Raw genomic sequence first — 115,343 nt, 5'->3', positions numbered from 1 at the left:
TGTTTGGCGGTATTCCGGCTACGGGAGCCATTGCCCGCACCATGACGAATATCAATAACGGGGGACGGACACCGGTAGCGGGTATAATCCATGCCGTTGTCTTATTGCTTATTTTGCTTCTGTTAATGCCTTTGGCTCAATATATACCGATGGCCTGCCTTGCTGGAGTATTGGTTATTGTGTCATATAATATGAGCGAATGGCGTACATTCAAAGCTCTCCTGAAAAATCAGAAATCGGATGTTGCGGTATTGCTTATCACATTCTTCCTGACGGTAATATTCGACCTGACTATTGCTATCGAAGTAGGTTTATTACTGGCTGTGGTACTCTTTATGAGGCGGATCAACGAGGTAACTCATGTTTCTGTTATAAAGAACGAACTGGATTTAACCGATGAAAGCGAATTTACTCAGGATGAAGAGATACTCACTTTGCCCGACGGTGTAGAGGTCTATGAGATCGACGGTCCTTTCTTTTTCGGCATTGCCAACAAGTTTGAGGAAAGCATGCGTGTTATTGGAGATAAATCGAAGATACGCATTATACGGATGCGTAAAGTTCCGTTTATCGATTCCACAGGGTTGCATAATCTGGAAAGCCTCTGTCAGAAGTCAATGAAAGACGGCATACAGGTTATTTTGTCGGGTGTAAGGCCAAAAGTGCATGCCATGATAGAAACTTCAGGTATACCAGCTATGATAGGTGAGGTGAATATATGCGATAATATTAATATTGCAATAGCCCGGGCGAATGTGATTCTCAGTGAGACGGAGGAGTAGGGCTATTTATATCTCTCTTATCATTTCATACTGCATCCCCGTAATCTCTATATTCTTTGATTTCAGAAACGCTGTAATGGAACTACAGGAAATATCTGTGTTTATAATTTTTACAGCCTGATTCTTATTTAGTCCGGTCATTTCCCTAAGTAGCAACGAGGCTATTCCTTCCCGTCTGTATTGCTTATCAACCGCTATTTGGGTAATATCTCCCGAAACAGGTTCGAATACGCAATATCCTGCCAATTTATTTTCGATGAACGCACCCAGACTCACAAAATCGTTACTCGCTCTGTTGATGGATTCGAAGCTATTTTGCCATGATGGATAAAAATCCCAAAAATTCGGTAGGAAATCAAAATCCCGGATATTGATTTGTTTTATCGAACAGGGTATATCGGAAGTCTTTATATCATTCTTGATCTTTTTGGTTTCCTGTCTGAAATAATTAAACTCCCGGCTTACTTCAAACCCTATATTTTTATAAACAGATACAGCTTTTGTATTATGTTGTAACACTTCGAGTAAATATTGTTTGATATTCTGTTCTCTTAGGTAAGGAATCGAGTATTCAAAGATTTGTGTAGCCAAACCTTTTCCCCTGTATTCTTTCAATGTGCCTGTGCCTGTATCGTAGGCTGTTTCAATCCCGTTGAAATTTCCTGTTCCATTAAGCGTAAAAGCTACGATTTCATTTCCTTCAAATGCAGCAAAAGATAAACCGGGATTAAAACCCCGCCTTTTTACCATCGTCCGGAGTTGTTGCCTGTCCAGTTGAATTTCGTAATCGGCAAAAGCCTGATTAAAAGCATGGAATATGACACCGAAGTCAGTTTCACTAAGAGATTTTATTTCCATTCCTTTATTTCTTTATTATTTTCACTTCTAATGTAGCTATTTTTTTCAACTTAGCGGCAACTATTTATTTCTGTCATACTAACCGCATCAAATATTTCAGAGAATCTGAAACTTTACAAACTTGACACATTTTCCACTTTTTCTTGTCGTTTTTCCCATAGTCTTTTTTGATGCACAGAGTGTAGGTGGGAAAAAGGTAACAAAGGAAACACATTTTTAGCTATTAGCTGATAGCTTTTAGCCGATAGCTTATGTACAAAACCTGACAAACCTGACGACTTTTCACACAATTTTTATTGTCACTTTTTCTTCTAAAAACTCCGTGTTACTCCTTTTACTCCGTGTTTAAAAATAAAAAGTAACAAAGGTAACACAGAAAACAATTAATAATTAAGAATGAAAAATTAATAATTAGCTTGTCATACGGAGCAGAACAAAGCATCTCGTCAGTGAACAGTCATCAGTTAGCAACCTGTATCTTGTGTCTTGTCTACTCGTATCTCATATAACTTTAAACTTATAACTCATCACTCATTTATCCCAATACATCAAAGAGCTATCTGCTAATGCCTAAAGGTTATCAGCCATATACATAGATAAAGTATTCCATAAAAAATGAAATAAAAGAAAGAGGATACTTCCACAGGGAAGTATCCTCTTTCATAAATAGGAATGTTATCAGATTGTTATTACTCGATACCTCCTCCAAGTGCTCTGTAAAGATTTACAGATGCCTGTAGTTGCTCAAGTTTATCACTTACCTGTCCAAGTTGTGCTTGCAGTAAACTTTGTTCCGCCTGTAGCACTTCGGTATAATTAGCTTCACCGGCTTTCAGTAACTGTTGGGTATCACCCACAGCAAGGGAAAGGGCATCTACTTGTTTAGCACGGTCCTCATTCTTGCGGAGTGAAGTTTCGTATGTAAACATAATGTTCGAGACTTCCTGACTTGCGGTCAATACTGTTTGTTCGAAAGTAAGCAATGCTTCTTCCTGTTGCGCCTTTGCTATTTTATATTGTCCTCTCAGCTGATTACCCGCAAATATAGGCTGGGTAAGTCCACCTACGATATTAGCCAGAATATTTGTCGGTTTGAAGAACTGTGAAAGCGTATTGGATGCGAATCCTACCGAAGAAGAACTGCCTAGTGTCAAAGACGGATACAGAGAGCGTTGAGCTACATTTTTCATCTCGAATGCATATCTGAATCCCATCTCGGCTTGCAATACATCCGGGCGTTTTGCCAACATCTGTGCAGGGATACCTACTTGTAGTTCGGATGGAACTGACTGATTGTCAATAGCTGTCCTTGTGATAGGTCCCGGTTTGCGTCCTAATAACAGACTAAGGGAATTTTCCAGCTGATTGATTTGCATTTGCAGATCCGGTACACTAACCTGAGTACTGTAGAGCAAAGCCTCACTTTGCTTTACACCGGCACGATTGAGGAGTCCGGCCTGCATCATGGCCTGCATTGTTGCAGTACTTTCCTTTAGTAATTCAATCGTTTCCAATGTAATCTTCAACTGCTCGTCGAGTGCCAGCAGTGAGTAATAGGTGGTAGCTATATTGGCAACCAGGGATGTCTGAATTAGATTACGGTAAGCATGTGTGCTAACAAGGTTGGCATACTGGGCTTTTGTTTTGCTATTCAGTTTACCCCAGATGTCAGCTTCCCATTGTACTACAAAACCCAAAGCCCATTGGTCGCCGCCATTATATCCGAGTACCCTTTCTTTGCCATTGCTGATACTTTTTTGAGTATGTGTAACCTGAGCACCTAAAGCAACAGTAGGAAAATATGCCGATTTGGCAATATATAGTCCGGCTTCGGCCTGTTGGATACGGTTATATGCCAGACGCAGGTCATAGTTGTTGGTAAGACCTTCATCTATCAATGCCTGAAGAGCAGGGTCGCTGAAATATTCCCTCCATGGGATATTTGCTATAGTAGTAGTATCCGTTGGATTCTCTCCTCTGAACATGTCTGCTGAATCCACTTCGGGGGATTTGTATTTATTCTTGTTCAGAACTCCGCAGGATGTGAGTCCTATTGAGAGTATTACTCCCAACAGAACTACACCTTTTATATATTTTCTCATCATAATGTTATTGTCCTTGTTTGTTTATGAATTCGTCGTTCGAATTTATCATTCCCGATTTACTTACTTTATCCTGTAGAGACTGGAATATGATATACAGCGACGGTATAACCAATACCCCGATCATAGTACCGATAAACATACCTCCGATAGCACTGATACCGATAGAGCGGTTACCGATGGCACCTGCACCGGATGCAATAAACAGAGGGAATAATCCCGCTATGAATGCAAACGATGTCATCAGAATAGGACGAAGACGTGCGACAGCTCCGTTTACGGCTGCTTCTATAATACTCATACCCTGCTGACGGCGTTGCAATGCATATTCCACGATCAGAATGGCATTCTTCGCCAATAGCCCGATGAGCATGATCATCGATATCTGGACGTAAATGTTATTCACAATACCCTGCGACACACCGAATATCATCAGGAAGATAAATACTCCGGCCAATCCGACAGGAAGCGAGAATAATACCGCCAATGGTATGATATAACTTTCGTAAAGGGCACAAAGCAGCAAGTATACGAAAATGATACAGATACCGAATATGAGAACCGTCTGGCTGCCGGCATTGGCTTCTTCACGTGTCATACCACCAAATTCGTATGTATAGCCATCAGGGAAGATACTTTTATCCTGAGACATTTCTTCTATCAGGTTCAATACGTCCCCGGTACTTTTTCCATCGATCATATTCGGTATAATGGTCATGTCTATAGATGTATACATGTTGAAACGGCTCAATGTAGGAGGTGCATCGATATCTTCCACATGAATAAATTCCGTGATAGGGGCCATATCTCCGCTTCCGGTCTTAACGAATAAACCACTCAGGTCATCCAATTTTCTTCTGTACTCAGGAGAAGCCTGCAATACAACCCTAAATTGCTTACCATATAAGTTGAATGTTGAGATATACGAACTACCGATATAAGCCTGTAATGTTCCCATCACTTCGCTGAGACTTAATCCTGCTGCCTTAATCTTAGGTAAGTCAGCTGATATTTCTTTCTGCGGGAAGGCAGGGTTAAAGTTTGTCATAGCCATGAGTATGACATCGTTTCTGCTTTGTAGTTTATGGAGGAAGTTTTGAGCTATTTTATTAAATTCGTTAATATCTCCCCCTGTACGGTCTTGCAACTGCATATCAACCCCTGCACTCAATCCAAATCCCTGAAGGGTAGGAGTAGCCACGAAGAAGAATGTCGCATCCTTAATATGGCTTGTCTTTTCTTTCAGTATGGCAGATACTTCATTGGTCGATAGTTTACGATCATTCCATGACTCCATTTTTACAATCAAAGTACCATACGAACTGTTCATACCGGCAGTAAAGTTAACCCCTGAGATATTAGTCACACTCTTAACACCGTCAATCTCCTGTGCCATATGAACGACCTGATTTACAATAGAGTCTGTTCTCTCCAGGGATGAACCCGGAGGCAAAGTCACGAAACCGATAACACCTCCACTATCCTCATTCGGTACGAAACCGGTAGGCAACATATTCATCAGAAAGAATAGTATGGCTGAAGAAACGGCTATAATAGCTACCGTAATCCAGCGATGGCCTCTTCTTCCTAAGAACTGAAGGCTCTTTTTGTACTTCTGTGTTGCACTGTTGAACGTAATATTGAAATAATAATAGAACTTTTGCAAGAAACCTTTTTTCTGATGTTCTTCGTCGTGTGCTTTCAGGAACAAGGCACAAAGAGCCGGACTCAAAGTCAAGGCATTTACCGCCGAAATAAGGATTGCAATAGCCAGAGTCAGACCGAACTGCTTGAAGAATATACCGCTGGTACCGCCGATAAAGCTGACCGGAATAAATACGGCCGACATAACCAGCGTGATAGATACAATAGCCGGTGCTATTTCCTTCATCGCGGTCATAGTCGCTTTTTTAGGATCTTTCTCTCCTGCGTCGAGCTGTGCATGGACAGCCTCGACGACGACTATGGCATCGTCGACCACAATACCAATGGCAAGCACCAATGCAAACAGAGTCAGCAAGTTGATAGAGAAACCAAACACCTGCAAGAAGAAGAATGTACCTATAATCGCTACCGGTACTGCTACCGCAGGTATGATTGTAGACCTGAAGTCCTGTAAGAATACGAATACTACGATAAATACAAGAACAAAGGCTTCCAGCAATGTATGAATAACTTTCTCGATAGATGCATCAAGGAATTCACTGGAGTCCATCATATAATTAAACTTAACTCCTGATGGTAATAATTTTTCAGCATCATTCAGTACGGCTTTCACGTTATTAATAACCTCCTGGGCATTTGATCCGGCTGTCTGGTTGATCATGATAAATACAGACTCATTTCTGTCGGTCTGGGAAATAACGCTATAGTTCAAAGAACCTAATTTAATATCCGCGATGTCTTTCAATCTTAGAATATGTCCGTCCTGAGAACGCAGGATAATATTACCGAACTGATCTTCTGTCCGAAGTTTTCCGGTATATCTCATTGTATATTGGAAAGACTGGTCGCTATTTTGTCCCAGTTCACCGGGAGCGGCTTCTATATTCTGATCTGCTAATGCTGCACTTACCTCCTGTACGGAAATTTTGTAGGCAGCCATCACATCCGGTTTAAGCCATACACGCATAGCATAGTCCCTGGCTCCAAAAACGCTGGCGTTACCAACACCATATACACGTTTTATCTGCGGGAGAATATTGATATTTGCATAGTTCTGAAGAAATTCCCCGTCATAGTCAGGGTTACTTGTACTGATTGTAAGCCCCAGTAATGTACTGTTCTGTTGTTTTGCAACAGTTACCCCCAATTGAGTTACCTCTTCCGGAAGCAATGGATTTGCGCGTGCCGCGAGATTTTGCACGTTTACAGCAGCAATATCGGGATTAACCCCTTGCTTGAAATAAACTCTGATCGTAGCAGATCCACTTGTCGCAGACGATGTCATATAAGTCATCCCTTCTACACCATTGATTTGTTCTTCGAGTGGAACAACCACACTATTCATTACCACATCCGCGTTTGCACCGGGATAGGTAGCTGATACCTGCACTGTCGGAGGAGCGATATCGGGATATTGTTCTACAGGCAAGGTTGCCAGACCAATAATCCCCAGTACCACAATAATGACAGAAATGACTGTAGAGAGTACAGGTCTTTCTATAAATGTTTTTAACATTACTTCTTTATTTTATTTATTAAATAAATTGTCTTATTTTTTCACGATGATTGTTGTACTATCAGACAGAGTGGCAACTCCACCTGTTACAATACGCTCACCAGATGAAAGGCCGTTTGTTACAACATAGCTTTTCCCGTCAGGTGTAGCAGTAACATCAATTAGTGTTTGTACAGCAATAGAATCACTCACTACTTTATAAACCAGACGTTTATTTTGTTTTGTAAATGTGGCTGCCTGAGGTATCACTATGGCCTCTTCTACGTGCTGAGGAATAGACAGGTTTCCGCTGAATCCGCTTCTCAACACTCCGTGAGGATTTGGAAACTCAGCCCTGAAGTTTGCAGATCCGGTTGATACACTTACCGATCCGGAAATTGTTTTTATCTTACCTTTCTCTTCATATACAGTGCCATCTGCCATTTTCAGGGTAACTGCAGGCAGGTTGTTTATTTTCTCAGCCTGAGTTTTACCCGGCAGGTCTGCCAATAAAGTAACGAGGTCTTTCTCATTCAATGAGAAATACGCAAATACATTTCCTGTGCTCGATACTGTAGTCAGAGTATTGCTATTATTAACCAAGCTACCCTGACGATAATTGATCGTACCTACAACACCATCTACCGGACTGGATACATTGGTCCAACTCATCTGTGCCTGCGCACTTGCTAGTTGAGCCTGAGTTTGAGCCAAAGTTGCTTTTGATGTAAGCAATGTGTTTTGGTAAGTATCGAGTTGCACCTGGCTTACAATACCTTGTTCGGCCAAAGGTTTGAATCTGTCAACATTCAACTGAGCTGTACTCACCTGTGCTTTCGAACTTTCAACTGCAGCCTGTGCTGTTCTCAAAGCTTGTTCGGCTGTAGGGGAATTGATTTTAAATAAGATCTGTCCCTTTTTCACTACTGCTCCTTCATCTACATAAACAGCATCTATAAAACCATCGATACGAGGTCTGATTTCAACATCTTCCTGTCCTTTTATAGTCACCGGATAAACGGTTTCCAATTCTGTGTCCTGTATACTTAATACCTGTGTCGGATATTCCTGAGGAGTTTTATCTCCACCTCCGAAAGGGTTGGAGTTCTTGTTCCCACAAGATACCATAACCAATAGAGCCATTGCTCCGATAACAATCTTTTTCACATTCATACCTATATTTATTTAGTTGTTTGATTTACTTAATCTGTCCATCTCCTGTAAAAGGATACTTAATTGTGTCTTTAATACTTCTACATCGATGTTTTTGAATAGAAGCTCTTGCCCGCTTTTTACTTTGGCAACTGCTTTTTCGAAAAGTTCCTTTCCTGCTTCTGTTAGTTCTACAATGCGGGCCCTTGTATCAGTTGCGCTTTCCCGTCTGCTTATTAATCCCTTTCTTTCAAGATTTCTTAATATTGTGGAAGTAGTCATAGGGTCTATTTCCGTTTCCTGCGATAAAACGATCTGTGTGGCCTCTTTTTGCTGCCTCGACATATGATATATAGCACCTAATAATTCCATTTGTGATGTTGTTAGTCCAAATTCATCTAATACCTTGTGTTTACCTCTTTGCCAGAATTTGGAAACACGCCATATTAGATATCCCACCTCCTCATTTGGATTCCCTAATTTGCAGTTTACTTCCATTTAATCTATTTTTTTTAAATTCGGCACAAATATAGTAAGTGTACTTATAATAAGTTTATAGGATAGTAAGTAAAAATTACTTTCTTAACATCTTTTATAAAAAAACCTGTTATAAAACATGTTTTACGGAAATAAACAGAAGAGGTTTTGTGAAGCAGAGAGGATATGAGTCTTTTTACAATCCTTTGCTAAAATATTCCAGTTTAATTGTTAATGTGTTATTAGTGTGAATCCTTTAGATATTTCATAACAATCTTGATTCAATAATTGTTGTTCACTGTGAGCATTTATTTAGGAATTCAGTTTTTGAAGGATAAAAATCAATTCAGTGACATTATTTTCGCAAATATATCAGGTAAAAGAGCCGGATTATTACCATCCGGCTCTGCTTAGTATTTTTTTAGATTCCCAAGTCTTTACAGACTTGTTCTATCTTCTTTTCTGTACTGGCATCTACGGCATTGTAGTCAGCTCTGGATTTCAATTTTGCTTTAACCTCTATATAGAACTTAATTTTCGGTTCTGTACCGGAAGGACGGATAGATATTTTAGTTCCGTCTTCAGTAAAGTATTGCAATACGTTTGATGTGGTAGGCATTTCCAATGTATATTCTTCATTGATAGCCAGATCCTGAGCCTTCAGTGTTACAAAGTCTTTGATGAGCGTCACCTTAGAGCCTGCAATCTGTTTGATTGGGTTTTCTCTGAAGTTTTTCATCATAGCTTCTATTTCCTCTGCACCACTGCGTCCTTCCTTAGTTACCGAAATACCCTTTTCCTTAGAGAATCCGTACTCTACATAGATGTCCTGAAGCATTTCGTACAACGTTTTTCCATTGTCTTTTGCCCATGCTGCGATTTCACCGAAGAGCATAGCTGCCGATACGGAATCCTTATCGCGAACAAAGTCTTCGGCAAGGAAACCATAGCTTTCTTCTCCTCCTCCTATATATTGACGCTTACCTTCAAGCTCGCGCATAATAGCAGCAATCCATTTGAATCCTGTATAGCACTCGAACATTTCTACACCGTTTTTCTCCGACACTACCTGGGTTAGGGCGCTGGTTACAATTGTACGCACAGTATATTCCTTTCCGGTAAGTTGTCCAAGTTCTCTTTTGCGGGTAATTATGTAATAGATAAGGATTAACATTGTCTGGTTTCCATTCAGTAGGATGAATTCCCCTTTATCGTTGCGGATACCAGCTCCGAAGCGGTCGGCATCGGGATCTGTGGCAAATACCAGTTCGGCATTTGTTTCCACTGCTTTTTTTACGGCAAGGGCCATCGCTGCCGGATCTTCAGGATTTGGGGATACAACAGTAGGGAAGTCACCACTCAGTACGTCCTGTTCCGGTACATTGATGATGTTTGTAAATCCGGATGCTTTCAGAGCCTGGGGGATTACAGTAAATCCTGTACCGTGTAACGGAGTGTATACAATACCGATTCCACTGTGACGTTTGATAGCATCAGGTGAAAGCAATATGGTTTTCAGCTCTTTTATATATGCTTCATCCATATCTTTACCTAATATTTCTATCAGGCTTTTGTTACCTTTAAACTTGATATTCTCAACGTTTACACGGTTTACTTCGGCAATAATGTTTTTATCATGTGGCGGTATAACCTGTGCACCGTCTTCCCAGTATGCTTTATATCCGTTATATGCTTTCGGGTTGTGGGATGCTGTGATCATAATACCACTTTGGCAGCCCAGTTTGCGGATCGCGTATGATACTTCCGGTGTAGGGCGCAGGTCTTCGAACAAATATGCCTTGATTCCGTTAGCCGATAGAATGTCAGCTGATATTTCTGCGTATTTCCGGCTGTTGTTGCGACAATCGTGTCCGATAACTACTTTTATCTGTTTTAGCGAAGAAAATTCTTTCAGCAGATAGTTGGTCAGGCCTTGTGTAGCTGCCCCTATAGTATATATATTAACTCTGTTGGTACCGACTCCCATAATACCACGAAGACCACCTGTTCCGAATTCAAGGTCTTTGTAGAAAGCCTCTATCAACTCTGTTTTATCCTCTTTGTCTAATAATGCTTGCACTTCTTTTCTTGTCTCTTCATCGTATTTGTCTGATAGCCATGTTTTGGCTTTGGCTGTCACTTGCATTAGCAAATCATTACTTTCCATGCGTGTTTGTTTTATTATTTATAGTTCTATGTAATATTAATACTACAAAAAGCAAAAGTAGCATTTTTTTGCTGTTCGGGAATAAGAAAAAGTAAGAAAATATAAGTAATTTTTTTATATAAAGTTATATCTGATGATTTCCAAAAGGTTAATTATTTTAGCCGATCGGAAGTAGAGATTGATGGTTTTGTTATTAGTTACGAATTACATGTAGACGAGATACAAGATACGGGTAAACACGTTATTCTTAATTCTTTATTTTTATTATCTTTGACACAAACTCAAATAGATATGCTGCTCAGGAGTTTACTTGTTTTCTATATCATCTTTTTTGTGCAATCCGGTATTGTACAGGCACAAACTCATACCTATAGTACTATTATTTCTGATGAGGAGATTTACGGCTTCCTGAACTGGATGACCAGTAATGATAAAAAATCTGAAATAAAGTTTCTTAGGAACAACAAAAAAGTATCTGTTAAAATACTACCGTGGGATACAACTAACTTTATCAGCAAATATATAGGAGAATACGATATCAGTCATCTGGAACCTGACAATAAATACCTGTTCAAAAAATCCTCCGGCCTGGATACGCTGTTTACGCAGGCTGATAAAGATTATTTTTATGAACAGTTTATATCCATCAAGGATTCAGTCTGGCATAAGGGTTTGTCCGGCAAAAAAATGCTACCGGCCAAGAAAAAAGATTATACGGATGTGAATTATTATTCCGTTCCTTTGTTCTCGCGTAATAAGGAATATGTTATTATTTACAAAGTTTATACCTGCGGGTACGAATGCGCATATGGAAAATATTACTTGTATAAGTATGATATGGACAAATGGAGATTTCTGATGTCAGTGAATCCGTGGACTAGCTAGTTTTAAAGTCATTTTCGTCCGAAATCGGCAGGGATTTCGCCCCATTCGTCCGTTTTCCACTTTATTATCTGAGTAGTGTACGTATTGTCCCGCAGCCATTTCTCGGCACGTTCTATCATGTAGAATAAAGATTCATTTTCGGGTAGTCTTTCCAATTTTGTTTTACACTTTTTCTCTTTCACCCATTTTATGGCATTGGCGCTATCCGAATAGATAGGGATTTTAAACTTCTTCTGTTTTAGCAAAGCCAGGCCATGTACCAGAGCCAGGAATTCACCTATATTATTTGTTCCTTTCTCAAACGGTCCCTGATGGAATACCTGTTCTCCGGTCTGCACGTACACACCTCTGTATTCCAATAGGCCTGGATTTCCGCTGCAAGCGGCATCCACAGACAAGCTGTTTTTTATGATTTCGGGTATATTATGAATGGAGACTTTCTTCTTTTCTGCTTTTTTTCCTATGTATAGCCATGGATTATCATTATACGCTTTTTCCGCTTCCTCTTTGGTGGGGAAAGATTTATAAATAGCTCCCTCATACCCTTCTATTTGTGCTTTCGCCTCATTCCATGACGAATACACCCCGGGAGTTACGCCATTCCACACTACATAAAAATTTTTCTTTGCCACTAATTTTGTTATTCTAGATAATCAGCTATTGGTTGTAAATGCAAATTAACGAAGAAAGCCGGAAAATACGAAATAATAGGATGTTTAAAGAGTATTACAATCAATTATTCTGGCTCGGTTCTAAACTTAATTTCTCATTGAAATGTTATTTTAATATAGAAAAAAGTAACACGGTTGAATATAGATACGTATACTATTATTAACAATCTAAATGAGATACTTATGGATACCGAAGAACTGTCGAAACGCTACATGGAAAAATATAACGAACTTGCAAAGAAATTTGAAGAGTTGGAAATAAGCAATCTTGTAGAGAAGTTGAATAATGCAATCTCTCGGTCGGATATGGCTAAAACAAACGAATTGTATGATAAAGTCCTGGAATGGAATGCCAAAGTAGAGAAACTGTCCGGTGCCAAAATAGCGTTGGATATACAATTTAGTTATCTGCGCTTGCCTTCGCCTGCTTTGTTTGGTGTTACATTCGATGGAGAAGAGAAAATCTGGAGGTTTAACACCTGATAATAAAAATAAATTATCTCTATCAATCAAATCTTTACCGGAAATATGTGTTTTTGATACTATTTAAAAATATTTTTTAACATTAAAAATAATGTGCAATCGAATTTTATGTCGCAATTTTGCATTGTGAACGATTGTTCACGTGTTTAAAATGATTAATTAATGAAGTATAGCAGAGAATACATATTAAGACGAGCTTTCGATGTTTTTATGAACAAAGGTTATGATAGTGCATCAATATCCGTTCTGCAAGAGGAATTGGGGATGTCTCGCGGAGCTATGTACCGGTATTTTAAAAATAAAGAAGAACTGTTCTTTGCTGTTATCGACGAGTATTTCTTCAAAATATTCGACAAAATGCTCAATGGCATTAAAGGAGATATTACATTACCCGAATTAATTGAAGCCATGCACAGGCGCCAGAAAACCGTAACAAATGCATTTATGAGAGCAGGCGTTACGCATACTGTTTTTCTGAATTACACGGCTTTAATAATACAAGCAGCGAAACATTATCCGGATTTTGTCAATCGCTTTAGGATTATCTATGGACGTTTGCTCGATCACTGGCGTAAAGCATTGCTTAAAAGTATAGAAATCAAGCAGGTCAGGGCTGATATTGATGTTGAGATAATGTGCATACTATTTAATAATACGGGGGTAAAAGAAACTTCGGACCAGACTTGTGACGAATCCCAATTTGTGACAAATGTGGTAAAGGATATGGAAAGAAGAAAAGAAGTGATGGATTATTTATATTGCTTGATCAAAGCTTAATTTTTTTTACAGGACCGTGAACTATCGTTCATTAATGCGATAAAATCGAGCATTTATTTTTTATAAACAAATGAACAACTGTTCATATATCAAATGACAACTTTTATGAAAAAAATAATAGCTATCCTCACTCAAAAAGGGGCACTCAGCAAAGGAGTTCAAGAAAATACAACTGTAAACCTATTTGAATTAGAAGATGAAAGCGTAAAAGGTGTTGAAAGCCTGAAACTGGAAAGTACCGAGAATAACTACTTTTCGTTACTGATGGCCATTAAAAAAGTCAGTCTGGTATATGCAGATACAATCAACTCCGACCTAAAAAATATCCTGAATAAAATAGGGATCAAAACAAAATGTAAAGAAGATATGCCAAGCGACAGATTCATTAATCAATTTATCTTCGACTAATAGGGGAATTATCTTCGATTAATAGTAACAAATATTCAGAAAACTAAAAGTGAGGGATCATTTAGCTGATTTTTTTAACTTATGCGGAAAATCTATTTATTTATTTTATTAGCAATAATATCAGTCTCTCTATCAGCTCAGGACGATTTGCTGTATGCTAATGACAGTATCAGGGAGCAATATACTGTAGCCATGCGGGATCCTAATATATTCAAACCCAGACATTTTGAAATATCGGAAAGTGAAGCCATAAAAATGGCCGACCGAATGCCTTCGTTTGCAGTATATAAAGATACATACTTTGTGACGGGAGTACCGTTGAATGAGGAAATTACGAACAGTTCGGCCGACGCCAGTTTTCAGATAAGTATAAGACAACGTCTGACAAAGAGTGTGCTTCCGTTCAAAACATTTGCTTATCTGACATATACCCAGAGATCGTTTTGGGATATATATGCTGAATCCAGTCCTTTCAGGGATACAAATTATAACCCGGGTTTGGGTTTGGGAAAATACATATTTCATGATAAAAAGCTGGTGGGAGCAATGTTTGCCCAACTGAAACATGAATCGAACGGACGCGACGGGGAAGATTCGCGTAGCTGGAATTATTTAAGCATATCCATGAAATATTATTTCAACGCACGCTTCAATTTATCCGGTGAATTTTGGATACCTTATGTGGACGGAGGCAATAATAAAGATCTGATCGACTATAGAGGATTAGGTTACCTGTCGATAAACTATATAAGCGATAAACACAAATGGTGGTTATCCGCAGATTTAAACCCCAAAAGAGGATTTGGCAATATCAATACAACACTCACGGCAAGTTTCAGGATATCGGAGAAAGCGAACCAGTATATTTTTGCCCGTTTCTTTCATGGATACGGTGAGAGCTTGCTGGATTATGATAAATATTCGATGAATATCCGGGTGGGAATATGTATTAAACCCGATTTTTATAGTCTCTTCTAGGTTTAGTACGATTGCATCTTTTGAAGCATAACTATGGCTGATAGCTCCTGTAGGGAAGCGCAGCATTAAATTTTTTTATTAAACTAAACAGTAATGAAAACTTTTAAACTTCAGGCATGGCATTTCGGGTTGATGCTTATAATATTAAGCATAGTTACAAATATTATGGGGACCTGGGCTGTAAACAGTATTCCGGGTAATGTTGAAGACAGCCGTTTTGTAGAACTGAACGATAAAACATTTGATGAAGCAATCCATACAGGTTCCGGATTTGTACTTTTTTATAAAGAAAATTCAGAATTGTGTGACAAAATGGAGTATAATCTCAACCGATTACCTGTAGACGATAGAGAAAAAATTAACTATTATAAAGTAAATATTGCTGAATTTGCCGCTCTGGAAGCAGAGTATCGTATATCAGGGGTTCCGAGTATACTGATATTCAAAGAAGGAAAAGAGAGAGAACGGATTTTGGGAGTTATTCCGGAGTCTAATTTAAAAATCATTTACAACAGAGTTACAAAATGAAACTATGTATCAATCCTAAATATAACGAACTTTCGGAATTTATACATTCGATCCCGGAGATTTTTTCTCAAGAAGGCGAACTGGTATATAATGCACGTAATACAATCAAGTTGTTCCGGATAAATGGTTTTATGGTAAATGTAAAATCTTTTAAAAGGCCTATACAGATCAATCGCTTTGTGTATAAATATATCAGAAAGTCTAAGGCTGAAAGATCTTTTAATAATGCACGGTATGTCCTGGATAAGGGAATAAATACACCCGAGCCCATCGCATATATAGATATATGCGAAAACAGATTATTGTCGGAGTCATACTATATTTCCATACATGAGGAGGTACAAGGCACGATGAAAGAAGTATATAGGCAAACAGAAGAAGAAAGTAAGGGATTGATACAGGCCTTTACAATGTTCACTGCCGAAATACATAAGAAAGGAATATTTCATAAAGATTATTCACCTGGAAATATCCTCTATAAAACAACCGAGGACGGCTATCAGTTTTATCTGGTAGACCTCAACCGGATGTCGTTCAAAAACATCAGTTTGCTGGATAGTTGCAGAAGCTTCAAACGTATCAAGGCCAATGATAATACACTGGATTATATTGGTGAAGAATATTCAAAAATCCGTAAATATGATGAAAAAATATGCCAGAAACTAATACATCTGTACAACAGGCGTTTTTGGAAAAAATATTTGCTGCGTCATCCCGAATGTGAAAACCAATATTGAGAATTTAAACATACAGAATATGTATATTAATGCAACAGGGTACTATATCCCACCCACAAGAGTTACTAATGACTATTTCAAAGAAGTGAACGGTCTTACCAGTGACTGGATTTTGCAAAGAACCGGTATACGCTCACGTTCCCGGGCAACCGAGAAAGAAACAATGAACTATATGTGCGCAGAAGCTGTAAATAATGCTTTGCCTAAACTGCCATACGATATCAATGAAGTGGATCTGATAGTATTTGCTTCGTACACACCGTCCGATACGATTGCTACTGCCGGACATTATATCCAACGGGAATATAATATATCCGATGCTAAAGTATTTTATGTATCATCCGCCTGTTCGTCTGCTATCAATGCGATGGAAATTATATACTCGTTTTTTTCGTCACAAATAGCTAGTAAGGCTTTGTTGATTTGTGCCGACCGGAATTCGACCTATTCGGATGACACCGATTGCATGTCGGGACATTTGTGGGGAGATGGTGCGGTTGCATATTTCTTCTCCGACACAGCACAAACCGAAAAGGACCCTCATATTATTGATATTACGACTCAGGGCCTGGGGCATGTAGGATTAGGCCCAGAAGGTGTTTTCCTTACTCCGGCTAATGGCGGGTTACAAATGCCGCATGGAAAAGATGTATTTATGTATGCTTGTAACTACATATCACAAAATACGAAAGAAATAGTGGAGAATAGCGGATACTCTCTCGACAGGTTAACTTATTTCATCGGCCATCAGGCTAATATGAGAATATTGAAAAATGTAACCAGACAGCTCGATCTGAGTGACGATGTAATATTATCCAATATAGAAGAATTGGGCAACACAGGCTCAGCCAGCGCTCTGTTGGTATATGCTCAGAATACAGATAAGTTCCGGTCGGGAGACCTGGTATGCATATCGGTGTTCGGTGGAGGATATTCTGCTGGTGCCTGCTTATTAACAATGCCTTAAGATACAAAAACAATAAAAAGATTTGTTATGGTTAATCAAAGAACTTTAAAGAATAGTTTTTCACTGAGTGGAAAAGGGTTGCATACCGGGTTAAGTATCAACATCACGTTCAATCCTGCACCTGAAAACCATGGTTACAAAATCAGACGTACCGATGTGTTGGGACAGCCTGTAATAGATGCCTTGGCCGAGAACGTATCGGCCACACAGCGAGGTACGGTATTGTCGGCCAACGGGGTGCAGGTAAGTACTGTAGAACATGCATTGGCAGCATTGTATGCATGTGAAATAGACAACTGCCTGATAGACGTGGATGCTCCGGAATTTCCCATTCTGGATGGAAGTTCCATAGCTTATGTAAGTAAAATAAAAGAAATAGGAATACAACAGCAGAATGCTGTAAGAAAGTATATAACATTCAAGCGGAAAAGAATCAAAGTGGTAGATAAAGCTACCGGGTCTTCGATGCTTTTATTGCCTGATGATTCATTCAGTATTCAATCGCATATCTCATTCAATTCAGCTTTATTAAGGCGGCAGGATGCAAGCCTCAACGATCTGTCGGAATTTACAAGAGACTTTGCTTCTGCCCGGACATTCGTTTTTGTCCGCGAAATAGAACCTTTGCTACAAAATAATCTGGTTAAAGGCGGAGATTTGGACAATGCTATCGTGATATACGACAAACCTATCGAACAAGATAATCTCGACCATCTTGCCGATGTAATGGGAGTGAAGAGAAAGGATGCCAATAAATTAGGATATATCATGAATAAGCCGTTACTTTATCCTAACGAGCCGGCCAGACATAAACTACTTGATATTATAGGTGATATATCATTGGTCGGTCATTTTATAAAAGGGAAAATTATCGCAAATTGCCCCGGACACAAAATCAATAATCTGTTTGCCAGAGCTATACGCGAAGCCATGAAAGAATCTAAGCCAACGAAAGTTGCTATGCTTGCAGAACCGGTACATACCGGACAATTTTATTGGAATCGTCCCTAAACAATTTTGATTATGAATAAGGTATTGGCTTTCATATCGAATAATAGTACCATATTGTTGGGCATATTAGCCGGAATAATTATAGGTTTTGTCTATTGGTTCTATTTTGCATGTTATTGGGGTACTTATCCATTATCGGCCGAATGTTGGGTTAATTGCAGCTATGGTGCATTGATAGGAGGATTTGTTTTAAGTCTGATCGATAATAAAGAAATATGACTCATTTTATAAATTAAAAACTAGTAAATTATGCTGAAAAATGACATTGGAATTAATGCAGGTATAATATGGAATTTACTGGCAGAAAAAGGTAAGTTAACCATAAGGGAAATTGGAGAGCTCTCTGATTTTAAGGATTCTCTTATAAATATGGCATTAGGCTGGTTATCAAGAGAAAATAAAATCCGTTTCTTTGACGAAAATGGTCATTTATATATAGAATTGAATCATTCAGTATCTGAAACTTATTATTGATTAAATTTATTCATTATAGAAAAAAGCGTTATTTAAATAAGTAACGCTTTTTTTTGCTTTTACAGTTGGTATACGGGAATGCTAAAAAAGTTCATTGGGATGAAATTCTTTGTATTTTAACTTAAATTCCAAAAACAAATAAATCGGTTAACATGTTTATCTTGGGAAGACAGACGGATATGTAAATTCTACCACATCTATGTACCATGTACCTTACCATTTTATTTTACAAGCTACGGTTTTATATAGAATAAAATAAAAAGGAAAGGAAAAAGGATAATGAAGAAGAATATTATAATTTACTTATTGTCATTTATCGGATTGTATGCCTGCACCGATAATAGCGATATAGAAATGGCCCACTTCACGATCTCGGCAAGAGATATTGTAACAAATGAATTTATTGGTGGAGGGACATATAAGGTACTCGATTACAACAATGAGGTTGTAGCCACATATACTCTCACAAATGGCAAAACTGAGGTTACAGACCTACCCGCAAGAAATTATACAGTAGTAGAAGTTACGCCTCCCAGCGGTTATGTAGGGAATGAAAAAGAAAAGAAGTATCTGTATTTCAATAAGAACTCAGAAGATTTCATCTTTCAGTATATAGACAAAAATACCAGAACTTTGCCTGAATCAATGAAGGTCAACTTTTACACCACTGAGGGTAATCAGCTTCTTGGCGAATATAACGCTGTACGTGTGGGAGAATATTATTGGGTAGATCAGAACTTCTACCATACGGTGAAGTGGGGCAATGATTTTGAAAATATCTATCCGATTACTCAGAATGTTCTGGATAAATATGTAGAACGTATCAGGATAGCGCCATCACAATTTCAATTACAAAATATCACTGATTTTGAAAAAAGCTATGGTAGATACTACAGTTATCCAAGCATATTATATATGAATAAATATGGTGTAATGCGAGATCAAAACAATCAAAATATCAAAGGGTGGAAGATTCCAGCACCGGAGGATTACAGGCAACTATTTGCTATGTGTCCGTTCAATACTACAAACGATGCTCCTCACACCCGGCTAAATGAACGGGATGTACGATTTGCGTTAGGAGCAAGACCGGGTGATAATCCTTTAGCCTACGATATTGCAAATCCCGGAGGAGGCCCTTATAAGACATACTGGTTTGACAAAAAGAATACGACTAACAAGTATAAATTCAATCTGATGCCGGGAGGGGCCAGATTGAACGGTGATGGTCCGTGGTGTAATGGTTTGGGACCTACGAACGGTTGCTATACAGATGGAAAGAAAGGGGACATTTACCACCTATTTTACTCTGCATACATGGCTGTGCAGCTTTGGAATGATGAATTATCGATGGGAGTGGTCATGTTGCATGACTATGTGGATACCAAGGATGTTCTAAGCTATCATATGATGAATGTACGCTGGTGCAGAAGGCTTAGCGATATTGAACTTGGCTACAAACTATATATAAACGCAAATCAGACAGATATAAAGAAACTGGATTTGGATACGCCTCCACCAAGTGGGTATAAGGAGTTGCCTCATGGATATGTACGGGGATTCTATGTGCAATATATACTGAATAATCCAAAGTCTACGGTAACAGTAAGTAAAATAGTGGATTATGCTAGGAATGTAGAGGATAATTATACATATGAAAACAGAGCGAATTTAAGCGTCATCTTGTAAATAGAATTAAACACAGTTCGGATGACAAAGGCGGGTGATTTATGATAAGTCACCCGCCTTTTTTACTGTCTCTACTGAACATAAATTATTGTGGTCGTGTTTAGTATATATGTTTAATTAAATCTACCATCAGTCATGAAAAAGAATGAAATAGTAAAGTCGCCACAGGATTTTGTAGCTTATGAGGAAGCCAGAAAGGATAAAAGCAATAGTTCCTATCCCGCTATCATTAGCGAAAAAGAAGTGAAAGCTGCTCTCAATAAGATAAATCCGGATGAGGACAGTATGAAAAGCAGAGGTTGATATTAAGATTGTATAATAAGGCTCCCTGTATAGAACAAATGCAGGGAGCTTATTTGTATATCTATTTATAGAGTATTTTTCAGATTTTATTATCTACTTATTATACGATTTATCAGTTAACTTATATATATTTGTTATATGCAAAAAGGCAAAAAACTACTATGAGCAAATATAACATCTTAATGTCATTGCTATGCATCACTATTTTATGTCATACAATAGATGCATCAGCCCAAAGAAGAACTACAAACAAAAAAGAACCTGTTATAGCCAAGGTTGATTCTACCGAGATTGTCTTAACTCAGACCAAGGGCGCACCGGTAGCACCTTTCATCGATACATTATTTCTGATACATGGTGGAGTCGGTTCATTTACAGTCGATCAAAGAGCATCAGCAATTGAAGATAAAATAAGATCGCTCGAAGAATACCCTCTTTTTAATCCGGATTCGCTAAAGCTAGTTGAGTTTAGCGACCAGATAAATATAGTATACGATGACCAGAAGTATCAGAATTCAAGAATTATAATCAGTATAGATACACTACAGGCCCAGATATATGGCAGGGCTAAGCTCGATCTGGCCGATTCGTATCGCAATATTATAATCAGCGCTATCGAAAAGCGGCACTACGAAACCGGCTGGAAACGAATAGGATTGCAAGCCTTATTTGTTATACTGATAATTGCCGGGGAATATTTCTTCCTGCGGGGATTCCGCTATGGCTACCGCAGATTGAAAATATTCGTACGCAAACAACGCCATAAGAAAGTCAAAGGCCTGTTTGGTATAATCGAGGCTGAGAAAGCAGAGCAAATCATATTTGCCTTGCTCAAGATTCTGCGCTTTGTCTTAATAGTAGCATCCTTATTTGTATGTACTCTATTGTTTTTCAAAATATTCCCGCATACAACAGGTATATCGGATCAACTTCTCAACTATGTTATATCTCCGGTAAAGAAAGTTGCTGTCAGTATCAAAAATTATCTGCCAAATCTGTTTACAATAATAGTCATAGCCTTTATATTCAGGTTTGTAAAGAAATTCCTACGTTCCATCACAGATAAAATATCAGATAATAAAATTACGTTCAAAGGTTTTTATCCCGATTGGGCGAAGCCTACATACAATATTGTGATAGCCATACTGATGGTGTTTACATTCATCATGATATTCCCTTATCTCCCAAACTCGGACTCACAGATATTTCAGGGCGTATCTGTATTCCTGGGGTTAATGATATCGCTGGGTTCCACATCCGTTATAGGGAATATCATAGCCGGGTTTGTAATCACATATATGAGGCCTTTTAAAATAGGAGACCGTGTGAAAATGGACGATACAGTGGGCAACGTAATAGAAAAAACGGCTTTGGTAACCCGTGTGAAAACAGCTAAGAATGAGGTGATCACTATTCCCAATTCCAGTGTAATGAGTACGAAAACAGTCAATTACTCTTTCTCAGCGAGCCAGTATGGTCTAATTCTCTATACAACGGTCACCATCGGATACGATGTACCATGGAGACTGATACATGAGTTATTGTTAAAGGTTGCATATAAAACCGAGAATCTGAACCGGAAGCAAAAGCCTTTCATTATGCAGACAGCTTTTGAGGACTTCTATGTGGAATATCAATTAAATGTATTCACCAAAGATGCCAATAAAATGAACGATATATATTCTGACCTCCGTAAAAATATACAGGATGTTTTCAAAGAAGCAGGTATAGAAATACTATCGCCTCATTATCGTGTCAACCGGGTTGTAAACATACATGAATTTAACGAAGACCCTCAAACCGAAGACGCTTCAGGAGAAGGTTGAGCTATTTAAAAGAAACAAACTTAAGACACACCGGCATATCCAGCTTTATATCTTTAAATGTATCTTCCAGTAGGCCGGTGTTTTCGTTTCTGAGGAATATCTGGATTATATCGCTGTCGCGGCTCGCCACAAGCAGATATTTACCATTCGGTGTAATTACAAAATTACGGGGATGTATTCCAGTTTCCTGATAGCCGGCCTTGGTCAGTTTCCCGTCAGCCTGATTGATTGAAAATATGGCCAGCCCGTCACCTTTCAGGCGATTGGATGCATACAGAAATTTGCCATCGGGAGATATGTGTATGTCTGCACTACCCTTAGCATCGAGTGTATCTGCCTGTATAGATTGTATCTGGGTAAGATCACCCTTTATCCCGTCATAATTAAAAGCGATTACTGCACCGGACAACTCATTTATGAGATAGGCATATTTACCATTCGGGTGAAATGCAAGATGGCGTGGACCTGATGCATCGGCAACCTTAAATGATGGAGGGGTTCCCTGTTTCAGATAGTCTCGTGTAGCATTTGGATTTACATCGAATTTATGTATCTTATCTGTACCCAAATCGTCGGCAAACAGATGTTTTCCATCGGGAGAAAACATTACACAGTGTATATGTGGCTTTGCCTGACGTTCCGGATCTGCACCTTTACCGCTAAAACTTATAACCTGGGATGCCGCATTAAGCGAGCCATCTTCTTTCACTCCAAACACGCTGAGGTTACCACCCGAATAGTTTGCCGTAACCACATGCCTACCCGTGGCATCCACCGAAATGTAGCAAGGGTCGGCTCCTTTAGTTGGTTCCGTATTCAGATGTTTCAATTCCCCTTTTGCCTTGTCGAAAGAATAAGCATTGGCGGCAGCAGTATTGTCTCCTGTTTCGGTCACGGCATAAACAAATTTCTCGTCCTTGCTAACAGTCAGGTAAGACGGGTTTGCAACTTTCACCATGCTTTTATATTGAGAATATCCCGATACCGTATCGAACTGATATACATATATCCCCTCACTTTCACCTGCCGTATAAGTGCCAACAAGAAGGTACATGCTGTTTTCGTCTGATATAGATTCCATATTGATAACGTCGGTTTGATTTTCTGTTGAATTATCTGAAGCACTTTTTTTATTATTACACGATAATAGAGAAAATGCAATAGCTGTTGATAATAAAATATATTTACGCATGATTTTCATATTTACTTATTCAAAAACCTTTTATAGAACAAAAGAAAGCAAAATTTATTACATTGGCACATATTTAGTAAATAAATTAAAGAGGTAACGGATTCCTTAAAACTTGACAAACTTGACACATTTTACATTTTTAGTAGACGGGTAAGCAAAATAATGATATATAAGTTTTTTTACTGGCTTATCCATATCTTGCATCTCATGGTTGTTACTATTTTTTTTATTTTATTTAACCATATTGTATTAAAATCTGACACATCTGACAGCTTTTTATTATTTTCATCTGGGGAATTTTATATTCATTAACTATATATAGTTAAAAGGTAACAAAGGTAACGCATATTTCAGCTTTTAGCTGATAGCTATTAGCCGTTAGCTTTGGCTATCGCATAAGTGACTTTACGGTAAACAGAAATATAGTTCTTTCATATTATTACTCATTACTTAAAACTTACTACTTGTCAAAAGGTAACAAAGGTAACAGTTTTTTAGCCTTTGTGCCCTTTGTGATTCCCTTCGTGTACTTAGTGGTTAAATCACTTTACCACAAGGGGGACAAAGAGTTACACAATGAACACTATTTATAGTAAACAGTTAGCAACAATTCGAATCTTGTTTACTCGTAACTTGTATATAAAAAAGTAACACATGTAATACTTATCACTCATTTGCTAATCTACTAATCTACAAATTTACTAATCAATACTTCAAAGAGCTAACAGCTATATACATAGATAAAAATCCAAAAGAAATATTCATATATTTATCCTAAATTTGAGGGAAATATTTTGTTTTAATAGGATAAAAGGCCTATCTTTGTCGGCTGAAAAAGAAGAAATAACTTAAACTACTATAAAATGAAGAAAGATATTCATCCAGAGAATTACCGTCCGGTAGCTTTCAAAGATATGTCAAATGATGAGGTATTTATCTCACGTTCAACTATCAATGCAAAGGAAACTATCGAGATAGATGGTGTTACTTATCCGCTGGTAAAGCTTGAAATTACCAGCTCGTCCCACCCATTCTACACAGGAAAACAAAAACTTGTGGATACTGCAGGACGTGTTGATAAGTTCATGAACCGTTACGCAAAACGTACTCAGCCTAAAAAATAAGAGTATAGCATCATCGGTCAAAAGAATTAAAAAAAGCTCTAAAGTTTTACTTTAGAGCTTTTTTATTTTTATCCTTAAGTCCAAGAGTTATGTCTTGTTTTTAATTAAGTGTAATATTACTTCACGCTCTTTTCCAGTCGGCTTATTATTTCATTACCCAGTTTTGTTTTCGTATCTATATGTGTCAATACAGCTTTTACAAAAGCGTTTTCTTCAAATACGCCACGTACTTGTTCAAAATCATCTTTCTGCTGGTTGCGGTCGCCATCAAGACCGAAGCCTGTACGTGAAGACAAAGAAAATTCCTTTTTGGCATCCTCGTATATCATCTTATCAAGGTTTACTACTACTGTTTTCCAACGCTCAACAATGTTTATGATATCCTGCGCCGTTATAGTTTCCAACGATAATCCGTAGTATTGCTGTATCTTATCCCATGCCCATGTCCATTCCAGTGAATAATAATCTTTGTGGAGTTGGGCAAAAGTGGCATTTATTTCCGAAACTTGCGTGATCTTCTCCGATTCTATATCTGCAATCAGTTTATCTATTTCGGAACGGGGGGCAAGCATACCGCCTATATCGCTCCATACACACAGGCCTACATTCGTATCGGGTTTCAAATAACTCCTAATCTCTTCGTTGCTTGTACATGGACAATTGCCCAGCCGGGATATTATAGAGTTGCCTAAGAACTTGTTTATAGCCATGTCATAAAGCTTTATGCCTTTATTCAGCGACGAGTTTTTAATGCGGCAACCTTTATATGAATAAAAATCGCTGGCTTCGCCGCATGTATCAAGCATCTCCCTTAATATAGATATTGCCTTGAACATTTTCTGTACAGTATACGGACTTAACAGGTTAAAGTTGATCTGATCCAGCACTTCAGGATCTTTCCGTTTATCACGTTTCGGAAATTTTTGTGCATCACGGATAGTACCTACACTGCGCAAATTTACACCCGGTACTAAAACTGTTTCATTCTTATCTTCTATCAGATAGGAAAACGGCATATTGGACGTGTCGGTATTGTGATAGTGGCGTCCCATTATCAGAGAAAACGCACCGATCCGGGATGGCCACAATATATACGAATCACTGGTTGTTTTGCCTCCACGTTCCACAATTCCCTGATGTATCGGTCCCAACTTATACATATGATTACTCTGATTGGAACCCGAACCGGCATTCATAAATGAAAACATTCCGGCAATCAGTAGCGTCGATTTATGATGTGTAACTGTATACGGCCCTGCAAATAAGGCGCAGGCTTCTCCGTTCTCACCCTGGCAATTACTGAAAAATAAAGAATCGCTGGCCGAATACGTATGGCCTAACTGACATGCCTGGCCGATAAAACAACGGGTGAGCATGGTTCCGTCTTCTACTCGCGAACCCGAACATATGATGAAATCGTTCGCCATTACGCTATATCCGATATGTACAGGGTCGTGCTTATTGCTGTTTATACTTCCATTTTCTAAATGGCGGGCACCTTCTATGACGGCATAGTCTCCTATACGGACATTTTTTATAGCACCGGCATTTACTATTGCTACATTATTTCCGATGGTACCTGTTGTTGAGGTATTTTCTCTGGCATATGCCATAACCATATCCTGTAACTTTTTGGTGAGTACCGGACGATGACGATAAAACGAAAGTATATATGCAAAATGCGCGCTTAGCTTATCATATATTAAAACTTCACGTCCTCCCGTCTCATTCAGTACACTTACTTCCACGCCATTGCCAAAGGACGTTTCTCCATCTACATACAAATGGTGTATGTTTTGGATGAGTACATTATTACCGATCCTATAATTTGCAATATAATTCTGAATATTTTCTATCAGTACATTGTTGCCCAGCTCACAATTGTGAAGACAGGCATGGTGGATACCTGAATGCTTTTTTAATCCACCCGGCAGAGAGAATTCTTCCTCGAAAACGCCCATTTTTATTTTACCCGAAAAATTTACATGCCTGATATAATCCGGTGTAAAATTATCCGCAACTTCTATATTATCCCAATTATCGGCAATACAGTATTGTGTCTTTAATGCATTTATTTCCTGAGGGGTAAGAGCTCTGTAGATCATATATTGATTATCAATTTTATTATTTATAAGTCATTCAGATAACTAATAAATTGTAAAAATAACAAGAAAGAAAGAGAATGTAAATATAAAATCCTAAAAAGTATCAGTCAGGTAATATAAAGTAGGGCAAACGCATCAAAATTCATAAAGCTGTTTTCAACCTCCTGTAGGGGCGTATTGCATACGCCCGCATAACAAAATATCACAACTGGGCGTATGCAATACGCCCCTACAGGCCTTCGATAGAAGTTGAATAATTTGATGCGTTTGCCCTAAATATAAAGTAGTTATAGATATATTCCGGTAGGTTGGGGGAGGGGTAGATTGGTATGGCTATTTGGGGAGGTATATACTTGCATATTAAAGCGTATTTCAATATTCAGCACAAAAAAGCCTCAGCTATCTATTTAGCTGAGGCTTTTTCAATTTTCTTTATCTCGATTACGTTATTCCTGATCGGGTAAACTTACAGGAGTATTGGCACTGCTGTTCAAGCGGTCTTGCAGATTATATTTGCGTACCAATCCTGCAATTTCCGGATCGAGTGGTGCACGATATGCTTTTGTAGGATCTAATTCGCAGGCCTTTATTAAATGTTCGATAGCTTCATTATCATTACCGGCACGGATAGAGAGTATTGCTCTCAGGTATTCCGTATTTCCTGTCTGCTTCAAATCATTTAATAAATCTAAAGCCTTCGCATTGTAGCCCATGCATACGAGGCATAGTGCTGTATTATAATCCGGATAAGCCTGTAATATATCCAATGCCTTCCAGTATTCCCTGTCTTGTAAGAAACGGAGTGCCTGTGCATAATCCAGGCGTACTTCGGTATTCACTGAAATTTCTTCTGCCATACCCGGACGAGTCATATTGAAGATAATGTCAGCTTTGTTTAACAATGGATATATTGAATCCTGAATAATTTTGAAATCAGCCGGATAGTTTTTCTTTATTTCCTGCTCACATTGATCAGGATTTACCGCTTGTGTCAACATATCCAATATTTCAGACTTGTTAGGCATGTCGGTTCTCTTGACAATCAAACGGGCCATTGTATTCCAGTCTTCTCCACTATAACGTGTTTTGAATATCATTGCCATATCGGCTTTATTACCTCCTAACGACTTGATAAAGTAATCCTTCAGTGCATTTGCACGCTTCATTGACAATTCGATATTATCATCATACGAACCATCCAGGGCTGTGGATACCCGTATGATCACACTGTCCATCAATAATTTGCCTTCTCCGCTAAATGTGCGGTAAGTGTTTAATACTTTATCAGCCTGTTCTTTGTTATCCCTGTAATTTATATTGAAGGTGGATTTACCTGTTGCAAATTTGGGATAAATAACCATTGTATTATATACATCCCTGTGAATTGTAGTAGTCTTGGATATGAGTGTAGAATCTACCAGCTGAGACAAGGATGAAATAAAATAAGACAAAGTGTCGGACAGAGGGGTAACAAAGCTACTGCGGTCTATCGCATCTATTTTAGTATTCATCGCCAAGCGAAGCCTTCTCATCCCCGGAGTTACCGGATAATCCTGTTTGTATACAAAAAAGAAATCACGGTCGGTCTGTATTACTGTATCTAGGCGGGTATTTTCTTCATAAGGAAAAATGATTAGTTCGCGTCTCTTTTCTTCTCGTCGTTCTTTCTTCATCTCGTTAAGCGCTATATCTTCAAACTTATAGCGGCTTTGAGCGATTTCTATAGAGTCCTGGTTGGTCAGATATTGGTTCTTGATCTGATTCATTGCCCGGCCCTCCCTGTATATATCACGGAACCTCTCAGGAATACGGGTAAGATCTTCTCCTTCCAGCATTAAAGTTTTCAGGTTCTTGTCGAAGTTTTTCATATAACGGGCGTAAGCTCCGATTGTATCCTTACCTGTTGCCCAATCGCGCAAAACCTGTTCTTTGGCACGATTCGAATATTCTTTATAAAAATCGAGACGATAATCATTTTTCTGCTCCACAACGGTTCTGCCCTTTTTCAGATCATCCGGCTTAGGAACATTTTTCATATATTTTGCGAAAAAGCCTGTGGTATCTTTACCTTTTGCTACCTCTTTCATTGCTTTCTCTCTTGCTTTACGCACATTCTCATAATAGAGCTTTTTGTCGAAGCCGGTCTGTTTAGCGGCCATTAACGCTTCAGCATCTTCCTTGCTGGTTTTCCATTCTTCGAAATCAGCCTGCCTGCTCCATTCTTTATGGTACTGGTTGTAATAGAAGTTTTGCTGGAAAGCGATATCTTCCTCTACTCCTTTATAGTCCACAAACACGCTGTCGTATTGCGACTCATCTACTATGGAATTTACATAATCCTCATAATCTTTATAGGATTGTTTCTGTTTGTTTGAAAACTCCTGTCCTTTTAGCACAATTGTTTTAAGAGGTACCACAGAGTCATTATGCAATAACTTAGGTGACATTGTTACCCGGAAGTTAGTAGAAAGTAGTTCTTTAGGCACTCTTACTACAAAGTCCACGTTTACCCGTCCGTTTTGCTCCGGTGTAAAACGGGATTTAGCTGTAACTACCACCTCGCTCAGATGCTGTACTTGGCTAAGATCGAGTACTTTATTTGCATCAGGCTTAGGTTCGTTTATTGCCTCTGCATTGGTATATGTGACCTGCTCGGCAACTACAACCTGTCCTTTATCCTGTCCTTCTATATAGGGTAACTCTATATTAGGTCGTTTAGATTGGGATTGCATAAATAAATCTTTTGTCAAAGCATCATCCTTTGTAACAGGGACTTTGACTTTTATAGGCGGTACGTAATTTGCGTATGGGTCGCGGGAAGCCCGTATCTCACGTACTGAATTGGATGTGGAACACGACAACATCAAAGTCAGTGTTACAATAGGGATGGACAACATACTAGTAAACGATAACCCGGATAATAGTTTGTAAGTTTTTTTCTCCATAAAGTTTATTTTTGGCTCGAAAAATCGAAATCGTAAAGTTTTGTAATATTTATAGTTATAGAAAAACGCTGCAAAGATAATTATATATAATAAATATCTGATAACTTCGGGTTTAAATTTTGGATTAATACATACTTTTAAAGCTATTTTTTAACAAATATGCAGCTATTTAACACTTTGTCAAGTGTTTTAAATACTAGGTAAAGTATCTCTTATATCACTTCTTAATTATCACTTGTTTAAGCCTCTACAGGTTGCTCAGTTAATCTTCTCTATTAACTGTTAAGCATATACACACATCTTCTATAGTATAGAAACGAAATAACCATACGAATTATGAATAGGCTATCAGATCACAAATTATTTATATAGAGATAAATATAGTGCAGAAACAATATTTGCCGATTTTTCGTTCCGGATTGAAATACCGGATTGTCATTTAAAAATTGTACCTTTGCATCTGAAAGAAAAAAGTAAGCTCATAAACAGCATATTAAGTTTATGAAAAAATATAGAAACCTTGTATTTTACACATCTATCATAGGCCTGTTTTCGGCACTGATATATTTTATCGTCAGAGTCGGAAGACATAATCTCGAAGCTAAACAAAATGTATACGGATTGGCATCAACCACCTCCGCATGGAACGATTTTATACATCATCTGACCGAGGATTTCGGCGCGCCTGTAGCTATATTATTATTACAAATAGTTGTTATTTTGCTGGCTGTAAGAATATTCGGGTGGATTTGCCAAAAGATAGGACAGCCTACCGTCGTGGGCGAGATTTTTGCAGGAGTAGTACTCGGTCCCTCCCTACTTGGACATTATTTCCCTCAGGTATCCGAATTCCTTTTTCCGGTATCCTCCTTGGAAAATATACGGTTTCTCAGTCAGATAGGTCTTATCCTGTTTATGTTTATCGTGGGTATGGAACTGAATTTGAAAACCCTGAAAAATAGGGCCAATAATGCTCTTATTATCAGCCATACCAGTATTGCGGTTTGCTTTACATTAGGTGTTCTTGTTGCCTATTATTTGTTTGGAAATTTTACACATCAAAGTACAATTTTTCTGCCGTTTGCTTTATTTATGGGAATTGCTATGAGCATTGCAGCATTTCCGGTCATGGCACGTATTATACACGAAAGAGGGATTAATAAAACTCCCTTGGGTGCTACCATAATTACATGTGCTGCAATAGACGATATTACTGCCTGGTGCTTATTGGCTACCGTTATTGCCGTTGTTAAGGCAGGCTCATTTGCCAGTTCATTATTTATCATCCTTTTGGCGCTACTGTACGTACTAGCCATGTTCAAGATTGTGCGTCCTTTTCTGAAACGGATAGCTGATTTGCAATCTTCTAATAGAACTATAAGCAAGTCGGTTATAGGAGTGTTTTTCTTGATATTGTTTCTCTCGGCTTACGCTACCGAAGTAATAGGAATACACGCGCTGTTCGGGGCATTTTTGGCGGGTGTGATTATGCCTCCCAATCTTAACTTCAGGAATCTGTTTACCGAAAAAATAGAAGACGTATCACTGGTACTATTACTGCCTTTATTCTTTGTCTTTACCGGTTTACGCACTGAAATAGGACTACTCAACGAACCCGGCTTATGGATGATCTGCGGAGGGATTGTTTTCCTTGCCATTTTTGGAAAGACAATGGGAAGCGCAATTGCCGCACGATTTGTCGGGAATAACTGGAAAGACAGCCTTACCATCGGCGCATTGATGAATACAAGGGGACTGATGGAATTGGTTGTGCTTAATATAGGGCTTGACCTTGGTATTCTTACGCCCGAAGTCTTTGCAATGATGGTTGTGATGGCACTTACCACTACTTTTATGACATCTCCTTTACTAAGTATTATAGATAAAGTATTCAAGAAAAAGCAAGCGGATACCGATCTCGTTCAGGAGGATAAATACAAAATATTAGTTTGGTTTCAGAGCCCTGAAATGGGGCGTAAACTGATGTTTGTCGCTAATAGTTTCATAAGGAAGAAACAGGCGGGTTCTGAACTGACAATGCTTCATCTTTCAGAAGGGAACCTACTGTATCAATACGGTATAGAGGAAGAAGAAGAGGAGATGTTCAAGCCGGTAGAAGAGGAAGCGCACAGTCTGCAACAAAGTTTCATTCCGGTATTCAAGGTGGTGGGTGATACCAATAATAGTGTTGCCAAGATAGCAAATAAAGGGGATTATGACTTCCTGCTGATAGGCTATCAGGGCTCTGTTTTATCAGATAATGTTCTGGGACGCTTCCTTGGCTTCTCTAACAGGATACTTCATTTACCTAATTATTTACTTACAAAATTAGGAAATCAGAAAAAATGGAGCCGCATGCTGCTGGCCCCCCTCGACGAAGGGCAACGTACCATTGTTTCCAAGAGCGATATGCCGGTTGGCATATTTGTTGATAGAGGTATAGATAAAGGACTGGTAAGTATGAGGAATATTTTTGTTCCTATACTGGACGAGGACGACATCTTTGTAGGAGATTTCATGGAACGACTGGCCGAAAATTCGTATGTGCGGATTACCCTTTGGGATGCTATCGGACTGATGGATACCTCGATGGATTTCATAAAATCCGTTCGCGCGATTAAGGCGATAAACCCTTATCTGTTCCAGCTTTGGAATAATAATATCCCTATCGATAGTGATATTCTGAAAAAGCAGGATTTGATAATGATAAGCCTCAATAGCTGGAAGGAACTGGATAGCAGAAATCCTAAACTGATGAAAGATGCACCCTCTACTTTAGTCCTTACTAATTAATTGCCGGGACTCTGGTAAATTTGTAACTTATAACTCGTAACTAAAGTATGAACAGCCGCGACATAATTTCATTAAAGAAAGATATTCTTCAAAACCTGTCAAAAAGACAGTTGAAAGATGCCTTTGAGTCATTAATGAAACTGACAATAAATACACAGGACTGGAAAATTTCTGAAACACTCAGCGAACTGGAAACAAATTATAAATTCATGCTCCATTATCTCTTCGAAGGGGTTGAAGACCCGGAGCGGGAGAGTGTGTACAATAATCTATTACGTTCATTATATGAATTGGCAGATGACTCGGCTGATGAGTTGCTAAGAATAGAGTCATCGAATGTCTTTTATGAAAAGTATCGTATTAATTCACTGAAAAACGGGGCAATATCCGGCTATGCTTCGCAACTAAAAGATGTGGCAGACTCTATTGCACTGATCGATTTACTCGAGGATGGCGAAGAAAAAACAAATAAGAAGCGGGAACTGGCAGTAAAACGTGAGCGTATAGCTTCCGATATCTTCAATATGGTATTTGTTTCACCACGTGCCGATGAGAATGATTTTAACGATTATATTTCGTTTGTTACCAATTTTAGTTTGCCTGTTCGCGAAAAAAGCCTGTTCTTGTCAGCTATCACTTTGAGCCTGTTTCATCGTTTCGATTTTCGAAAAATACAGGTGTTGATGCAGGCATCAGCCTTAGATAATATACAGCTGAGGGCTAGGGCAATTGTGGGATTGGTTGTCGTGATGCAAATGTATGACGTCCGTTGGGCATTATATCCTGAATTACAAAATCAACTGGATACACTTTCCGAAAAACCGGAGTTTCGCCAAGCTATATTAAGAACTATCATACAGCTTATTCGTTCCCGCGAAACGGAACAGATAACTAAAAAGATCAAGGAAGAGATACTGCCCGAGATGATGAAGTTCAATAATCTGGCAGGAAGAAAACTCAATATGGATGAACTAATGGGTGGTGATTCCGATTTTTCGGAGAAGAATCCTGAATGGCAAAAAGAACTGGAAGAATCCGGCCTGGGTAAGAAGTTACAGGAGTATTCCAATTTGCAAATGGAAGGAGCGGATGTATTCCATTCTACTTTCTCCGGATTAAAGAACTTTTCATTTTTCTCCGATATGGGTAACTGGTTCTTACCGTTCGATCCTTCATATTCCGAATTTTCGACTCTGTTCCCCGAAGAGAAGAAGAGTGCTTTGCTGCAGGCTGCAGTTGTAGATTCAGGACATATGTGTAACTCCGATAAATATTCATTCTGCCTGAGTCTTTTGCAGATCCCCGCTACCCAGCGCGAAATGATGCTCGGACGTATGGGCGCTGAATCGGAAGAGATTAAACAGCTGCAAAAGGAGGCTAAAGAAATGAATCCGGCTATAGATGAAGAGGTGGTGTCGAATCAGTATATTCAGGATTTGTACCGCTTCTTCAAACTGAATCCTTACCGAAACAGTTTCTATGATATATTCAGGCTAAGCCTCAATTTCTATGACAAGAAATCGATAGCTCCGCTTATCTCAAACATAGAAGATATGAAGAAAATAGCACTGTATTGTTTTGATAAAAATAATTTCGGTGAAGCCCTGAATATCTTCAACAGGCTTATAGCTATAGATGATCAAAGCGACGATATATGGCAGAAGGTTGGTTATTGCAGGCAGATGATTAATGATCTGGAGGGTGCTCTCAATGCCTATTTGCAAGCAGATTTACTGAAGCCTAACGACTCGTGGATAATTAAGCGTATCGCACAATTGTACCGTTCGCAGAAACAACCTGAATTATCTTTGGAATATTATAAGAAAGCAGCCAAACTGACTCCTGATAATATAAATATAGAATTGAATATAGGTCATTGCTATCTGGAACTGAATGATTATGAACAAGCATTGAACACTTATTTCAAAGTAGAATTGCTCGACAGCAAAGGGGCGAAGGCTCTGCGGCCGATTGCATGGACCGCTTTCTTACAAAAGAAATACGATCTTGCTCAAAAATATTACAGCCGGATACTGACGGGTAAGCCAACTGTGCATGATTATCTGAATGCCGGTCATGTGGAGCTATGTATGGGAAACAAAAAGGAAGCTGTCGAATATTATAAACAAGCATTGTATCAGGACAATGATTTTGAATTATTTCAAATGCTTTTCGATGCAGATAGAGTTACTCTCATTAACCATGGTGTAGATGAGAGGATATTTCCTTACTTATTCGATCAGATAAAATACAAAATGGGATAAGGCCGATATTGAATTGGTTAAGCGGTCTTTCAGCCGGTTACTTTTAATATTGAAAGAAAAGAAAAGCCCTTGAAGAAATATTTCTTCAAGGGCTTTCAAAAATCTAACCAAAAGCTTTTATTTAAAATAAGAAGCATCCATAAGAGTAAACTCCGCTTGATCGGCTTTGCGTACCGATAGCATTACCGGGTCCCATTGTGTAGGCCAGCCTCCGAATATAGCACCTAGCCTTACTATTTTAATAGCATGAGGGCCTTTTGCCAGAGCGATGGACTTGTCGCTGCGGGAGAATCGTCGGGCTGTGCCGCTATTATCTTTTTCATTAGAGATTAAGTATGTGCCGTCCAACCATAATTCACTATCCGTATTGAAATAATATATTCCATCTTCAGGAATATTTATATATCCCGTCAGAATATAAGAATAGAAATCGTCGACATATACTTCCATATAGTCTTTGACTCTGTATTTGGTGTCCTGAGGTGTTGCTACCTGTTCGGTTTCAGTTGGATTCTTACCATTCAGTTCGGCAACTGTTCTTACATAACCTTTGTAATACTCCGCTGTTAGTCCGGGTTTAGCATTTTTTTCTTTTTCTACAGCCGGCGCATATGTTTGTTTTTCTATTGTAATTGTGCGTACAGGACTCATTTTATCAGAAAGCAGTACCGAGCGTATTTTCAGTGTTGTGTTTTCTGTAAATGTCAATGGTTTTGTAAATACCTCCGATTTCAGAGTAGGTTCACTACCATCCGTTGTATAAACCATTCTGGCAGGTTCGGTTGTTTTGAAATCAAGTGTTGCCTGATCTGTAAACACTACAAAATTACAGGAGAATGGCGCGCTGACAGAATCACCCCAGTATTTTATCATATGAGGGCCTTTGTCTTCAGGCATAGGGATATAGTAATTGATACCGTGCATATCGAGACGTACACGTTGGTTATCGATACGTCGTTCGAAATCTTCATAACTCTTGTTTTCTTTTGCAGACCAGGTTAATTCAGATAAGGCTATTATGCGTGGATATATATCATACTCCATTTCTTCTCCTGTATAATTATATTCATTCCACATATTCGCCTGAGCTCCCAGTATGTGGTGCTTCTTATCGTCATCTATTAGTCCGGGAACAGGTTCGTAATTATAGACTTTGCTTAATGTCAAATATCCGCCTATGGTTACTGTCTGGAGATTGGGATCTCCTTGGTATTTGTCCACATACAGCCATGCTCCCGGGGTCATAATTACATCATGTCCCATATTTGCAGAGGCAATGCCGCCTTCTTCTCCCCGCCAACTCATAACGGTTGCAGATGGCGCTAGTCCACCTTCGAGTATTTCGTCCCAGCCGATCATTTTCTTGTTATGCTTCAGCAGTACTTTTTCTATCCGCTGAACGAAGTAACTTTGGAGCTTCTCCTCTGCGCTGTGCTCTTTATTGCCTTTCAGCCCCAGTTCTTTGATACGCGCCTGACATTTCGGGCATTTCTCCCAACGTAGTTTAGGACACTCGTCCCCGCCTATGTGAAAATATTCGCTCTCGAACAGAGGGACTACTTCAGCGATCACATCTTCAAGAAACAGAAATACTGAATCGTTCCCCGCACAGAAAACGTCGTTTGCAACGCCCCAGATATTGCGCACTTCGATTGGTTTTCCGGTGCATGATAATTCCGGATAGGCATGCAGTGCCGCCACAGCATGGCCCGGAAGTTCAATTTCGGGTATCACCTCTATGAATCGTTCTTTGGCATAGGCTACTACTTCTTTCACCTGTTCCTGTGTATAGAAGAACGGCCCGTAGGTGTTTCCTTCACCTTCGGTGCGTACAGCACCCATCTCTGTCAGTTTAGGGTATTTCTTTATCTCGATGCGCCAGGCCTGATCTTCTGTCAGATGCCAGTGGAACTTATTGATTTTGAACATGGCTAATACATCCAGTTGCTTCTTGATAAAGTCCACATCAACAAAATGGCGGCATACATCGAGATGCAATCCACGGTATTTGAAACGAGGTTCATCTTTGACTGTTACTGCCGGAATATTCCATGCTATATTTTTAATAAGGGTAGGACTTTCTATTTCGGCAGGCAGTAACTGCATAACTGTTTGCATGCCATAGAATAATCCTTGGGCCGTTTTCGCCTGTATATCTATACCTTGATGTGTTATGTCTAATGTATATCCTTCATCATTGAGAGTGAGGTCGGGTACAATATTCAGGCTTATGTAATCAGAAGCCGGTTTGTCTTTTACTGTTTTAAGGTCATATCCGGTTGAGGCCTTTATCTTTGCGGAAAAATAAGCAGCAACCTTTTCTATATCTGTATTGCCTGCGACGAAAACAATCCTCTTAGAAAGCTTGAAAGTGTCTTGCTTTTGTATCAGTTCGAGCGGGATAGGAGTAATGTTTATACTTTGGTTGTAAGGCTTCTCTACAGTTGGTTCCGGACCGTTGCACGACGTTATCAGTACCATAGCTGTCAGAGAAAACAAAGGAACTAGTTTTTTCATTAGCATAACGATTTAATTTTAATTAAGGGTTCTCTATAATATACAAATATAGGGATCGTTTAGCTTAGTTGTATTTTAAATCTGTTAATTAACATTTGGGTGATATGTGGATGTAAATGTTAAAAAGAGAGTGCCGTCTATAAAAGTTTCAGAAAAAGATACCAATTACCTCTTTGAAGAAGTAAAAAGCAAGAATGAAAGCTACAGCCAGTTTCATTACAGTTCCGGCCATAAATCCGATAAAAGCTCCAAACCCGGCCTTAAGAGCGGGCTTTGGTTCTTTGCCGTCTATCAGTTCACCAATAAAGGCTCCTAGAAACGGGAAAAGGATGATACCGAAGGGTTGAAGAAAGAACAGACCGAAGATAATCCCTACCGCGCTACCCCAAATACCCTTCTTCCCTCCGCCGAATTTTTGGGTACCCCATACCGGGATATAGAAGTCGAGTATTTGTACAATGATGACAACAATGGCCCATATGATTAAGAACTGAGTGGAAAATTCAACTTTCGACGTCAGATGTAAAAGAAAGATACCAGCATAGCTGAGAGGAATACCCGGTAGTACGGGTGCGATACAACCCACTATGCCCGTGATAATGAGAATTGCTCCTATTATAGTAAGAATGATATCGATAGCCATCTGTTATATATTTCTACAAATATAATAACTAAATAGATGCACAGGAGTCTCTTCTCTTAAAATAGATCCATCAGATTGTCCATATCTGCCCAGTACAGATGTGTATAGCCTGCAATGACATTCTTATAACGTAATAGTTTGGTATCTATGGCTTGCCCTTTGGCTGTGTATTGTTGCGCAACGCTTTGTAGTTCACTTTTTATGGAAGAATAGTGGAATTCGTGTCCTTTGAGTGACATACCATTATACTCGAGTTGCCTGTAGCCCAGTTTAAACCTCATATTCTCCATTGTGGCTTTTTGGTCGAAAATGTTTACCATCGGGTATTCAGTACCATTTTCATCGGAGATAGATGAAGACAGGTACATCATGCCTCCACATTCGGCGAGGACTTTCCCTCCCGTTTCAATATAATGGTGAATGCTGTCCAGCATTGTCCGGTTATTACTTAATTCGCTAAGATATAACTCGGGGTATCCTCCGGGCAGGTAAATAAAATCGGATTCAGGTAGCTGCTTGTCCGATAACGGGCTGAAATAAGACACTATACCTATCCTTTTCAGGTATTCGATATTTTCATGGTACATGAAATTGAATGCCGCATCTTTCGCAACACTGATTCTTAAACCCTGTGAGGATACGTGCTCTTCTTTTGCAGTCTCTATATCCGATTGATTTCTGCGAGTGGTGGACAAGAGCTTATCTATGTCTATATGCTTTTCTATCAGGTTAGCAGCCTTGTCCGCGAAATCATCGAAGCGGTACTGTTCGTCGATATTCAAACCCAGATGGCGGGATGGAATTTCTATATCCATATTCTTGGGCAGATAGCCCAATGGTTCAAGTCCGACATCGTGACAGGCATCTTTTAAGAAATTATAGTGGCTTTCGGAAGCTACAAAATTGAAAATGACACCTGCGATATTTACCCTATCAGAGAAATTTTTGAAACCATAAAGCAACGCCGCCGCCGAATAAGCCATCGATTTCGCATTCAGGACTAATATGACAGGAATATCCAGTTTCTCCGCTATTTGCGCACTGCTCCCATTCATGCGGTCGTATCCGTCGAATAGTCCCATGACACCTTCGGTAATGCAAACATCTTTACCCGATGAATATTTACGATACAAATACTTCATATGGCTTTCTGACGATAAGAACAGGTCGAGATTGACCGATTCGTTTCCTGCGGCCAACACATGATATTTCGTGTCTATATAGTCCGGTCCGCATTTAAACGGTTGTACACTCAGTCCTCTGTTTCGGAGTGCTCTCAACAAACCTAAAGTAACTGTAGTTTTACCGGAACCGGACGCTATTGCCGAGATAAGGAAATGGGATGTATATGCCATGATTCTTCTTTTTCTTCAGCAAAAGTATAAAATATGGGATATGAAACCCGTATCGGTGTATAGAAAATAATATACTTGCAAATTATTTCCTTAAATACTTTTTTCTGATATTTAAAAAAATTAACTTTGCCGCCGCTAAGGTGATGTAAACAGACATCCGTCTTTTTACATAAAAGGGAATCCGGTTAAAGTCCGGAACAGTGCCCGCTACTGTAAGCTCTATTCAGTTAACAGTTAACAGTCATCAGTTAACAATGTTTCTGAAAAAAGTCTTTGAACAAGACCAAATACCACTGATTGAAAGTTACCATGCATCAGTCAACTGTTATCAATTCTTTGTTAACTGTTAACTGCTCACTGTTAACTGAATGTCGGGAAGGCCGTTCAAAGATGGAGTAAGTCAGGAAACCTGCCTAGCATACAATAAATTAAATATTCTCGGGGCCAAGAATATAATTACTAACATTATACTTCGCATTTTAATGAGAAAAAAAGTATTGGTTACAGCCATCTTGTGCTGTATTGTAAACATGGCATTTGCTCAAATGACCTTAAAGGGAAAAGTCGTGGATGAAAATGAGAAACCTGTTGCGGGTGCCAGTGTATGGATCGAATATACCACACTGGGAACTTCGACGGACGAGAACGGAGAGTTTAGTTTGCAGAGATTACCCGACGGCAAACACACATTAAGAGCATCGACGCTCGACTACAATGGAGCTAAGATTGATATTGCATCTTCCCGCGAGGATATCTTATTTGTCTTAAAAAAATCCCCACTGAAACTTAATGAAGTAGTAGTTACAGGTACAGGTACGCACAACAGATTAAAGAATACCCCTGTAGCAATGGATATGATAACCAAAAAGGAACTGGAGAATATAAATGTCCCTACATTCGAAAATGCCATGATGTCCATCAGTCCATCCTTCTCTTTCATGACTAACGCTATGGGTTCGTATATGCAGATGAACGGATTAAGCAATCGTTACATCCTTGTATTGGTAGATGGAAAGAAACTGGCAGGAGATGTGTCGGGTAATACAGACCTGTCGCGGATAAATATGAAGAATGTAAAGCGTATAGAGGTGTTGAAAGGTGCTGCATCTGCATTATATGGATCCGAGGCAATGGGAGGGGTTATCAATATTATCACTGAGAATCCTAAAGAATCCATCTATATAACATCCGATACCCGCTATGCCGAATATGGCCAATTTTCGCAGGCTATAAACGCTGATGTGAATTACAAATGGCTGTCCTCATCAACTTCTTTTCAGCGCAACCAAAGCGATGGCTGGCAGTTGAACACACAGGAAACATCGGGAGATAAGTTGATAGATACTGATAAAATGGCTGTGAACACGAATTATTCTGATGTGGTGAGTCAGAAATTCACAGTAAAGCCGGCTAAATCTCTAAGCATATACGCAGAAGGAAGCCTCTATGACAAGAAGCTGAAAAGACCAGTATCGTCATATGCGTATAATATGAAATATGAAGATTACAATATAGGAGCGGGAGCAAGGTATATGCTTAAAGATCTGGCTGTAATTACATTGGACTTATATACTGACAATTTTGAATATTACCGTGAATACATCAAGGATGATGGTAATTATAAAAACGGAGAAGAATCGAAAGAAAGAAGACAGAAATACTATGATGCCAATCTGAAAGGCATATTCAATTTAGGAAAGTACAATCGTCTTTCGGTAGGAACGCAATACCAGTTGGACTATATCGAAAGCCAGTCGGATACAAAAGACGGGTCAAGAGATGTATATACATATTCGGTATATGCGCAGGATGAGATAAAGCTGCTGGATAGCAAACTGCAATTCGTACCCGGCTTCCGCTATGTTTATAATGAAGCATTTGGAAACAGGTTTACGCCGAAGTTGTCGGGAATGTATTCGCTCGATCATTTCAATTTCAGGGCGTCTTATTCGGCCGGATTCCGCGCTCCGGATATGAAAGAATTATATACAAGAACCATAACGCGTTCTACATTAAGTCTTGGCAATTCCGGTCTGAAGCCGGAATCATCCAACTATTACTCTTTGAATACCGAATATCACAACGATTTTCTGACAGTTTCGGTTACAGGGTATATCAACCGGATAAAGAATATTATCCAGACAAGGGATATTACCGAAACGATAACCGAAGACGAAAAGAATGAAGGGATAAAGAAAAAACAGGAATACACCAATTCATCCAGAGCTCGTGTAAACGGATTCGAAACCTCAGTGAATTCATATCTCGGAGCAGGACTGAGTGTAGGGTTGGGCTACAGTTATGTAAATTCCAAGGATTATGATACAGGTAAGCCGTTGGTACGTTCCAGCAAGCATATCGGTACAGGAAATGTAAACTGGAATAAAAAATGGTGGATTGTAGATTCGAACATAAACTTTAACGGACGGATACAGAGCAGCCGTTATATGGGAGATAAAGATCCTGCGCGCGCATATAATCAATGGAATCTGGCTACCCGCCATCGTTTGAAGAATTTCAACGGTTTTGTTGTAGAACCGGGCTTCGGTATCGAAAATATTTTTGATTTTGTGGACGACAAGCCTTTCGGCGCAAATTATGCTACACTGTCTCCCGGACGGGTTTTCTATGTGAGTTTGTCTTTAAAGTTTAGCAAATAATCAGGATATATGAAAAAGATTTTAGCAACTATATTACTATATATTACAGTCTTACCGTTTTTTGCTCATGGTGGTGGAAATTATGAGCATTCCGATTTCTTCAAAACGATGAAGCCGGGAGATAAGGCTGCTATTCTGATGGTGCATTTTGGAACTACACATGCCGATACCCGTGAGCTGACCATAGATGCACTGAATGATAAAGTGAGGAAAGAATTTCCTGAGGTGGAACTGTGTGAGGCATATACCTCGCGTATAATTATCAAACGCTTGGGCGAACGGGGGATAAATAAACAGAATCCGTTAGAGGCTTTGAAACAATTACATGCAGATGGATATACCCATGTTTTGATACAGGCATCTACGATTATCGACGGAGTGGAAATGGAATCACTGGAAAAGAATGTAGACGAAGTGGAGCCCTTGTTTAAAGATATACGCATCGGTAATCCCTTGCTTTACACTCCTGAAGATTATGAAAAGGTAACAGAAATACTGACAGACGATACTGACGGTAAGATAGCTTATGTCTGGGTAGGACACGGAACATACGATGCTACTACGGCTCAATATGCAATGCTCGATTACATGCTGAAAGCAAAGGGGCATAAAAATCATTTTGTGGGTACGATAGAAGGCTATCCCGCTTTTGAAGACATGCTGGCGCAGCTGAAAGCTTCGGGTCTGAAGAAAGTTGTGCTGACTCCTTTTATGTTTGTGGCTGGTGAACATGCAAAAAATGATATTGCCGAAGACTGGAAGAATGATTTGGAAGAAGAAGGATTCACAGTGGAACTTCAGTTGAAAGGCTTGGGGGAAAATCCAGCGATACAGGACTTGTATATTTCCCATCTCAAATTTAAAGCCGGACACCGTAAAATCGGGATAATGAAGAAAAAAGCCATCTATGAAGTTACGGGGGAAGTAATGCATTAATAAAAGACAAAAAACAAATGAAAAAATATCTATATATAATCATCGGTACCATGATGATAGGCAATGTATTTGCCCAAAATAAAAATATGACAGACACGATCTTCTCTATTCGGGAAGTAGAGGTTGTGGGTACTAATCTGAAAAAGAACGAAGTAGGCAAACTCAACGTGCCTCTCCAATATTTGCCGCTTTCTGTAACTACAGTATCGGCAAATACCCTGGATATGAGAGGTATTGTGAATATGCAGGATGCTGTAAAGTTCTTGCCTAACACCCGTATGCGTACTACCTATGGTGCATATCAGCAATTTGAAGTTCGGGGATTCGATTTTACACCGATAATGATAGATGGGGTGAGAGATGAACGTACTTCTATTACTAATTCTGCTCCTTTACCCGATTTGTCTTCGGTAGAGTCTATCGAATTGCTCAAAGGGCCGGCTTCTGTTCTGTACGGGCATTCTACAGTCGGTGGTGTTCTGAACGTGATTAGAAAAGCACCGACATCAAAGAACACATTAAATGCACTGATGAGCTACGGGTCATGGGATAATAAGAGGGCTATGATTGATTTCGGTGGAAAATTTTTCGGTCCGTTCAATTACAGAGCTGTCGTTAACTGGTCGGATAATGAAGGTTACAGATATACCAACGACAAACGCTTCTCCGGCTATTTCGCTTTGGGCGGACAATTGGATGCCAAGCAGGAACTGGATATACGCGCCGGCTTTAACCGTGACTGGTATGGCACGGAGATTGGCCTGCCCCAGCTTATGGCGAATGATGTTTATAATACGGATGGCAGTAAATATTTGTCGAAAGGGGATATGCTTCCCGGCCTGAACAGGAGGTGGCGGTACAACAATGAATCTGATTTTATGATAAATAACGGCTCGAATGTCTCTGTCCGCTATAGTAATAAGGTATCGGAATCGTTAAAGATTGAAAACAGATTGGCCTATAATTACGATAATATAGACTATTTCAGTACCGAAACATTGTCCTATATGGAAAGTGCCGATCCTATATACAGTCATTATTATATGAAGGTCGATGCCAAAACAAAGGAACAAACAAAGCAATATATTTCTTTGGATACTGTACAACTCACATATCCATTACGTTTTGCTTATACAGTGCATGTGATAAACGAACAGCTAGAAGCATCGGGGAAAATTGAGTTCGACAACGGTATGAAATATAATTATTTGGGAGGATACAATTTCGTTTGTTTTTATCGCAATACTTATCGTGGTTATGGAGGTACAAATCCTCAAACAAACAAAACTTATCAACTTTCTGATTTAATTGACGGACCTGGCTTGAACTCTAAAGTCCCTGTTTATAATCCTCACAGTATGGGATATATGGACCCTCATTTTAGCGCAGGAACCGCGACACGTAATATTACAAATGGTATTTATCTTCAGAACTTACTGGAACTCTCGAATCAGTTTAAAGTGATGGCTTCCGGCCGTTTCGATCATTTTTTGTTTAAAACAGCCACAGCCACAATAAATCCAATATCAAAAGAACGGAAATATTCAGATCAACCTGAATTCGACAAAACTACAACTTCCGCTTTTACATACAGGCTTGGCGTGGTTTATTTACCTGCTACAAATCTTTCTGTATATGGATCTTTTGCCAATTTCTTTATGCCGTACCGGGATATAGTAAGTTCTAACATTATCTATATCAATGCCGAAGGTAACAGGTTCGAACCCAAAGACGGAGATCAGGCATTCAAACCTCAGACGGGATATCAGGGGGAAATCGGTGTACGATATTCTCGCAATAACATCTTACAGGCGACAGCAAGCGCATTCTATATCCGTAAAAACAATGAAAAGAAAACGTTGAAGACAGGAGTGGTCGAAGACGGAGTAACAAAAAGCGTAGTAGGCGTTGTAGGATCATCGGAATCGAAAGGCTTTGAGTTGGAATTGACGCTTACCCCTGTAGATAATGCAGCCCTGTCTTTCGGTTATGGTTATACCGACGCTACTATCCGCGATATAAAGAAAAATGAATACTTGGAAGAAGAGGTGCAAAAAGGAATGCGTCTGGCAGGAATTCCCAAAAATACATTTTTTGCGGCGGGAAACTACCGGATATCTAAGGGGGTGTTCAGCAATCTGGGTTTCAATCTGACAGTTTCTTACACCGATAATGTATACAGAACAGTCGACAAAGGTGTCGTATATCCCGCATATTGGCTGACCGATCTGGGTATTTCATATAAGCTGAAAAATGGAATACAGCTAAGAGCGAATGTCAATAATGTATTTGATGAGAAATATTATAATCAGTCATTGGGTACTCAGATGGTGCCGAGTATGCCTCGCAACTACCTGTTTACGCTGGCATACAGCCTGTAGAATATGCTGAAAAATATACTATATTCTATTCACAGGATACTGGGGACAATCCTCAGTATCCTGTTCCTCGTTTGGTTCCTGTCCGGATTTGTAATGATATACCATACATTTCCAAAAGCGACCGAACGGGATAAAAACAAGCATATGGATACATTGCAGGGAGATATGCCTGCCCTCGATTCCTTACTGGCTAATAATATCCCGAACGATAAGGAAATATCCGCTCTTACGCTGATATCCTATGCCGGAACTCCTTTTTTTGAAGTAAAAACATCCGATAGTATTTATAAGATTCCGGTAAATCCGAATACGAAACTAAAAACCTCACCGGATTATAAAGAGATAGAAAACTACGCTCAACGTTGGTGCCAGGCGGAAATTGTCAAGGTAGATACTTTGCGGGAATTGGAGCAATGGATTCCTTTCGGACATTTGAGAAAAGATTTTCCTATCTATAAATTCTACTTCGGAGATGAAGGCAAGTCGCAGCTATATATTTCGTCCGTATCGGGAGATGCTTTGCAGTTTACAGACAAAGACAGCCGCTTCTGGGCGTGGCTGGGCGCGATACCCCATTGGGTATATTTTACATCGCTCCGCCAGAATTCGCAGCAATGGATGGATGTTGTCATATGGCTTTCGGGGATAGGTTCTGTTATGTGTGTTGCCGGGCTGATACTGGGCATCCGTTCGTATATAAAAGAATACCGACGGAAGAAAAAGATGAGTAGTCCTTATCGAAAGTTTGCCTATAAATGGCATCATATATTGGGCTTCCTATTCGGTATATTTGTTTTTACCTTCGTTTTCAGTGGCATGATGTCTTTGGCCAAAGTGCCCGGATGGATGGTAAAAGTACATAATCCATCGGCTGAGAAAAAGCTGTATTCGAAACAAAAGATTGAGACCAATACCTATACCTTTGATTACAGGCATCTTTTCGAGAAATATCACGGTCAGATAAAATCCGTAGAATGGAGTTCTTTCGGCCAAAAGCCTGTATACAAGGTTGTAATTAATGACCGTTTGCAAACAATCGATGCTTCCGACACATCAGTAATTAACATGCAGTTGGATGAAGCAACTATAAAAAGCCGCATCTCATTGCTCCATAAAGAACCGGCGGTTATATCCTTAATGGACGAATACGACAACTATTATGTAGGGTTGACAGATCACCTGCCTCTCCCTGTATATAAAGTACAGGTCGAAGATGCCGACAACAGTACATATTACATTAACCCGAAGAATGGTAATACTCGTTATTTTAATAATAATACCAAAGTAAGACGCTGGTCTTATCAGGCTTTACATAGTTTCAAATTTAAATTTCTGGCAGAACGCCCTGTCCTATGGAACATAGTGATGTGGACAACTATGATTGGCGGAACATTGGTTTCCCTGACAGGTGTATGGTTAGGATTCAGGTATATAAAGAGGAAAATAAAGAGATTAAAAAAGTATATTTGTTCAAAGAAAAAAAACAATACGAATATATGTCAGTAGGAAGAATTATTGTTGCGGGGATAGGCCCGGGTTCGCAGGAGGATATTACTCCTGCCGTACTGGATGCGCTGAAGATATCGGACGTAGTTGTAGGTTATAAATATTATTTCCGGTTTGTAGAAGATATTCTCCGTCCCGGGACGCTTTGTATCGACACGGGAATGAAGAAAGAGCGCGAACGGGCGGAAGAAGCCTTTCGTCATGCTGAAGAAGGGCGTACGGTTTGTGTTATCAGTTCGGGTGATTCCGGAATTTACGGAATGGCTCCTTTAGTGTACGAAATGAAAAAGGAAAAGCAGAGCGATATAGCCGTCGAAGTCTTGCCGGGTATCAGCGCTTTCCAGAAGGCGGCGGCATTATTAGGGGCACCTGTCGGACACGATTTCTGCATTATTTCCTTATCCGATCTGATGACACCGTGGGAAAGGATAGAAAAGCGCATTATAGCCGCGGCCTCCGCCGATTTTGTAACGGCAGTTTATAATCCGAGGAGTAATGGCCGTTACTGGCAGCTATACAGGTTGATAGAAATTTTTCTCAAGGAACGCTCACCCGAAACCCCCGTCGGCTATGTACGTCAGGCGGGACGGGAGGAACAGGAGGTGGTCGTAACCACTTTAGGAGAGTTCGATTCCGAAGAAATAGATATGTTTACCGTAATTATTATCGGGAATTCTCAATCCTACATTTTCGACAATCATAACATTGTGACACCAAGAGGATATTATCGGGAGTCTAAAACAGATGATGTCGGTATCGGGCAGGATATAATGATCCGTAGTTTCAGAACCATAGAAAGCGAATTGAAAAAGAAAGATATTCCATTGGATAAGAAATGGGCTTTGCTACATGCGATACATACGACTGCCGATTTTGATATGGAGAATATATTATATACGGATGAAGGGGCTGTAGAGAAACTCCATAATCAATTTATATCGGGAAAGGTAAAAACGATTGTTACGGATGTCACTATGGTTGCCTCGGGTATTCGCAAAGGGGCATTGGAGCGTCTTGGCGTTGAGGTGAAATGTTATCTGCATGATGAGCGTGTAGCCCAACTGGCAAAAGATAAGGAGATTACCCGTACTCAGGCAGGTATCCGTCTGGTGGCGGAAGAACATCCCGATGCCTTGTATGTGTTTGGTAATGCCCCTACGGCATTGATGGAATTGTGCGAACTCATACGCAAGAAGAAAGCGCATCCGGCAGGTATTATCGCTGCTCCGGTCGGCTTCGTAAATGTCAGGGAATCCAAGCATATGGCCAAACCCTTTAAAGATGTGCCTAAACTGATCGTCGAAGGACGAAAAGGTGGCAGTAATTTGGCGGCGACACTGGTTAATTCCATTCTGACGTTCGATGACGCGGTGCAATTGAAACCGGGCAGGGATGTTTAACTTGGCCCCCTAATCCCCCGGAGGGGGACTTGCAAATAGGGTAATAGATAATACATTATTAGAAAATACGACGAATGAAATTCTATGTTATAGGTATTGACGATAACCAGTCTCAACATTTCTCTCCTGAAATAACAGATATGATTAACTCGCATACTGTTTTTTCGGGTGGAATACGTCATCATGAAATAGTAAAGCCTTTTCTTCCGGAAGATTATTCATGGATAGAGATAACAGTTCCCCTGAACAAGATTTTCGGGCAATACCGGACTTATGACGAAATCGTGGTATTCGCTTCGGGCGATCCTCTTTTTTATGGTTTTGCCAATACCATTCGGAGGGAGTTACCGGAGGCTGAAATACTGTTGTATCCATACTTCAATTCCTTGCAATTACTGGCTCATCGCCTGTTGATGCCATATCACGATATGCATATCGTTTCGCTTACCGGACGCCCGTGGCTTCGTTTCGATGAGGCGTTAATCTGCGGATATAATAAGATAGGGGTGCTTACCGACAATAAGGAACATACACCTGCGGCTATTGCCGAACGAATGCTGTATTATGGGTATGATAATTACAAGATGTATATAGGGGAATTATTGGGGAATAAAGAAAAAGAGAATGCCACAGCATTGGAATTATCCGATGTTATAGGAAAAACATTCTCGTTTCCCAATAATCTTATTTTGCAGAAGACATATGAGCGTCCACGCCCTTTCGGCATCCACGAAAGCGAGTTCGATTTATTGAATGGCAGGGCTAAGATGATAACGAAAATGCCGGTGCGCCTGCTTTCTTTAAGTTTACTGAATTTGAGAAACAAGTCGGTATTGTGGGATATCGGTTTCTGTACAGGTTCGGTATCTATTGAAGCCAAGATGCAATTTCCTCATTTAGAGGTCTTCTCTTTCGAAAAACGGGAAGAAGGACAAGAACTTATGGAAAATAACTCCCGGAAATTCGGTACACCGGGCATAAATACCATCATCGGTGATTTTGTGGAAACGGATATTTCCGGTTTTCCCCGCCCCGATGCTGTTTTTATCGGCGGGCATGGCGGACGCATGAAGGATATAATGTCGAAAGTATGTTCGGTATTAGTCCAGGGAGGAACAATAGTATTCAATTCTGTATCAGCCGAAAGCAAAGAAATGTTTCTGGCGGCGGCAAAGGATAATGATTTGGTAATAAAGGAAAGCATCACTGTTACTGTGGATGATTTTAATGCTATTGAGGTGATGAAGGTAATTAAGAATGAATAATTAATAATTAAGAATGGTGCAGGTGGCTCGTAGTTAGTAACTGCACAGAGGGCTAAGTAACTTGTAACTGAAAAAATATGAAATACGCTATAATACTAACATCTGAAACTAGCTATCCTTTAGCTGAAACCATCAGGAAAGAATTAGGTGAAACTAATATATACACAAAAGCCGGCATAAAAGGAACGAATCGGATTTCTTCTATAAACGACTGTGTAAAAGACTTATTCGGCCAATCGGAGGCAATCATATTTATAGGGGCTATGGGTATTTGCGTTCGCAGTATCGCCTCTTATATCAAAGACAAGCATACCGACCCTGCCATTGTAAATGTGGACAGTACCGGGCGTTATGCGGTGTCCGTGCTTTCGGGACATGTGGGAGGTGCTAACGAGCTGACAAAGAGGATCGCCAACATTACAGGTGCTGAAGCGGTTATCACTACCCAAAGCGATAATACTAACCTTTGGGCGCTGGATACAATCGGTGAAAAATATAATTGGGTAACGACTACCAACGCAGATAATTTCAATGAGCCGCTTACGGCTTATGTAAACAGAAAGCCCACCGCGCTATTGCTCGATGTTGTGGACGAAGGGACTCAATTTATGGAGCGTACAGTTGCCGGGCATGTGAAGATATATTACAGGTATGAAGATATTGATTTACAGGAATATGAATTGCTGATAACAGTTTCTCCATACCTTTATCCTGATGCGGGCATAGCTGTTATCAGCTATCATCCGAAAGTATTGCATCTGGGTATCGGATGCCGTAAAGACTGTAATCCTGAGGGTATAAGCGGATATATTGCCGGTACTCTGTTGCAACAGCATATTGCTATCGCTTCCGTAAGTAGTATTTCTACTATAGATATTAAAAAGGATGAGCCTCTGCTTCGTGAGTTACAATCGTATCTCGGAAATATTCCGGTACATATATATAACGCGGAGGAACTGAAAGACATCGAAGTACCTAATCCATCGGATAAGGTGAAAGAAGTAACAACAGTTGCTGGAGTTTCCGAGTCCACAGCCATTAAAAGTTCTGACGGAGGACCTCTTATATTGGAAAAACAGAAAGGAGTATTGAGTCAGGGCAATGATTTTACTTTTGCTATTGCCGTCGAACGTATTGCTATCCGGCAAGGACATATAGAGATCGTAGGCGCGGGGCCGGGCGACCCGGATTTGATTTCGGTAAAAGGCCGTTATTTTCTTGAAGCCGCCGATCTGATTTTATATGCAGGAAGCCTTGTTCCGGTGGAGCTTACTTATTGTGCAAAACAAGGAGCGGTTGTGCGTAGTTCCGCTTCGATGGATCTGGAAGAGCAATTTGATTTGATGAAAGAGTTTTACGACAAGGGTAAACTGGTAGTACGTTTGCACACGGGCGACCCGTGTATTTACGGGGCTATTCAGGAGCAGATGGCTTTTTTCGATAAATATAATATGTCTTATCATATCACTCCGGGCATATCTTCGTTTCTGGCTGCCGCAGCTGCTTTGGAATCGCAGTTTACGATACCCGAAAAGGTGCAGACTATCATACTGACAAGAGGGGAAGGGAGGACTCCGATGCCCGAAAAAGAAAAGCTTCATTTACTGGCACGTTCACAAAGCACGATGTGTATCTTCCTGAGTGCAACTGTCGTGGAGCAGGTACAAAAGGAACTGATGGAACATTACCCGCCCGGAACCCCGGTAGCAGCCTGTTATAAGCTCACATGGAAAGATGAGAAAATATACCGTGGGCAGTTAAAGGATCTGGTTAAGATTGTCAAAGAAAATAACCTGACGCTGACTACCATGATTGTAGTAGGTGACGCGATCGGAAACAGGGAAGGATTGTCGAAATTATATTCTCACCAGTTCAAGCATCTGTTCAGAGGATAATATTCCCATCTTCGTCTATGAGCATAATTGTCAGCTTTCCATTTGGCAAAAGCGGGACGCATGCATCATAGCATCGTTTGATAAGAAGTGTAAAAAAAACTTCCTCTTGGGTAGTAATAATATCCCATAACTGCCGGGCCAGAGTCATTTCCTGTATCGCTGCAATTGTTCTTTCGGAACAATTACTTTCGTAAGCTAAGCCGGTTAGGAACTCTTTGTTCATCACCGTTTTTTTACTGTGTGTATCCAGAGAGCCTTCGGCGAGTTTCACGGCCTTCCCGAGCATAATACCCAGCGTCAGGCTTTTGAAACCGAGGTCAGACGCTATCTTTATCGTTTCGCCGATGAAATTCCCGTAATGGATAAATGCCTGTGCAGGCAGATCAGGATATCTCTGTTTTACGAAACGTTCGCTCTTTGCCCCTGAGTTAATCACTACCCGCTCGCATCCCAGGGCTTTGGCTACCAGCATTTCGCGGCGGATGGAGTTGATGAATGCTTCCGAAGAAAAGGGCTTTACTATTCCCGAAGTGCCGATAATAGATATTCCGCCTGTGATACCCAGTTTGGGATTAAATGTTTTCAGTGCGATTTCTTCTCCGTTGGTAACGGAAATAGTGACATCTACACCTGTCTTTAAATTCCCGTCCGGCAATTTGTCCTGATTGTGGCGCAAGACTTTGAAGATTTCCCGCTTTATCATCATACGGGGTGTTTTGTTGATGGCCGGTTCACCAATTTCTATATCCAGCCCGGGAAGTGTTACTGTACCCACACCTTTTCCCTGTAAAAAACGGACGCCTTTATGAGTATCGCAGAGTTGTACTGTAGATACTATTTCGCATCCGTTGGTAATGTCCGGGTCATCTCCGGAGTCTTTTATGACTGAACAACTGACTGTATTTTCTGAAAACCGTGTGGTAGCAACAGGAATACGTATCCATTCGCCGTTTGGCAGTGTCAGGCCGGTTTCTTCCTGTATCTCATTGGTGAGCAGGGTTGTGAGTGCCGCCTTAGTAGCAGCAGTGGCACATGTCCCGGTCGTATATCCTGTCCTTAAATCGAAGAACCCGGGTACATATTTTTCTATCTCTTTGCGTAGTCCGTTTTCGCCATAAACGGAAATGAAAGAAGGCGATAGGGGAGGCCGTTTGACGACTAAAAAGGGTATGTTCAGTTTGCGGGCTGCATCTGCTTTTTCATTAAATCCACCGGAGTCGCCACTTTCTTTTGTTATAATCGCCTGTGGCTTTATTCTTTCGAATAAGGGAATTTCATCCTCTCCCTGCCTGTAATATAATATTCTGTCGCATGGAAAATTGTTTGCCTGAGCAATAGCGCGAGATTCTTCCCTGTCCAGAATCCTGAACCAGCAATTGTGCCGTTCCCAGTACGGTTTAAGTTTTGCAATCGTATTTACTCCTGTCAGCGCAAGCAGGTTATCTATCTTATTACTTTCGAGATAATGGATTGCATCGCTGTAAGAATCGAACCAAAGCAAATCGTCAGTATGCTCCGGATAACTGCGTTCATACCTGACTACGGGTATTTCCAACTTTGCGGATGCAGAAGCTATATTCCCGTGCAGGTTCTCGGCAAAGGGATGCGCCGCGTCTATAATAAGCTTAATGTTATTCTCCTTACAGCATGTAATCATAGACTCTTCATCGAGGCCTCCGAAGAGAAGAATAGCATGCACACTCTCCACTTTCTGCAAATCGCCTTTCGTGGAATAATAATATGGTTTGGCTGCCTCGTCGCACACCAATAGGGCTTTGCGTCCTTCCGTTGTTCCGCCGAATATAAGTATCATAGCCGATGTATATTATCCAGTAATTCTTCAATGCTGGAAATTAATAAGTCCGGTTGCTCCGGTATACAAATTTTTATCCCGTTATCTGTAATATCAATATATGAATCGGTGTTAAACTGCCGCGAAGCCAGTATTCCATTCCGTTGCAGCGCTTTTCTTACCATTGTATATTTCTGTCCGTGCCCAAGTAGTTTTATCTGTCTGTCCGATTCATTTTCTATTCTGAATAGTCCGGTGTCCTGATCGAAAATAATCCCTTTCCGTGCAAAGAAACTGCTCAGGCTGCCATCCAGGGACAGATCTTCGGGTGTCCCTGTCTTTATTCCGCTCTGCCTGTCCATCAGCCATATTTTATCAGCTATCTGGAGCGCCAGTTCCAGATCGTGAGTGGAAAGGAAAATAGTCTTATTCGTCTTGCGGGATAGTTGGTGCAGCAATTGCATGATCTCTACTTTGCTCGGGAAATCGAGAAAAGCAGTAGGCTCATCCAGAAGGATTATCGGTGTTTCCTGCGCCAGCGCTTTCGCGATCATCACTTTCTGCCGTTCCCCGTCACTTAGTGTATGAACCATCCTGTGCGACAGATTTTCTATTTTCACCATCGCGATGGCCTTATCTACGATCTCTTTATCTTCTTTATTCAGTTTTCCCCAGAATCCTGTATATGGGCTGCGTCCCAAGCCGATAAGTTCGCGGGCGCTCATGTTTTTTATATCAAACTTTTCGGTCAGGACTACACTGGCGAGGGTAGCAAATTCCTTTTCGCTATATTCTTTTATTTCCTTTCCGCGCATATAGATACTGCCTGACAATTTGGGCTGGAAAGCCGAAAGTGTCCGCAGCAAAGTAGACTTGCCTATCCCGTTGGCTCCGAGCAAGCAGGTAAGCTCCCCGCTGAAAATGGATGATGTTATATTTTCGGCGACAGTAATGCTATTCTTTTTTGAAGAATATCCTATCGAAAGATGCTGTATATCGATTGTCTTTTGTTTCATTTTCCTATTCCGTTATCTCATTTTTACGTTTTCCGAATAATACCGATATAACTATCGGTGCGCCTATGAGCGCCGTCACCGAGTTGATGGGTAATGCCCCTTCAAAACCCGGCATGCGCGCTATAAGGTTGCACAGCAGGGCAAGGGATGCCCCGGTGAGTGTGACGGCAGGCATCAGTATCCGGTGGTCGGACGAGACAAATATTGTACGGCACAGATGAGGTACGGCCAGTCCCAGAAAGACGATAGGCCCGCAATAAGCTGTGATAATAGCTGTGATGACACACGAACAGCAGATTACATACAGGCGGGCACGTTTTATATTCAGCCCTAAATTACGGGCATAGCCATCGCCGAGCAGCATAAGGTTCAGTGTCTTGATAAGCAGGAATGAAAGCGGGATAAGTACGGCCATTATAAAGACGAAAGTATAGACCTGATTACCCGATACTTTCGCGAAACTGCCCAGTCCCCATATTACATATGCCCTGACATCTTCATCGTTGCTGAAAAATTTAAGGACGCCGATAATGGCGGTCGCTATATAGCCTATCATGACTCCGATAATAAGGAGTATGACATTTCCCCTTATCCGTTGCGAAATGGCTATTATGATTGCCATCACAGTCATTGCCCCGGCAATAGCCGCCACAGATACAGCCACTTCCCCGAAAAAGCCTAAAGTACTCAACGCCGTTCCGGCAATGCTTCCCGACAGAAGGATAATGAAAGCTACACCGAGGCTTGCGCCCGAACTGATACCCAGTTCGGAGGGACCGGCCAGGGGATTACGGAATACGGTCTGCATCTGCAACCCGCTTATAGATAAGCCTGCTCCCGCAACCAAAGCCGTCAGTGTCTGGGGAAAACGGGATTTCCAGATTATATTCTGCCATATCAGCGGTTCATCTCCTGTTCCGGATAATATATTCCAAATAGAGCCTACGGGTATGGAGATAGTACCCAATACAAGATTGAGTATGAAAAACAGCAGGATAGATGCAAAAATAAGTGCGAGTAAAAGTATATGACGTTTCATTATTTCAATAGTTCATAATATACAGGTGTGTGTTCGGGTAACAACTCGGGGTGGAATATCTTTATCAGGTCGGCCAGCACAACTTCCGGCTCTACAGGCGTATTTTCATAGAAGGGCTTTTCCCTGAGATTGCAATAGATAAGGTTTTTATCTTTGTATGCTTTGAAGTCGGCGTAACGTGCGTCGCTTTGTTTCAGCGCTTCATAGCTGAACGTTCCGTTGTGGCTGTTTACCATACGCCAGTATTCGGCATTCGCGCCCTGAGAATATACAGTTTCGAAATCCACATAAAATCCGCCCGATTCGTCATCGTTTTTCATAAAATAGGATGCTCCCGCATCGCGGAAAAGTTGCGCCAGATAACTGTTCCCTCCTACGACATACCAATTGCCCGAATGCAGTTCCCCGCTAAGTACTACCGGCTTATGGGCCACCGGTCCGGCCAGTGATTTCAACTGATTATATTTTTCTTCTATTTCATCGAATTGTTTACCGGCCTGCTCTTCCATTCCCAATAAAAGCCCTGTAAATTTTATCCATTCGGCCTGCCCCAGGGGAGATGATTCTTTATACCCTAAAAAACTGATCAGAGGAATATCCAGATTGCGGATAGCATCATAACCACCGCGCTTGAAGGGCGAAACAAGGATAATGTCGGGATCGAGAGCCATAACCACTTCGTTGTCAAACTCGCCTTCGATACCGATTTTGCTCGTTTTCCCGGTTTTCAATTGTTCGTTTAGCTGAGGATTGAACAGGAAACGGGTGCTGGTTATCCCTGCTATTTTGTCCACAGCGTCTAATTTGATAAAATTGGAAATTTGCAGGGTGGTCATACATACCACACTTCTTACGGGGATTTCTATAATCTGGTATCCTGAAGGTATTCCCGTTTTATCTTCTCCTCGTTTCAACAATGCATATTGATATTTGGTGTCGCTTTCGCCGGAAGGATCGTGTATATCCACCAGTTTGTAATTTCCATGTTCGGATACGGTAAAGCCTTTTGCATATTTGATATTTAAAGTATCGTGCGAGCCGGAAATATTGTTGCTATCTTTCTTATTCGGGTTGCATGCTATCAAGCAACCAAAAGCAAGCAGGATTATTGAACGGGCAAGGAATTTCATATTTATTTGCGGATTATAATTAGTGAAAAGTAAGGGAGTTTACGGTTTGCAATAGCTTGTTTTTCTTGTGTGTAGAATTCTTTCTCAGCTATTCCCACATTTTCAAAATAGTGGAAAGTGGCGTCCTGAATATTTTCTAATGCTTCCATTATAACCTCTTCACATTGCGAAGCTTTCATCAGTACAATGGTTTTACCTTTCTCCAGTTTTTCTTTCAGGTTGTTTAATGTTATGATACCCGGAATAACTTCGAGTTCTTCCTCTTGTTTCACAATGTGAATGTTGGCCAGAGTGCCACAGGCTATAAACGCAGGCACGCCCGCGATGCGGCTGACCGGTATATTCTCCTGTGTAAGATATTCGCTTATGTAATAGATGGTAGAGTAGAATCCGGCATCGCCTTCGGCTGTAACAGCTATTTTATGTCCGGATTTATACCTGTCCGATATTTCTTTCGCCACAGCCTTGTAGCTCTCAATGGCCAGAGAACGGTCTTTGTTCATAGGTACATTGAATGTGTTCAGTTTTGATTCATCGAAGCCCAATTGCAATAGGACATCTTTTGCCCGTGAGGAGCTTTTTCCTTGGGGAAGGGCGGTTGACGGACAAAATATCAAATCTGCTTCTTGCAGTGTTTTCAAACCTTTCAAGGTTATCAGTTCCGGGTCTCCGGGACCGAGAGATACGAATGTAACGGAATCAAACATCTATACAATCCATTTTATTGGAGTTAAAAATCAGATGCCTTTAGTGTAGGACTAAAATAGACGAACAGGTATGTGTGTTGTCTGTAAATAGTATTTAAGCCTAAACCTCGAGCTTTCAACTAATAATGTTCCGGCAGGTTTTCTGACTTGCTCCATTTTTGAACGGCCTTCCCGACATTCAGTTACAGTGGGCAGTTAACAGTTAACAAAAATTATTAACTGATAGCTGATGACTGATGACTGTCAATCAGTGGTTTGAGTATTGTCCAAAAACTTTTTTCAGAAACATTGTTAACTGATGACTGTTAACTGTTCACTGAATAGAGCTTACAGCAGCGGGTCTGTTCAGGATTTGCACCTGATTCCCTTTTAATCACTCATCCGGCAATGCGGATTTGTAACACCAAAACTTAGTGCAAAGATATGGAATTAAATTTATAAAGATTTATATAATGTATATGAAATAACTTTATCTATGTGTATAGCCGATAGCCTTTAGCTGTTAGCTTATAGCTCTTTGAATTGAAAATCGGCGGAGCCAAATTTTGATTAGGAGATTAGCAGATTTGTAAATTAGCATATTAGCAAATGAGTGATAAGTGTTACATGTGTTACCTTTTAACAAGTAATGAGTTTTAAGTAATAAGTTGAAAGTTATATGAGACACGAGATACAGGTTGCTAACTGATGACTGTTCACTGACGAGATGCTTTGTTCTGCTCCGTATGACAAGCTAATTATTAATTTTTCATTCTTAATTATTGATTGTTTTCTGTGTCACCTTTGTTACTTTTTTATTCAGTGTTCTTCTGTCCATACCTAGTGATATTCAGTGTAACAAAAAAGGGTTGTGAAGAAAACGGACAAATAAAAAAGAAGAAAATAGTGTCAGGTTTGTCAGGTTTTAGATTTGATAATGTTGTCTGAAGCCGATTTTAATAAGATAGCTTGTCCATCGATTAAAATATAGTTAATTTTATAATCCTTATTGTGTTTATTTGGTAATATCGTTTAATATAGATATTTTTATGCTGTATTTGTTAATTAACTTTTTATGGCTAAACTTATTATTAATTCCTATGCCGATTTTGAGCAGTATGTAGGAAAAGAACTGGGGACTTCTGATTGGCTGAAAATATCTCAAGACCGCATCAACAAATTTGCAGAAGCTACGCTTGATTATCAATGGATTCATGTGGATGAAGAAAGAGCGAAGGTGGAGAGTCCTTTCAAAAGTACAATTGCACATGGATATCTCATGGTATCTATCTTGCCTTATCTTTGGGATCAGATAATAGAGGTAAACAATATAAAGATGCTGATAAATTACGGTATCGAAAAATTGAAATTTAATCAGGCAGTAATTGTCGATAGTGAAGTACGTTTACGGGTTACCCTGGCATCCCTTGTTAACCTGAGGGGAATAGCCAAAGCAGAATTGAAGGTTGTCCTGGAAATAAAAGACTGCCCGAAGAATGCATTGGAAGAAACAGTAATATTTCTATATCACTTCAATAGTTAAGAGAAATATTACAGATACTATAAGAGAGGGATACTTTAATGATTTAGAGTATCCCTTTTTATCCGTTAGAGTAAATAGAATGATAGGCTGTCTATTTGGTCATATGCTCGTCAGTATTATAGCACCGAATTGTAATTGATGCAGGCCTTTACTATTGCTTTCCATTGTATACTATTTATCGGCACATCTTTTGGGTGATATTTCTGATTGTATCCGGAAAGCCTTATAAAGTCATCACCTATATCAGATTTATCTAAATTTTTAATGGTGAGAAATTCTTCTCCATCGATGGTGAGATATATGATATACATTTCACCCCAATAAATGTCGTTGGTGTGATTTGCTGTTTTATAACATACAATATCTCCCGGTTTTATCAAGGGATACATGCTGTCTGTCTTCACAAATCCGGCCCCATCACATGAACTTAAATTTGGTATAGATAGATATCCATGGCACTTGTGTGATCCTTTATAGGAGAATATCGGTATAAACTCCAGAGGAGATTCTGCTTTGAGCAGATTTTTGTCAGAAACAGTTGCCGGGTCTATATTCATTACAGCGGCGTACTGTTCCCGTACCGACTGTAAGTTGTCGTATGACCAGAATAGCGATGATTTTATCATTTCACCTTCACCCGAAATAAGCCATTCCAGATTTATTTCAGGGTATGCTGTATATATTTTAGCTATTGTCTCGCCTGTTATACCGCTTTTCTTGTCCAGAGTACCGTTAGAGACTCCAGTCTGATTATAAAATTTATTTTTACTAATCCCCTGTTTGTCTATGAACTGTATAATCCTGTCCTTTTGAGTTAAGTTTTTGTTCATTGTGTGTAATCGATAACGAATTATAACTATACCTATTGAGGTATAATTGCAATATAGTTTGTAAGATTTCTAACAAAAATAACTTTAATTCTTGAAATACCAAAAAAGTTAATTTTTCGCCTGTAAAATAAAGATAAAGTAAAAAATGGTTAATGTAGAATTATTTCATATTATTTGTTTTTAATTGAGAAATATTTCTTTAATTTTGCGGAAATTTTAATAGGAAATCACAAAATATACAAATGCGCTTCTTGGTTACTATGCAAAACAATAACTTGTATTTTAAAGGGTTATCCCAAGAATAGGAATATTTCTATATGGAAGAGCTACATACATATGATGCAAACGAAAATAATTTTATTCATATATGAAAACTTGCACAAAAACACTCAAATTTACTTTATTAGGGTTTGTTACATTAGCTCTTCACACAATTGATCTTCAAGCACAGGTTACAATAGGATTAGGATCGGCACCAGCTAAAGCAGGATTATTGCAGTTAAAAGAACAGGAGCCGGACGCCGATAATGTAACATGTAAAACGGGAGGTTTTATCTTGCCTCGGGTGGCATTAGTAAATTTGAAAACCTTAGAACCTTTTGTTAATCCGACAGAGACCGGGTATGATAGCGAGAAATCGAAAAATATAGGTCTGCTGGTTTATAATATGACTAAAACAAGCCCTTTCGTTCCAGGGCTATATTTATGGGATGGGGACAAGTGGGCTGTGCTAAGAACACTATCTGACAGTATACCTACCAGAGATAATCCGGGGAGCGTGCCGGTGGAACCAAATGCACCATCCAGTATGACAGATCCTGCGGCGCTGAAACTGTCAAATTCATTTATTGTCGGCTATAATAAAACAATAGATATCCCTGTTATAAAGGCATATGCAGTTTGGAATCAGTTGTTGAATCTAAATGAAGTGGGATTGCAGGGGACTGTTAGTGTAGAATTATTATGGCAAGATAAAAAAGACCTGATAAAGGAGGTTACCCTTGCCTCAGGTGATAAAGGCACGGCTTCAATGCTGAGGGTTACAACTAATAGTAATAATTTACAAGGTAATGCGGTTGTAGCTGTGAGAATAAATAATGTGATACGGTGGAGTTGGCATATATGGGTGACGAATTATGATCCTGATGTATTGGCTGGAGAGAAAGTATATAATAATACGATATTTATGGATCGCAACTTAGGTGCGATAAATACGACACCAGGTAATATCGGTTCATTGGGCTTGCTTTATCAATGGGGAAGAAAAGATCCCTTTCCAGGTTCTTCTGCTGTAGATGATAATTTGGAAATCTTACTCTATACTTTGCCCGGAGGAAATGTCACTATCGGAAAGAGCAAAGTGAATAATAGTCTTAATATGCCGACTTCTATTATTAATCCATATACATTTTATTATAGTACTGACGGTAATCAGGATTGGTATAGCAACTCTGGCACAACGAATAACTATTTGTGGAATGATACGGATAATACAAAAGGTACTTATGATCCTTGCCCGAAAGGATGGCGTGTGCCCCGGAGTGGATCAGGCAGCAATTCTCCTTGGAATGGTTTAGGCGGTGGCGGGCCTGCTTTCGATAAAGGTAAGGGAGAGGAATGGACTGTGGCAGGATATTATCCGGCAGCGGGGTATCGTGATCCAGCGACAGGGAATCTGACAATGGTAGGATTGGAAGGGTATAACTGGTCGGCAACGGCTTTTTATAGTACTGTATATCGGCTGTTTTTTAAATCCTATTATATTCAGGTAGATGCAACCGATAATAGGGCCAAGGGGAGTTCGATACGTTGTATAAAAGAATAATTCAGTATAAAATAAGATTTATCTACTCTGTGTAGTTTTTTTAATTTGTCTTAAGGTTGGGATGGCATATGCGTGAGCATGTGCCTTTCTGTTTTAGATATAGTTCTTAGCTAGAAAAATAATGAGTCCCGCGAATCTCTCGACTCACAGGACCCAACCTTAACACAAACTTTACAAAACTACATATATATTATATTGTTTATTCTTATTTATCCATTCTGTATTGTGTAGGAGACAGACCTGTATGCTTCTTGAAAAATCTACTTAAAGAAGCCTGATTAGAAAAGTTGGTCTTCACGGTTATCTCCTGTATATTCAATGCCGGATTTTTTAATAGAGACTTTATCTCCATAATGCTGTATTCTACAATCCAATCCTTTGCCGGCCTACCACTGACATCTTTTACCACCGAAGTCAGATATTTAGGTGTAATATGGAGCTTTTCTGCATAGAAAGCAATCTCTCTGTTTTCTCTGAAATATTGCATTATCAGGAGAAAGAAATCGTATGTGATCTTTTCTTTACGGCTATCAATATCCCTAATGGCATTCTTGGATAGCAGATTGTTCCTGTAATTATTATAAAGATCAAGATAGAAAAGCCTCAGCAGATTGACTATGTATTCCCTCTGGAATAAATTGTCGGCCGGTTTCACCCAGCTATATGAAAGATTGTAGTATTGAGAAAATCGATATACTTCATCCTTAGATAGCTTATAGTGATACTTCCTTCTCATATGTATAAAGAATAAAGGAGAAAGGCGTGCGACTCCACTGAGAACATCGTTTATTAACAAATGTGATACCGTAAAATAATTGATCGAAAAATCAGGACTCTTACTTTTCAACGAAACTATCTGTCCCGGAAGAATTACCATTAATTCACCTTTCGACAAATGATGTTCTTGCATGTATACATCTATTATAGCGGAGCCTTCAGTGCAAAGGCCTAAGATTCCTATGGGAAGATATGTCTGGGTATATGTAACGGGAAGAGCACTCTCTCCCATACAAATATTAAAGTCATACCCAAAAGAATATACAGAGTTTTTCTTGTCCTTTGACAGAGCTTTTTTTTCTCCGTACATTTTTGTCTTGTCTTCCATCTCAGTCTTGTCTCTCCTCAATATCGGGTGCAAATATATAACATCATTCTTTATAATTTTCATCTAGTGGAAATATGGTATAACATTTAGGAAGTATGGTATCCTTTTTATTTAAATTCTCCACAAAAGATATTCTTATTGACTCGAAATCGGCCAATCGCACTGTGATTATATCTATTTTCCATCTCTATTCTTAGTGTAAGTCTCGAGTGCAAATTTAGCAAAAACAAGAAGAATGATATATAAATAATAAGATATATTATGAAAATAATATAGATTTTATTTAATATGAAAAACGAATGGAAGAAACTCCTATATCTATATCCTTTATATTGTAGTTCAAGCCTGTGTTTATCTAAATATAAAAGCTTATCAGATAACCTATCTGATAAGCTTTTGTATATAACGAATCTTAATCTTCTATTTCAGATAAGTGTCGAACCAGCGGAAGAACTCTCTTTGAAATAATATTCCGTTTTGAGGCTGTGCTATCCAGTGGTTTTCGTTAGGATATATAAGCATTCGAGCAGGGATGCCTCTCAGCTTGGCTGCATTAAATGCCATCATGCCTTGAGACGCCAGTATGCGGTAATCCAGCTCCCCGTGTGAAATCATTATTGGAGTATCCCATTTCTCCACAAATTTGTGCGGAGAGTTAGCATACGACCGTTGTGCAATAGAATTACTTCTGTCCCAGAACGAACCACCCAGATCCCAGTTGGCGAACCACATCTCTTCTGTTTCAAGATATTGTGCTTCCACATTGAAGATACCGGCATGCGCAAGGAATGCTTTGAATCGTTTATTATGGTTACCTGCCAGCCAGTATACGGAAAAACCGCCATAGCTTGCACCTGTACATCCAAGTTTGTCTGCATTCACAAAAGGTTCTTTAGCCATAGCATCTATAGCCGAAAGGTAATCCTTCATATTCTGTCCACCATAATCTTTACTGATTTGCTCCAGCCATTCCTGACCAAAGCCCGGAAGACCCCTGCGGTTAGGTGCAACAATAATATACCCGTTTGCTGCCATCATCTGCAAATTCCAGCGATACGACCAAAACTGGCTCACTGTACTCTGAGGGCCACCTTGACAATATAGAAGGGCAGGATATTTTTTATTTGGGTCGAAGTTTGGCGGGTATACGATCCATGTCAACATTTTCTTTCCATCAGTAGTGGCTATCCAACGCTCTTCGACTTTACCCATTTTTAACTGCCCCATTATTTCTTTGTTCTCGAAACTCAATTCGGTAGCTTCGCCATTAGTTGTATTTACAGAATATATTTCATTTGGCGCTGACAAAGAATGACGTGTTGCGATGAGCTTGTCTCCGGCTATACCAAAAGATTCATAATCGTAGTCGCCTTTTGTTATCCGGTTTATTTCTTTAGTGTGTACAAAAGCTTTGAATATGTGAGTCTTGGCTTCTACGCATGATACGAAATAAATACTTTCGTTATCGTTCCATGCCAGATAATCAGTATTATAATCAAACTTTTCGGTTACATAAATTTTGTCATTAGTAGCCAGATTCACTACAAACATCCGGTTCTTGTCGGATTCGTATCCGTCGCGCTCCATGCTTTGCCAGGCAATATATTTGCCATCGGGAGAGAAAACGGGATTGATGTCATATCCCATCATCCCTTCGGTAAGATTCTTAGTTTCCTTAGTATCTATGTTATAAAGGTAGATGTCGGAATTAGTAGATAAAGCATATTCCATCCCTTTTTTCTTGCGGCATGTATATGCTATTGATTTGCTATCGGGACTCCATGCCAATTGCTCTGTTCCTCCGAATGGAAGCATTGGGCATTCGTAAGGTTCATCTCCTAATATATCTATGCCCTCTGTTATTTTTGTGCCATCATAATCGGCAACAAAGCTATGAGGGATTTCTTCCACCCATTCCGACCAATGTTTATACATCAGGTCATCTATAATACGTCCTGACGCCTTAGGCAGGTCGGGATATTTATCGGCTGTGCGCTCTCCGAACTTTATGTTCTTAATATATAGTATCTTCTTTTCATCGGGTGAATAAGAAAAACCATTTACGCCCCCTTCTATCTCGCTGATCTGCATGCGTTCGGTTCCGTCCGGATTCATTTCCCATATCTGCGAAGAACCACTCTCGCTACTAAGGAATGCTATTTTAGAGCCTCCTTTTATCCATACGGCATTATTTTCGCTTTTGGCAGTTTGAGTTATCTGCTTTTTGTCCGAGCCATCGATATTCATCGTGAATAACTCCCGGTTGGTCTTATTTTGTTCGATGCTTACATAAGTGACTCCATAGAGTACTTTTGATTTATCAGGCGAAACCTGTACATCCGAAACACGCCCAAAGCTGTAAAGTACCTCAGGTGTCATAATGCCATTTTCAACTTTTACGGTGGCTTTGCCGATCAGGGGTGCATCTTCTTCCGTATTTTCTATTTTTGCGGAAAACTTACCGCCACACGAAACCACTGATGCGCCGAGTAATAATGCCATAATTGATTTATTCATATAGTTTAATTAATTTTATATGTAAAGATATTTGTTTTTTGTAATACACACAACTTATAAGATTACAGACCTAGGGTAAGCCTACGAAAATTGACAACTATAATTGCTTACGCTATTTTTGTGTTAATTAATTATATAATGTTAAAACCTGACACTTCTGACATATTTTTCATTGTTTTTATCCTGTCTATTTTTATTTATTAACTGTATGTCGTTAAAAAGTAACAGAAGTAACGGAAAATAATTAAGTATGAATAATTAATAATTATTTGTCATGCAAAACGGTGCGAAGCATCTCCTTCACTAAAAGGTAACAAAGCTAACACATATACCAGTCATCAGTTAACAACTTGTATCTCGTATTTTGTCTACTCGTATCTCATGTACTCAGTACTTAAAACTTACCACTTATTCCAATATTTCAAAGAGCTGTAAACTAAGAGCTAAAAAGCTATCAGCTATAATTATATAGATAAAGTTTTCCTCCTATGATAAATATTATAATTAAAGTTTGGCCATTCATTCTAAATATTATACTTTTGTTGAACGATTGTTCAATAGAAATGTATGAATACAGAAGAGCTTATATTAAAAAAAACGTTTGGACTCCTGTTGTTAAAGGGTTTTGATGCTACTTCCATAACTGATATTCAGGTGGCTACCGGCTTGTCGAGAGGGCTTCTTTATCATTATTTCAAGAATAAGGAGGAGTTGTTTATACAGGTAACTGAGAAGTTTTTCATTCAGATATTTGATTTTGATATCCGTAAGGCTAAGGATTATAGCGTAACTGAGTTTGTTGAATTTATGTGCGATCGCTTCCGCTATATCAGTAAAGTTATATCCGGAATAGTAGAGGAAACCGGAAGTGTAAAAGAAGTTTCAATGCTTAATTATCACTTTTTGTTTTATCAGGTGATGCAACGGGACGCCATCTTCAGAAATAATTACAGGGTAACAACCGAAAAAGAGCGTACAGGTTGGGAATATGCATTGAAGAATAGTATCGACAGAAATGAAATACGTGTAGATATAGATGTAAATATTTCGGCAAACCAGTTGTTTACACTTACCGATGGTATATGGTTTCAAAGTATTTTTTCATCAGACGGACAAAGTGTGATCCGCAATCTGGAGAACGCTTTAAGCCATTATATTGCATTGTTGGAATAAAGGTTGTATATTTTTTTATAACTATATTGAACGAATGTTTAATGTGATCGAGATGTTTTTTTTTAATAGATTTTATATGAGTTGGGTTTATTTATTATTGGCAAGTGCTTTCGAAGTAGGTTTTACTTTTTGTATATCAAAAGCAAAAATCGTAGCCGCTCCGCAATCCACATATTGGTATATCGCATTCGGAGTATGTTTGGTATTGGGAATGGGATTGTTGGTAAAGGCTACTCAAACGATACCGATGGGTACTGCGTATGCCATATTTACAGGTATAGGTGCTGCCGGGACTGTGCTTTTGGGGATCATTGTGTTTAAAGAGCCTGCCAATCTGATGCGGATATTTTTTATCGTTACCTTGATCGCATCGGTAGTTGGTTTAAAAGCAGTATCGCATTGATAATATGGATATGTAATGAATCTTTCTCGGAAAGACGCTAAGGTATAGCGGATTTTTGATTTGAATATAGAGCAGGTAACATTTTGATATATGATGTTTTTAATTACTTATTTTGCGTCTTTAAATATCGGTGTTGTGTGAAATTTTATTAAAAAGACAGGGTTCACCTCTGTCTTTTTTTACATAGCACCTCTTTATTTATGTTTTCTTCTATTTTTGTAAAAATCATATCTTACACACTAAAGATTAACCTCATATATAATAATGCAGAATTGCCGTTTTTCCCTTATATTATTTTTCTTTATTTCTTTGAGTGGGTATTCGCAAATTACCATGCGGCACCAGACAGCTAAACCCAAACTTGCCGATTCGCTCGATATTGCATATTATTCGAAAAAGAACTGGTATCGTGCCGGGGGAACCACTGTGGGTTTCAATATCGGATTATGGGCATTCGACAGGTATGTAAAGAAAGGGGATTATGCTTATATCAGCATGAAGTCTGTAAGGCGAAACTTTAAGAAAGGCTTCATTTGGGACAATGATAATTTGGAAACAAATATGTTTGCACACCCTTATCATGGCAATCTTCACTTCAATGCAGGACGGGCCAACGGCCTTACTTATTGGGAATCGGGAGGCTTGGCTTTAGCCGGGAGTGCCATGTGGGAAATGTTTATGGAAAATGAATTTCCCTCTACCAATGATATAATAGCTACACCTATAGGCGGTATGGCTATAGGCGAAGTATTTTACCGTACTTCCGATCTGATTCTCGACGACAGGCGTACAGGTTCTTCCCGTTTCGGACTCGAAGCTGCGGCATTTCTTATATCACCTATGCGTGGACTCACACGTATCATGTCGGGAGATGCCTGGCGGAAAAGATCTACTTCGGGCAAACAGTTTGGAGTACCTGATGTAAGCGTCGAAGTTTCGATGGGGGTGAGGGTCTTGGAATTTGAAGACCCCGTGATAGATAAAGGTCTTGGATTTGCTACGAATATCAATGTGGAATATGGCGACAGATTCGAGGCTGAAACAAATAAGCCATACGATTATTTTACATTCAAAGCTAATATTAACGGGCAAGGCTCACAACCCATGCTTAGTCAACTTAATATTACCGGAAGGCTATATTCGGCCGAACTTATTGATAATTCGAAGGATTTTCTCAGTATAGGAGTATATCAGCATTTCGATTATTATGATTCCGATACGATATCGGATGTATCGTCACGCATACCTTACAAGATATCTGCGCCGGCTTCGTTCGGGGTGGGGCTGATACATAAGAGCAAACGGTTTTCAAACTGGGTGTTCGACTCCTTTGCTCATTTCAATGCCATTATATTGGGTGGTACTCTTAGCGACCATTATATTCTTGACGACCGTAATTATAATCTGGCTAGCGGCTTTAGCTGGAAATTGGGAGCCAGTATTACGTACAAGGATATATTCAGTGTTTCGCTGACTGACGACGGATACCGTATGTTTACATGGAAAGGCTATCCACGCGATATAAATTGGGAAACAGTGAATGAAAAAACACTGAATGCGCAAGGCGACCATTCGCAAGCGGTGTTGAATGTAGTCTGTCTGCGGATGGATCTGAAGCTGAAAGACCGTTTTTATCTGACAGGTATTGGTTATAATTACGCGCGTGATACGAATTATAAATATTTCGATAATGTATTTTCTTCCACAGCAGAGGGCCGTTTGATGCTTACATATAAATTTTAGCAGGTGTTACGGTCTTTTCACCAACACTTTGTCAATACGCGCACCATCCATATCTACTATCTCGAAAGAGAATCCTTTCCATGTCAATAATTCGCCTGTTCTGGGTATATGCTCCAATAAGTCTAGTATCAGTCCGCTAAGTGTATTGTATTCATATTTAGAATATAAATCGCCTTTTTTGAAATAAGTAAGGAAATCATAGAATGAGCATTGTCCGTCTACAAGGCAGCTGCCATCCTGTCGCTGCACGATGTCGGGTTCTTCATGCGGGTCGAGGATTGTTCCTACCAATGCTTCCAGAATATCTTTAAGGGTGACGATACCGCGTACGATACCGAATTCGTCACAAACAAGGGCGTATTGTACATGCTTCATCTTCATTTCTTCCAAAGCGCTGTAGACTTCCATGTTTTCGTAAAAATAATGGACGGGACGTACTACCTGCATAATATCAAAATCGGGGTCTTCTATTTTTCCGAACATATCCTTCAGGTGCACAATACCTTCCACATGATCCAGATCCTTATTACCTACAGGATATTTGTCGAATGGATTATTCTGTATAATCCCGATTATTTCCTGATTGGTCATATCGGTATCTATCCATACTATTTCCCCCCGGTAAGTCATAATAGATTCCAGATCCCTGTCGCCCAATGTGAAAACACGTTCTACTATATCCTGTTCTACCTCCTGAACTTCGCCCCCTTCGGTTCCTTCCTGAATCATTGACTTTATCTCTTCTTCCGTCACTTTTGTGTCCGAATTTTTAATGCCCAGAAGGTTAAATATCAGAGAGGTGCTTTTAGAGAGAACCCATACAAAAGGAGATGCGACTATAGAGAGATAGTGCATGGGGCGGGCTATAAATTTGGCTATCTTTTCGGCGGCACTTAAACCGATCCTTTTAGGAACCAATTCACCGAAGACAATTGTAAAATAGGTAACCACAATAACAATGCTCACCTTTGAAACGGTCAGAACATACTGCTGAGGAATGCCTGTATTACTTAGTACCTTGGCAAAATCATCAGCTAATACATCTCCCGAATAAAGACCGGTCAGGATTCCGATTAAGGTAATCCCAACCTGCACAGTAGATAAGAACCGGTTGGGGTTATTAGCCAGATTTACAGCAGACTGGGCAGATTTGTTTCCTCGTTTGGCTTCATTATTCAAACTGGACTTACGGGCAGACACAACTGCTATTTCGGACATTGAGAAAATACCATTCAATAGTATTAATGCAACGATTATTGCGATTTCCATATATATTCTTTATTGATACCGTAAAGATATTGGCTATCGCTATTTTTTCCAAATTAAGAAAAAGGAATATTTGTTAATCCTCCATTATTAAATCGTTCAGAAATTCGCTCAATGGCTGCATCAGTTTATACATGTCTTTGATGTATGGTATCAGGTTGTCACTGAATAGCATTTCAGCAGGGATTGGCTTGTAGGCATAAAAATGCTTCAATTTCAGATATTCGGCTGCGGGATGGTTTTTGTCGAATCCATTGGGTACACGCTGCAAGGCGTCCTCGTCGCGGTAAAGATCTCCTATCTCCTTTTTGAAGCGCTTTTCGTTGAGTATTTCCTGAAACAGTTCGAAGTCGTCATATATACCTCTTCTTACTTTTTTTAATTGATCAGGCATCAGCATATAATGCCCGCACGAAATAAAACTTTCCTCCGGGTCGATATGCAGGTAATAACCTGACGATTTATCAAGTGTGCGTGGACGGAATACTGCCCCGAAATGCGTTTTGTAAGGAGACTTATCTGTAGAAAAACGCACATCCCTATAGATGCGGAAGATACATTTTTTCGGCTCCAGCAATCCTATTTCAGGGTCGAATGTGGCTATTGCCTGTATTGTCTGTCCTACCAGTTTTTCATAGTCGGCACGTGCTCTTTCATACCATTTTTTGTTTTCGGTAAACCATTCGCGATAGTTGTTTTCCTTAAGTGCGGCGAGGAAATCCAGTGTATCCTTTTTTAGCATGTTTATATTGTTTTCGTTTTTTAGTTTGTCGAATTGTTGTCATTTTTTTACAATGTGAAGATACTTAATTTTTTCTATAGCAAATATTATGAACGATAGAAAATTTTAGAAAAACGGATATCCTTGTTAACATATAATTCATCAGAATTTTTTTGTGATTTTAACAGCTATTTACGGGCTATTTGTGTGATATTTTTAAAATTAACTTAAAATAATTATTTAAATGATGAACTTTTATTAAAAATCGATGTTGTAATATTAACAAACGATGCCCAATTTGCCTTCTTACTAAATCTATTGAGATTTAGACTGTATTTAGAAATAGCTTTAACAAATCATATTGAGAGTTTTCGTAACATAATATTGAATTATTATATTAAATAATATTCGGGAAAGGAAATTCCCATTTCAAATATGAAATATATGAATGCATTCTATATAGTTACTAGAGTACTAATCTAAAAACATTACTACTATGGCAGACATCGATAAAATGATGTTACAGTCTATTTATGACACGTTGTTTAGTGCCTATGCTGATCCGCCTGCAGACCTCAAGCTACAGGGAACAAGCCAGAACCAAAACATATACTTGTCGCTAAACTGGCCCGGACAAGCTATTGATCTCGAATCTTTTGCCAATCCTCAATCGCCGGCAAATCCTAATGGAAGTGAAAAATCTGTACAAAATTTCTCGCAATTGGTAGACCGCTTGTTTAGTATCAATCCTATTACTGCCGAAAACGGACACACTCTGTCGAAGGGTATTTACCCCTTGACTGTTAAGGCAACGGTAACACCACCACCTATTGACGAGTATGCAAAAAAGAGATATGAAGAAGCGTATAATTTTTTGCATGCAGATGGTACGGACTTTGACGGTGAAGGAAAACCTATCACCGTAAAGGTAGACTCTCCGGTTTATACTAACTATAAGCGTAAGATGGATGCATATAATGATGCATTGACCAGTTTGATAGCTGCTTATTTCGCCCTTGATATGAGTAAGCCGGCAGATCAAAAACAATGGAGCTTATTAGGCCCAAGGTATATATCGAAGGCAGACTCTGCTTATCAGGACTGGACTAATGCCCAGAAAGCCAGGGTCGAAGATATGCTGGCAGTTGAAGCTCAGTATATAAACAATCAGGTCGGTCAGGTATTTAATAATGCGCAATTGCAATATGATAAATATCAGCGAGGAGATATATCCGACCCGAATAGTGTATACTATCCGGCTTATGCGATACCAGCCAACTGGTTTGCTCCGAGTGCCGCCAGTACATGGACATCAGTGACTCTGGATTCTAAAACTCTGAAGACTAATGAACATTCCGATTTCTCAAAAATCAGTGCAGGTGGTAATGCCAGTTGGGGATTATGGCATGTAGGCGGTAGTTTCGATAAAGAAGACTCACATGTATCGATGAGTAAACAGACAACAAATCTGACAGTGTCATTTAAGTTTACCCGTGTGCAGATCAATCGTCCGTGGTACAATCACTTGCTGTATTCTATCAAAGGATGGTCGCTTGGGAATGCATATAAAAAAGGAGGATTATCCAGTGGAACAAGAAATCAACCACTCAACACACCTTTCCCTATGTTGCCAACCAGTTTTATTGCTGTAAGGGATTTGTCCGTAAAAGCAGATTTCTCGAAAGAGGATTCAGAGCTGATAACAAGCAAACTGAAAACGAAGGCTTCTTTCGGATGGGGACCATTCGCTATCAGTGGGGGATACGAGCATGGTAGTAGCGATAAGAAATTTGCATCCTCTTTTGACGGAAAAACGCTTAAAAATGAAGGTTTGCAGATTATAGGATGGCTAAGTACTATTGTGCCGGAATGTCCACCACAATAAATAACTGAATAAGGGGGCAGGGGATGGGATATATATCCTCTGCTACCTCTTTTTACCTTAATGATATATACATAAATGAATCCAATCATAAAAGACTCTAACGTACAGCGAGCCCTGAGGGCTCTGCTCATCGACGGGTTTATAACCCAGTCATTTATGGGTACGGCAGGCGATCAGATTAAATATCTGTTCTCATGGCCTCCCGATGTTCTGGAAGAATCGCAGTATGCTAATCCCTGGTCGGTAAATAATCCGGATGGAAGCCAAATCGCTATAGAAAATATCTCGTCACTGGTAGATACTATTCCGATGTGGAGTGATAACTATTTTCCATCCAACAACACGGTAGAAAGCGTTTACCGTAATTTGATCTTGCCTGCTCAACCTGTGCGTAGTACAAAAACGGCGGTAAGCAATGGGAGTGCAGATGGGATGCTATCTGATGAAGAGTTTGAAGAAATAAAAAATCAGCTGCCGGAAATGAAACCGGACGATTCGGAGCGTATCAAATCGGTGGAAAGGGCTAAGGAAAAGATTAAATCGCTGACCATATCCGGTATCGTAGGCACAAAACAAATAGAACAGATAGAAACTGAGAATGAAGACCTGGTAAAAAGAGGAAAATTGAAGTTATATACATCGGGCGGTGGTACTACCCTGCCTGTTGAACGGGTCTTGTTATATGCAAACTCTTTGGTGGCCAGGCTGGAAAAGAGCAGCGTAAATAATCCTATGCTTACTTATTGCCCGTCAAATATATTACCACTTCATTTTGCTTCACCAGCTGATGTTTCTTTCAATTGGGCAGATACTTCCTTTACTTGCATGAGTGAGGATAATGAACAGGTAGATATAAGCCTGAAATTTACACGGGCCGATATAGAAAGACCCTGGATTGTAGATTATCTTTTTAGTATGAGGGGGTGGACAATACCGGGACAAAGTCCGGGTTGGCTATCTAATGGTTCATCTATGAATAATACAGGATTGTTTCCTCTGCTTACACTTTCTTTTATTTTATGCAGGGATTTTTCTATAAGGGCGAAAAATCAGACACTTTTTCAGATGAATGGGTTGCAGATACTTGCTCGATGCTGTAAATTGATGCCGGCTATGCCTGCGGGATAAAACGGGCCGTAAAGCAATGCTTATTCGGATAAACAAATAAAAGTATATCATTAATATAAAAAGGATTCTGTAGCGCAAGAAGAAAATAAACAGAGAATATCTCAAGTTTAATGTATGCAAAAATAAGTTTTATTTTGTTATTCAACTTAATAATAACCGGCCTTTTACCTTTGCTATAATGGCATTTTCCATACATTTATCCGTTAAACGATAAAATGATACCGCTATGGAACTTTTAAAATCTAAAAGACTACTTATCCTGAGTTTTTTTCTTCTCGTTTTCGCAGTTGCTTATTCTCAAAAAAAGGATGACGACAGAGTATATTGGAATGATAGACAAAAGCTGATTGTTGATGATTTTGGTATCAAAACAAAGAATCTGGAAAGCGGAGCCACTTCGGCAGATTTCGCTATCGACTATGAGGTGAGCCGTTTTAACTTTGTCAGTAAGAATTTCAATAAAAATGTTCGTAATTATATGGTTAAATCGACTTCCCAGATTGATACTACCGGTAATGTACAACAATATTTACTTTACCAGCAAACGCTTTTCGATTTGAGTGAAGTGTATGCCCGTGAACTCCGAAAAGCGCTAAAAGAAAATCGAAAATTGTTGATCTCGGGAACTAAGGTTGCTGATGAGCTGAACTGGAAAGTGATGTCGGAATTTCTCGACCGCAGAAGCAAATATACTCAGGAAACCAATTCGGCTGGTGATCCGGTTAAGCAAAAAGAATGGGAAGATCAGATTGCCTATGAACTGAATGAGCTGAAAGACTACATTTACGGAAAATAGAAAGTTCATAATCAAAAGCCGTAATAAAAAAGAAAACATTAACGGACTCAGGTAAACATTAAGATGTATATTGCTGTTTTATAGTAGATAAGTAACTCATTGCTCAAAAAAAAGACAGCTATGCATATTTTTATTACCGGAGGCACAGGGCTGATTGGTACAGCTTTGGTTAAGACACTCATCAGGCAAGGCCATGATGTTATGGTTCTGAGCCGTAATCCGCTTAAGGCTGAGAAGAAGCTCGAGAAACAGGCAAAATTTTGTACATCATTGCAAGCTATGAAGTCTCTTGATGGGTACGATGCTGTCATAAATCTGGCGGGAGAGCCTATTATCGGGAAACGCTGGACTAAAAAGCAGAAAGAGCGTTTGTGTAATAGCCGCTGGAATATAACCCGTCGGCTCACAGAGTTGATAAAAGCCAGTGACAGACCTCCTAAAGTATTTATATCCGGTTCGGCTATCGGGTATTATGGTGCGCAGGATAATAATAATATTTTGACTGAGAAGTCAGGGTTTAACGATGAATTTACTCATCAATTATGCAAAAAATGGGAAGAATTGGCATTGGCAGCTCAAAGCGACAAGACGAGGGTCTGCATATCGCGTACGGGGGTCGTTCTATCAAAGGAGGGTGGGATGTTGGCTATCCTTACTTTGCCTTTTCGTCTGGGCTTGGGATGTACTCTCGGTAAAGGGAGTCAGTATATATCATGGATACATATACAGGATATGGTGAATGCCATTATTTACCTGATGGATATGCCCGAAGCTCAGGGTATATTTAATCTTACAGCTCCCAATCCGGTGACAAATAAGCGTTTTTCCAATATATTGTCAGCTACCCTCTATCGACCACGTATATTTCGCATGCCTGCATTTATAATGAAACTTGTTATGAGCGAAGCGGCCACGATGGTAGTAGATGGTCAGCGGGCAATTCCTCAGCATCTTTCCGATCTGCATTATCGTTTTATTTTCGAACATTTGGATGAGGCATTGAGCGCATTGTTGAAAGGAAGAAAGTACAAAAAACAGCTTGTCGGGTCCGGTTCTCAGAAGGGTATAAATGGTTAATTGCCATTTATTGAATATATGATTTATTTCATACCTTACATTCCTTTTTTTCCTGTTAAGATATTACATTTGTAGGCAATTAAGTAAAAGTAAGTATTTAATGATAGTCTTAGAATCTCTGACTAGTCATTAGGTTTAACTTAATGAATCAATGAATTGGTCTGCGACCTTAATAACTACAAATAAAGATGATATACAGTTTTGCGAACGATTATGCAGAAGGGTGCCATCCCTCTATATTAGAGGCTTTGACAAGAAGTAATTATTCTCAGCAACCCGGATATGGCGACGATGAATATAGCCGCAATGCTGAAAGAATGATCAGGGAATTGACCGATAGTGATGCCGATGTACATATGATTTCGGGAGGGACTTTGGCTAACCTTACAGTGCTAGGCTCTATCCTTCGCCCATTCGAATCGGTGGTCGCTGCCACCACAGGGCATATTTATGTAAATGAAGCCGGAGCTATAGAGGCTACCGGACACAAGGTTGAGGCAGCTCCCACAAGTAACGGGAAATTATATCCTGCAGATATAAAACCGTTTCTGAACAAAATAAGAGGACACCATGTGGTGCGTACGAGGGTCGTATATATTTCAAATTCCACGGAGCTCGGGACAGTGTATACAAGACAGGAACTGACTGATTTATATACATTTTGTAAGGCTAATGATCTTATCTTATTTATGGATGGAGCCAGATTGCCGATGGCTTTGACTGCCCCCTCTAATGATATGACTTTGGCAGATATAGCAGCGCTGACCGATGTGTTTTATATTGGAGGTACTAAATGCGGAGCATTACTTGGAGAGGCCGTTGTGATAACAAATCCTGAATTGAAGAAAGATTTCAAATTTCATCTCAAGCAGCGGGGGGCACTTACCGCAAAAGGCCGGGCAATGGGAATACAGTTCGATAAGCTACTGCGGGACAATCTAATATTTAATCTGGCAGACCATGCCAATCGTATGGCCGCAAAGATGGCGGCCGCATTCAAAGCGAAAGGATTTTCTTTACTTATCGATTCAGATACGAACCAGATATTTCCAATATTGCCAAACGAATTATTAAAGCATATGCAGGATAATTACGGGTGCCTGGTATGGAGTATTGTAGACGAAAAGCAAACGGCTGTACGGTTTATTACCTCATGGGTTACTCCGGAGGCTATAGTAGATGAATTTGTTGAAAAACTGAGAATGAAAGGTGGGTTATCCTGACTTATATAAAACGAAAAAGTCCGCAACATCACATCGCTGACTTTCCCAACCTTAACACAAACTTTACAAAACTACACAAACATAAAACCATTATAGAGGTAAAATGTTCGCTGCATATTTCGATTTAACAGTGTTAAAATATTGGGGAGTTATTATTGTGCTGTAAATCAGATATTCGTTAAAGAAGGTTGTTTTTGTTTTTAATTTCTGTTAACATTACATGGTGTTTTAATGGGAAAATTTAGAAGTGAATTTTCAACCTGCGATCAAATTTATCCATTAATTTATACACGTGTTTTCCCAAAATACGTTCTTGCTCTTTTTTCGAGTTTTGTTCCATTTCAGCATAAATCGCTGCTGTATTTTTTGTATAGGCATAATCATATTGCCGGCTATTTATCTGTATAAGTATAAAGATAAAAGTAAGAAATAGGACTGTTGAGGTAATTATCTTTGATTTATCCCTCAGGATTTTGAATGCAGGGAAAGTAAGATTAATGATAATACAGCATACGATGAGCAGAAATATATCATAATTGTTCCACCACCATATCTTTCCATATCCCCCGGTATAGTTTTCCCCCGGCCACCAAAGCGCTATACCTCCCCAAGCCGAAGCGGGAGTAGGCAGGTCTCCGGCCAGATGTGCCCAGAAGCCCAGAACAAAGGCTATAAAGTAAATTGCATGGTTTTTCATAAAACCGGTAAAGTGTATATCTGTTTTCTTTAATGATTTCTGTATAAGATAAATGCTAACAATAAGCAGTATTCCTAGAATGATACTGGCCGGCAACGAGTGAAAGAATGCATGATGCGAATACCAGAATTTACTGCTATAGACAACTTTACCTGTGTCAGAGAGCCCGAAGAATTCACCCAATGTAGTATCGAAACGCGACCACATACTGATGGCATCTATATCGGGGAGTATACCGCCAATAGTACCAAGCAATATTATTTTTGCTTTTCTTAAGGGTGTCGTCTTAACGAAGGTTGAAGCACAGGTTGCTACAGCTGCTCCGGATAAGGCGTGGGTAAGTATATCCATAGGGTGGGGTAGTTATTCGGGTTGAGTTGGTACTGATATTTTGCTTACACGGTCATTTATGCTTTCTATCAGGGCCTCTTTGTTTGCCAGCGATAAGAAACTGTTTATATAGCCCAGTGGTACGGGTATTTCATCGTTACTCTCTATAATAACCGTAGAGCCTGTCAATCTATTCTTTTTTATGTATGCCCTGCCTATATTTGCATATGCCACATAGTTTTTGTGTATTTGCATTTGTCCCTTCATTTCGGAGAAAAACAGGCCATCGTCCGCAAGACGGGCTATTTCTATTTTCTTGAAAAGGTTGGCATAAGCTCTTATTCCAAACAATATTGTTATTATTACAAATAATAAGGAAATAAGTACCAATCCTGCTATAGATCCAATTGTACTGTCTTCTGCCCACTCGATACGGACTGCTTTGATCCCGTCAGAAATGAAAAGAAATGAAAAGATAATAAAGACACATGTGATGAGTAAAAAGATAGTACCGAAAATATAATCCTGCCTTTTGTTCGAATAGTATACTATGTCGGTTTTTCTTTTTTGCATTGGTAATAGGTTTGTATGATGATTTTTCAAATATACGATAAATGTTTTATCGGTGTATATCGCAATTTGAATATAAGCTTATATATAGAGTGATATATGGCCGGATTCCATAATTTACTCTAAACTTTCTTTCCAGGCAATCACGAAGTTATGTACAAAGTAGGACTTGAACCCGTATTTTTTTATGAAAGAAGATAAAATAGAATCATCTGAGTTATATATAAAATTATCTATACAATACCTCGTGCTTTATTGCTGGTATTCCGAACCTCATGGCGTTGATAAGAGAGCGCTGTGTGCTGAAAAAAGATGTTTGTTCCATTTCATTACATTGAGTGATGAGAGTTGTGTATCTGGTAAGGGATTCGATCCATTCCTTTTTTTGTGCGCAAAACACCGGATTGTGGGTGGTTGCCAGTTCTGATTGCGGGGACCAAAAACTAATGGATACTTTGTCTCCATATTCAGCATATAAATAACTGGGCTCTATGTCTATAGCAGATAGGTAGATGCGTATTTTAGCTCCACTGCTGCCTGTCCCCGTTCGTACCATATGTTCCATCCGGTCTACGGCCTGTAATAATCCTTGTTGTAAATCAATCAGGTCGTTGCTGTTGAGCAAACCACGCCTGCGGAAATAATCGATTTCCTTTATCATGTAAAGAAATATATTTTCGTCTAATATCAAGATCTTCTCGCCGGTCAGTAAGTTATCATTAATTATATATTGTCGATGTTTTTCATATACTATATCCGGAACGGTAAAGTTGCTAAAGTCACAATCCAAATCGCCTTTCAGTGCATTTACACACCATTTATAATAGTAGAACTTTGATAGGATTTTCTGTGTTAGCGTAAAACAAAATGGAAGTCTGTTCAATACAAAATACATTTTGAATGTACCGGATTTTTGAAGTTTCCACATGATTTCTATATTATCCTGCAGAATTTCCAAAAAAACATTTTCCGGTTTTGCCGATGGGTGCATCTTCAGATCAAAGTACACCGTATCTGTATTTTTTAATCCGATAAGCTTATCTATCGACAAGTCCAAATCCTGTGCAACTATACAAATCTCCTCAAACGAGAAAGGTACTTCGCTTCTGAGCCGGCGGTAAACTGATTCGCGGCTCAAATCGAGAGTGTCCGTTAAATAGTGCGCAAGTTCTTTAGCTTGAGGAAAGTATGAGTTAAAAACAGATACGATTTTTTTATTAAAATCATTTTTCATATAATCAATTGTCTTTTTGCCCAGACCGATTAATACTTAGTATCTTTAACTAGCTATAAAATTACGAAAATTATTTGTATTAGGGCTTAAAACTGCCTGAAAAAGTCCCTGGTGGAGAAGGTGTTTCAAAAAGTGACTCCGTATATATGTGTTGTTTGCATAAAAGGATGCAAAAAAACTTCCGGTTTTATCCGGAAGGCCTTAATGCTTAACTTATGCTTAGTTGTTTATTTACTTACAAAATTATTTATAATCTTTCAGTATTTCCTGTAGCCGTTTACGTGCAAAAAATATCCGGCTTTTAACCGTACCTAGTGGCAGGTTTAATGATTTAGCTATTTCATCATATTTGAAGCCTGTAAAATACATAGAAAAAGGTGTTTTGTAATCGTCATTGAAAGTGTCCAGTACATTCATTATTTCATGGTACGTAAAAGAGCCTTCCGGTGAGTCGAAGCCGGATTGCTGAGGCATATTTAATTGATATAGGCTCTCGGAGTTGTCCAAAACCGTTTGTGTGCGTACTACACGGCGATAGTTGTTTATAAACAGATTGTGCATTATAGTAAAAACCCATCCTTTGAAATTGACATTATCGTAATATTTGTCTATATTACTCAAGGCTTTCAGTGTAGTTTCTTGAGTAAGATCTTTAGCCTCATCTCGGTTAGTCGTCAGGGTTAATGCGTAGTTTAGCATGTTGCTTTGCATCTGTACCAAGTCGTGTTCCAGTGTTTGTTTGCTAGTTTTCATTACTCTTCAGTTTTTGTAAATGTTTTATAATTTTTTGTTCTTGACTTTGCAAAGATATATGTTTTTTCACAACTGATTGCATAAACAACTAAAAAATATCATTCAAATGTTAAAATTTGATATAAATAAATTGTTAGTAATCAATAAATAAAATCAATAGATATCATAATTAACATTTGAGTGTGACTTGATGTTGTTGATTGAGTTAATTAACATACTGTTTTGTCTTATTTTGCTCTGTTTTCGTGAAAGTGTAATGAATTAACTTAAAATGACAGAACAAGTGATTGAGAATTTTTGTTCTTTTAATGCGTTTTATTTGATAATTACTGAAAGATAAGTTGATACAGGTTTATTAGAAAGTTTAATCTTTATAGAACAGCTTTTTCAATTTTTTTTTGTTGGAGCAGTTAAGGAGGTAATCTGTATTAATCGTAACTTTGGTTATTTAATATATAAAGGAAATACTTAATCGTGAATAATTTGTCAAAACACAACAAGAAATATACAGCTATATTATTATTTATCTTTTCGATATCGCAGTTATTGCTGCCTGTAATCTTGTCGGCACAGACAGGAGGGACTAATAATGATACGATTCCGTTATATTCGGGTGATACAATACGGAAATCCATTTATTCGCAGCAGAAGAAAAATAGAAATTGCGTCTATGACTTTGTTTGGGGAAAACATTACAGGGAGTTATATACTATTCCTGTTTCGGTAGGTTCATCTACCCTGAATTCCCTTTTTGGAACCCTCGAAGTAACGGGGCAGGCACCGGAATTTCACGGGCTTTATATGGTTGATAAACGTGGCAGGAATTATCTGGTGAAGCCTTTAAGCGGTTCGTCAAGTTTTCTCCAATCCGAGTTCTTTCAGGAAATGTATAATAAAAACGACTTTAAAGACACATATCTTGATAGTTTTATAGGAGATGCATATACTATTGTAAATCCATATACATTTATAGCTTCCGACTACATGGCTAAAGTTTTGGATTTGAATTCAAATAATCCACGCCTTTATTATATTGCCCGTAACGCTACGTCAGATACTATTATTGATGGTACGGAGATTCAGGATAAGCTTGTAAGCATAATGAATGTCCCTGATCTTGCCATAAGAAAAGATATCATTAGTACGGGTGATTTACTGAAAAAATTGCAGGACGATAAGTCTCACGTTGTAGATCAGGACCTTTATATCCGTGAACGTTTATTTGATATGCTGATAGGAGATTGGAACAAAACACCTGAGAACTGGAACTGGCAGAGAAGTGTAGCGGATAATAAGATTGTGTATAAGCCTATTGTTATAGATCGCAGCCATGCTTTTATGAAAGTAGATGGCTTGCTGACAGGCCAAATGTTGAGCGTGCTTTCCCTCGGTTTTATATCTGACTATAAAGATCACATAAGTAATCTGAAAAAATTCAATAAATTGGGCTTTACGCTTGATGTGGCTCTGACTGCCCAAAGTGGACGGAAAGACTGGCTCCGGCAGGCGCAATATCTGAAAAATATATTGACCGACAGTGTGGTTGATTATGCTTTTGCCCGATTGCCTAAAGAAATACATTGCGAGGAAATAAATAAGATCAGGCAAAAATTGAAAAAACGAAGAGATAACCTCAATGTGATTGCAATGGAATATTATAAAGAATTGCAATTCAATCCTGTAATAACCGGTACGAATAATAACGATAAGTTTATAATAAATAAATTTCATCGCGACAGTATACAGGTCGATATATATAACAGAAATACCGGTAAACTTGTATTCAGGCACAGATACACGAAAAGAAACTCAAAAGAAATATGGTTGTATGGCTTGACCGGAGACGATAACTTTGAAGTGAAGGGAGATAAAAGAAATAAGATACCATTGTATGTCCTGGGAGGAAAAGGTGATAACAGATATAGTATGCAACCTGAGAGTAAAATAAAAATACTTGGATATAAATCTCAAAAACAGGCATTGGACTCTGTAAAGGATGCCAAGGTGGTCATTACAGACAATGATAAGATACATGATTATGATTATGAAAAGACGCGCTATAATAGTATTTCGTTCAGCCCGTGGGGGGTATATGACTCTGACTGGGGCTTGAGTTTGGGTAGTTTCGTGACATATACCCGTTACGGACTTAAACGCTCCCCTTTTTCGTATCAGCACCGTATAGGCTATAACTATTTGAAAGGATTTATGTATAAAGGTATTTTCCCGATGTACGACGATCGCAAAAGTATTTATCTGGATGCCTTTGTCGGTTCTCCGACAAACTTCTCTAACTTCTTTGGATTTGGGAACAATACAGATGGATTTAAAGATGAAAAGAAAGTATATAATCGTGTGAAGGTAGGGCAGTATTCATTGACACCATCCTTTCATTATACGCTGGAGAAAGATCATCAGCTCATATTATCAACCTCATTCGAAATATTCAAAGTAAAAGAGGTCGACGGCAGATATATCAATGAATACTACAATAATGACTATTCTATATTCGATACCCGTTACTTTGCAGATTTGAGTGTGTCGTATGAAATGGATAAGAAGGTTTCCGATATTATTCCCACTTTTACCGGGTCACTTACTGCCGGATGGAAGATGAATATCCTTCACCCGGAACGCAATTTTCCTTATGCAGAACTCGATATGGCGCTCAATGTTAAGCTTACCGACAGGATTACCTGGGCCACGAATCTGAAAGGTAAAGCCATTTTTAATGATAAGTATGAGTTTTATCAATCAGCTTCTACCGAGTTGCGTGGATACCGTGATAGCCGGTTTATCGGCAGGCAATCTTATTATCAGTATTCAGATCTACGCATAGATATGGGGAAAATAAAGAATCCGTTTACTCCCCTTAAATATGGTTTGTTCGCCGGATTCGATTTTGGCCGGGTGTGGTATCCGCACGAATCTTCAAAAAAATGGCATGCCTCTTATGGTGGGGGTGCCTGGGTAACCATAATTAATAAAATAACCACTAAATATTCATGGTTTGGTTCGGGAGACGATTTCCGGTTTATGTTTGGTTTAGGAATGGGATTTTGATATCTTTGGGTAAATAAAGATATAACCATGAAAACACTGGGATCAAAAGGTATAAAGTACCTGAAAATACTACATCTTCTTCTAGCTATTATGTGGATTGGCGGAGCATTGGCAATGTCGGTTCTTGCTTTGACAGGTAAGCCTGAAACGGGTGATGAGCTGTATATGTTCTCGCGTATGCTGCAAGTAATAGACGATTACCTGATTATTCCCGGTGCGATGGGAAATATTCTTATCGGTATCATTTATGGTATATGGACAAAATGGGGGTTTTTCAAACATCGTTGGTTGACTGTGAAATGGATACTGACTATTGCTCAGGTGTTATTCGGTACATTTGTATTAGGCCCTTGGATAAATGGAAATGTAACTCTGGCGCAGACCCTCGGACCGGATATACTTTCCAGCGCCGACTATTTTAATAATCTCCAAATGACACGTGTATGGGGAACAATACAAACTACGATATTACTTAGTTTTATTATAATATCTGTATTGAAACCTTGGAAGAAGATGGTCGACGGAACAGGTGAGAAATAGGTTTCTTATGCATCCGGATAACCAGGAATAAACATCCCGATTTGAATGAACACTTATCTAATATAACGATTTATGTACAAATTGACTTTTTTATTATTCTTTATTTCGGTCTCTCTTTTTGCCCAGAATATAGAGCAGACATACCGTAACCCGGTCATTGCAGGTGACTTACCAGATCCTACGGTGATTCGTGTAGGTGACAATTATTATGCGGCAGGGACAACCTCCGAATTTGTACCCGGCTATCCTTTGTTTCACTCCAAAGACCTTGTTAACTGGGAACGTATAGGTGCTGTGTTTAATGAGCATCCGGCTTGGATTAAAGGTGACTGCTGGGCTCCGGAATTGTACTACAACAACGGTACATATTTTGTCTATTACACTGCTCGTAAGAAAAGTGACAACATATCGTGCATAGGTGTAGCTACAACAAAAGATATTACAAAAGGATTTACCGATCATGGACCGCTTATAGAATGGGGAAAGGAAGCGATAGATGCCTATATATTCAAAGATGATGACGGAAAGCTTTATATCACATGGAAAGCTTACGGTCTCGAAGAGCGTCCGATAGAGATACTGGCATCGGAGTTGTCGTCAGACGGCCTGTCACTTAAAGGAGAGCATTTTACGCTCACCGATCACACCAAAGGCTGGATCGGGCGTGGTGATGAAGGGCAATGTATTGTGAAACGTAATGGTTACTATTACCATTTTTATTCTATCGGTGGATGCTGTGACAATCGTTGCGATTACCGGGTACATGTTGCCCGTGCAAAAAGCCTCAGGGGAGAATGGGAACAATATGAGCCTGACGCGATACTGCAAGGGGGTAAAGACTGGCGGTGTTCGGGACATGGTACACTCGTACAGACTCCCGATAACAGATATTTTTACCTCTATCACGCGTACAATGCTTACGATTTCGAATATGTAGGCCGTCAGGCACTTTTAGACGAGCTTGTATGGAATAATGTTACAGGATGGCCTTATTTCAAATATGGCGATACCCCTACAGCCCAGGCGCCGGTTCCGTTCAAAGGGACTGTGCAAAAGAGGAATATAGATTTCTATGACGATTTTACTATTGCAGACGAGGAAAAAGATAAATATTGGCAATGGGATATGTATTTATCCAAACCGCTGACAGAGAAGGCTGACGGCTCACTGACCGTAACAAATAATAAGGAAGGCCTTGTCTTTCGTGGAATAAATGCACAGACAGGTAATTATACTATGACTACGAAGGTAAATGCTGCAGGTTCCAACTTTAAAGGATTGACTATATATGGAGGATTTGAAAATCTCTATGCGTGGGGTGTTGAAGGCAAAGATATAAAGTTGTTCAAACTGGAGAAAGGGCAGAAAACAGAGCTGTATTCAGCCCCATTCGGCAACTACCAATCTATAATGCTAAAAGCTGAAGCTATAAATGCCAGACTATACCGTTTCTATTGGTCGGTGGACGAAACGGAGTGGCATATATTTCCGTCCGGTAATCAACGCGTAGATATAACAGGGCTGCCTCAATGGGGACGTGGATTACGTGTCGGCCTGCTTACCGAAAATAATGGAAAGGATAATAAAGCCGTATTCGGATACTTTAATGTGGAAAATAAATACTAAGAAGCTATTTAGATTTTATTGACGCATTGTAGATTGTACGGGTGAATGAATATTACTCCTGAAAAATAGGATATTAATTTTTAATTGATTATTTAGGCAATGAGCCAGGGCAGATTTTAAAGGAGTCTGCCTTTTTTATAAACATCTTATAATGAGTCGTATGTGTTGATTTTTTGAAGGTGCGCGATTATTATAATATGCTCTGTTTTCGTACAGGAAATATTTCTGTGAAAAATTTTATTTCCAGTCATTTTTTTTCTGATAAAATGTGATTTACATTGTTGTGTTTATTCATATATTTGCTGCCAGAGAGTTTGAGTAAAATAACATATGAGCTTTAAAAGCGTTGTAAATGGCAAAAGACGGGCCATCATGCGTGGATTGACCAAAAATATAGGTCGTTCTGCGCTTAATAGGGATGCCCATGGTATATCTGATTCTGATATTAGAAGAGTTTTAATCTCAAGACCAAACAGCCGGTTGGGAAATCAATTGTTGATAACTCCTTTGGTACAGGAAATCTCCAATACATTTCCAAATTGTAAGATTGATCTGTTTGTAAGAGGAAACATTTCTTTTATTTTGTTTGAGAATTATGAATGCATCGAGCGGATAATCAGGTTGCCCAGAAAACCCTTCAAAGAACTATTTAAATACATTAAAGTCTGGTTTTCTTTAGAAAGGTATAACTATGATATCGTAATTAATGTAGATAAAAATTCTTCGTCGGGGAGGTTGTCCACACAGTTTTCTAATGCCCGCTTTAAATTTTTCAATGATTTGGAAGAAGATCTTCTGGCAAAGTATGAAGATTACGAACATATGGCTAAGTTTCCGGTATATAATTTCCGGCGAAATCTTATCCGGTTAGGATTCACGGGAATAGACTTAGATAACCCGATGCCCGTTCTGAATATAAAATTGAGTGCCGCTGAAGTTGCTACAGGAAAAGAAATTTTAGATAGTCTGGTAGATAAGAGCAAAAGAACAATATCTATCTATACCTTTGCTACAGGTGATAAATGTTATTCAAAAGATTGGTGGCTCAATGCTTATGGGAGACTTAAAGCCGAATATGGTGAAAAATACAATATTCTGGAAATTCTACCTATCGAGAATGTTTCACAAATAGACTTTCAGGCTCCATCATACTATAGCCGGGATATTCGTGAGATGACCGCTTTTATTAATAATACAGCGGTATTTATCGGCGCAGATAGTGGTATTATGCATTTGGCAAGCGCAGGACAAACTCCTGTTATAGGATTGTTTTCCGTTACAGATATAGAGAAGTATAAGCCCTATAATGAAGGAAGTGTGGCTATAGATACAAATACTATGGATATTGATGATATAGTTGCTGTCATCGATAAAATACTTGGAATAAAGGGATAAGCTGCTTTCCTTATCCGATTAAAAACAAAAAGCCGGAGATAGTAAATTCTCCGGCTTCTTTTGTTTTTATTAGAAGTATACTATTAGAAACTCCATTTGTTCGATGTTTTAGCCGTACCCGTTTTGCTTGATCCTCCTTTGTAATATTTCAACGCTTCAGGCAAGTCTTTTTGTATCTGTTTAATACGAGTGTCATCCGAAGGGTGGGTACTCATAAATTCTGGCGTGCTGCTTCCGTTCTGGGCCATACGTTGCCAGAATGCAGATGCGGCGCTAGGGTCGTATCCGGCCATAGCCATGAAGATAAGCCCCAGTTGGTCAGCTTCAAGTTCCTGCTTACGCGAATATGGTAACAGGATTCCATACTGAGCCCCTAATCCCAAGGCTGCAGCTGCTACTTGTTGCGTAACTGCAGATGTTCCACCAAGGGCAGCCCCGACAGCCGCAGTGCCATATTGTGCAGCCATCTGGTTGCTCATACGCTCGTTAGCATGTTTTGCAACGGCATGTGCTACCTCATGTCCTAATACAACGGCCAATCCGGTTTCGTTCTGAGTGTAAGGCAATATACCTTCATATACTACGATTTTTCCGCCGGGCATACAGAATGCATTTACATCAGTGCTTTTTACCAGATTAAACTCCCACGAGTAATCTTTTACCTGATCGGCATAGCCATTGTTTTTGAGATAAGTCTCTACGGCATTAGCTATATTCCGGCCCACTTTTTGCACCATGGCAGTATTGGTTTTATCCGTAGATATAGGAGCCGATTTTATAAATTCGTCGTATTGTTGCAGGCTAAGAGTCAGCACTTCGCTGTTCGAAACCAGGTTCAATTGCTTCCGTCCTGTTACCGGAACACTTCCGCATCCCGTAAAGAGTAATGTATAGCCAAGAACTAATATAAGACATTTCTTTACCATAATAGTTTGTTTAGTTTGATAGGTTATAATTATTTATTATTCTGTTCTTTCAGTAAATCCCTTATTTCTGTCAACAGGGTTTCTTCTTTAGTTGGGGCAGGAGGTGCCGCCGGTTCTTCCGCTTTCTTGGTTTGCAAAGCATTTATTCCTTTAATGGCAAAGAAAATAGCTGTTGCAATTATAACGAAGTCTAAGATAGTTTGAACAAAAGTACCATAGTTGATGCTTACTGCCGGAACATCACCAACGGCATCTTTAAGCACGAATTTCAAATCCGTAAAATTGACTCCTCCTAAGATAATTCCTATAGGAGGCATTATTATGTCACTCACCAGAGATGATACTATTTTACCAAAAGCTCCACCGACAATAACACCGACCGCCATATCCACCACGTTGCCGCGCATCATGAAATTCTTCAATTCTTTTAAAACCGCCATATCCTTTTTATATGTTTTAGTTTGTTAAATACTACAATTAAAATTAAAACACAAACTTAATATATTTTGTTTAATTTAATTTTAACGGTCGTCGGTTTATTTTCATCCGATATTGTGTAGCTTTCTATACATATACTATCGGGCAGGTTTATCATAAAAGGAATCACCTCCCGGTTAGGGGTAATGGCATCACCTTCATTTAGATTGAGAATGTATCCTTCCATCTGTATGGTGTCGTTATGTATATTGTAATCTATAGCCAGCATATCGCTTTGCACTTTAATATACATACTGACAGGTGCGCTAAGTCTTACTTTTTCTATAATCTCTTTATACTTTTCTCCGGAGAAGAATGTATTTTCGGGATCAGAGTTCAGAATGTTTTCAACAGGCTTGTAATGATGGCTTACAAAAAACAGCCCTTTATAAAAAGAATATACAAGGAATTCACTATTGGTTAGTGCATGTATATATATTTCAGCATCTTTATATTTTACTATTTTAGGAGGGAAGGGCAGCGATATCTGTTTATCGATATGTTCCCTTATTGCGTATTCCTGCTCATGGCTGGTCTTCATCGCCAACAGCATTTTTCCATTGGCATACTTTGATATTATGACCGGATAATGGATGTTATCACCTAAGGTTTCTATTAACCGGGACAAGGATGGCTCGTACAGAAACAACTTTTCGAAGTTATATCCCCTGTTTATATTTATTACTTCCGTAGCCTGAGGTGACACATAACTGTACAGGTCTGTATCGAAAGATTGCTTGTTATACTTCAATCTCCGGTACATCTGCCATCCGCCAATAAGAATAGTGATTATCAGAACAAATAAAATAACTATCTTTATCCTCCGTTTAGTCATAGATAAGTAAAAGAATGTATTCTTACAAAGATATATGAAAGCTTTAGTATTAAGAGAACTTAAATCTGTTTTTTGCTCCCCTGCGGGCGCTTTTTTTGCTTTGGCTTTTCTCTTAATAACAAGTGTGATGCTTTGGGCATTTCCAGGTAGATACAATTTTATCGATGGCGGATATGCGGATATGAGCCACTTCTTCGGCTTAGCGCCTGTCTTATTTGCTATATTGATACCTGCACTGACAATGCGTTTGTTTTCAGAAGAAAGGAAAACTAAAACTCTCGATATACTGAAGGCCAGGCCGGTAAAGGCTTCTACAATTTACTTTAGTAAGTTCCTGGCTACTTTTGTCTTTGTGCTGGTTACCCTTCTGCCTACTCTCATTTATGTCTATTCATTGTATCAGTTGTCGAATCCGGTAGGAAATATCGATTTAGCGAGTATCGCGGCATCATATATTTCTCTGATATTAATAGCTTTGGTATTTATTTCCATCGGATTATTGGGATCTGTGACCACAAAGAATCAGGTAGTTGCGCTTATCGTATCCGTTTCTCTCTGTTTATTTTCTTTTTATGGATTCGATCTGCTGTCGGGCTTCTTCTCTTTGGGAAAAATACAAGCCGTAACAGCTTCTTTCGGATTGGCGGAACATTATAAGTTGATGCAGCGGGGTGTGATAGAAGCCGGAGATCTGCTGATAGTGGCAAATTACCTGATTATATTCATACTCTTGTCTATCTTATATCTGAAACAGAATAAGCCGCGAATGCTAATTTCTTTGGCGTTGACGGTGCTGACTTTAAATATAGCATTTCTTTTTATCCCAAATTTCAGATTTGACTTTACGGCTGATAAGCGTTACACATTGAACGATTATACCAAAGATATACTGGAGCGGGTGGGGGACAAGAATCCTTTAACGGTGAATGTTTACCTGACAGGCGACTTAAATTATGGTTTTCAGCGTTTGAAAAATGCTACAACAGATTTGCTTTCAGATTTTAACCGATATGCCGACGATAATATCAATATCAGATATATAAACCCCTACGAAAGTGGTAAATCATTGGATGAGACATTTGAATCCTTTTCTTCAAACGGAATGACCGGTATCATGCTGAACGAAGTAGACCGTGAGGGGAAAGCCAGCAGGAAGATGATCTATCCTTACGCGCAGGTTACAAACGGGAGAGATACATTGGTGGTTTCCCTACTCAAAAATGTAGCTGGTAATACGGCTGAAGAAAACCTGAATGCATCTGTTGAAAGCCTGGAATTTGAATTTATTGATGCTATGCGTCTGTTGGATCAGGAGAATGTTAAGAACATAGCTTTTATAGAGGGGCATAATGAACTGCCCAGAACATATGTGTATGATGCAGAAGAATTATTGTCCAAATATTATTCTGTCAATCGTGGCGAAATAGGTGATAATATAGAGATACTGGACGACTTTGCGGCGATTGTTATTGCCGGCCCGCTATCAAAATATACCGAGGCCGAAAAGTATATTATCGACCAGTATATAATGAATGGAGGGAAGGTACTGTGGCTGATAGACGGTGTGTATTATTCGCATAAGGATCTGGCCCTGACCGGACAATCGGCTACAATGAAGAATGACGTAAATCTTGATAACCTGCTATTTACCTACGGGGTGCGTATAAACCCCGATCTGATACAGGACAGGCAATGCGTATCCACATATCTGGTTGCCGATGAAAAGACGCAGGCCGGGACGCTCTTGCCCAGTTTTTTTCAACCCCTGCTGATTCCTTCTCCAAACCATCCTGTAACTAAAAATATAAGAGATGTAAAAGCAGGTTTCGCCAATTCTATAGATGTGGTGAATAATTCGCCTGTCGTGAAGAAGAATGTATTGTTGACAAGTTCGGCAAATGCTCATTTACTACAGGTTCCTGAAATAATTGATTTTGATGTAGAACGTATACAGGATAAGCCGGATTATTTCAATCAGCCGTTTGTAGCTGTCGCGGTAAGCCTCGAAGGTGTGTTTACTTCGGCATTTATAAACCGTTTGGTACCCGATAGTGTACATGGTGTGAATAAAAGTATAGGTCAAAGTACACATACAAAAATGATAATTGTTTCATCTTCCGATATTATCAGTAACGATATACAGGGGCAAGGGCAAAGCTCCCGGGTATTGCCAATGGGATATGACAGGGTATCGGAGCAGCAATACGGGAACCGTGATTTTATCGTGAATGCCGTTAACTGGCTCACTGATGAGGATGGATTGATGTCGTTGCGCACAAAACAACAGAAACTCTATATATTGAATAAGAAAGAAGCCCTTGACAGCAGGGATAACTATATGGTGCAGAATATTGGGTTTCCTGTTTTGTTTATGGTTTTTCTTATGGGAATTATTTATATTTACAGGAAAAGAAAGTATGAAAAATAAGCTACTTTATAGTTGATTAAAATAGAATTGATTTATCTATAATAGTATGGCCGCTGGCCGCTAATTTATTGAAATATTGAATGGAAAGCGATAAACTGAAAAATAACAAAAAGTGTCAGGTTTGTCAAGTTTTTAGTTCCGTGGGGAGGTTATAGCATAATTGAAAAATGGGGAAAAACTGACAGATGAAAAAAACTGTGAAATGTGTCAAGTTTGTCAGGTTTTTAGAAAATAGTTATGGGTTAAAAGGTGGAAATTACCTGAATGAAAAATATGTATTCTCTGTTTATTGCTAACTGATAACCGTTTATCGCTAACATATATCCGCCAAATCTGAAAAATAACTAATTATTTGTTTGGTAAACCTATTTCTTTCTATATTTGTATATACACTTTTAGCATTAATAATGGACCATATAAAACAGCAGATAGAAGCTCTCAGAGAAGAGTTGAATAAACATAATCACGACTATTACGTACTGTCTTCACCTACAATATCTGATTTCGAATTTGATAAAAAATTAAAGGAATTATCTGAATTGGAAACCCTGCATCCGGAGTATTTCGATGCTAATTCACCGACTCAGCGTGTAGGTAGCGATATCAATAAATCATTCAGGCAGGTGAAACACAGATATCCTATGCTTTCGCTTGGGAATACTTATACCGAAGCCGAAGTAACAGATTTTTACAACCGTGTACAAAAGGGGCTGAATGATGAGTTTGAAATAGTCTGCGAACTCAAATATGACGGAACATCCATATCCCTGACATATGTAAACGGCGAACTGACACAGGCGATAACCCGTGGCGACGGCGTACAGGGGGATGACGTAACAGCTAATGTGCGTACAATTCGTAGTATTCCATTGCGTTTGCATGGCAATGATTACCCTGCCGAATTTGAAATACGCGGCGAGATACTCATGCCTTGGTCTGTCTTCGAAGACCTGAATAAAGAGAGGGCAGAGCAGGAAGAGGCGCTTTTTGCCAATCCGCGTAATGCAGGTTCGGGTACACTCAAGCAGCAAGACCCTAAGATTGTAGCTTCGCGCAAGCTCGATTCTTACCTTTATTATATGCTCGGAGAGAATCTGCCGACTGATGGACACTACGAAAACCTGATGAAAGCAAAGGAATGGGGTTTCAAAATTTCGGATGCAACAAAAAAGTGTAAGACTCTGGACGAGATATTTGCTTATGTTCACTATTGGGATATTGAGCGTAAAAATCTACCTGTAGCTACCGATGGAATCGTATTGAAAGTGAATTCGCTTACGCAGCAACGGAATCTCGGGTATACATCGAAGTTTCCGCGTTGGGCGATAGCATTCAAGTTTCAGGCCGAAAAGGCGGTGACCACCTTGGAATCTGTCTCTTATCAGGTGGGTAGGACAGGGGCTGTTACTCCTGTAGCCAATCTGAAGGCTGTGAAACTGTCCGGAACCACAGTCAAACGTGCTTCTCTCTACAATGAAGACTATATAAATCTGCTCGATTTACATATCAACGATCAGGTGTATGTGGAAAAAGGCGGTGAAATCATACCTAAAATAACCGGGGTAGATACTACCAAAAGAGGAATCTTCGATGAAAAGGTAGAGTTTACCAAAAACTGTCCTGAATGTGGTACTCCTTTAGTGAAAGACGATGGAGAAGCAATTTATTACTGCCCCAATGACATATCCTGCCCGCCCCAGATAAAAGGGCGCATAGAGCATTTTCTTACCCGCAAGGCGATGAATATAGCCGGAGGATCGGAAACGGTAGAGCATTTGTATAATGCGCGTCTTATACATAATATTGCAGACTTGTATACATTGAAATGGCAGGATGTATCCCGTCTTGAGCGGTGGGCCGAGAAAAGCGCCAGAAATCTTGTGGATAGCATCCATGCATCGGTTTCGGTACCTTATGCCCGTGTTCTTTATGCTTTGGGTATCCGTTATGTAGGAGAAACCGTGGCTAAAAAGCTGGCTCTCGCATTTCCTAATATAGATGCGCTTATGGCTGCCTCGGCAGAAGAACTGGTGCAAGTGGATGAAATTGGTGACAGGATAGCACAAAGCATTGTCAGGTATTTCAGCGAAATAAGCAATGTGGAGGTGGTAAATAAACTGAGAGAGTTTGGCATACAATTTGAACTTAGTGAGGATATCGTTTCTCAGCGAACAGAGAAGTTGAAAGGCTTGTCTATTGTTATCAGTGGTACCTTCGAAAAGCATTCACGGGATGAATACAAAGCCATGATCGAACAAAACGGAGGAAAGAATAGTGGTTCTATTTCTTCAAAAACAAATTACATACTCGGCGGTGATAATATGGGCCCGGCTAAGCTGGAAAAAGCTGAAAGTCTGGGTGTGCCTGTTATAAGCGAAGAGGTATTTCTGGAAATGATAAAATAAAGAAACTTATTTTTTATAAACCTAAATAAAAAAACAACCATGGAATTGAAACCAATCCAAGAAAAATTTAAATCTCTTTACGGGACTGATGGTGTAACATATACATCGCCCGGACGTATCAATCTTATCGGAGAACATACAGACTACAATGGTGGTTTCGTACTGCCCGGAGCAATAGATAAAGCTATGTATTGCGTGATTAAACCGAATGGTACACCGGATCGCATCAGGGCATACGCTATGGACTTGTCCGAAATGGACGAATTCGGACTGGATGATATTCCAATTAAACAGTGGGGTAAATACATATTCGGAGTATGCAACGAAATGATCAAGCGTGGAAAGAAAGTTGAAGGTTTCGACTGTGTGTTCGCAGGCGATGTGCCTCTGGGTGCAGGTATGTCTTCTTCTGCTGCTTTGGAAAGCTGCTTTGGTTTCGCAATCAACGATATGTATAACCTTGGTTTCGACCGTTTCGAACTGGCATTGATAGGTCAGGCTACCGAGCATAATTATGTAGGTGTGAAATGCGGAATTATGGACCAGTTTGCTTCATGCTTTGGTAAAGAGGGTTCGCTTATCCGTCTCGATTGCCGTTCTCTGGAATACGAATATGTTCCATTCGATCCGGTAGGATACCGTCTTGTATTGCTCAATACCTGTGTGGCTCACGAGTTGGCTTCTTCGGCTTATAACAAGCGTCGTGAATCGTGCGAAAATGCAGCTTCTTACATCCGTAAATATCATCCGGAAGTAGAATTACTTCGTGATGCTACCTTGGATATGCTGAAAGAAGTGGCAAATGAAGTCAGTGCAGAAGATTATATGCGTGCTGAATTTGTAATTGAAGAAATACAACGCTTACAAGATGCTTGTGAAGCATTGAAGAAAGGCGACTACGAAACTGTAGGTAAGAAGATGTATGAAACTCATATCGGATTGAGCCGTAAATATGAAGTAAGTTGCGACGAACTAGACTTCCTGAACGATGTAGCCCGCCAATGTGGCGTAACAGGCTCACGTGTGATGGGTGGCGGTTTTGGAGGCTGTACTATCAACCTTGTGAAGGATGAGTTACACGATAGCTTTATCAAGCGTGCGACCGAAGCTTATGAACAAAAGTTCAAAATCAAACCTAAAGTATACGATGTCGTGATCAAAGACGGCGCAAGAAAACTTTAATAATCAAGCCGGATTTTAGAGAAAACTAAATATAGGGCATTGATACTAATATTAATAGTTCCCTCGTTTATATTAAACGGGGGAATTTGATACACAACGCACAAACACTATACCAATAACAAAGATAATTTTTCACCATATATTCAGTCATATGTTTGGTTTTAAGGTTAAAAAGAAGATACATGCTGCCCTTGAGAGCAACAAACGTACACATGTTTTTCATAAACTGAACGATATGAAAAAAATCCTCATACTATTTACCCGTGAAGATTGGGATGAAGTCGTTCAAATCAGTCAGGATTTAGGAGAGAAGGGTAAAGAGGTTATTTTGTGGACGGTGCAAGCGGGAAAAGATGGAGGAAGTCAGGTGTATCCACCTGAAGTGAGGGTTATAGCTCAAAAAGATATTTCGAAATGGATGGGGTTGTCTTCCATCGTGATTGATGAATTCGAGAAACTCTCGTATGATACATTGTTGGATTTAACTACAAAGAATGATAAGACATTGCTGTTTTTGCTGGCAAATAATTCCGCCGAATTTTGTATCGGTATCAGGGAACAGGATTTTAAAGTTTATGACCTTATTATTCTTAAAGAGGAAGATGCTAATTTACTTGAAACATATGAACAGGTTAAATTTTACCTGAACAATATATGCTGAGGTGTAAATTAATTCTTAATTTTGCACAAACAAAATGCAGAAAGTCTTTTTGGAAGAAAAGACAAATGTCTTGAACTATTTTTATGCCTAGAATAAATCTCAGAGGAATGGGAGTTGCATTGATAACTCCTTTTAAAGACGATGAAAGTGTAGATTACGATGCACTGCTTCGCCTTGTCGATTACCAACTGCAAAATGGTACTGATTATCTTGTGGTGCTGGGTACTACAGCCGAAACCCCTACACTGACCGAAGATGAAAAGAAACAGATTGTAGAACTGGTAGTAAGCCGTGTGAATGGCCGCATTCCTATTATTTTGGGTGAAGGTGGTAATAATACGCGTGCCATCGTTGAGAAACTAAAGAAGAACGACTATGCGGGTATCGATGGCATTCTTTCCGTTGTGCCATACTATAATAAGCCTTCGCAGGAAGGTATCTATCAGCATTATAAGGCTATCGCAGAGGCTTCGTCGCTTCCAGTTATATCATACAATGTACCGGGCCGAACGGGGGTGAATATGACTGCCGATACGACATTGCGTATTGCTAATGATTTTCCGAATATAGTTGCCGTGAAAGAGGCTTCGGGTAATATGAGCCAGATGGATGAAATCATCAAGCGTAAACCTGAGAATTTCGATGTTATATCGGGTGATGACGGGGTTACCTTTCCTTTGATAACTTTAGGTGCTATAGGAGTTATTTCCGTTATAGGGAATGCATTTCCTAAAGAATTTAGCCGGATGACGCGCCTTGCTCTTGAGGGTGATTATAATAGTGCCCTTACAATACATCATAGCTTCAACGAATTATTCAATCTGCTTTTTGTGGATGGTAACCCGGCGGGAGTGAAATGTATGCTGAATATGATGGGATATATTGAAAATAAGCTGCGCTTGCCTCTTGTACCTACGCGAATTACCACATATGAGCAAATAAGAAATGTCCTTATAGAGTTGAATATCAAGTGCTGATCAAGGTTTAGACAATTTTTTTGTAAAAAATCCTACTACAGATTTGGAGAATATACAAAACTATTTTACCTTTGCAACGCAATTAAGCAATGGCTACGTAGCTCAACTGAATAGAGCATCTGACTACGGATCAGAAGGTTGCAGGTTTGAATCCTGCCGTGGTCACTTTTAAAAAGTGAATAGGCATGTAAATCAATGGTTTACGCGCCTTGTTTTTTTATATACTTAGGAAAGTACTTAGGGAAATGAAGCATTTTACCACTCTTCAAAAATATTATAAAAAATAATTCGGAATAATTTGCATATGTAAAATATTATTGAATATATTTGCATCGAATGTTTGAGTCGAATTTCGTAAAAGTACGAGATTTGGCTTTTTTGTGTTTATATACCTACCTCGTACTTTTCTTTAAAAACCGCATCAGCACTTTGTCTGGTAGCCTACTAAAAACAATTAGGCACTATGACGACAATTTCAATTTCAAAATCAGAATTATTAAACCGGCTACAGTCGGTAAGTAAAATCATTTCGCCGAAGAATACGCTTCTAATCATGGATAATATTCTTCTGAATATCCAAGACGGAACAGTCAAATTCTCGGCAACAGATACACAAGGTCGGATAAACACTTCCATTGATGGAATATTGACCGATAATAATATATCGGTTTGTATCGAACCTAAATTATTAATCGAGGCCCTAAAGACATTGCCGGAACAGCCCCTTGCAATTTCTATTGACGATAAGTTTAGTACTACAATCAAATACAAAGGAGGTAAATTCGAATTGGTTGGTATATCACCCGAAGGCTTTCCTAAAGAAAAAGATATTACCAATGCAAAGAGTATCTCAATCCCATCTAAAGTATTATTGAATGGTATTGAAAAAACAATCCTCTGTGCTTCTACCGATGATCTCCGTCCGATAATGACATCTGTCTATCTGTCTATAGCAGAAGAACAAATCAACTTTGTAGCCTCCGACGGTCATAAGCTTGCGCTGTTAGAAATTCGTGATGAATCAATGACAGAAAAGATAAGCTTTGCCCTCCCTCTTAAAAATCGCAACCATTCTAAAAGGTTCCATCAAACCATCCGATGAATTGATAAACATATTCATCAATGGTAATTCAGTCCGGTTCGAATATGGATCGGAAAGCATTGTTGCAACCTTGCTTGAAGGGAACTACCCAAACTACCGCTCTGTTATTCCGCAAAATAATGATAAGGTATTATCTATTGGTAAATCTGAGCTGAACGGAGCTATAAAACGTGTATCTGTTTTTGCTAATCAATCTAGCAGTTTGGTTAAGCTGGAACTATCGAATGATATCATAAAGCTTTCCGCCCAGGATATTGATTTCTCTACGGCAGCCGATGAAACCGTTGCTTGTGAGTATAGCAATAAACAAATAGCTATCGGCTTCAAAGGACATCTTCTTACAGAGCTAATATCTGCTATCCCTACCCCTAATATGCAAATGTCGTTCTCCGATCCAAGTCGGGCCACTCTCATTACTCCTGTTGATGATAAATCAGGAGATCAACTTACCTATTTATTGATGCCAATGATGTTAGCAGATTAAGCCATGACAAAGTCAGATTTAATCAGAAAGATAAAGCTCATTCTCAAGCACGATAATATCAATAAGGCTGAGAATGCCGGAGCCAAGCAAGGACTTGAAAAAGCTCTCGAGATACTGGAATCGAATCAACGTGATTTATCCGGATTGGATGAACTCGATACTACTCAAGCAAAAGCGATCGCAAAGTTTGCTATCGACTTTAATAACATGAAGCATAACGGTGAGTTCTTTGTCGCCCTCGGTGAATCTATCGAGGGAAAAGTACCTGATGAGCAATTCTACAAGAAGTTATGGAAGATTATGGACGAACAAAATAAGAAGTCATGAAAAAATTTCAAGATTTAGTTTTCGAAAGACATCGTATTGTGATAAATTCTCTCCCTGATTATAAGGATGCAAAACAAGCCATATTGGATTTCGATAATGGTTATGGAGTATCCGTTCTTATTGGTCGCTGTTATGAAAGGCGATAGTATATGTTACAGTACACCTATCACAGATGACGTTATTGGGCGGCTTACAGCTGAACAGGTATCAGACGTCATGAAGCAAATTCAAGAACTTAAAGACTAACAATCATGGCAACAAATAATTCACAACAAGACAGAATCAAAGTATATTTAGATAAGCGAGCAGAAGAAGATCCTCTCTTTGCCATAACGTATGCAAAGGAGAACAAAAACATAAAAGACTGCTGTTCCTACATAACCAGCCAGGCAAAAAAGCAAGTAATTAACGGCTGTGCGATGATCGAAGACGATGTTGTATACGGCTGGGCGGTTCATTATTACGACGAGGATGATATTAAAGTCGAAAAGACTTCAAATATTCGATCTGAGGTAAAGACTTCGGTTCCTAAAACAGAGGTTAAGAAAGAAGCTCCTAAAGCGAAGATCAAGCCTAAGAAGAAAGAAGATGTTAGAGAATATAGCTTGTTTTGACCTATGAAAGGAATATGCTTTATAGAGCCGTTACATGGCAAAACGGTCAAAAATATCAAGGTTCAGACAAGAAGGATTATCACTCCGCAACCTTTAGATATAGTTTGCTCTACAATTATCGATAATAAACTTTTATTCGCAACCAGAGACGAAAATGATGCATCAGTATTTATTGAACCTCGCTACAAAGTCGGTGATGTTCTTTATTTGAAAGAACCGTATAAGAAGTGGACTAGAGGATTGAGCGAAGGTAGGCACACATCAATACTCTATAAATATGGAGAAGAAACTCCATGTGATAAAGTCGGCACAGAAGGTAATTCTTATTATACCGATTGGAAAAACAAACTCTTTATGCCTGCATCAGCCGCACGTCACTTTATCAAGATCACAGAGGTAAGAGCCGAAAGATTACAAGATATAACCGAAGAAGATTGCAAAAAAGAGGGCATAATTGATGTAGAATTCTATCCTGATGAAGGATTTCCTCTAAATATTGGCATACTCATTATGATGATGGGAAAAGCGTATTATACACGACCCGTAAAGAACCTTACAAAGCTCTTATCAATTCCATTGATGGCAAAAATACTTGGGATAATAACCCTTGGGTGTGGGTGTATGATTATAAACTGATTGACAGAAAGGAGGTGCAACCATGAAACCGAAAACAAAGCTTCAAAAGAGAGTCGCTGAATTGAGGACTAAACTACCAGCTATAACCGAAACTCAGATACAATATGCTTATGACAATTGCTTCGAGCATAATGGATATATGAATAAAAGAATTATATCCTGTCTCGATTGCGGTAACCAGTGGGAAGATAAACAACCTCCATTGTTAACTTCCATCGATGGTTGTATTTGTCCGAATTGCGGTATGAAACTGAAAGTAACCCATACCAAAAAGAAGAAAGATAAACAGGGTGCATACTATGGGGTGATAACCACGTGTGGAGAGTTTCAGGTAATCCGATTCATAGACGTGATGGCATATTATGAAACAGGCCAAAAGCCACACTATGCTTCAAATGAGATTGTACAATATTGGATATTACCGAATGGGGAATATGAGACAATGGCAAAACTCAGGTCCCAATTTTTTAGTTGTTATGGTGATTCATGGAGCTGGGCCAGCCCTATGGAAATCAGACCTAAAACAAATACAACCTGTTATTCTCTTATTCCTCCGAAAATATATCCTAATATGAAGCTGCTCCCGGAATTAAAACGAAACGGTTTTAAGGGAGGCTTTCACGGACTTGCTCCATTCCGGATGTTCTATCTCCTGCTCACGGATAGCAAAGCCGAAACTTTGTTGAAAGCGAAACAATACGGTCTACTGAAATATTATACTGAACATTCATATTCTGTTAATAATTACTGGCCTTCAATTAAAATATGTATCCGGAATAAATATAAAGTAAAAGATGCTTCCATGTGGAAAGACTATTTAGACTTACTAAATCATTTCGGTAAGGATCTGCATAATGCGAAATATGTCTGTCCCAAAGACCTGAGAAAAGCACACGACAGGTATGTCCGTAAACAAAGAGGCGTAGATGAACGCGAAGAGCTCAATGAAAAGAGACGAAAGGTTAAGGAACAGGAAAAAGAATTCAGGGAGTTAAAGAAACAGTTCTTCGGTATTTCATTTTCGGAGGGGAATATTACAGTTAAAGTTTTGACTACAGTTAAGGCCCACCTCAAAGAAGGGGATGTATTGCACCATTGTGTCTTTAGCAACAGTTACCATCTTAAACCGGAATCATTAATTCTGTCAGCAACCGTCGACGGTAAGAAAATGGAAACAGTAGAGGTGTCTCTAAAGTCTTTTACTGTAGAGCAATGTAGAGGCAAGTTCAATAATAATACGGCTTATCACAAGCGTATAATTGATCTTGTAAATAAGAACATGCATTTGATCAAAGAACGTCTTAAACCGAAAAAGAATGGAACTAAAAAAGATGTCACTGCAGCAGCTTAAACATGGTATAATTCGATGTGAGGCCAGATTGTCTGGTATTCTTCCAATTGGCTTAATGCGTACCGAACATCGTGTTCGTGAAGCTATGAGAGAATACCAGACTGAACTGGATAATAGAAAACAAAAAGAGTTAGATTTTAAATAATTAATGATATGGCAACAATATTGAAAATAGAAGATACCATTAAAGGTACGAATTTAGAAGTTTATCCATACTCAGACAATTCAGCGAAAGAAATTACTATATGGGCGAAGGAAGGTGAAAATTATATAGATATTGATTTGGATAAACAAGAGGTTGAAGAACTGATCGAGTATTTGCAGAAACGACTTAAAGAAATGTTTTAAATGGCTAGTAGATTTACAGAAACAGAAAAATGGAATGATGCTTGGTTAAGTGGACTTAAGCCTCTAAGCAAGCTCTTGTTCTTGTACTTGTGCGACCAATGTGATGTAGCAGGATTTTTAGAGATTAATATCCGGAAGATCTGCTTCGATCTGGGAATTGGTAAGCAAGAAGCTGAAAAGAGTTTGACGGAGGTTGAGACGCGACTTCTTTATTCAAAAGATAAATGATTTGTTTTTGTATTGAACTTCCTAAAACACCAAAAGAACCAAAAACTGAATCCTTCCAACAATGCCCATAGAGGTATTATAAAAAGATTAGAAGATAATCTTTTATTGTTTGATTTTGAAGATATTAATCAATTTGTAATTAGCCCCTCACTAGCCCCTAGTGAGCCCCTTTTAAGGGGCACTGGTAAAGGTAATGGTAATATAGGGGATAATATAGATAGTAATAAAGGGGGTGTGGGGGGAAAAGAGAAAGGAAAAGAGAAAGGAAAAGAAGGGGATACCTGACGAACATCTTACGATGTTTACAAAAATGATCAGAGAGAAGCCTATCAAAATTTGATATCTAACCAAGAATGGCTGGAACAGCAACAACGATATCACCCTAATCTGGATATAGAATTATCCCTAGAAAAAGCATGTGTTCAGTTTTGGGCATTAGAAGCCGGGTGGAAGCATAAAAAGAAGTCAAAGTCTGTCAATATTGATTGGAAATCAACTTTAGCTAGTGCTATTGATCTCAATAAAGTTTATAAACAAAAGCAATGAATTATCCATACGACATAGATTTAGAAAATATTGTTCTGGGGACTATTATTTCAAACTCTTTCGGATACGATGAAGTGCGGGATATTATCAATGAGGATTGTTTTTACAACGATTTCAATAAAAAGATATTCCAAATTTTCAAAGATATTGAATCGAAAGGAGAACAGCCGGATGCTATCATTATCGCTCAAGAATATCGAAAAAAATATTCAGAGATTAAAGTGGCTGAAATAATGAAAATTTGTGATAGTTCTTCCATGACAAATCTCTATTCGCATACATGCCGGTTGAATGATCTGTCAGCTAGACGAAAATTTGTTGATCTTGGTATGTATCTTCAATCGAAAGGACAATCTGAGCGAGACGATATTACAGATATTTCGTCTTATGCAAGCAAGTTCTTGGAGAATATTTATTCTTTTTCGGAAAATAACATTTCTACGATAAAAGATGCCGTAAAGTCTGTCTACAAGATCGTTGATGATAATAAATCGTCAAAATCGGTTTTGACTGGATCGCCTACCGGATTTCAGAAGATAGATAAGAAAACCGGAGGATTGCAAAAGTCTGATTTGATAATTATTGCAGCTGAAACCTCTCAAGGTAAGACTTCTTTAGCTCTATCGATACTGAACAATACGGTGAAGTATGGAACAAAGGCGGCTGTATATTCCCTTGAAATGAAAAAAGAACAATTGGCAGCTCGATTGATGTCAATGGAAAGTGGTATATCCTCCAGTCAGATTTTGTATACACCTCTTGATGACTGGCAGTTTGAAAGACTGGATAAATCGATAAACGGATTATGCAATTCATCTATCCTATTCGATGATAGAAGTACTTCAAATATTGATACGATTATAAGCTCTATCAGAGCAATGGTTTCTAAGTATCAAATAGATGGGGTTATCATTGACTATTTGCAGATTCTTAGTGTGAATATGAAAGGCAGCAATAAAGAACAGCAAATGGCCGATGTCGCTAGACGATTAAAGAATTTAGCCAAAGAACTGGACATTTGGATCGTCGCCTTATCTCAGCTAAATAGAGATAGTCAAAATCCGGTCCCATCATTGAATAGGCTCCGGGATAGCGGACAGATCGCAGAGGCGGCAGATGTTGTAATATTTGTATACAGGCCTGAGATATATTTAAGATCCTTCCCTGAGCCCTATGAAGATAAAGAAACAGAAGGCTATGCAATGATAGATGTAGCGAAAGGAAGAAATATCGGCTTATTAAAGATGCTATACAAGTTTGAAAAAGAAACGACACATTTTATCGATGTATATGAGAGCGATATACCAAATAAATCAATAAGTACGATCAAACAAGGTAATCAGTTACCCTTTTAAAATTACAGCAGATGGCAAAAGATATAATAAACAAATATATTTCCGAAAGGTATGATCGTTGGCTCGATTACGCTCGTTATCACTGTTCCCATGCAAACATGGTGGAAGAAGCCATCGACGTATTGAACGAAGTACTCGCCATGCTGATTGAGAAATGTGAGTCCAATGAATCTCATGTTCTAAAACTATACGATAGTAAGAAAGGACAATATAGAGAGCTTGATTTCTTTGTGCTTCAAATGATAAAATTGAACATACAATCACCGACTTCTCCTTATCGTCATAAATACAAGTCTATTCCCATTGATGCAAAAATTGACTTTCAGCGTATGGATATAATAGATGAAGAAGATCCTGAGCAAGACAGATCTGCAGATATCTTACAGAAAATGCAAAAAGTAAGAAGCATATTCGACAATCTTCAATTATCGAAAAAGGCAAAGCGAGTATTTTCGTGGAAGTTTTTCGAGGGTAACAGTTTCTCAGAATGGGAAGGTCCTGAAGACAAGAAAGACCTGTATGATATTTACAACGGAGTACTCGAATTAATCAAAAACAAGTTGAATAATAGAGAGTTATTTTGAAATATAGAGAGAACTTCGCATGGTGTCGATCGATCTCTCTATATGGACTGCTTAATCTTCAATAAATCTGAGTGCCTCTAATTTAAAAGTATCAGATATTTTTTTCTTTTCATCAAACCATGTACAAACAGCTTTCGTCTCATACATATATTCTCCAATACTTTCTATTGTCATTGTTGGCCCACCAGACTTTAAGCAAACAATATCACCAATCTTTAATTCTGCCATACTTTTTAATTTAAATATGTTACATGATATTAACTACTTCAAATTTAAATAAAATAATTGATATTTATATTTTAGGGTAAAACAATTACTCTATGGCAAAGTATAATCAAAAGATTGTAAATCGTATCTGTGACTTGATAAGTAAGGACAGTTATACCATTGCCGAAATATGCGAAAAAGTTAAGATTTCAGAGAGTACATACTATGAATGGTTAAAAACCAAATCGGAGTTTTCGGAGGATATAAAAAAAGCCCAAGATAAATTAACTCAGAACCTACTAATAGAGTGCAACCGTTCCTTAGTGAAGCTTATTAAAGGCTATACTATACAAGAGAAGAAAACCGTTACAGCCGATACGGGCCGAAAAGACGAGAACGACAAACCGATCGTCAAAGTCAAAGAACATTCTGTCGTTGAAAAATACTATCCTCCAAGTCTTGGTGCTATTATACACTTTCAAACAAACCGTGATCCCGACAACTGGAAGAACCGGCAAGAAAACAAACTCTCGGGCGAGCTTGGCATCAAGAGTAACCTTGAGAACCTATCAGACGAAGACTTGCAAAACATTATAGATGGCAAAACTGAGTGACAGAGAGATACTCATAAGAAAAGCCGAAGCGGCCATCATACTGCGAAAGCGAGAGGCCCGGAGCGATTTCTGGGTTTATTGCTTGTATATGGACTCTTCGTTTTTTGCTAAGCGTCACTTCTTAAAGAAAGTCGCTGCAGCATTTATGCGTGTTTATCTGGCCTTCTCTAACAATATGATTTATCGACTGGCTGTCAGTATGCCACCTTGCGCCGGAAAGTCTTACATTTCGTCATTAGTTTGTTGCACACGTAGAGAGACAGGACGCCGAAAACGGAGAAACCCCAGCAGCCGGAACAGCTGATATGTTTATCAAGTCGTCCGAACTGAACGAAAATGATAATAAATATATTTTGTCCTCATGTTGCGCACGTGGTGCAACTACTGTCAATGAATTATCAAAGGGGACAACATGGTATAGTAATATCATTGCAGACGTAACCAACGGAAAACGGATAGCAGAGGCACAAGGCAAGACATACAGGCTCATAGCTGTGACCTGGACTCAGGGAGAATATGATTACGGCAATGGCATAGCTTATTATAAAGGCAAACTAAAGCAATTGCGCAGCGACCTGATAAATGATGTTCACAATATAACAGGAGATGATTATTCCGATCTGCCTTTCATTACCTATCAGGTATCATCTTCATATACGGCGGGTAAATCATACCCGGACATAGGGCTTGCATTGTTACAGCTTGCACAGGAAGAAAACAGCGGCTTTTATATGGCGACCCCTATCTATCAACTTCAATATGCGGACAGCTGGCATTTGAAGAATTTTTCTTCCAAGCTGATGGGTGATTATTACGGGTTAGCCTTGTTCAATGTCCTGTATGGCAATGGCTGGAAACCATTATATCCCGTATCTCATATTATATCGGGAAATAGTATATACCTGAAATTTAATAAAAAAGGATTGACATTCAGTAAGCCGCCCTATATAACCGCCACAATAACAAACAGAGGGCTTTCTCTGCTAAATGCATCGAGTGCCGAGATTATCCAGTCGGTAACCATCATAGAATCGGACACGATAGAAATAAAGTGTTCTCAAAGTCCTGCAGGGCTTACCCTGACATATGGCTTTGCCAACTCAAACAACAGAAACGCCGGAGAAATACGGGATAATTCGGATATGACTTATACGATTGCCGATGTAACATATCCTCTGTATAACTGGTGTTCAATATTCGAATATAAACTTTAAAAAAATAATCATATGGGAGTAGCAATAGTTGTACCCGAAGTGGATTGGAGCGACAAATCAGTAGCTCAGGTAACAATAGTAGGCGGAGAAGTTCCAGACCCTACAATCCCGGCAGAAGTGCGGATAATGTACACTTCTTATCTGTCAAAAACAGGCCGTGCAACAAACGATAATTTGTTGAATATGCTGGCCGAATTGTACGCGGCATCAGTATTAAGTAAGTCTACAGGTTTATTCTATCTTGCATCACCTGAAAACAATCTGGAACATGTAAAGTACAGTATTATTAACCTTAGAGCGCTTACTGTGAACAATACGCCTCTAGTAACTGCTACCGGAACCGGAGGGACTACAAAAGCGGGAGACTTTACAGACACAGGAGGCTACAATCTTTCGGCAAAAGGTTTGTTAGTTGTTTTTATGCTATCCGCAGCACCTACCGGTACCGGTATCGATTGGGGGGCAGATGCTAATAAAGTTTGTGCGTTTGTTTCGAATGGAAGAGATGGAAACTATATTAGTAATACCATAATGGTTTGGTCTGATGGTACTGCTATATCGACAACAGAAGACGCAACCGAAAAGAAAGGCGTATATTCTTATTATGTAAAGGGTACATCTGCAAGGTTTAAGCATAATACGGTAGATTTAACAAAGACACTAACAGCAAGTTCTACAAATCCGTGGAATCCTAAGTTATTAACTTATGGCTCTGTGAATAACCGTACAATCGCTGTACATAAAATGTATGCAACATTTAATAACGATATGACTGTGGATGAGATAAATGCTATACATGGCATTTTTGAAAAATATAAGGATTTGATATAATTATGCAACTATACACACCCGATAATCAACTTTTAATTAGCGAAGTCGATGACAAAAGTTATCGTATTCGTGAGATAATGAGCCAGCATAATGTTACTATTTATGTATCCAGTGCAGAGCCGATAGATTTTAAAGTGGGTTGTTATTTGGATTTCCAGGGCATAAGATATACCATAAGAAAGAAGTCTGGTATAAAAAAAGATGGTATCCGTAATCTGACTTATACTATCATATTCGAATCCCCTCAGGCAGACACAGAGAAAAGGACAATCCGTAACCGGGCTGATAAGAGACTAAAGTTTCCTTATACAGCAACACCTAGGGAACATGCAGAATTAATTGTATGGAACCTGAACCAGATAGGAAACGGAGGTTTTACTTTGGGTGAATGTATTGTTGCTGAAAGAGCAGTAATTAATTACAATCATACAAAGTGCTGGGATGGCCTCAAGATGATAACGGATACATTTAATACGGAATTTGAATTTGTCAATAAAACACTCCATATTCGTAAGGTTGAATATAATAGAGAGAATCCTCTTGTGCTGGCATATGGTCGGGGAAATGGCTTTAAGAAAGGAATAGCACGTGAGAATGTGGATAGTCGTGTACCTATTGAAATATTGGCAGTACAGGGCGGTTCCCGAAATATAAATGCTTCGAAATATGGTAACAGCGAACTATTATTACCGAAGGGACAGACAATTGCTTTTGACGGAGCTTTCTTTGAAGATCAGGTTGGTTTTGACCCATCGTTAGCCAAGACTTATAAAGTCGATGCGGAGGGTTTTTCAATACAGCGAGCAGATAAACCTCTTGTCTCTTATGAGGATAGTTCTACAGATCTCTCAAATATCTATCCAAACAGGGTCGGTACAGTAACAAATGTTGAAGTAACCGGATCCGGAAATTATAATATCTATGATACTACTATTCCTGAAAATCTCGATTATTCACTCTATCGCATAGCAGGCGAAGAAATGAGTATTATATTCCAAAGTGGTGACCTTACCGCAAAAGAGTTCAATGTTTTGCAGGATAAGGACAGGATAACCGGCTATATACATTCTCAACGCAAAATCATGCTTGTATCACAGGAATACGAAGGGCAGATTATGCCGAACCAGACATGGGCTCCGAAAGTCGGAGATAAGTATGCGGTCTTCGGAATGATGATGCCGGAGGAGTATATTCGGGATGATAATAGCAAGTCTGGAGCAAGCTGGGATATGTTCAGGCAAGCAGTCAAGCTCCTTTACGAAGAAGAACAGAAAAAATTTTCATTTACAGGAACGCTTGATGGCATTTGGGCGAATAAGGACTGGGTGAATATCGGGGGGAAGATTGTCCTTGGAGGTTATGTCCGCTTTACTGACGATCACCTAATAGAATCAGAAGATGAAGTAGCCGAGAGTGTCCTTATCAGACAGACGGCGATTAAAGACTTTATTAATAAGCCCACTTATACTGAAATTACATTGGCCAATGTTACTGCTGCGACTTATAATGAAGACTTTAGAAAAATCCCAGAGAATGAAGTAAAGGCTGAAGCTGAGAATAGAAATACAGTTAACTATGTGAAACGCTCTTATCGCGGAATGATAGAGCTTGTAAACAATATTTACGATCCATCAGGCAGTTTCCAAGAGGATATCTTGAGCGCTGTTGCTGTTCGTGCCATGATGGGAGCTTTCGGCGACGAACTGCTGCAATATGTATTTTTGGATGAAACTTTCACCAATGAGATAGAACCCAATATTGCATATAGCTCCACAAACAAGCGTATAGAATGCGATGCTGCTTATATCCGTCACATGACAATCGGTATCGACACCGTGCAGCCTGACAGGGATAAAACAGAGTATCTTCACTGGGTAGTACCGTCTTACAATTCGGCTGTTTTAGTTGATTTTCCTACACAGTTTTATTATCTGTATTTGAAAGTCTCTAAAGCCTATACCACAAATGAAGATGGTTTTAAAATAGGTGATGGCGAGTGGTTTATCTCCGAAACGAAAGTCGACTTTGACAGTGATCCCGATAATTATATTCTTTGGGCTGCATTCATCAACTCGGAAGAAAGCGCAAACAGACAAATAACAAACATGTTCGGGTTTGCTGAGTTAACCCCGGGTATGCTTAGAATAAATAACATGGCATCTTTGGATGGTAATAGTTACTTGAGATTCTTGGCGAATCAGTTTAAATTTGGGAACGGCAATCAGTCCATTGATTGGAATGTCACAGAGCCGAATACTCTTTCATTGACAAATGCCACTGTGCGCGACACACTAAAAGTAGCTGGCAGTGCATTGATAGCAGGATTTAAGTTTTACAATGACTGGATTGAAAGCGTTAAGACTGTAACATATAACTCCGTCACCTATCATGCTGTGAAAATAATAGGAAATGATACTCAGGGATATATAGAGTTAAATTCAGTTGTTACAAAATGGACGGAAGACAAAGGGAATGTTAATGTCTTGCAGAAGATTAAAATAGATTCGAACACAGGCGAAATATCGTCCAGCGCTGAAAGTGAAAATGAAGTAAGCCATTTTAGCTCTCAAGGCTTTTTTTCTAATAGAGCAGGTGTCGAAGCTATTTCAGCGGCTACGGGTGCCAGCCTTAAAGCGGCTATGGTTGGTCTTGGTTTCGGAAAGATGGATGAGTCCGCATGGGGCGGTGGCTGGGGGATTGTCGGTGTGTATGGAGATGCAAATAACAGTTCGGCAAATCCAGCCCCCGCTTATGGCGGTTGGTTCAATGTTCTTAAAGCAAATGGGTTGTGTTTGGCTTCAAGAAGAGTGTCAGTAAATACGGTATTAACTAATAGAGATTGCTTTGTGAGTTGTTACAACGCGTCATCCATAAGTTTAAATCTTCCGGAAAAACCATACGAGGGACAATTTATTAGAGTAAGATTGATATATCAAGGCCAAAGTGTCAATATTATTAGTGAGTATAATGGTAACCAGATTAAAATTAACGCTGGACAATATGGAATAATATCCTCAATAAATATTTCAGATGCTATAACATGCGATTTTGTTTATGACGGTCAGGCATGGATATTTACACGATTAGATTAATTTATTTTTTAGAAAAATTTTAATTTCTAGGTTATATTTTAAAGGAAAAATGACACTAGAAATTAACTATCAGCAATTATTTGTAGTCTGTGTCTTATTATTTGCAGAATACATACTTGTTTTATTAGCTGTTGTGGCCGATCTGATATCCGGATGTAGGAAGGCTAAAAAAGAGGAGAACTTAGAAGTTCATTCGGGTTTAGAAGAACCGTCGATAAACTAGCCAGGTATTACATTCCCTTATTTGCTTTAACTGTTGTGGATGCTATGCAAATGATTGTAGTCGGCTACCTGAATGGTTATCATGGTTATTCGATCCCACTTCTGCCAGTTTTTACTCTATTAGGCGCAATAGGCATTGGTATAATAGAAGTGAAATCCATACTTGAAAAAGCTGAAGATAAGGCCAAATTTGAAAGGGTTGGCACATTGGCCAGCAGTATTATTAAAAATAGAGATGACGCGGCAGCTGTCATCGCAGAATTAGGTAAATATTTAAAAGAAGATAGTGATGGCAAAAGTTGAATTATTGGCTACAATTATTCTTAAGTGGGAGGGAGGATATGTTAAACATCCTAATGATAAAGGAGGGCCAACAAACAAAGGGGTTACCATTGCAACATGGCGAAAAGTAGGTTATGATAAAGACGGTGACGGGGATATTGATGTAGATGATCTCAAATTACTTTCAAATGAAGATGTAGTTAGTCGAGTGATGAAGCCTCACTATTGGGACAAATGGAAAGCCGACATGATAAAAAATCAATCTGTTGCAAATATTGTAGTTGATTGGATGTGGGGATCTGGTGCATGGGGAATAAAATACCCTCAAAGAATACTCGGAGTTAAAGATGATGGTGCAGTAGGGCCTAAAACATTAGATGCACTGAATAACTATCACGATCAGTCAGAGTTATTCAAAAAACTTTGGCTTCGGAGAAAACAGCACTTTGAAGATATAGTAAAGGCTGATCCTACACAAGCGGTATTTCTCAAAGGTTGGTTGAATAGGTTGAACGATTTTAAATATATCCAATGAAAAAAGCAACTATAGTCATTATTTATGGAATTATCTGTTTAGTTATTGGCTTCTTTTTCGGTCGTTTGTACATTGACTCAGAACCGAAGTTAGAATATATAAAAGGGGCCACAACAACCGGATCAGTAAGTCTGACACAGTTTGAACCGATAAAGGAAGAAAAGCCGGATATCCAATACCGGGATACAGGCAGTATAAAGTATGTGAATCTTCCGGCAGATACTGCCGCTATAATTGCAGACCGGGAACTAAAAAGGACATATAAACTAACAGCCTTCGACAATAAAACACAAGGTAAGTTAGAGTTATTCCCGGTTATTCAATATAACAGACTTGCGGCTTTAGATTATAATTATACTCCAATAATAGAACGGCAAACAATATATAAGACAAAAGTATGGCAGCCATTTATATCAGGATCATATTCTACTTTGAATTATTTATGTAGGTATCGGCGGTGGGGTGTTTTATCACAATCTAGGATTGGAATATCAGTATCAAAAGAGTTTGGGTAATCAAAATAACGGGCATTTGATAGGTGGGAAGTGGATGTTTTAAGTATATAAATTAAGACTGTTTCAGAAAACTTAATCATGAAGATGGGTGATCTTTATCTTCAAATTGTAAAGTAACATCAGCATCTATTATATTTGAGTTTATTGCATGTAATATAAAAGGTTTTTTATCATGCGTTTCTATTGTAGCGAGAAGATAACCCCTCAAGATATTTATAGAATCATTAAACAAATTTATCAACAAACTCTTTTTTAAAACAATTTGATTATCTACACAGTGTTTTGTCCAATATCCATTGTCAATTTTAAAATACACACTGATAGCTGAGTTTAGATATTTTTTTTCACCAACTCTGTATTCTAATTCTGGAATTAGTTTGATTGAGCTATTGTTTTTTACTGAAACACCTATAGATAGTGATGTTGAAATAGTTATTTTAGTCCCTTTTTTCAACTCCTTCATATTGTCAATTATGGCAATATCTTTTGTTTCTATATTTTCTATTTTATATTTATTTAAAGCCATTAGCAAGGGATACTCTTTATCTTATTATCTTTAAAAATAGATACCTCTTTTGTGTATTTATCCTTATTTGTACTCGACGATCTTTCTATTAATATCGTGGTCGTTTTGCTTAATATTTTATTTTGCGCGGTATTATAACTAATTTGAAATATATCATATGCTGGAATATTATTTTTTTCATAGGATATAAATTCATTCGTTATTTTGAACCTTTTATCTTCAGTCGCAAAAAGGAATGATTCATTTTCAAAATCCCTAGACAAACTTTCATAGATAGAATTCTCTTTTTCACAATAATCTTCACTATCTACAATATCCTTAGGAAATACTGCGATATAATGTGACTTGTAGTTTGTATTATATTTATAAAAGAATTTGATATTATGATATTTAGCAATCATCTCACCAAACCACTTAAATAATATATCTTTTGATTTCATAAGTTTAATCCTCCTAAAGCATTTTTTACTTTATAAATAACAGCTTTAGCTTCTTCCAAAGCATCTAAACTCCCATCAGGTCCGACTTCTTCTTCGCAGTAATCTGCTATTTTCCGCTTTTCTTTCAAAAATATGAAATCTTCTCTGATATTTTTATTGTTTTAGGATTATTTATTTTTTTGAATAAATTCTCCAATAGAAAGTTGTGGGACTCAGGTCTATCTTCATTTTGTGTAGAGTATGATAAATTGAGATTGTTTTTAAGTATACATTTTAAATATTGAAAACAGCCATAATATGAACAATGAACACTTGCATTATATTCACCTAGGTTGATTAAATCTTGAGCAAGTTTTAGATTCGTATCTGACTTTTTCTTCATTAAGCTCATAGCGTAACGTAATGAGACTCTATACTTTTAGTTTCAAATAGTAGTTATTCTTTCAGCCGACAAAGTAACAAATAATAATTACAATAACAATAAAATAAGTAATAAATAAAGTAATATATTATTCCAGTCACTTCACATTATAATAACAACCTTTATTCCCTTTAGTTCACTCTATTGATAATTGGATTCAGATAAAATGCAAAATTTTCAAAAATACTCATACATCTTTTTCTCACTAGTAGTAGGCATTATATTAAAGTAACTGATCATTATAACATTCTCTCTCAAATTAAACCTATTTCTTTATGTTAAATTTATAGATGTTGTATTATCTTTGAAAGAGTTATTAACCTTAAATTAAATGCCTATGAAATAAAATTACTCATCTTTCTATTTGTGATAAAATATTGTATGCAATAGGCTTCCCCAAAGTGATTATTGTTTAATTAATATTTTATTGATTATGAAGAAAATATTGTTGATTATAATATATATAATGGGTATCTCGGTTTGTGCTTATGCACAAATTAGGGATATTCAAGGAAATTATGATGTAACTACAGGTTCAACATGGCTATATAGATTGAATTTTACCTCTGCGTTGAAAGAGGATACAAAATTTATTATCAGAACTAGTAAATATGGTACTTTTACAAATAGCCAAGATACATCGCGTATAGAAACTGTGAAAAAAGGTGCAACTATGTATGAATTTCATGTTCAATGGGGTGGAGTGGCAACTAATGATGCGAAAATAACAACATATAAACAAGGTGATATACCTGCAAATACTAAAACCTTAAAAATAAAAATAACAAAAGCAATCACTGATCCACCACAGCAACAATATGGTAGTATTAAAATCGACGGGCCAGATTATATTCCGTACGGGGAAATTGTTCAATTTGTAGCCTATCAGGGTAGTGAGGGATATGAATCATGGCCAAAATATGATATTAATACTGATTTATTTGAAATAATAAATACAGAATACACTTATGCTCCTGTTTACCGCACTTATATAAAACTGAAAGCCAAACAAAATATATATAGCAAAAAAACAATAAAGGCTTATTACCACGTCACTATGAATAACATAGAATATCATTATTCAGGACGAAAAGACGTTATAATACATCCTAAACATAGCATTAAAGCTGAAAATTTGATACTATGTACAAGCCAAACTATGGTATATAAGATAGAACCTTTGGCTTCTGTCATCACATGGCAATCCTCCACCAATATGACTCTTGTCTCAGGTCAGGGGACTCCTAATGCGACTTTCCGTGCTTCAGGGAATGGATATGGAACAGCGAAAGCAACTGTTATATATGATGGCGTAAGTTATCAACTGGAAAACTCTCAAGTGTGGGTAGGAAAGCCATTAACACCAATTATAAGAGGTAATGAGAGGCTAGAAGAATATCAATCCCAATTAGCTTATTTTTTCGATGGAGAAATTACAGGGGCGAGTGAATTTGAATGGAGAATAGAGGGGAATGCTTCTATGTTAGATGTTTCTAAAGGCAACGTAATCACAATACCTTCTGAGACAAATATATTACCAATGTCAATAAGAACACAGTCTATAGGATTAGGTAGATGGGGAGAATTTAATTTATTTTTGAAAACAAAAAACATTTGTGGAACAACTCCAGAGGCGTTTGTCCATGGACGCATTAAAGGTGGAAAACCAACTCCAGAAGAAATATCTGATTTTTCTTTATCTTCATTGAAGACTTACACTTCAGATGATGTTGCCTCCGCTAACATTCGCATCTACTCCTTCCCTACAGGTTCGCTTGTTTACAAAGAAAATAAAGCGATCAATTTCGATATCCAGAATACGACCCTTAATGCAGGTATCTATATTCTGGAAAAAACTGACGAAGAAGGTAATGTGACGCGTGAGAAAGTGATGAAAATAAAATAGTGAAGAATAGCTTCCAATAGTTGAACCGCCTATATTCTAAGAAAGGAGGTTCATTTTCTTTTCTCCTTTCTCCACTGCCACGGATCGACAGCATTATTATCTTTCCAAAGACCTCTTTTATCAGCTTTGGCTTTCTCCTGAAGCTTGATGTAATATTTACCTTTTGAGTATTTGTAATTGCATGCATAACCGGATCGGATCATTTCTTTACACAATTTTTATGTTTTAAAACCTGCTATCAAATATTAAATATTAATTAAATTATGTTATTTTTATATTTTGTTTGTGAAATATGAAGGAGACATTTATCTATATGATAAAAAGAGAAACATTTCTCTTTATATAAAGTACCTGAAATCGTAATTTAAAGACTAATAATTAATATCTTAACTATGAATCTTGCCCAAATTCTCGTCCTGCTATCCCTGTGGGTAGCATTACCCGGTTTTAGTCAATTGAACAGTTCTCACAACCATCTTCGTCCCGGTGATGTGTTAATAAAACAACAGGTAGAATATAGAGATCCCGGCAATGCTGGCAAAGATCAGCT

Annotated in this window: 100 protein-coding genes, 1 tRNA gene, 1 pseudogene and 2 riboswitches (1 of these 104 running past the window's edge); of the genes and pseudogenes, 67 read left to right on the top strand and 35 right to left on the bottom strand. The window is 38.9% G+C overall.

The window, feature by feature from the left end; genetic code table 11:
- Positions 1-782 carry the final stretch of a SulP family inorganic anion transporter gene (locus tag HMPREF9455_RS09500; protein WP_006799461.1) on the top strand. It extends 922 nt beyond the left edge of the window, so only the last 782 of its 1,704 coding nucleotides appear in the window; its start codon lies beyond the left edge, outside the window; its stop codon occupies positions 780-782.
- A gap of 6 nt (positions 783-788) precedes the next feature.
- On the opposite strand, the gene HMPREF9455_RS09495 is transcribed toward HMPREF9455_RS09500, so the two are convergent.
- The 6 genes from HMPREF9455_RS09495 to HMPREF9455_RS09470 form a co-directional block, all read right to left on the bottom strand.
- Complete coding sequence (locus HMPREF9455_RS09495) at positions 789-1,640, bottom strand: GNAT family N-acetyltransferase (protein ID WP_006799460.1); 852 nt, start codon at positions 1,638-1,640, stop codon at positions 789-791.
- 689 nt (positions 1,641-2,329) lie between these two features.
- Complete coding sequence (locus HMPREF9455_RS09490) at positions 2,330-3,745, bottom strand: efflux transporter outer membrane subunit (protein WP_044215881.1); 1,416 nt, start codon at positions 3,743-3,745, stop codon at positions 2,330-2,332.
- Positions 3,746-3,749: 4 nt separating this feature from the next.
- Entirely contained in the window at positions 3,750-6,923 is a 3,174-nt protein-coding gene (locus tag HMPREF9455_RS09485; RefSeq protein ID WP_006799458.1) for an efflux RND transporter permease subunit, read from the bottom strand.
- Between the two features lie 33 nt (positions 6,924-6,956).
- Positions 6,957-8,075 (bottom strand): efflux RND transporter periplasmic adaptor subunit, encoded by a 1,119-nt coding sequence (locus tag HMPREF9455_RS09480; protein ID WP_006799457.1) that lies wholly within the window; start codon positions 8,073-8,075, stop codon positions 6,957-6,959.
- 12 nt (positions 8,076-8,087) lie between these two features.
- Positions 8,088-8,552 carry a MarR family winged helix-turn-helix transcriptional regulator gene (locus HMPREF9455_RS09475; protein WP_006799456.1) on the bottom strand — a complete coding sequence of 155 codons (465 nt, stop codon included), beginning with the start codon at positions 8,550-8,552 and terminating at the stop codon, positions 8,088-8,090.
- Positions 8,553-8,952: 400 nt separating this feature from the next.
- Positions 8,953-10,698, bottom strand: a complete 1,746-nt coding sequence (locus HMPREF9455_RS09470) for a phospho-sugar mutase (protein ID WP_006799455.1) — start codon at positions 10,696-10,698, stop codon at positions 8,953-8,955.
- Between the two features lie 291 nt (positions 10,699-10,989).
- Between HMPREF9455_RS09470 and HMPREF9455_RS09465 the strand changes: the two genes are divergently transcribed.
- A complete protein-coding gene (locus HMPREF9455_RS09465) occupies positions 10,990-11,583 on the top strand; it encodes a hypothetical protein (RefSeq protein ID WP_006799454.1) in 594 nt (197 codons plus the stop codon).
- Between the two features lie 8 nt (positions 11,584-11,591).
- Here the strand turns inward: HMPREF9455_RS09465 and HMPREF9455_RS09460 are convergent, their stop codons facing one another.
- Positions 11,592-12,215 (bottom strand): ribonuclease H1 domain-containing protein, encoded by a 624-nt coding sequence (locus tag HMPREF9455_RS09460; protein ID WP_006799453.1) that lies wholly within the window; start codon positions 12,213-12,215, stop codon positions 11,592-11,594.
- 222 nt (positions 12,216-12,437) lie between these two features.
- On the opposite strand from HMPREF9455_RS09460, the gene HMPREF9455_RS09455 reads away from it, so the two are divergent.
- From HMPREF9455_RS09455 to HMPREF9455_RS09400, 13 genes and pseudogenes are all read left to right on the top strand, one after another.
- The gene (locus HMPREF9455_RS09455) at positions 12,438-12,737 is read left to right on the top strand and encodes a hypothetical protein (protein WP_006799452.1); all 300 of its coding nucleotides are present in this window, start codon (positions 12,438-12,440) and stop codon (positions 12,735-12,737) included.
- Positions 12,738-12,899: 162 nt separating this feature from the next.
- Positions 12,900-13,514: a TetR/AcrR family transcriptional regulator gene (locus HMPREF9455_RS09450; protein ID WP_006799451.1), complete on the top strand. Its 615-nt coding sequence runs from the start codon at positions 12,900-12,902 to the stop codon at positions 13,512-13,514.
- Positions 13,515-13,619: 105 nt separating this feature from the next.
- A complete protein-coding gene (locus HMPREF9455_RS09445) occupies positions 13,620-13,922 on the top strand; it encodes a hypothetical protein (RefSeq protein ID WP_148401871.1) in 303 nt (100 codons plus the stop codon).
- 81 nt (positions 13,923-14,003) lie between these two features.
- Complete coding sequence (locus HMPREF9455_RS09440; RefSeq protein WP_006799449.1) at positions 14,004-14,900, top strand: phospholipase A; 897 nt, start codon at positions 14,004-14,006, stop codon at positions 14,898-14,900.
- A 93-nt stretch (positions 14,901-14,993) separates the two neighbouring features.
- Positions 14,994-15,428, top strand: a complete 435-nt coding sequence (locus HMPREF9455_RS09435; protein ID WP_006799448.1) for a thioredoxin family protein — start codon at positions 14,994-14,996, stop codon at positions 15,426-15,428.
- The gene (locus HMPREF9455_RS09430; protein ID WP_006799447.1) at positions 15,425-16,165 is read left to right on the top strand and encodes a lipopolysaccharide kinase InaA family protein; all 741 of its coding nucleotides are present in this window, start codon (positions 15,425-15,427) and stop codon (positions 16,163-16,165) included. The genes HMPREF9455_RS09435 and HMPREF9455_RS09430 overlap by 4 nt, the downstream gene beginning before the upstream one ends.
- Before the next feature lie 19 nt (positions 16,166-16,184).
- Entirely contained in the window at positions 16,185-17,132 is a 948-nt protein-coding gene (locus HMPREF9455_RS09425) for a 3-oxoacyl-ACP synthase III family protein (protein WP_006799446.1), read from the top strand.
- Between the two features lie 27 nt (positions 17,133-17,159).
- Positions 17,160-18,077, top strand: a pseudogene (gene lpxC, locus HMPREF9455_RS09420) (UDP-3-O-acyl-N-acetylglucosamine deacetylase); the annotation flags it as partial.
- 78 nt (positions 18,078-18,155) lie between these two features.
- Positions 18,156-18,362 (top strand): hypothetical protein, encoded by a 207-nt coding sequence (locus HMPREF9455_RS09415; protein WP_006799444.1) that lies wholly within the window; start codon positions 18,156-18,158, stop codon positions 18,360-18,362.
- A 30-nt stretch (positions 18,363-18,392) separates the two neighbouring features.
- Positions 18,393-18,617 (top strand): winged helix-turn-helix domain-containing protein, encoded by a 225-nt coding sequence (locus HMPREF9455_RS09410; RefSeq protein WP_006799443.1) that lies wholly within the window; start codon positions 18,393-18,395, stop codon positions 18,615-18,617.
- Positions 18,618-18,896: 279 nt separating this feature from the next.
- On the top strand, positions 18,897-20,306 hold the full coding sequence (locus tag HMPREF9455_RS09405) for an MSCRAMM family protein (RefSeq protein ID WP_006799442.1): 1,410 nt from the start codon (positions 18,897-18,899) through the stop codon (positions 20,304-20,306).
- 135 nt (positions 20,307-20,441) lie between these two features.
- Positions 20,442-20,609, top strand: coding sequence for a hypothetical protein (locus tag HMPREF9455_RS21375; RefSeq protein WP_006799441.1), 168 nt, complete (start codon positions 20,442-20,444; stop codon positions 20,607-20,609).
- A 161-nt stretch (positions 20,610-20,770) separates the two neighbouring features.
- Complete coding sequence (locus tag HMPREF9455_RS09400; protein ID WP_006799440.1) at positions 20,771-22,435, top strand: mechanosensitive ion channel family protein; 1,665 nt, start codon at positions 20,771-20,773, stop codon at positions 22,433-22,435.
- A gap of 1 nt (position 22,436) precedes the next feature.
- Here HMPREF9455_RS09400 and HMPREF9455_RS09395 read toward each other — a convergent pair whose 3' ends face one another.
- The gene (locus tag HMPREF9455_RS09395) at positions 22,437-23,627 is read right to left on the bottom strand and encodes a lactonase family protein (RefSeq protein ID WP_044215933.1); all 1,191 of its coding nucleotides are present in this window, start codon (positions 23,625-23,627) and stop codon (positions 22,437-22,439) included.
- An 863-nt stretch (positions 23,628-24,490) separates the two neighbouring features.
- Between HMPREF9455_RS09395 and HMPREF9455_RS09390 the strand changes: the two genes are divergently transcribed.
- Positions 24,491-24,751 (top strand): type B 50S ribosomal protein L31, encoded by a 261-nt coding sequence (locus HMPREF9455_RS09390; RefSeq protein ID WP_006799438.1) that lies wholly within the window; start codon positions 24,491-24,493, stop codon positions 24,749-24,751.
- Positions 24,752-24,867: 116 nt separating this feature from the next.
- Here the strand turns inward: HMPREF9455_RS09390 and HMPREF9455_RS09385 are convergent, their stop codons facing one another.
- Together HMPREF9455_RS09385 and HMPREF9455_RS09380 are read right to left on the bottom strand one after the other, a co-directional pair.
- Positions 24,868-26,856 (bottom strand): DUF4954 family protein, encoded by a 1,989-nt coding sequence (locus HMPREF9455_RS09385; RefSeq protein ID WP_006799437.1) that lies wholly within the window; start codon positions 26,854-26,856, stop codon positions 24,868-24,870.
- 446 nt (positions 26,857-27,302) lie between these two features.
- A complete protein-coding gene (locus tag HMPREF9455_RS09380) occupies positions 27,303-29,801 on the bottom strand; it encodes an OmpA family protein (RefSeq protein ID WP_006799436.1) in 2,499 nt (832 codons plus the stop codon).
- A gap of 501 nt (positions 29,802-30,302) precedes the next feature.
- Between HMPREF9455_RS09380 and HMPREF9455_RS09375 the strand changes: the two genes are divergently transcribed.
- Complete coding sequence (locus HMPREF9455_RS09375; RefSeq protein ID WP_006799435.1) at positions 30,303-32,594, top strand: cation:proton antiporter; 2,292 nt, start codon at positions 30,303-30,305, stop codon at positions 32,592-32,594.
- A gap of 47 nt (positions 32,595-32,641) precedes the next feature.
- Positions 32,642-34,858, top strand: a complete 2,217-nt coding sequence (locus HMPREF9455_RS09370) for a tetratricopeptide repeat protein (RefSeq protein ID WP_006799434.1) — start codon at positions 32,642-32,644, stop codon at positions 34,856-34,858.
- 117 nt (positions 34,859-34,975) lie between these two features.
- Here the strand turns inward: HMPREF9455_RS09370 and HMPREF9455_RS09365 are convergent, their stop codons facing one another.
- The 3 genes from HMPREF9455_RS09365 to HMPREF9455_RS09355 form a co-directional block, all read right to left on the bottom strand.
- A complete protein-coding gene (locus HMPREF9455_RS09365) occupies positions 34,976-37,375 on the bottom strand; it encodes a family 20 glycosylhydrolase (protein WP_006799433.1) in 2,400 nt (799 codons plus the stop codon).
- Between the two features lie 148 nt (positions 37,376-37,523).
- On the bottom strand, positions 37,524-38,018 hold the full coding sequence (locus HMPREF9455_RS09360) for a DUF456 domain-containing protein (protein WP_006799432.1): 495 nt from the start codon (positions 38,016-38,018) through the stop codon (positions 37,524-37,526).
- A 56-nt stretch (positions 38,019-38,074) separates the two neighbouring features.
- Positions 38,075-39,373, bottom strand: coding sequence for a cobyrinic acid a,c-diamide synthase CobB (locus HMPREF9455_RS09355; RefSeq protein WP_006799431.1), 1,299 nt, complete (start codon positions 39,371-39,373; stop codon positions 38,075-38,077).
- A gap of 121 nt (positions 39,374-39,494) precedes the next feature.
- Positions 39,495-39,804, top strand: a riboswitch (cobalamin riboswitch).
- Between the two features lie 51 nt (positions 39,805-39,855).
- Here HMPREF9455_RS09355 and HMPREF9455_RS09350 point away from each other — a divergent pair.
- The 7 genes from HMPREF9455_RS09350 (at position 39,856) to cobM (ending at position 51,416) form a co-directional block, all read left to right on the top strand.
- Complete coding sequence (locus tag HMPREF9455_RS09350) at positions 39,856-42,033, top strand: TonB-dependent receptor (RefSeq protein ID WP_044215929.1); 2,178 nt, start codon at positions 39,856-39,858, stop codon at positions 42,031-42,033.
- 9 nt (positions 42,034-42,042) lie between these two features.
- Positions 42,043-42,969 (top strand): sirohydrochlorin cobaltochelatase, encoded by a 927-nt coding sequence (locus tag HMPREF9455_RS09345; protein WP_006799429.1) that lies wholly within the window; start codon positions 42,043-42,045, stop codon positions 42,967-42,969.
- A 17-nt stretch (positions 42,970-42,986) separates the two neighbouring features.
- Positions 42,987-45,350 (top strand): TonB-dependent receptor, encoded by a 2,364-nt coding sequence (locus HMPREF9455_RS09340; RefSeq protein ID WP_006799428.1) that lies wholly within the window; start codon positions 42,987-42,989, stop codon positions 45,348-45,350.
- A gap of 3 nt (positions 45,351-45,353) precedes the next feature.
- The gene (locus HMPREF9455_RS09335; RefSeq protein ID WP_044215878.1) at positions 45,354-46,856 is read left to right on the top strand and encodes a PepSY domain-containing protein; all 1,503 of its coding nucleotides are present in this window, start codon (positions 45,354-45,356) and stop codon (positions 46,854-46,856) included.
- Entirely contained in the window at positions 46,847-48,256 is a 1,410-nt protein-coding gene (gene cobJ, locus HMPREF9455_RS09330; protein ID WP_006799426.1) for a precorrin-3B C(17)-methyltransferase, read from the top strand. The genes HMPREF9455_RS09335 and cobJ overlap by 10 nt, the downstream gene beginning before the upstream one ends.
- A 74-nt stretch (positions 48,257-48,330) precedes the next feature.
- The gene (locus HMPREF9455_RS09325) at positions 48,331-49,521 is read left to right on the top strand and encodes a bifunctional cobalt-precorrin-7 (C(5))-methyltransferase/cobalt-precorrin-6B (C(15))-methyltransferase (RefSeq protein ID WP_006799425.1); all 1,191 of its coding nucleotides are present in this window, start codon (positions 48,331-48,333) and stop codon (positions 49,519-49,521) included.
- A 77-nt stretch (positions 49,522-49,598) separates the two neighbouring features.
- Entirely contained in the window at positions 49,599-51,416 is a 1,818-nt protein-coding gene (gene cobM / locus HMPREF9455_RS09320; protein ID WP_006799424.1) for a precorrin-4 C(11)-methyltransferase, read from the top strand.
- Here cobM and cbiD read toward each other — a convergent pair.
- The 5 genes from cbiD to cobI are packed head-to-tail and all read right to left on the bottom strand — an operon-like array spanning position 51,406 to position 57,100.
- Complete coding sequence (gene cbiD, locus HMPREF9455_RS09315; RefSeq protein WP_006799423.1) at positions 51,406-53,229, bottom strand: cobalt-precorrin-5B (C(1))-methyltransferase CbiD; 1,824 nt, start codon at positions 53,227-53,229, stop codon at positions 51,406-51,408. The genes cobM and cbiD overlap by 11 nt on opposite strands.
- Positions 53,226-54,224, bottom strand: a complete 999-nt coding sequence (locus HMPREF9455_RS09310) for an ABC transporter ATP-binding protein (RefSeq protein WP_006799422.1) — start codon at positions 54,222-54,224, stop codon at positions 53,226-53,228. Before HMPREF9455_RS09310 ends, cbiD begins: the two co-directional genes overlap by 4 nt.
- Positions 54,225-54,228: 4 nt before the next feature.
- Positions 54,229-55,263, bottom strand: coding sequence for an iron ABC transporter permease (locus tag HMPREF9455_RS09305; RefSeq protein WP_006799421.1), 1,035 nt, complete (start codon positions 55,261-55,263; stop codon positions 54,229-54,231).
- Positions 55,263-56,393 (bottom strand): ABC transporter substrate-binding protein, encoded by a 1,131-nt coding sequence (locus HMPREF9455_RS09300; RefSeq protein ID WP_006799420.1) that lies wholly within the window; start codon positions 56,391-56,393, stop codon positions 55,263-55,265. Before HMPREF9455_RS09300 ends, HMPREF9455_RS09305 begins: the two co-directional genes overlap by 1 nt.
- A 2-nt stretch (positions 56,394-56,395) precedes the next feature.
- Positions 56,396-57,100: a precorrin-2 C(20)-methyltransferase gene (gene cobI / locus HMPREF9455_RS09295; RefSeq protein WP_006799419.1), complete on the bottom strand. Its 705-nt coding sequence runs from the start codon at positions 57,098-57,100 to the stop codon at positions 56,396-56,398.
- A gap of 115 nt (positions 57,101-57,215) precedes the next feature.
- Positions 57,216-57,523: riboswitch (cobalamin riboswitch) on the bottom strand.
- Between the two features lie 631 nt (positions 57,524-58,154).
- Here cobI and HMPREF9455_RS09290 point away from each other — a divergent pair.
- On the top strand, positions 58,155-58,622 hold the full coding sequence (locus HMPREF9455_RS09290) for a MaoC family dehydratase (RefSeq protein WP_006799418.1): 468 nt from the start codon (positions 58,155-58,157) through the stop codon (positions 58,620-58,622).
- Between the two features lie 116 nt (positions 58,623-58,738).
- On the opposite strand, the gene HMPREF9455_RS20705 is transcribed toward HMPREF9455_RS09290, so the two are convergent.
- Entirely contained in the window at positions 58,739-59,452 is a 714-nt protein-coding gene (locus HMPREF9455_RS20705) for a S24 family peptidase (protein WP_006799417.1), read from the bottom strand.
- A gap of 367 nt (positions 59,453-59,819) precedes the next feature.
- Here HMPREF9455_RS20705 and HMPREF9455_RS09280 point away from each other — a divergent pair, with 367 nt between their 5' ends.
- Positions 59,820-61,277 carry a fibrobacter succinogenes major paralogous domain-containing protein gene (locus HMPREF9455_RS09280; protein ID WP_006799416.1) on the top strand — a complete coding sequence of 486 codons (1,458 nt, stop codon included), beginning with the start codon at positions 59,820-59,822 and terminating at the stop codon, positions 61,275-61,277.
- A 205-nt stretch (positions 61,278-61,482) separates the two neighbouring features.
- Here the strand turns inward: HMPREF9455_RS09280 and HMPREF9455_RS09275 are convergent, their stop codons facing one another.
- Together HMPREF9455_RS09275 and dpp5 are read right to left on the bottom strand one after the other, a co-directional pair.
- Positions 61,483-62,445 (bottom strand): AraC family transcriptional regulator, encoded by a 963-nt coding sequence (locus HMPREF9455_RS09275; RefSeq protein WP_006799415.1) that lies wholly within the window; start codon positions 62,443-62,445, stop codon positions 61,483-61,485.
- A 357-nt stretch (positions 62,446-62,802) separates the two neighbouring features.
- Positions 62,803-64,899: a dipeptidyl-peptidase Dpp5 gene (gene dpp5 / locus HMPREF9455_RS09270; RefSeq protein ID WP_044215875.1), complete on the bottom strand. Its 2,097-nt coding sequence runs from the start codon at positions 64,897-64,899 to the stop codon at positions 62,803-62,805.
- A 567-nt stretch (positions 64,900-65,466) separates the two neighbouring features.
- Between dpp5 and HMPREF9455_RS09265 the strand changes: the two genes are divergently transcribed.
- From HMPREF9455_RS09265 to HMPREF9455_RS09255, 3 genes are all read left to right on the top strand, one after another.
- Positions 65,467-66,072: a TetR/AcrR family transcriptional regulator gene (locus HMPREF9455_RS09265; protein WP_006799412.1), complete on the top strand. Its 606-nt coding sequence runs from the start codon at positions 65,467-65,469 to the stop codon at positions 66,070-66,072.
- A gap of 76 nt (positions 66,073-66,148) precedes the next feature.
- Positions 66,149-66,475, top strand: a complete 327-nt coding sequence (locus HMPREF9455_RS09260; RefSeq protein WP_044215922.1) for a DMT family transporter — start codon at positions 66,149-66,151, stop codon at positions 66,473-66,475.
- 264 nt (positions 66,476-66,739) lie between these two features.
- The gene (locus tag HMPREF9455_RS09255; RefSeq protein ID WP_006799410.1) at positions 66,740-68,218 is read left to right on the top strand and encodes a DUF3943 domain-containing protein; all 1,479 of its coding nucleotides are present in this window, start codon (positions 66,740-66,742) and stop codon (positions 68,216-68,218) included.
- A 6-nt stretch (positions 68,219-68,224) separates the two neighbouring features.
- On the opposite strand, the gene HMPREF9455_RS09250 is transcribed toward HMPREF9455_RS09255, so the two are convergent.
- Positions 68,225-69,487 (bottom strand): hemolysin family protein, encoded by a 1,263-nt coding sequence (locus HMPREF9455_RS09250; RefSeq protein ID WP_006799409.1) that lies wholly within the window; start codon positions 69,485-69,487, stop codon positions 68,225-68,227.
- 73 nt (positions 69,488-69,560) lie between these two features.
- Positions 69,561-70,226: a DUF2461 domain-containing protein gene (locus HMPREF9455_RS09245; protein WP_006799408.1), complete on the bottom strand. Its 666-nt coding sequence runs from the start codon at positions 70,224-70,226 to the stop codon at positions 69,561-69,563.
- Positions 70,227-70,701: 475 nt separating this feature from the next.
- Here HMPREF9455_RS09245 and HMPREF9455_RS09240 point away from each other — a divergent pair, with 475 nt between their 5' ends.
- The 5 genes from HMPREF9455_RS09240 (at position 70,702) to HMPREF9455_RS09215 (ending at position 76,314) form a co-directional block, all read left to right on the top strand.
- Positions 70,702-72,090, top strand: coding sequence for a hypothetical protein (locus HMPREF9455_RS09240; protein WP_006799407.1), 1,389 nt, complete (start codon positions 70,702-70,704; stop codon positions 72,088-72,090).
- Positions 72,091-72,165: 75 nt separating this feature from the next.
- Positions 72,166-73,218, top strand: coding sequence for a hypothetical protein (locus HMPREF9455_RS09235; RefSeq protein WP_006799406.1), 1,053 nt, complete (start codon positions 72,166-72,168; stop codon positions 73,216-73,218).
- A gap of 226 nt (positions 73,219-73,444) precedes the next feature.
- Entirely contained in the window at positions 73,445-74,014 is a 570-nt protein-coding gene (locus HMPREF9455_RS09225) for a hypothetical protein (protein ID WP_006799404.1), read from the top strand.
- A 120-nt stretch (positions 74,015-74,134) separates the two neighbouring features.
- Entirely contained in the window at positions 74,135-75,091 is a 957-nt protein-coding gene (locus tag HMPREF9455_RS09220) for a TIGR01777 family oxidoreductase (RefSeq protein ID WP_006799403.1), read from the top strand.
- 188 nt (positions 75,092-75,279) lie between these two features.
- On the top strand, positions 75,280-76,314 hold the full coding sequence (locus tag HMPREF9455_RS09215) for a threonine aldolase family protein (protein WP_006799402.1): 1,035 nt from the start codon (positions 75,280-75,282) through the stop codon (positions 76,312-76,314).
- Positions 76,315-76,555: 241 nt separating this feature from the next.
- Here the strand turns inward: HMPREF9455_RS09215 and HMPREF9455_RS09210 are convergent, their stop codons facing one another.
- The 4 genes from HMPREF9455_RS09210 to HMPREF9455_RS09195 all read right to left on the bottom strand — a co-directional run bounded on the left by HMPREF9455_RS09210 (position 76,556) and on the right by HMPREF9455_RS09195 (position 79,898).
- Positions 76,556-77,362, bottom strand: coding sequence for a metal-dependent hydrolase (locus HMPREF9455_RS09210; RefSeq protein WP_006799401.1), 807 nt, complete (start codon positions 77,360-77,362; stop codon positions 76,556-76,558).
- Between the two features lie 12 nt (positions 77,363-77,374).
- Complete coding sequence (locus tag HMPREF9455_RS09205; RefSeq protein ID WP_006799400.1) at positions 77,375-77,914, bottom strand: hypothetical protein; 540 nt, start codon at positions 77,912-77,914, stop codon at positions 77,375-77,377.
- 226 nt (positions 77,915-78,140) lie between these two features.
- A complete protein-coding gene (locus tag HMPREF9455_RS09200) occupies positions 78,141-79,145 on the bottom strand; it encodes a helix-turn-helix domain-containing protein (RefSeq protein ID WP_006799399.1) in 1,005 nt (334 codons plus the stop codon).
- Between the two features lie 243 nt (positions 79,146-79,388).
- Positions 79,389-79,898, bottom strand: a complete 510-nt coding sequence (locus tag HMPREF9455_RS09195; RefSeq protein ID WP_006799398.1) for an RNA polymerase sigma factor — start codon at positions 79,896-79,898, stop codon at positions 79,389-79,391.
- Positions 79,899-80,372: 474 nt separating this feature from the next.
- Here HMPREF9455_RS09195 and HMPREF9455_RS09190 point away from each other — a divergent pair, with 474 nt between their 5' ends.
- The 4 genes from HMPREF9455_RS09190 to HMPREF9455_RS09175 all read left to right on the top strand — a co-directional run bounded on the left by HMPREF9455_RS09190 (position 80,373) and on the right by HMPREF9455_RS09175 (position 86,522).
- A complete protein-coding gene (locus tag HMPREF9455_RS09190) occupies positions 80,373-82,961 on the top strand; it encodes a BamA/TamA family outer membrane protein (protein ID WP_006799397.1) in 2,589 nt (862 codons plus the stop codon).
- Positions 82,962-82,988: 27 nt separating this feature from the next.
- Entirely contained in the window at positions 82,989-83,501 is a 513-nt protein-coding gene (locus HMPREF9455_RS09185; RefSeq protein ID WP_006799396.1) for a hypothetical protein, read from the top strand.
- A 72-nt stretch (positions 83,502-83,573) separates the two neighbouring features.
- Entirely contained in the window at positions 83,574-85,127 is a 1,554-nt protein-coding gene (locus HMPREF9455_RS09180; protein WP_006799395.1) for a family 43 glycosylhydrolase, read from the top strand.
- Between the two features lie 330 nt (positions 85,128-85,457).
- Complete coding sequence (locus tag HMPREF9455_RS09175) at positions 85,458-86,522, top strand: glycosyltransferase family 9 protein (RefSeq protein WP_006799394.1); 1,065 nt, start codon at positions 85,458-85,460, stop codon at positions 86,520-86,522.
- Positions 86,523-86,605: 83 nt separating this feature from the next.
- On the opposite strand, the gene HMPREF9455_RS09170 is transcribed toward HMPREF9455_RS09175, so the two are convergent.
- Genes HMPREF9455_RS09170 through HMPREF9455_RS09160 form a run of 3 tightly spaced genes read right to left on the bottom strand, consistent with a single transcriptional unit; the run spans position 86,606 to position 88,760 of the window.
- Positions 86,606-87,448 (bottom strand): M48 family metallopeptidase, encoded by an 843-nt coding sequence (locus HMPREF9455_RS09170; protein WP_006799393.1) that lies wholly within the window; start codon positions 87,446-87,448, stop codon positions 86,606-86,608.
- A gap of 29 nt (positions 87,449-87,477) precedes the next feature.
- Positions 87,478-87,888, bottom strand: a complete 411-nt coding sequence (gene mscL, locus HMPREF9455_RS09165; protein ID WP_006799392.1) for a large-conductance mechanosensitive channel protein MscL — start codon at positions 87,886-87,888, stop codon at positions 87,478-87,480.
- 56 nt (positions 87,889-87,944) lie between these two features.
- Positions 87,945-88,760, bottom strand: a complete 816-nt coding sequence (locus tag HMPREF9455_RS09160; protein ID WP_006799391.1) for a hypothetical protein — start codon at positions 88,758-88,760, stop codon at positions 87,945-87,947.
- A gap of 34 nt (positions 88,761-88,794) precedes the next feature.
- On the opposite strand from HMPREF9455_RS09160, the gene gldG reads away from it, so the two are divergent.
- The 18 genes from gldG to HMPREF9455_RS21585 all read left to right on the top strand — a co-directional run bounded on the left by gldG (position 88,795) and on the right by HMPREF9455_RS21585 (position 103,988).
- A complete protein-coding gene (gene gldG, locus HMPREF9455_RS09155) occupies positions 88,795-91,188 on the top strand; it encodes a gliding motility-associated ABC transporter substrate-binding protein GldG (protein ID WP_006799390.1) in 2,394 nt (797 codons plus the stop codon).
- Positions 91,189-91,595: 407 nt separating this feature from the next.
- Entirely contained in the window at positions 91,596-93,593 is a 1,998-nt protein-coding gene (gene ligA / locus HMPREF9455_RS09150; RefSeq protein ID WP_006799389.1) for an NAD-dependent DNA ligase LigA, read from the top strand.
- Positions 93,594-93,632: 39 nt separating this feature from the next.
- Positions 93,633-94,775: a galactokinase gene (gene galK / locus HMPREF9455_RS09145; protein WP_006799388.1), complete on the top strand. Its 1,143-nt coding sequence runs from the start codon at positions 93,633-93,635 to the stop codon at positions 94,773-94,775.
- A 151-nt stretch (positions 94,776-94,926) separates the two neighbouring features.
- The gene (locus tag HMPREF9455_RS09140; protein WP_006799386.1) at positions 94,927-95,436 is read left to right on the top strand and encodes a DUF6913 domain-containing protein; all 510 of its coding nucleotides are present in this window, start codon (positions 94,927-94,929) and stop codon (positions 95,434-95,436) included.
- Positions 95,437-95,519: 83 nt separating this feature from the next.
- Positions 95,520-96,413 (top strand): 4-hydroxy-tetrahydrodipicolinate synthase, encoded by an 894-nt coding sequence (dapA, locus tag HMPREF9455_RS09135; RefSeq protein ID WP_044215870.1) that lies wholly within the window; start codon positions 95,520-95,522, stop codon positions 96,411-96,413.
- A 91-nt stretch (positions 96,414-96,504) separates the two neighbouring features.
- Positions 96,505-96,578: transfer RNA gene (locus HMPREF9455_RS09130), tRNA-Arg, on the top strand.
- Between the two features lie 298 nt (positions 96,579-96,876).
- A complete protein-coding gene (locus HMPREF9455_RS20700) occupies positions 96,877-97,515 on the top strand; it encodes a DNA polymerase III subunit beta (RefSeq protein ID WP_006799383.1) in 639 nt (212 codons plus the stop codon).
- Between the two features lies 1 nt (position 97,516).
- Positions 97,517-97,999, top strand: coding sequence for a DNA polymerase III subunit beta (locus tag HMPREF9455_RS20695; RefSeq protein ID WP_052303076.1), 483 nt, complete (start codon positions 97,517-97,519; stop codon positions 97,997-97,999).
- Between the two features lie 3 nt (positions 98,000-98,002).
- A complete protein-coding gene (locus HMPREF9455_RS09120; protein ID WP_006799379.1) occupies positions 98,003-98,326 on the top strand; it encodes a hypothetical protein in 324 nt (107 codons plus the stop codon).
- On the top strand, positions 98,323-98,472 hold the full coding sequence (locus HMPREF9455_RS21780; RefSeq protein WP_006799378.1) for a hypothetical protein: 150 nt from the start codon (positions 98,323-98,325) through the stop codon (positions 98,470-98,472). Before HMPREF9455_RS09120 ends, HMPREF9455_RS21780 begins: the two co-directional genes overlap by 4 nt.
- A 105-nt stretch (positions 98,473-98,577) precedes the next feature.
- Entirely contained in the window at positions 98,578-98,940 is a 363-nt protein-coding gene (locus HMPREF9455_RS09110) for a PcfK-like family protein (protein ID WP_006799374.1), read from the top strand.
- Between the two features lie 3 nt (positions 98,941-98,943).
- Complete coding sequence (locus HMPREF9455_RS09105; RefSeq protein ID WP_006799373.1) at positions 98,944-99,576, top strand: ASCH domain-containing protein; 633 nt, start codon at positions 98,944-98,946, stop codon at positions 99,574-99,576.
- 22 nt (positions 99,577-99,598) lie between these two features.
- Complete coding sequence (locus HMPREF9455_RS09100) at positions 99,599-100,927, top strand: PcfJ domain-containing protein (RefSeq protein WP_006799372.1); 1,329 nt, start codon at positions 99,599-99,601, stop codon at positions 100,925-100,927.
- A 153-nt stretch (positions 100,928-101,080) separates the two neighbouring features.
- Positions 101,081-101,275 carry a hypothetical protein gene (locus HMPREF9455_RS09090; protein WP_006799369.1) on the top strand — a complete coding sequence of 65 codons (195 nt, stop codon included), beginning with the start codon at positions 101,081-101,083 and terminating at the stop codon, positions 101,273-101,275.
- On the top strand, positions 101,276-101,503 hold the full coding sequence (locus tag HMPREF9455_RS09085) for a hypothetical protein (protein ID WP_006799367.1): 228 nt from the start codon (positions 101,276-101,278) through the stop codon (positions 101,501-101,503).
- A 12-nt stretch (positions 101,504-101,515) separates the two neighbouring features.
- On the top strand, positions 101,516-101,788 hold the full coding sequence (locus tag HMPREF9455_RS09080) for a hypothetical protein (protein ID WP_006799366.1): 273 nt from the start codon (positions 101,516-101,518) through the stop codon (positions 101,786-101,788).
- A gap of 257 nt (positions 101,789-102,045) precedes the next feature.
- Entirely contained in the window at positions 102,046-103,404 is a 1,359-nt protein-coding gene (locus tag HMPREF9455_RS09070) for a replicative DNA helicase (protein ID WP_006799365.1), read from the top strand.
- An 11-nt stretch (positions 103,405-103,415) separates the two neighbouring features.
- A complete protein-coding gene (locus HMPREF9455_RS21585) occupies positions 103,416-103,988 on the top strand; it encodes a hypothetical protein (RefSeq protein ID WP_006799363.1) in 573 nt (190 codons plus the stop codon).
- A gap of 51 nt (positions 103,989-104,039) precedes the next feature.
- On the opposite strand, the gene HMPREF9455_RS21040 is transcribed toward HMPREF9455_RS21585, so the two are convergent.
- Positions 104,040-104,216, bottom strand: a complete 177-nt coding sequence (locus tag HMPREF9455_RS21040) for a YodC family protein (protein ID WP_006799361.1) — start codon at positions 104,214-104,216, stop codon at positions 104,040-104,042.
- Between the two features lie 92 nt (positions 104,217-104,308).
- On the opposite strand from HMPREF9455_RS21040, the gene HMPREF9455_RS09060 reads away from it, so the two are divergent.
- The 9 genes from HMPREF9455_RS09060 to HMPREF9455_RS09030 are packed head-to-tail and all read left to right on the top strand — an operon-like array spanning position 104,309 to position 111,500.
- Positions 104,309-104,809 carry a terminase small subunit-like protein gene (locus HMPREF9455_RS09060; RefSeq protein WP_006799359.1) on the top strand — a complete coding sequence of 167 codons (501 nt, stop codon included), beginning with the start codon at positions 104,309-104,311 and terminating at the stop codon, positions 104,807-104,809.
- Entirely contained in the window at positions 104,793-105,113 is a 321-nt protein-coding gene (locus HMPREF9455_RS21035; RefSeq protein ID WP_242052363.1) for a hypothetical protein, read from the top strand. Before HMPREF9455_RS09060 ends, HMPREF9455_RS21035 begins: the two co-directional genes overlap by 17 nt.
- Position 105,114: 1 nt before the next feature.
- The gene (locus HMPREF9455_RS09055; protein ID WP_006799358.1) at positions 105,115-106,023 is read left to right on the top strand and encodes a sialate O-acetylesterase; all 909 of its coding nucleotides are present in this window, start codon (positions 105,115-105,117) and stop codon (positions 106,021-106,023) included.
- 12 nt (positions 106,024-106,035) lie between these two features.
- Positions 106,036-106,854, top strand: coding sequence for a hypothetical protein (locus tag HMPREF9455_RS09050; protein ID WP_006799356.1), 819 nt, complete (start codon positions 106,036-106,038; stop codon positions 106,852-106,854).
- 2 nt (positions 106,855-106,856) lie between these two features.
- On the top strand, positions 106,857-109,946 hold the full coding sequence (locus tag HMPREF9455_RS09045; protein WP_006799355.1) for a hypothetical protein: 3,090 nt from the start codon (positions 106,857-106,859) through the stop codon (positions 109,944-109,946).
- A gap of 49 nt (positions 109,947-109,995) precedes the next feature.
- Positions 109,996-110,169, top strand: a complete 174-nt coding sequence (locus tag HMPREF9455_RS21775) for a hypothetical protein (protein WP_006799354.1) — start codon at positions 109,996-109,998, stop codon at positions 110,167-110,169.
- Between the two features lie 44 nt (positions 110,170-110,213).
- Positions 110,214-110,471 carry a hypothetical protein gene (locus HMPREF9455_RS21770; RefSeq protein ID WP_006799353.1) on the top strand — a complete coding sequence of 86 codons (258 nt, stop codon included), beginning with the start codon at positions 110,214-110,216 and terminating at the stop codon, positions 110,469-110,471.
- Entirely contained in the window at positions 110,458-110,985 is a 528-nt protein-coding gene (locus tag HMPREF9455_RS09035) for a glycoside hydrolase family 108 protein (protein WP_006799351.1), read from the top strand. Before HMPREF9455_RS21770 ends, HMPREF9455_RS09035 begins: the two co-directional genes overlap by 14 nt.
- Complete coding sequence (locus HMPREF9455_RS09030) at positions 110,982-111,500, top strand: hypothetical protein (RefSeq protein WP_006799350.1); 519 nt, start codon at positions 110,982-110,984, stop codon at positions 111,498-111,500. The genes HMPREF9455_RS09035 and HMPREF9455_RS09030 overlap by 4 nt, the downstream gene beginning before the upstream one ends.
- A gap of 76 nt (positions 111,501-111,576) precedes the next feature.
- Here the strand turns inward: HMPREF9455_RS09030 and HMPREF9455_RS09025 are convergent, their stop codons facing one another.
- From HMPREF9455_RS09025 to HMPREF9455_RS21865, 3 genes are read right to left on the bottom strand one after another with little or no spacing between them, the layout of a single operon-like run.
- Positions 111,577-112,026, bottom strand: coding sequence for a hypothetical protein (locus HMPREF9455_RS09025; RefSeq protein WP_006799349.1), 450 nt, complete (start codon positions 112,024-112,026; stop codon positions 111,577-111,579).
- The gene (locus HMPREF9455_RS09020) at positions 112,026-112,466 is read right to left on the bottom strand and encodes a hypothetical protein (protein WP_006799348.1); all 441 of its coding nucleotides are present in this window, start codon (positions 112,464-112,466) and stop codon (positions 112,026-112,028) included. Before HMPREF9455_RS09020 ends, HMPREF9455_RS09025 begins: the two co-directional genes overlap by 1 nt.
- Entirely contained in the window at positions 112,463-112,594 is a 132-nt protein-coding gene (locus HMPREF9455_RS21865) for a hypothetical protein (protein WP_260397859.1), read from the bottom strand. Before HMPREF9455_RS21865 ends, HMPREF9455_RS09020 begins: the two co-directional genes overlap by 4 nt.
- A 726-nt stretch (positions 112,595-113,320) precedes the next feature.
- Here HMPREF9455_RS21865 and HMPREF9455_RS09010 point away from each other — a divergent pair.
- Entirely contained in the window at positions 113,321-114,793 is a 1,473-nt protein-coding gene (locus HMPREF9455_RS09010; protein ID WP_006799347.1) for a T9SS type A sorting domain-containing protein, read from the top strand.
- A gap of 50 nt (positions 114,794-114,843) precedes the next feature.
- On the opposite strand, the gene HMPREF9455_RS21030 is transcribed toward HMPREF9455_RS09010, so the two are convergent.
- Complete coding sequence (locus HMPREF9455_RS21030; protein WP_006799346.1) at positions 114,844-114,996, bottom strand: thermonuclease family protein; 153 nt, start codon at positions 114,994-114,996, stop codon at positions 114,844-114,846.
- Positions 114,997-115,343: the final 347 nt, after the last annotated feature.

It is taken from the genome of Dysgonomonas gadei ATCC BAA-286, assembly GCF_000213555.1.
Classification (GTDB): domain Bacteria; phylum Bacteroidota; class Bacteroidia; order Bacteroidales; family Dysgonomonadaceae; genus Dysgonomonas; species Dysgonomonas gadei.
The sequence above is the reverse complement of the archived record's forward strand: the minus strand, read 5'-3'. Positions and strand labels throughout refer to the sequence as shown.

Excerpts from the sequence above, each read along its gene's own strand:
- HMPREF9455_RS09345 (WP_006799429.1), top strand. The coding sequence starts at position 42,043 with ATGAAAAAGATTTTAGCAACTATATTACTATATATTACAGTCTTACCG.
- HMPREF9455_RS09440 (WP_006799449.1), top strand. The coding sequence starts at position 14,004 with ATGCGGAAAATCTATTTATTTATTTTATTAGCAATAATATCAGTCTCT.
- HMPREF9455_RS21030 (WP_006799346.1), bottom strand. The coding sequence starts at position 114,996 with ATGATCCGATCCGGTTATGCATGCAATTACAAATACTCAAAAGGTAAA.
- HMPREF9455_RS09470 (WP_006799455.1), bottom strand. The coding sequence starts at position 10,698 with ATGGAAAGTAATGATTTGCTAATGCAAGTGACAGCCAAAGCCAAAACA.
- dapA (WP_044215870.1), top strand. The coding sequence starts at position 95,520 with ATGCCTAGAATAAATCTCAGAGGAATGGGAGTTGCATTGATAACTCCT.
- HMPREF9455_RS09400 (WP_006799440.1), top strand. The coding sequence starts at position 20,771 with ATGAGCAAATATAACATCTTAATGTCATTGCTATGCATCACTATTTTA.
- gldG (WP_006799390.1), top strand. The coding sequence starts at position 88,795 with ATGAAAGCTTTAGTATTAAGAGAACTTAAATCTGTTTTTTGCTCCCCT.
- HMPREF9455_RS09495 (WP_006799460.1), bottom strand. The coding sequence starts at position 1,640 with ATGGAAATAAAATCTCTTAGTGAAACTGACTTCGGTGTCATATTCCAT.
- HMPREF9455_RS09250 (WP_006799409.1), bottom strand. The coding sequence starts at position 69,487 with ATGGAAATCGCAATAATCGTTGCATTAATACTATTGAATGGTATTTTC.
- HMPREF9455_RS09365 (WP_006799433.1), bottom strand. The coding sequence starts at position 37,375 with ATGAAAAAACTAGTTCCTTTGTTTTCTCTGACAGCTATGGTACTGATA.
- HMPREF9455_RS09010 (WP_006799347.1), top strand. The coding sequence starts at position 113,321 with ATGAAGAAAATATTGTTGATTATAATATATATAATGGGTATCTCGGTT.
- HMPREF9455_RS09200 (WP_006799399.1), bottom strand. The coding sequence starts at position 79,145 with ATGAAAAATGATTTTAATAAAAAAATCGTATCTGTTTTTAACTCATAC.
- mscL (WP_006799392.1), bottom strand. The coding sequence starts at position 87,888 with ATGGCGGTTTTAAAAGAATTGAAGAATTTCATGATGCGCGGCAACGTG.
- HMPREF9455_RS09260 (WP_044215922.1), top strand. The coding sequence starts at position 66,149 with ATGAGTTGGGTTTATTTATTATTGGCAAGTGCTTTCGAAGTAGGTTTT.
- HMPREF9455_RS09275 (WP_006799415.1), bottom strand. The coding sequence starts at position 62,445 with ATGAAAATTATAAAGAATGATGTTATATATTTGCACCCGATATTGAGG.
- HMPREF9455_RS09255 (WP_006799410.1), top strand. The coding sequence starts at position 66,740 with ATGCAGAATTGCCGTTTTTCCCTTATATTATTTTTCTTTATTTCTTTG.
- HMPREF9455_RS09370 (WP_006799434.1), top strand. The coding sequence starts at position 32,642 with ATGAACAGCCGCGACATAATTTCATTAAAGAAAGATATTCTTCAAAAC.
- HMPREF9455_RS09120 (WP_006799379.1), top strand. The coding sequence starts at position 98,003 with ATGACAAAGTCAGATTTAATCAGAAAGATAAAGCTCATTCTCAAGCAC.
- HMPREF9455_RS09045 (WP_006799355.1), top strand. The coding sequence starts at position 106,857 with ATGCAACTATACACACCCGATAATCAACTTTTAATTAGCGAAGTCGAT.
- HMPREF9455_RS09225 (WP_006799404.1), top strand. The coding sequence starts at position 73,445 with ATGGAACTTTTAAAATCTAAAAGACTACTTATCCTGAGTTTTTTTCTT.
- HMPREF9455_RS09220 (WP_006799403.1), top strand. The coding sequence starts at position 74,135 with ATGCATATTTTTATTACCGGAGGCACAGGGCTGATTGGTACAGCTTTG.
- ligA (WP_006799389.1), top strand. The coding sequence starts at position 91,596 with ATGGACCATATAAAACAGCAGATAGAAGCTCTCAGAGAAGAGTTGAAT.
- HMPREF9455_RS09290 (WP_006799418.1), top strand. The coding sequence starts at position 58,155 with ATGGCTAAACTTATTATTAATTCCTATGCCGATTTTGAGCAGTATGTA.
- HMPREF9455_RS20705 (WP_006799417.1), bottom strand. The coding sequence starts at position 59,452 with ATGAACAAAAACTTAACTCAAAAGGACAGGATTATACAGTTCATAGAC.
- HMPREF9455_RS09360 (WP_006799432.1), bottom strand. The coding sequence starts at position 38,018 with ATGGCTATCGATATCATTCTTACTATAATAGGAGCAATTCTCATTATC.
- HMPREF9455_RS09335 (WP_044215878.1), top strand. The coding sequence starts at position 45,354 with ATGCTGAAAAATATACTATATTCTATTCACAGGATACTGGGGACAATC.
- HMPREF9455_RS20700 (WP_006799383.1), top strand. The coding sequence starts at position 96,877 with ATGACGACAATTTCAATTTCAAAATCAGAATTATTAAACCGGCTACAG.
- HMPREF9455_RS21040 (WP_006799361.1), bottom strand. The coding sequence starts at position 104,216 with ATGGCAGAATTAAAGATTGGTGATATTGTTTGCTTAAAGTCTGGTGGG.
- HMPREF9455_RS09175 (WP_006799394.1), top strand. The coding sequence starts at position 85,458 with ATGAGCTTTAAAAGCGTTGTAAATGGCAAAAGACGGGCCATCATGCGT.
- HMPREF9455_RS21770 (WP_006799353.1), top strand. The coding sequence starts at position 110,214 with ATGCAAATGATTGTAGTCGGCTACCTGAATGGTTATCATGGTTATTCG.
- HMPREF9455_RS09355 (WP_006799431.1), bottom strand. The coding sequence starts at position 39,373 with ATGGCATATACATCCCATTTCCTTATCTCGGCAATAGCGTCCGGTTCC.
- HMPREF9455_RS09105 (WP_006799373.1), top strand. The coding sequence starts at position 98,944 with ATGAAAGGAATATGCTTTATAGAGCCGTTACATGGCAAAACGGTCAAA.
- HMPREF9455_RS09430 (WP_006799447.1), top strand. The coding sequence starts at position 15,425 with ATGAAACTATGTATCAATCCTAAATATAACGAACTTTCGGAATTTATA.
- HMPREF9455_RS09090 (WP_006799369.1), top strand. The coding sequence starts at position 101,081 with ATGGCAACAATATTGAAAATAGAAGATACCATTAAAGGTACGAATTTA.
- cobI (WP_006799419.1), bottom strand. The coding sequence starts at position 57,100 with ATGTTTGATTCCGTTACATTCGTATCTCTCGGTCCCGGAGACCCGGAA.
- HMPREF9455_RS09340 (WP_006799428.1), top strand. The coding sequence starts at position 42,987 with ATGAAAAAATATCTATATATAATCATCGGTACCATGATGATAGGCAAT.
- HMPREF9455_RS09490 (WP_044215881.1), bottom strand. The coding sequence starts at position 3,745 with ATGATGAGAAAATATATAAAAGGTGTAGTTCTGTTGGGAGTAATACTC.
- HMPREF9455_RS09305 (WP_006799421.1), bottom strand. The coding sequence starts at position 55,263 with ATGAAACGTCATATACTTTTACTCGCACTTATTTTTGCATCTATCCTG.
- HMPREF9455_RS09055 (WP_006799358.1), top strand. The coding sequence starts at position 105,115 with ATGTTTATCAAGTCGTCCGAACTGAACGAAAATGATAATAAATATATT.
- HMPREF9455_RS09485 (WP_006799458.1), bottom strand. The coding sequence starts at position 6,923 with ATGTTAAAAACATTTATAGAAAGACCTGTACTCTCTACAGTCATTTCT.
- HMPREF9455_RS09390 (WP_006799438.1), top strand. The coding sequence starts at position 24,491 with ATGAAGAAAGATATTCATCCAGAGAATTACCGTCCGGTAGCTTTCAAA.
- HMPREF9455_RS09265 (WP_006799412.1), top strand. The coding sequence starts at position 65,467 with ATGAATACAGAAGAGCTTATATTAAAAAAAACGTTTGGACTCCTGTTG.
- HMPREF9455_RS09060 (WP_006799359.1), top strand. The coding sequence starts at position 104,309 with ATGGCAAAGTATAATCAAAAGATTGTAAATCGTATCTGTGACTTGATA.
- HMPREF9455_RS21780 (WP_006799378.1), top strand. The coding sequence starts at position 98,323 with ATGAAAAAATTTCAAGATTTAGTTTTCGAAAGACATCGTATTGTGATA.
- HMPREF9455_RS09300 (WP_006799420.1), bottom strand. The coding sequence starts at position 56,393 with ATGAAATTCCTTGCCCGTTCAATAATCCTGCTTGCTTTTGGTTGCTTG.
- HMPREF9455_RS09405 (WP_006799442.1), top strand. The coding sequence starts at position 18,897 with ATGAAGAAGAATATTATAATTTACTTATTGTCATTTATCGGATTGTAT.
- HMPREF9455_RS21375 (WP_006799441.1), top strand. The coding sequence starts at position 20,442 with ATGAAAAAGAATGAAATAGTAAAGTCGCCACAGGATTTTGTAGCTTAT.
- HMPREF9455_RS09170 (WP_006799393.1), bottom strand. The coding sequence starts at position 87,448 with ATGGTAAAGAAATGTCTTATATTAGTTCTTGGCTATACATTACTCTTT.
- HMPREF9455_RS09235 (WP_006799406.1), top strand. The coding sequence starts at position 72,166 with ATGAATCCAATCATAAAAGACTCTAACGTACAGCGAGCCCTGAGGGCT.
- HMPREF9455_RS09395 (WP_044215933.1), bottom strand. The coding sequence starts at position 23,627 with ATGCGTAAATATATTTTATTATCAACAGCTATTGCATTTTCTCTATTA.
- HMPREF9455_RS09415 (WP_006799444.1), top strand. The coding sequence starts at position 18,156 with ATGAATAAGGTATTGGCTTTCATATCGAATAATAGTACCATATTGTTG.
- HMPREF9455_RS09185 (WP_006799396.1), top strand. The coding sequence starts at position 82,989 with ATGAAAACACTGGGATCAAAAGGTATAAAGTACCTGAAAATACTACAT.
- HMPREF9455_RS09455 (WP_006799452.1), top strand. The coding sequence starts at position 12,438 with ATGGATACCGAAGAACTGTCGAAACGCTACATGGAAAAATATAACGAA.
- HMPREF9455_RS09310 (WP_006799422.1), bottom strand. The coding sequence starts at position 54,224 with ATGAAACAAAAGACAATCGATATACAGCATCTTTCGATAGGATATTCT.
- HMPREF9455_RS09210 (WP_006799401.1), bottom strand. The coding sequence starts at position 77,362 with ATGGATATACTTACCCACGCCTTATCCGGAGCAGCTGTAGCAACCTGT.
- HMPREF9455_RS09375 (WP_006799435.1), top strand. The coding sequence starts at position 30,303 with ATGAAAAAATATAGAAACCTTGTATTTTACACATCTATCATAGGCCTG.
- HMPREF9455_RS09445 (WP_148401871.1), top strand. The coding sequence starts at position 13,620 with ATGAAAAAAATAATAGCTATCCTCACTCAAAAAGGGGCACTCAGCAAA.
- HMPREF9455_RS21775 (WP_006799354.1), top strand. The coding sequence starts at position 109,996 with ATGACACTAGAAATTAACTATCAGCAATTATTTGTAGTCTGTGTCTTA.
- galK (WP_006799388.1), top strand. The coding sequence starts at position 93,633 with ATGGAATTGAAACCAATCCAAGAAAAATTTAAATCTCTTTACGGGACT.
- cbiD (WP_006799423.1), bottom strand. The coding sequence starts at position 53,229 with ATGATACTTATATTCGGCGGAACAACGGAAGGACGCAAAGCCCTATTG.
- HMPREF9455_RS09450 (WP_006799451.1), top strand. The coding sequence starts at position 12,900 with ATGAAGTATAGCAGAGAATACATATTAAGACGAGCTTTCGATGTTTTT.
- HMPREF9455_RS21035 (WP_242052363.1), top strand. The coding sequence starts at position 104,793 with ATGGCAAAACTGAGTGACAGAGAGATACTCATAAGAAAAGCCGAAGCG.
- HMPREF9455_RS09035 (WP_006799351.1), top strand. The coding sequence starts at position 110,458 with ATGGCAAAAGTTGAATTATTGGCTACAATTATTCTTAAGTGGGAGGGA.
- HMPREF9455_RS09245 (WP_006799408.1), bottom strand. The coding sequence starts at position 70,226 with ATGCTAAAAAAGGATACACTGGATTTCCTCGCCGCACTTAAGGAAAAC.
- HMPREF9455_RS09020 (WP_006799348.1), bottom strand. The coding sequence starts at position 112,466 with ATGAAATCAAAAGATATATTATTTAAGTGGTTTGGTGAGATGATTGCT.
- HMPREF9455_RS09100 (WP_006799372.1), top strand. The coding sequence starts at position 99,599 with ATGAAACCGAAAACAAAGCTTCAAAAGAGAGTCGCTGAATTGAGGACT.
- HMPREF9455_RS09025 (WP_006799349.1), bottom strand. The coding sequence starts at position 112,026 with ATGGCTTTAAATAAATATAAAATAGAAAATATAGAAACAAAAGATATT.
- HMPREF9455_RS09280 (WP_006799416.1), top strand. The coding sequence starts at position 59,820 with ATGAAAACTTGCACAAAAACACTCAAATTTACTTTATTAGGGTTTGTT.
- cobJ (WP_006799426.1), top strand. The coding sequence starts at position 46,847 with ATGTCAGTAGGAAGAATTATTGTTGCGGGGATAGGCCCGGGTTCGCAG.
- HMPREF9455_RS09110 (WP_006799374.1), top strand. The coding sequence starts at position 98,578 with ATGGCAACAAATAATTCACAACAAGACAGAATCAAAGTATATTTAGAT.
- HMPREF9455_RS09325 (WP_006799425.1), top strand. The coding sequence starts at position 48,331 with ATGAAATTCTATGTTATAGGTATTGACGATAACCAGTCTCAACATTTC.
- HMPREF9455_RS09385 (WP_006799437.1), bottom strand. The coding sequence starts at position 26,856 with ATGATCTACAGAGCTCTTACCCCTCAGGAAATAAATGCATTAAAGACA.
- HMPREF9455_RS21585 (WP_006799363.1), top strand. The coding sequence starts at position 103,416 with ATGGCAAAAGATATAATAAACAAATATATTTCCGAAAGGTATGATCGT.
- HMPREF9455_RS09425 (WP_006799446.1), top strand. The coding sequence starts at position 16,185 with ATGTATATTAATGCAACAGGGTACTATATCCCACCCACAAGAGTTACT.
- HMPREF9455_RS09030 (WP_006799350.1), top strand. The coding sequence starts at position 110,982 with ATGAAAAAAGCAACTATAGTCATTATTTATGGAATTATCTGTTTAGTT.
- HMPREF9455_RS09070 (WP_006799365.1), top strand. The coding sequence starts at position 102,046 with ATGAATTATCCATACGACATAGATTTAGAAAATATTGTTCTGGGGACT.
- HMPREF9455_RS09195 (WP_006799398.1), bottom strand. The coding sequence starts at position 79,898 with ATGAAAACTAGCAAACAAACACTGGAACACGACTTGGTACAGATGCAA.
- HMPREF9455_RS09350 (WP_044215929.1), top strand. The coding sequence starts at position 39,856 with ATGAGAAAAAAAGTATTGGTTACAGCCATCTTGTGCTGTATTGTAAAC.
- HMPREF9455_RS09475 (WP_006799456.1), bottom strand. The coding sequence starts at position 8,552 with ATGGAAGTAAACTGCAAATTAGGGAATCCAAATGAGGAGGTGGGATAT.
- HMPREF9455_RS09240 (WP_006799407.1), top strand. The coding sequence starts at position 70,702 with ATGGCAGACATCGATAAAATGATGTTACAGTCTATTTATGACACGTTG.
- HMPREF9455_RS09465 (WP_006799454.1), top strand. The coding sequence starts at position 10,990 with ATGCTGCTCAGGAGTTTACTTGTTTTCTATATCATCTTTTTTGTGCAA.
- dpp5 (WP_044215875.1), bottom strand. The coding sequence starts at position 64,899 with ATGAATAAATCAATTATGGCATTATTACTCGGCGCATCAGTGGTTTCG.
- cobM (WP_006799424.1), top strand. The coding sequence starts at position 49,599 with ATGAAATACGCTATAATACTAACATCTGAAACTAGCTATCCTTTAGCT.
- HMPREF9455_RS09180 (WP_006799395.1), top strand. The coding sequence starts at position 83,574 with ATGTACAAATTGACTTTTTTATTATTCTTTATTTCGGTCTCTCTTTTT.
- HMPREF9455_RS09205 (WP_006799400.1), bottom strand. The coding sequence starts at position 77,914 with ATGCAAAAAAGAAAAACCGACATAGTATACTATTCGAACAAAAGGCAG.
- HMPREF9455_RS09435 (WP_006799448.1), top strand. The coding sequence starts at position 14,994 with ATGAAAACTTTTAAACTTCAGGCATGGCATTTCGGGTTGATGCTTATA.
- HMPREF9455_RS09160 (WP_006799391.1), bottom strand. The coding sequence starts at position 88,760 with ATGACTAAACGGAGGATAAAGATAGTTATTTTATTTGTTCTGATAATC.
- HMPREF9455_RS09215 (WP_006799402.1), top strand. The coding sequence starts at position 75,280 with ATGATATACAGTTTTGCGAACGATTATGCAGAAGGGTGCCATCCCTCT.
- HMPREF9455_RS09140 (WP_006799386.1), top strand. The coding sequence starts at position 94,927 with ATGTTTGGTTTTAAGGTTAAAAAGAAGATACATGCTGCCCTTGAGAGC.
- HMPREF9455_RS09050 (WP_006799356.1), top strand. The coding sequence starts at position 106,036 with ATGGGAGTAGCAATAGTTGTACCCGAAGTGGATTGGAGCGACAAATCA.
- HMPREF9455_RS09085 (WP_006799367.1), top strand. The coding sequence starts at position 101,276 with ATGGCTAGTAGATTTACAGAAACAGAAAAATGGAATGATGCTTGGTTA.
- HMPREF9455_RS09410 (WP_006799443.1), top strand. The coding sequence starts at position 18,393 with ATGCTGAAAAATGACATTGGAATTAATGCAGGTATAATATGGAATTTA.
- HMPREF9455_RS09480 (WP_006799457.1), bottom strand. The coding sequence starts at position 8,075 with ATGAATGTGAAAAAGATTGTTATCGGAGCAATGGCTCTATTGGTTATG.
- HMPREF9455_RS09380 (WP_006799436.1), bottom strand. The coding sequence starts at position 29,801 with ATGGAGAAAAAAACTTACAAACTATTATCCGGGTTATCGTTTACTAGT.